Raw genomic sequence first — 113938 nt, forward strand, 5'->3', positions numbered from 1 at the left:
AACCGCCCGGCACTAAGCCGGGCGTTTTGCTTGCAGCCGCCTGTGATCAGGTCTGGCTGGTTGGGGTCGGAGCCGAAGGCGCCGGCGCTGCTGGTGCGGCGCTGGCAGCCGGAGCTGCGTGTGCCACTGGGGCAGCGCTGGCCGCTGGAGCAGCCGGCTTGGCGGCCGGTTTCGGCGCCGCTGCCTTTTTCACCGCTGGCTTTTTCGCCGCAGCGGGCTTGGCTGCTGCCGGCTTGGCCGCAGGTTTCGCCGCAGGCTTGGCAGCCGGTTTTGCCGCCGCAGGTTTCGCGGCAACGGTCTTGGCGGCAACCGGTTTGGCTGCTGCAGGCTTGGCCGCTGCAGTCTTGGCAGCCGGCTTGGCCGCAGCGGTTTTCGCCGCAGGCTTGGCAGCCGCTTTCGGTGCAGCCTTGGCCAGCGGTTTGGCCGCAGCCTTGCTCGCGGTCGAGGTCTTCGCGGAAATCGGCGTGACCGATGCACCGGTGAGCTTCTCGATCTGCTTGGTCAGCGTGTCGACCTTGCTGTGCAACGCCTTGATCTCATTGCGGCTCGGCACGCCGAGACGCGAGATGGCGCTGTTCAGGCGCTTGTCGAATGCGCCTTCCAGCTCGCTCCATTTGCCCAGCGCACGGTCCTTCGCATCGGTAACGCGCGAGGTCGCGGATTTAGCGCTGTCCTTGGCACCGTCTTTCACAGCGTCAACGCCCTTCTTCGCCTGCTTCTCGGCCTTCTCGCCTTCCTTGACCAGGTCGTCGAACGTCTTGGCGCCTTCCTGGTCGATCTTCGAGTAGATACCCAGACCAGCCAGCCAGATCTTGCGGGAGTACTTCTCGATTCCCCCAATCCAGGAGCTGCCTTCTTTTTCAGTATTTTTCTTGCCAGCCATCCCGCTCTCCTTATTTTTTTGCCGTGACACGTTCGAGCAACGCCGTCAGCTCATCGAGCTTGGCAGAAAGTGCCTCCACGTCATGTTTAGACGGAATGCCGATGCGATTCAAGGCGCTGGCCACCCGTGTGTCGAAAGCCTTTTCGATTTTGTCCAGTTGGACTTCGACTTTGCCCTTCACACTGCGAAGTTCTTGCTTCGCCGAATCGATCTCGCCGTTGGCGGCGTCGAGCTCATGATCGAGGCGTTTCTTGCCACGCTTCTCGACCACTTCACCCGCCTTGATCAGGTCCTTGACGTAGCCGGCGCTCTCCTGGCCCACCCGGGTGTAGGCACCCAGACCGGCCAGCCAGATTTTGCGCGCGTAGCCGCGGACGTCTGTCAGGCTGTTTTGAATATCGTCTTTTTTCTTCAGGATCACTTTGGCCATGCTCTGCACCTCGCACTCGTGACGGAATGGAAGAACTGCCCACGGAATCGGGGGCCTGAGCGTAAAAGTAAGGAGAAAAATTAGAATTCACACCCTAACGGCAGCGGCAGGCTGCAAGGGGGCTGTGATGGAGGTGAGGCTGCGGGCAGGGCCGCAGCCTTTTGTAGCTTGCCGCTCGCGGGCCGTCAGGCGAGTGCTTTGTCGAGGGCGCGTTCGATTTCGGCCTTGATGGTGCCGCCCATCATCGACAGCATCATGCCCAGCTTCAGTTCGACGCGAATGCTGTCGTCGCCGATCTCGACACTGCCGTTGGCACCGCTGCGCTTGACCTCGACCCGGTCGCCTTTCCATTCAGCCTTGAGGTCGTATTGGCTGGACAGTTTTTCCACCAGGGCCTCAGCCTTCTGACGGGCGGCATCGCGGCCGAGGCTGTGTTTACGTTCAACGCTGATCTGGGTCATTCACTTGATCCTGGCTGCAAGGGCATACTCGCGCATTATGCCTACGCCCCGCGCCGCGACACACCCCGCCAAAGACAAATCCAGCCGCACGCCCTAGAATGGCCAGTAATTTTTCCCGGTGAAGCGATATGAACGACCAGCGCAACGGCGACAACGCCGAACCCACCACCCATTTCGGCTACAAGAGCGTGCCCGAAAGCCAGAAGGCCGACAAAGTCGCCGAGGTTTTCCACTCCGTAGCCGCCAAATACGACCTGATGAACGACGTGCTTTCCGTCGGCATGCACCGCCTGTGGAAGCGCTTTGCCATCGAGCTGTCCGGTGTGCGCAGCGGCAATCGGGTGCTGGATATCGCCGGCGGTACCGGTGACCTGACCCGCAAGTTCTCCCATCTGGTCGGCCCCACCGGCCAGGTCGTACTGGCCGACATCAACGCCTCGATGCTCAAGGTCGGCCGTGACCGCCTGCTCGATCTGGGCGTGGCCGGTAACGTCGAGTTCGTCCAGGCCGACGCGGAAAAACTGCCGTTCCCGGACAACCATTTCGACTGCGTGACCATCGCCTTCGGCCTGCGCAACGTCACCCATAAAGAAGATGCCCTGCGCTCGATGCTGCGCGTCCTCAAGCCCGGCGGCCGCCTGCTGGTGCTGGAGTTCTCCAAGCCGACCAGCACCTTCATGTCCAAGGTCTACGACGCGTACTCCTTCGCCTTCATGCCGCTGGCCGGCAAGCTGATCACCAACGACTCGGAAAGCTATCGCTACCTGGCCGAATCGATCCGCATGCACCCCGACCAGGAAACCCTCAAGGCCATGATGGTCGACGCCGGCTTCGACCGCGTCACCTACCACAACATGACCAACGGCATCGTCGCCCTGCACCGCGGTATCAAACCCTGATGCTGCTGGCCGGCCTTCTCGCCAGCGTCGAACACGGCCTCAACCGTGTCCTGCGCCTGGACAGCACCGCATTGCCGCGGTTGGCACCGCTCGATGGCAAAGTCATTGCCATCGACTGCCGCCAGCCCGCCCTGCAGTTGTTCATCCTGCCCAGCGATGAAGGTCTGCTGCTGGCCAGCCAGTGGCTCAACCCGGCCGACTGCACCCTCCGCGCCCCGGCCACCAGCCTGGTGCAACTGGCCCTGAGCCAGGACAAGACCGCCGTGCTGCACAGCCCGCAGGTCGAGCTGGAAGGCGACAGCGCGGTGTTGCTGGATCTGGTTGGCGTGCTGCAGGACCTGGAGCTGGACTGGGAGTACGAAGTCTCCCGCTGGCTCGGTCCGGTGGCGACCCAATTGCTCAGCGGCCACCTGCGCAACAGCGCGAAGTGGACCCGCCAGAGCCTGACCAGCCTGAGCCAGACCGCCTCCGAATACCTGGCGGAAGAATCCCGCACGCTGGTTGGCCAGCGTGAAGCCGAAGCGCGCTTCGGCGAACTCGACACCCTCAAGCTCGACATTGAACGCCTCGAGGCGCGCATCGAGCGCCTTGCCCGATCCCTTGAATCCAGCGATAACGCATGAAGCTGCTTGCCGTCCGCCGTCTGTTGCGCATCCAGCGCGTCGTGATCCGCTACCGTCTCGATGACCTGCTGTTCGACCTGCCCCTGCCCTGGTGGCTGGCCGCCTTGCGGCTGCTCATGCCGTGGCGCTGGCTGCCACGCAAACAGCTCGACCTGAGCCGTGGCGCGCGCCTGCGCCTGGCGCTGCAGGACCTTGGGCCGATCTTCATCAAGTTCGGTCAGTTGCTCTCCACCCGCCGCGACCTGTTGCCGGCGGACATCGCCGACGAACTGATGCTGCTGCAGGACCGCGTGCCGCCGTTCGATTCGCAGAAAGCCGTTGCGCTGATCGAAGAACAGCTCGGCGCCAAGGTCGGCGAAGTGTTCGCCCGCTTCGACGTCGAACCGCTGGCCTCGGCTTCGGTAGCCCAGGTCCACGCCGCCCGCCTCAAGAGCGGTGAAGAAGTGGTGGTCAAGGTGGTGCGGCCCGGCCTCAAGCCAGTGATCGCCCAGGACCTGGCCTGGCTATTCCTGATTGCCCGCGGCGCCGAGCGGGTCTCCGCCGACGCCCGCCTGCTGCACCCGGTGGAAGTGGTCAGCGATTACGAAAAAACCATCTACGACGAGCTCGACCTGCTCCGCGAGGCGGCCAACGCCAGCCAGCTCAAGCGCAACTTCGAAGGCTCGGAGATGATGTACGTGCCCCAGGTCTACTGGGACTGGTGCCGGCCCAAGGTGCTGGTGATGGAGCGCATCTACGGCATCCAGGTCACCGACCTTGTCACCCTCGCCGACCAGCGCACCGACATGAAAATGCTCGCCGAGCGCGGCGTGGAGATTTTCTTCACCCAGGTGTTCCGCGACAGCTTCTTCCACGCCGACATGCACCCCGGCAACATCTTCGTCAGCACCGTGAAGCCGTGGAGCCCGCAGTACATCGCCATCGACTGCGGCATCGTCGGCAGCCTCACCCCCGAGGACCAGGACTACCTGGCGCGCAACCTGTTCGCCTTCTTCAAGCGTGATTACCGCCGCGTGGCGCAGTTGCACATCGATTCCGGCTGGGTGCCGGCGCAGACCAAGCTCAACGAATTCGAGGCGGCGATCCGCACCGTGTGCGAGCCGATCTTCGAGAAGCCGCTCAAGGACATCTCCTTCGGCCAGGTGCTGATGCGCCTGTTCCAGACCGCGCGGCGCTTCAACATGGAAGTCCAGCCGCAGCTCGTTCTGTTGCAGAAGACCCTGCTGAACATCGAAGGCCTGGGCCGCCAGCTCTATCCCGACCTGGACCTGTGGAGCACCGCCCAGCCGTTCCTCGAACGCTGGATGCGCGACCGGGTAAGCCCGAAAACCCTGCTGCAGAACCTGCACAGCCAGGTCGAGCAGGTGCCGCACCTCGCCAACATGACCCGCGACCTGCTCGAACGCATGTCGCAACCCCACCTCAACGACCCTCCTGCGCCCTGGAAGCAACACGACCACTGGGCCCTGCGCCTGCTCGGCGCCGGCTTGCTGGCCGGTGGCGCGACCCTTGCCGCCTGTGCCGAGAACCTCGCAGCGACCAGCGCCTGGCCGGCCTGGCTGATGCTGGCGGCGGGCCTTTACCTGGTGGTGCGTCGATAGCCAGCCGGTTGAACGGCTGGCACACTAGCAGGCGGCATCGGCGTGGGACCGTGGCCTTTTTTGGAGTCGAAGATGAAAGACTGGCTGGACGAGATCAACTGGAACAGCGACGGCCTGGTGCCGGCCATCGCCCAGGACCACAAGACCGGACGCGTGCTGATGATGGCCTGGATGAGCCGCGAATCGCTGGCCCTGACCGCCGCCGAGCAGCGCGCCATCTACTGGTCGCGCTCCCGTGGCAAACTGTGGCGCAAGGGCGAGGAGTCCGGCCACGTGCAGAAGCTGCACGAAATGCGCCTGGACTGCGACGCCGACGTGATCATCCTGATGGTCGAGCAACTGGGGCACATCGCCTGCCATACCGGCCGCGAAAGCTGCTTCTATCGCGTCTTCGAGGACGGCCAGTGGAAAACCGTCGATCCGGTCCTCAAAGACCCGAATGCCATCTACAGCGCAGGACACTGACATGAGCGACACCCTGACCCGCTTGGCCGAAGTGCTGGAATCGCGCAAAGGCGCGGCCCCCGACAGCTCCTACGTCGCCAGCCTGCACCACAAGGGCCTGAACAAGATCCTGGAGAAGGTCGGCGAAGAGTCGGTGGAAACCATCATCGCCGCCAAGGACGCCGCCGTCAGCGGAGATTACAGCGATGTCATCTATGAAACCGCCGACCTGTGGTTCCATAGCATGGTCATGCTCTCCGCGTTGGGCCAGCACCCGCAAGCCGTGCTGGACGAGTTGGAGCGCCGTTTCGGACTGTCCGGCCACGACGAAAAGGCGGCCCGCCAGCCATCGGCCTAACTGAATTCATTCGAGGAACTGCACCATGGGTATTTTTGACTGGAAACACTGGATTGTTCTGCTGGTCGTCGTGGTACTGGTATTCGGTACCAAGAAACTGAAGAACTTCGGCGGCGACCTGGGCGAGTCGATCAAGGGCTTTCGCAAGGCCATGAACGAAGAAGACAAGCCCGCCGAGCCGACCGTGCAAACTGCACAACCTTCCCAACCGGTACAACCGCAGGGCACCCCACTGAACCAGCCGCACACCATCGACGGCCAGGCGCAGAAGGTTCAGGACGCTGAACCTGCAAGGAAAGAGTGAACACATGTTCGGGATCAGCTTCAGTGAGTTGCTGCTCGTCGGTCTGGTCGCCCTTGTGGTGCTCGGCCCCGAGCGCCTGCCTGGCGCGGCGCGCACCGCCGGCCTGTGGGTCGGGCGCCTCAAGCGCAGCTTCAACGCGATCAAGCAGGAAGTAGAGCGCGAGATCGGCGCTGACGATATCCGTCGGCAACTGCACAACGAGCACATCCTCTCCCTGGAGCAGGAAGCCCGACGCATCCTCAACCCGAGCAGCGTGACGCCCGATCCGGCCACCACGCCGGGCAGCGAGCCCGTGGCATCTGCCACCGCCGCCGTAATCTCCGAAGCCCCCGCGGCGCCGACGGCACCCGCCGACGCGCCCCAACCGGCGTCCACTGAACCGACCCAACCGCCGCGAGCCCCATGAGCGAAATTCCGGAACACGACCAGCCCATGCCGCTGGTTTCGCACCTGACTGAACTGCGTACTCGCCTGCTGCGCTGCGTCGCGGCGGTCTTTCTGATCTTCATCGGCCTGTTCTCCTTCGCCCAGCAGATCTACACCCTGGTCTCGGCGCCGCTGCGCGCGCACCTGCCGGCCAACGCGACGATGATCGCCACCGACGTGGCCTCGCCGTTCCTGACGCCGTTCAAGCTGACCATGATCGTTTCGCTGTTCCTGGCGATCCCGTTCATCCTGCACCAGATCTGGGGCTTCATCGCGCCGGGCCTGTACCGCCATGAAAAGCGCATCGCCATTCCGCTGCTGGTGTCCAGCATCTTCCTGTTCTACGCCGGCATGGCCTTCGCCTACTTCCTGGTGTTCCCGCTGATCTTCGGTTTCTTCGCCAGCGCGACCCCTGAAGGCGTGTCGATGATGACCGACATCGCCAGTTACCTCGATTTCGTCATGACGCTGTTCTTCGCGTTCGGCGTTGCTTTCGAGATTCCTGTCGCGGTGGTGCTGCTGGTGTGGATCGGCGTGGTCGATGTGCAGTACCTGCGCAAGGTCCGTCCGTACGTGATCATCGGCTGCTTCGTGGTCGGCATGATCCTGACCCCGCCGGACATCTTCTCGCAGACCCTGCTGGCCGTGCCGATGTGGATGCTGTTCGAAATCGGCGTGCTGTTCGGCAGCTTGATCCGCAAGCGCAGCCAGGAGCATGACGAGCGCAACGACACCCCTGACGACCAGCCGCCAGCGACCCAAGCGTGAACCTGCTGCTGCTCGAAGAGGCCGACTTCATCGCGGCCGACCGGGCGGTCCTGAGCGACCGCCGCTTTACCCACATGCAGGACATCCACCGCGTCGCGGTGGGTGACAGCCTGCGCGTCGGCCGCCTCGGCGGCCTGATGGGCCAGGCCACGGTAGAACGGCTGGAAGGCCATGAAGCGGAACTCTCGCTGCGCTTCGACCAGCCGCCACCGGCCAAGCTGCCGCTGACCCTGGTTCTCGCCTTGCCCCGCCCGAAAATGCTCCGCCGGGTGTTCCAGACCGTCGCCACCATGGGCGTCGCGAAGCTGGTGCTGGTCAACAGCTACCGGGTGGAAAAGAGCTTCTGGCAAACCCCCTTCCTCGACCCCGCAGCGATCCGCGAGAACCTTATCCTCGGCCTGGAGCAGGCCCGGGACACGGTGCTGCCCGAGGTCATCATCGAGAAGCGCTTCAAGCCCTTCGTCGAAGACCGCCTGCCCGCCATCGCCCAGGACACCCTCGGGCTGGTCGGCCACCCCGGCAACCACCCGCCCTGCCCACGCGGCGTAGACGAACCGGTGACCCTGGCCATCGGCCCGGAAGGTGGCTGGATTCCTTACGAGATCGATCTGCTCGGCAAAGCCGGACTGGCGCCGGTGCAACTGGGTGATCGCATCCTGCGGGTCGAAACCGCCGTCACGGCTCTGCTCGCGCGCCTGTTCTAAGGTAATTCCCGCACTTTATATAAGACCATTGGCTACCCCCTCAGCCCCGGTTTAGACGCTTTTGCCGCCTACAGTTTTGTGGCCCCGCGCCGATGCAGGAACACCAGAATAAAGAACCTGCCTGATCGATCGAAGTGGAGTCACACCATGTACCGTTGGATGGCCCAGCACCTGGGTAATGTGAGCGTCAACCTCAAGCTGGGCATCGGCTTCAGCATCGTCTTGCTGCTGACCCTGGTGATCACCCTCACCGGTTGGCTGGGCCTCGAAGGCGTGATCAACCGCGGCGACAAGCTCGGCGAAATCTCCGAGGTGTACCAGGGCACCCAGGTCCTGCGGATTGCCCGCCAGACCTACGAACACAACCGCGATGCCGCGTCGACCACACTGGTGGAAAACGCCCTGGCCTCACTGGACGGTGTGTTGCAGAACGTCAGCAAGCGCATCAGCGAAGGCGAAGACAGCAAGCGCCTGCTACAGCAGCGCGACGCCGTGCAGGCCTACCAGCGTTACTTCGCCGACCTGAAGGCCGCCGCCGACGCCCGCGAGGCCGCCCGTGCCGCACTCGGCGCCAGCGCCGACAAGGCGGCGGGCCTGCTTGCCCAGGTCGAGCAGGCGCTGCTGCAAAGCGGCGACGCCGTGCTGTTCAACAACGCCGTTGAAGTGTCCAAGCTGCTGCAGCAGGCGCGCTTCCAGGTTCGCGGCTACACCTACAGCGCAAAGCCCGAATTCCAGCAGACCGCACTGGCCGCCATCGACCAGGCGGTCGCCCTGCTCAAGGCCCTGCCGGGCAAAATCCCAAGCGAGCACCACGCCAACCTCGGCAGCGCCACCGAATCGCTGGGCGTGTATCGCGGCGCCGTGGTGCAGTTCGGCACCGCCCAGGAAGCCAGCGACCAGGCCCTGCGGCTGATGGGCGAACAGGGCACCAAGCTGCTCAACCTGAGCATGGACCTGACCAAGTCCCAGACCCAGTTGCGCGATGCCGAATCGAAGAACGCCAAGTCGACCCTGGCCTTCGCCACGGTGCTGGCCATGCTGTTCGGCGTGATCGCCTCCTGGGCCATCACCCGGCAGATCATCGTTCCGCTGCGCCACACCCTGACCGCCGTGGACCGCATCGCCAGTGGCGACCTCAGCCACGACCTCACCGACCAGCGTCTCGACGAAATGGGCCAGTTGCAGCGCAGCATGCAGCGCATGACCGTCAGCCTGCGCGAGTTGATCGGTGGCATCAGCGACGGCGTCACCCAGATCGCCAGCGCCGCCGAAGAACTCTCCGCCGTTACCGAGCAGACCAGCGCCGGGGTCAACAGCCAGAAAGTCGAGACCGACCAGGTTGCCACCGCCATGAACGAAATGGCCGCGACCGTGCATGAAGTCGCGCGCAATGCCGAGGAAGCCTCCGAGGCGGCGCTGATGGCCGACCAGCAGGCCCGCGAAGGTGACCGCGTGGTGTCCGAGGTGATCGCCCAGATCGAGCGTCTGGCCAAGGAAGTGGGTAACTCCAGCGCGGCGATGAACAAGCTCAAGTCCGAAAGCGACAAGATCGGCAGCGTGCTCGACGTGATCAAGTCGGTGGCCCAACAGACCAACCTGCTGGCGCTCAACGCCGCCATCGAAGCAGCCCGTGCGGGCGAGGCCGGACGTGGTTTCGCCGTGGTCGCCGACGAAGTGCGCAGCCTGGCCCAGCGCACTCAGCAGTCCACCGAAGAAATCGAAGAGCTGATCGCCGGCTTGCAGAGCGGTACACAGCAAGTCGCCAGCGTCATGGACAACAGCCGTGGCCTGACCGAAAGCAGCGTCGAACTGACCCGCAGTGCCGGTGTTTCGCTGGAAACCATCACCCGCACGGTGTCGTCGATCCAGTCGATGAACCAGCAAATTGCGGCGGCGGCGGAGCAGCAGAGCGCCGTGGCGGAAGAGATCAATCGCAGTGTGATGAGCGTGCGCGACGTGTCGGATCAGACCAGCGCGGCGAGTGAGGAGACGGCGGCGTCCAGCGTTGAGCTGGCGCGGCTGGGGACGCATTTGCAGGGGCTGGTGGCGCGGTTCCGGATCTGAAATCGCCGGGACCGCGTTGCGGTCCTTCGCGGCTGAAGCCGCTCCAACAGAACAGCAAGCTGCGAGGTGTCTGGTTTCCAAAACTCCGCAGTTTCACCGCTGTAGTTAGGAATATTCCTATATCAACGATGCCGGCCCGGGTTCAGGATTTCCACGGAATCATTTCCATGGACATCCCCTTGATCCGCAGCCGGCAAGCTTCCGGCCTGGCGCCCTGGTGGATACCTCATCCACATGCGACCCGGCGCTGATTCTCGCGATGGGTGCGCAGTTGCAGGGAGCACTGCATGCCCGCCCAATCCGACCTGCGCTTCACCTTCACCGCCGGCACCGATGACTTCGAAGTCGTCGAGTTCCACCTCACTGAAGGCCTGTCCGAAACCTTCCGTCTCGAAGTCGACCTGAGCAGCACCAACCCCGCTGTCGACTTTGGCCAGATTCTCGATCGCCCGGCGCTGCTTACTCTCTGGCAAGGCGGCCAGCCCGTTCGCAATGTGCACGGCTCAGTCAGCTCATTCCAACAAGGCGAGACTGGCTTTCGCCGCACCCGCTACCGCGCCATCGTCGAGCCGCGTCTGGCCCGCCTGCGACTGGCTTCGGACTGGCGCATCTTCCAGACCCTCACCGTGCCCGCTATCGCCACCGCGATGCTCAAGAAGCACGCCCTCGATCTGGACTATGAACAACGCATCACCAACACCCATGAAACGCGGGAATACTGCGTACAGGCCGGTGACACCGACTACCACTTCGTCGAACGCATCATGCGCGAGGAAGGCTTTTTCTACGGCTTCCTGCACAGCGCTGAAGGCCACCGCCTGGTCCATTGCGACCGCCTGTGGATCTTCGGCAAGCAGCCCGGCCTGCCGGTGGAATACAACCCCAAGCCCGGCGGCGACCGCCCGGGCCCGGCGCTGCACAACTTCACCTACACCGAAAACGTGCGCAGCGCCCGCCAGACACAGCGCGACTACAGCTTCAAGAACCCGCTGTACAACCAGCAAACCCGCCGCGAAGCCACCGACCTGGAACACCAGGCCAAGAGCTACGAGCGCTACGATTATCCCGGCCGTTACAAAGGTGAATCAGGCGAAGCCTTCACCCGCGATCGCCTGCGTGGACTGCGCGGCGATGCCTGCCAGGTCATCGCCGAGGGTGACGACGCGCGGCTGGTGCCGGGCATCTATTTCGACCTCATCGGCCATCCACGCGAAGACCTAAATCGCGGCTGGCGCCCGATACGCCTGGAGCACCACGGCAAGCAGTACGTCAGCCAAGGCGAGGACAGCGCCGACGCCAGCCAAGGCACTCACTACAACTGCGTTGCCACCCTGGTACCGGACGATGCCGAATGGCGCGCCGAGGCGTTGCCCAAACCACGTATTGACGGCCCGCAGCCGGCGAAAGTGGTTGGCCCGCCTGGAGAGGAAATCTACTGCGACGAATTCGGCCGGGTGAAGGTGCAGTTTCCATGGGACCGCGAAGGCAACGAAGACGAACACAGCTCCTGCTGGATCCGCGTCTCGCAGAACATCGCTGGCGCGCTTTGGGGCCACATGGCGATTCCGCGTATTGGTCAGGAAGTGATCGTCAGCAACTTCGACGGCGACCCGGACCAACCGGTTATCACCGGCCGGGGCTTCAATGCCCTGCAGCGTCCGCCCTACGAACTGCCGAAGCACAAGACGCGCATGACCCTCAAGAGCCAGACCCACAAGGGCAATGGCTTCAACGAGCTGCGGTACGAGGATGAGGCCGGGCAGGAAGAGGTGTTCATCCATGCGCAGAGAGACCAGAACAATGTCGTCAAGAATGACGAAACCACCTTCGTCGGCCATGACCGCAGCGAGCAGGTCGAGAACGACGAAACCCTGACCATCGGCCACGACCGCAAGGACACCGTGGGCAATCACGAGCAGGTGGTCATCGGCGTGAACCGGCGGCATCAGATCGGCCAGGACGACGAGCTGAACATCGGCCGCCATCACACCATCACCACCGGCCAGGACCGTACCGAACAGGTTGGCAATGACCGCCTGGACAAGACCGCGGCGAATCAGCGGGTGGAGATTGGCGGGCATCTGGACCAGCAGGTGCAAGGGGGCGTCACGGTGAAGGCCGGCCAGAGCATTACGCAGCACACCAAGGTGCACGAAATCCATGCGTCCGAAGCCGTGATCATCAAGGGCCCCGGCGGCACGCTGCGTATCGACAGTGCGGGCATCACGCTGGATGGCATCGCGCTCACGCTCAACGGGCCGGCGACCAAGACAAGCGGAGGCAGCGGCAACGGCCTGTCGCAGGCCAGCAACGTGTTGGAAGGCGCACAAGCCACGTGTGAAAGGAAAATCAAATGAGCACAGGGTCTGTCACGTACTTCCTCGAGCAATACCGCAAGCCGGACGATTACCTGTATCTGCTACTGGACGGCCTGGCCGAATGTGCGCCGGAGCATCCGCTCAGTGTGCCGTCCCTGGTCCAGTCGCTGGGCGATGCTGCGGTCATGCGCGTATTGCGCCCGGACCTGGCCCACGCTCCCGACGTCTGTCCCGCGCTGGTTCAATTGGCGAAACCCGGTGAAGCGCCGGCGCAGCACTCTCTGGAGTGGAGTGCCGAACGCGCAGCGAAGGACCCTGGCTATCACAAGCGTTATGTCTGCGGCTGGCTGCTCAGTCCGCAACCGCTCGATGTCATCGCCAGCCGGATCGTGGCCGGTTGCCATAGCACTGCAAGCGAGGCCGGACGCCCCACTCCCTGGTTCGAGCCACTGAGACTGGAATTGTTGAGCGCCACGGCGGCCAGCGAGAGGTCCGGGCTGCTGAACCCCATTCGTTTCTGGTTATGTCCGCTCAGTTGGGGCGTTCATACCGTGTTGCGCGGCTCCGACAACCCCTTCGAGGTCGTACTGCCGGAAGCGGCCCGACAAGCCCAACAGTGGGCACCGCTGATCAACAGCGTCCTCGGCACCTGGCAGCGTCTGCTGCAACGCCCTGTCGGCTTCGCCCCTTGGCGCTGGACGGGCGACACCATCCTGCCACCCGAGGCCGCCCTCCATGCTTTGCGCCTGGTTCGCGATGCCTATGCGTTCGGGCTTCGTGATCACCGCGACATCATCGCACTCTGCCTGCACCAGGTGTTCATCCACCCGCTTCTGCTGCGACACCCGGAAATCCAGGCGCTCATCGCCAAGGCCGGAAAAGGTGCCCTGGACCTGCAAAGCCACTTCGCCAGCAACTACAGCGAAGCCCTCTGGAAACGCACCTTCACTGACCTGCCCCGTGCGAAGGACTATTCATGACAATCAGCTTCAGTGTCGTTTCCGACATCGCCACCGGCGAGACCTGCCCGGTACCCAGCGACCTCTGTGCCACCTGCCAGCGCAGCGGCCTGCCCATCCTGCCCCTGCGCGCCGCCTATGCACCGCAGCCCTGGCACACCCGCTTGCTGCCCTTGGCCCGCGGCTCCAAAGTCGAGGCCGTACCCATGCGCCTCGATCAGCCACGCATCCTCCGCCAGGGTTATTTGTATGTACTGCTCGACCACCGGGAATGGCAGGCCTACGAGATTTCGGCCGAAGGCGCGCTGAGCCAGTTCCGTCCGTACCAGATGCCGCGCGAAGAGCCTCGCCCGCTGTGCGAGGCCTGCATCCGGGAGGATCACGACATGCCTGCCGCCTTCATCAACATCGACACCCGCAAGTACTCCACCGCCTGGCTGGCCATCGCCAACGATCCCTGGCCCAAGGCGGTTCTGGATAGCTACCTGCGCGGCGGCACGGTCGACGGCGTGAACCTCGACGAGCGCTTCCACCGACTCGACCTCAAGGCCGCGCGCAACGACCCCGCCAGCGTCGGCATCGCCATGAGCGAAAACGACCCGCAGCTTCAGCAGGTGCTCGAATACGCACAAAACATCCCCGGTGATTTCCGCAGCGTGCATGGTTTCTACGGCCGCCAGCACCGCTTGCGCGCTCTGAAGGGGCATCTGCGCAACATCATCCAGGAGCACGAACTCGCCAACGGCGTACTGGCCCTGGTGCTACCCGACCCCATCGGCGTGGTCCAGGAGCTCAATGCCCAGCGTCTGCTTCGCCACCAGGCCATGCAGCAATGGTGTGCCGAACCGAAGCGCAGCTTCGAGTATTTCACCTCCCAGGCCTTGCTCGCGATTCGTGGGCATCAGCTCGAAATAGCAAGACTCAAGGCGAAGAAGCGCGCGGAGGACGAAGATAGGTGGCGACGCGAGCAAAACAAAAACCCGGTGCTCAATCCGAACCTGCCCATGCTCGATATCGAGGCGGACACCGCGCGTGTGGCTTCGATGTGGCAAGCGAAGGCCAGGCAGCGGCTGGAAGAACGCTACGACGAGCAGGCCCGTGAGACGTTCGAAGCAGGCTACCAGCACACGCTCGCGGGCTGGCAACAGGTCATCGACGACGTCGCCGAACACTACGAACGCCAGTACCAGGGCGCGGCCTATCAACGGGCGGCCTTGCATGATTACAGCGTTACCGACCAGCGCTCGACAGCGCTGTTCATCCGCATGATGCAGACCTGCCTGGCCGGTGGCCCGACCGAACGCAGCGTGGACGGCCCACCGGGCCCTACCCTGCGCCTGTGGAAAAGCCTGCTGGAGAACCGCGAAAGCCTGCTCTACCAGGCCCTGACGGCGAAGAACAGACCTCTGTTCGGGGAACTGCACGATACCCTTGCGGGTGACGAGTTCACCCGGGTCTATCACGGCATCAAGACCTTCATCACCACCCAGCAAGCCAAGGACCTGATGACGGCGCCCGTACAGGACGCCATCGGCCAACTGCTGTCCGCTGGAGCGATGGCCAGCAGTCGTCTCGGCAACCAGCTGTCGGAGAACACCCGGGCATTGCTCGGGTACCTGCACCGCGCGGCCCTGTTGCGCTACTACGGTGTGGAGGTCACGCGGATCACCGTGTCCCTCAAGGTGGGCGAATACCTTTCGCTGCTCAACGAGGTGCTCCAGGAAAGCACCGATCGCTTCATGGCCCGGCTCGACCAGCAGTTCCGCAAACCGGCCCAGCGCAAGGTGCGCGCCATGCTGCTGAGCAACACCCTGTCCGCTGCCGTGCCGGGCACGCCTGGAAAACTGGTCGAAGTCACGCTCTGGACGATGGAAAGCGCCGACGCCTTGAAGACCCGGCTGGACAAGCTGAGCACCGGGGTCGGCGAGGGCATTGGCGACGCCTTGCGCAGTGTCACCATTGGTACCGAGGCCCTTCAGGGTTCCATGGGCAACCTTGCGCGCCATATGACCCTCAATGCAGAAGTCTCCGCCCAACTGGCGCGGGAGTCGATGCGCAACATGCGCAACGCCGCAGTTGCCGGCACACCCGGCGCCAGCACCATGGGGCTGGGCCTGATCAGCCTGTGGTTCCAGCAGGACAGCCTGCGCCGCAGTTATGAAAACCTGCTCGATACCTTGGGTGACAAGCATCCCGAAGCCACGGCGGCGGTCATGTCGGCGTCGGTTGGCGTGATGGGGGCAAGCGTCGAGGTTGTCGGAGGGGCAATCCAGATGGTGCGGCCTGATCTGAGCATGCCGGCCGGGTCCGCTGGAAAGACAGTTGGGGTGGGAGCGCGGATCGTGCAGTACGGGGGGGCGCTGGTGGCGTTGGCGAGTGCTTTGGAGGGGTTGCAGTATGCGCTTGCGGCGGTTCGGGCGCATAAGGTTGGCGATTACGCGGTAAGAAATCTGTTTGCGATTGCAACCGCCACCGCAGTAGGTTCAGCAATGGCCGGGATTTGGGGCACGTTCGCCCCAGCAGCAGTAGCGCTCGGCCCGCTTGCAGCATCAGTATTTCTAGGTCTCGGTGCGCTTGGATGGGCTCTATGGGCTAAGGGGCTAGAGTCAGAGCCACTGGAGTTATGGGCAAGACACTCACTCTGGGGCGTTCCTGCCGAACACCGACGTTGGACTGTCCCAGAGGACATGGACACCGCAATTGGCGTCTTGAACGCTGCGTTGCTCGGCTTGACTGCCGATGCAGGACTGATCGTGAAAGCCGATCAGTCAGGTGGGCTGCCTATCGGTGATGCAGTTCCTGCCGGACTCTTTCTGGACTACAAGCTCGTCCTGCCTGGGTACAAGGCTGATGTGTCAGATTACGAATGGGCGTTGCAGGTATACCGGCCAAATCGGACTCTGGGAGAAACTATTGCGAGCGGTCGTAGAGATGGGGTGAATGGCGCGTCACCACCTCCCGATGGGTGGCAAAAACCGGGATACCACCCTGAAACAACAACTCCAGTCATTACGCACAGTGCCCAGGTCCTAGAGATCCGTGGCTCCATCAGCTTCTTCGGCTCTTTTGAAGTACATGCCTTTGAACTTGAGGTGTCTTATTGGCCTGACAAGAGTGATAAGTCAGGATTTGCACGACTAATCGTCAAAGAGGACAAGATCAAGAGCCAGGCAAGGCTGGGACTCATATGAAAAGGCCTAAACTCCCCCCGCCGTGCCCCGGATGGCAAGAAGACCTGCCCGGTCCTGATGAATTACCAGTGGTCGTTCCAGCCCTCGGGTTTGACACACCCAACCATCAGGATGAGGTTTTGCTGGAGCTGCCCCGTACTTCGGCACTTGCCAGAGGATGGTTGATTTGGTTCGCGCCAGTACAAGCAATCCTGACCGTCGTGATTCTGTTGCTTTTCTTATCAGACTGGCGCCGGTTGAGCGTCGAGGAGTGGGTCGCATTTTTCTTCGGGATTCTTGTTGCAGTCTGGTCACTTTTATTCTGCGTGAAGGTCGAAACAAAACCTCCTCGAGATCTGCCCCTCCGCTTCAACCGCGCCCGCCAACGCCTCTACGCCTACAACTTCAAATACCGCTGGTGGAATCCCTTCGAAGAGTGGCGGGTAGTACCCGTTGCCTACGACTGGTCACAGGTTCGAGCCGAACGCTGGAGAAGAACCCACTTCACCGCCCAGGGCGGGGCCATCATCCAGTTCGGTGTCGAGCTGTCCATCGTCAAACCCGGTACGAACGAAGTCATCGACCGCTTCCCACTGACCGCCATGGGCGCCGACGCACACGCATGGGCCTACGTCTGCACCTACATGCAACAAGGCCCGGATGCACTACCGCCGCCGGAGCCGCCTTGGGACCATAACGATGTGCTGTGGTGCAACGTCGCCATGCTACTGGCACCGAAGGTCGAGTGGCCTGCCGATATGGATCTGGAGTCGAGGACCGCACCATGAACAGCTCCGCAAGCCGGCCCAGCGCAAGGTGCGCGCCATGCTGCTGAGCAACACCAAGCCGACTTCACGACCGTGCGCGACGTGTCGGATCAGACCAGCGGGGCGAGTGAGGAGACGGCGGCGTCCAGCGTTGAGCTGGCGCGGCTGGGGACGCATTTGCAGGGGCTGGTGGCGCGGTTCCGGATCTGAAATCGCCGGGACCGCGTTGCGGTCCTTCGCGGCTGAAGCCGCTCCCACGGGACTGTGATGACCCTGTAGGAGCGGCTTCAGCCGCGAAGGCCTGCGAAGCAGGCCCTGGCTTTACAGGACCTGACGCAAAAACGCCTGGGCCCGCAGGTCCTTCGGCGTGGTGAAGAATTCTTCCGGCGGCGAATCCTCCAGCAGTTTGCCGTGATCGAAGAACAGCACCCGATCCGCCACTTCACGGGCAAAGCCCATTTCGTGGGTCACGCAGACCATGGTCATGCCTTCCTGGGCCAGGGTCTTCATCACGTCCAGCACCTCGCCGACCATTTCCGGGTCCAGCGCCGAGGTGGGCTCGTCGAACAGCATGACTTTCGGGTCCATCGCCAGCGCCCGGGCAATCGCCACGCGTTGCTGCTGGCCGCCCGAGAGCCGCGACGGGTATTCGTTGGCTTTCTGCCCGATCCCCACTTTCTCCAGCAGTGCCCGCGCCTTGGCCTCGCGCTCGGCTTTGCCGCGCTTGCGCACGACTTTCTGCGCCAGGCACAGGTTCTCTAGCACGGTCATGTGCGGGAACAGGTTGAAATGCTGGAACACCATGCCGACTTCACGACGGTAGGCGTTGACGTCGGTCTTCGGGTCGGCCAGTTGCAGGCCGTCGATGGCGACGCTGCCGGCATCGAACGACTCCAGGCCGTTCAAGCAGCGCAGGAAGGTCGATTTGCCGGAGCCGGACGGGCCGAGCACCACCAGCACTTCGCCGCGGGAGACGTTGGTGCTGACGTTATCCACAGCCCGCACCACTTGGCCTCGGGTGTCGAAGACTTTTACCAGATCACGGACTTCAATCACTTTGCGCAAGCCTCCGCTCGAGCCGGCTGGCGAAATGCGACAGCGGCAGGTTGATCAGCAGGTACAGCCCGGCGACGCAGAACCAGATCTCGAAGGTCGAGAACGAGGTGGTGATCGCCTCACGGCCGCTCTTGGTCAGTTCGGTGATGGCGATCACCGAGACCAGCGACGTGTCCTTGACCAGGCTGATGAACTGCCCGGCCAGTGGCGGCAGCACGCGTTTGAACGCTTGCGGCAGGACCACATGGCGCATCGACTGGGCGGCGCTCAGGCCCAGGGACCGGGCGGCCTCGCCCTGCCCCCTGGCGATGGACTGCACGCCCGCACGGACGATTTCAGCCACATAGGCGCCAGTGAACAGCGCCAGCGCGGCAACCCCGGCGAACTCGCGGGAGAGGTTGAGCACGGTGCCGATGAAGAAATAGAAAATGAAGATCTGCACCAGCAACGGCGTGCCGCGCACCAACTCGACATACACCGTGGACAGGTCACGCAGGGTCGGGTTGCTGGAAAGACGGCACAGCCCGGCGAACAGACCGATCAGCAGGCCGATGACGCCGGACGCCACGGAAATCCACACCGTGGTCCACAGCCCCCAGGCCAGCGGGCCGGCCGCCCAGTGGTGGGTCAGGCCGATCAGGTCGCCCTCGGCAACGTCATCGCCCTTGGCCAGTTGCAGGCTGGCCTGGTCGACGTCCAGCACCTGTTCGGCGCCGTCTTCGTCACGCAGGGTCACCCGCGCGGTGTCGCCCTGGCGCACGATGTCCTGCACCGTGCCGTAGCCGGAGGCGCGATGCGCTTCCTCAGCCTGGTAGGCGAAGTACTGCGGGATGCGGTTCCAGCGCCACTCGTAGGAAATCATCGAGGTGGCGAAATACAGACTTATCGCCAGTCCGACCAGGACCAGCGCGGTCAGCCCGTGCCAGGGCCACTGGGATTTCTTGTGTTTGATCACGTTGGGATTCCCCATGAAGCCAAAAGCCGCAAGCTACAGGCCGCAAGAAAAAAGCGGGTCATCAGCGACCCGCTTTGCTTGCAGCTTGTAGCTCGCGGCTAGTCGCTGTCTTTTATTCCATGTCCTTCAGCCATTCGGTCTTCTTGAACCACTTGTCGTGGATTCGATCGTAGGTGCCGTCGTGCTTGATCTGGTGCAGGAAGTTGTTGATGAAGTTGATGCTGTCGTAGTCGCCTTTCTTCAGACCGAAGGCCAGCGGCTCGTAGGTGAACGGTTCGTCGAGGTAGACCAGCTTGCCGGCGCCGACCTTGGTCACGGCCACCACGTTGTAGGGTGCGTCGTAGACGAAGGCATCAGCCTTGCCGTTGACCACGTCCAGTACGCCTTCCTGTTCGTTGTCGTAGCCGTGGGACTGGGCCTTGGCGATCAACTTCTTGGCGACCATCTCACCGGTGGTGCCCAGCTTGGAGGTCAGGCGGTATTCGTCGCTGTTGAGGTCTTTATAGGACTTGATCTTGCCTTCCAGCTCCTTGCGGATCAGCAGGGTCTGGCCAACAACGATGAAGGGCTCGCTGAAGTTCAGCTTCAGGTTGCGTTCCTGGGTCAGGGTCATGCCGCTGGTGATGATGTCGAACTTGTTGGTCATCAGTGCCGGGATGATGCCGTCATAGGCGGTGGAAACCATCTCCAGCTTGACGCCCATGGACTTGGCCATGGCCTTGATGATGTCCACTTCGAAGCCGATGATCTCGCCACGCTTGTTGGTCATCTCGAACGGCATGTAGGTTGGGTCCATGCCCACCCGCAGGGGGCCGCGCTTGACCGCGTCATCGATTGCGCCGGCTTGTGCGGTGCTGACCGCGACAGTGGCGGCGACGCCGACCAGCAGCATCGACAGGTACTTTTTGAACATCACCAGGTTCCCCCAACAAGAAAACGCTTAATTTTATTGTTGCGCGAAAAGTCCTACAGACGTCGCGCGATAGTCGGGGCGGGATGCTAACGCATGAGCGTCATGGGACCTAGCCCCATGACGACTTTGTTACTTATTGGTACCAGAAAAACAGCGCGGGGCGACGAATGTCGCCCCGCGTGGGGATCAGGCATTGGCCAGCGTTGGCTGGGCGGCCTCTTCGGGATGCAAAGGCAGCAGCGGCGAGTGCGGATCGTTGTCGATCGACTGACGCCAGACGTCCAGCCAGGCACTGTTGTGCTCGGCCCAGACGCGGTCGTGCAGACGGGACAGCGCGACCGGATCGCTGAGCAGTGCCAGGCGGGTATTGCCGTCCAGACCGGCCGGCCCGACCTGCAATGCCTTGGCGATACGCTCGGCACGCAGTGCCTCGATCGGCTCGGCGACACCGTGGCGAGCGGTGGCCAAGGCACAGGCCAGGGCGTTCTGCTGTGGATCGACCACGGCCCGGACGAAACCGTCGTGCAGCGCGTGCCAGCGGTTCTCGTGGGTGTACTGGTCGGTGGCCAACAGCTCAGGCGGCGTCGCGTATTCCTCGGGGATGAGGAACAGCTTCTCGTCCTTGGCGCGCAGACCCAGGTTGACCCGGCTGGAAATCACCGATACCGGGATCGACAGGGTCAGCGAACCCACGATCGGCACCAGCCACCACAGGAAGCTCGGGTTCAGCCAGGCCACCAGCAATGCCCAGGCCACGCCCAGCAGGGTCTGTGGACCATGGCGGCGAACCGCTTCGCTCCACGGCGTGGAGTCGTCGTCACGTTGCGGCGAGTTCCAGGTCGCGGCCCAGCCGAGGAACGCGGCGAGGACGAAACGGGTGTGGAAAATCATCCGCACCGGCGCCAGCAGCATGGAGAAGAGCATCTCCAGCAGCATCGACAGGGTGACCTTGATCCGCCCGCCGAACTCCGTCGCGCCCTTGGCCCAGATCAGAATGACGCTGAGCAGCTTGGGCAGGAACAGCAGCACGATGGTGGTCGAGAACAGCGCGATGGCTTTTTCCGGGTGCCACTGCGGCCACAGCGGGTACAACTGCCGTGGTTCGAGGAAGTACTGCGGCTCCATCAGGGTGTTGGTCGCCAGCAGCGCGGTGGACAGCACCAGGAAGAAGAACCACAACGGCGCCGACAGGTAGGACATCACCCCGGTGAGGAACACCGCACGGTGCACCGGGTGCATGCCCTTGACCAGGAACAGGCGGAAGTTCATCAGGTTGCCGTGGCACCAGCGCCGGTCGCGCTTGAGTTCATCAAGCAGGTTCGGCGGCAGTTCTTCGTAGCTGCCCGGCAGGTCGTAGGCAATCCACACGCCCCAGCCGGCGCGGCGCATCAGCGCGGCTTCGACGAAGTCGTGGGAGAGGATCGCACCAGCGAAGGCGCCCTTGCCCGGCAACGGCGCCAGGGCGCAGTGCTCGATGAAGGGCTTCATGCGGATGATCGCGTTGTGACCCCAGTAGTGCGACTCACCCAGTTGCCAGAAGTGCAGGCCGGCGGTGAACAGCGGACCGTAGACGCGGGTGGCGAACTGCTGCATGCGCGCATACAGAGTGTCCATGCCCGAGGCTTTCGGCGCGGTCTGGATGATCCCGGCGTCCGGGTTGGCTTCCATCAACCGAACAAGGCTGGAGAGGCAGTCGCCGCTCATCACGCTGTCGGCGTCGAGGACAACCATGTAGCGGTAGTCACTGCCCCAGCGGCGGCAGAAGTCATCGAGGTTGCCGCTCTTGCGCTTCACGCGGCGACGGCGGCGACGGTAGAAGATCCGCCCAAAGCCCTTGGCCTCGCGGCAGACTTCCAGCCAGGCCTGTTGCTCGGCCACGGCGATGTCGGGGTCGTTGGTGTCGCTGAGGATGAAGAAGTCGAAACGATCGAGGTTACCGGTGGCGGCGACCGACTCGAAAGTCGCGCGCAGGCCGGCGAACACCCGTGGCACGTCTTCGTTGCAGATCGGCATGACCAGCGCGGTACGCGCGCCCGCCTCGATCGGCTCATTGCCGGCACTGCTGCCGGAGATGCGGTATTTGTCGCGCCCGGTGAGCAGTTCGAGGAAGCCCATCAGGGCGGTCCAGAAACCCGCCGACACCCAGCAGAAGAGGATGCCGAACAGAATCAGGATGGACGTCTGCAAGGCATACGGCCAGACCTGCGCAGCGGTCTGCAGCAGTGGCTGGTGCATGACTTCGTCGAGGTCGACGAACGACCAGCCCTGATACGGCAAGATGCCTTTCATGTACCAGCCGGCGACGATGGTCTGACCGATCATCAGCGCCAGCAAGATGTAGCGGCGCATCGAACCGACCCAGCGCCAACGGGCCTTGGGCAGCTCACGCTGCTCCGGGGCCGGGGCGTTGGTGCGACCGGTCAGGCGGCGCCAGCCACGGACCAGGATGTTGGTCCGCCATGGCTCGGGGATTACTCGGGTGCGACGGATCGGCGGGGTCGCCTTGAGGCAGACCCGGCCGCTGGCGTCGAGACCGAGCATCTCGGCTTCTTCCATATCGGTGGCGCTGAGCAGGCTCAGGCGGCTGCCGACCGAACCCTGGGCGGGCTCGGCATCGACAACGCTCGGCTGCGCAGACAGGCGCTGGTGCAACTCGCTGAACGAGTTGCAGTTGGCGAGTTCCGCCCGCTGCTCGTCGCTCAGGGGTAGATGGGCCAGGTACTCGGCAAGCGATTCTGGCCGTACTGAAGAGTTACTCATCGGCTGGCAACTGATAGCTCCAGGTCTCGGTCAACACCTGTTCGGTGGTCGCCGGTGCCCCAGTAGTGGGCGCCGCTTCAGCGGCAGGCTGCTCGGCAGGTTGCTCGGCCTTCGCGGCTTTAGCGGCGGCCTTGTCCTGCTTGGCAGGTTTTTCCTGCTTTTCCTGCTTCTCGGGTTTGGCCGGCTCGACCGGGACGTCGCGAACCAGGGAGGCGCGCATTTCGACGGCCTTGCCCGGATCCTTGACCTTCATCCGCAGGGTCAGGCGCCAGCCCTTGATTTCAGGGTTGTAGCGCAGGTTGTTCTCGACCAGTTCGGCGTTGTCGCCCAAGCTGACCTGGCTGCGGACTGCCGCGTCTTCCGGCAGGGCCGCAAGGACCGGGCCTTCGAAGTCGACCAGGAAGGCCACGCTGCCATCCGGCTGGCGGATCAGGTTGGACTGTTTGACGTCACCGGTGGAGCGCAGGGTCTGCTTGACCCAGCCGAGGTTCGGCGAATGGTAGGCCGACTCGTCCATGGTCCAGTGCAGGCGGTATTCGTATTCGACCGGGGTGCCTGGCTCAGGCAGCTTTTCCGGGCTCCAGAACGCAACGATGTTGTCGTTGGTTTCATCGGCGGTCGGGATTTCCACCAGGTCGACGGTGCCTTTGCCCCAGTCGCCGCGAGGCTCGATCCAGGTGCTTGGACGCTTCTGGTAGTTGTCGTCGAGGTCTTCATAGAAGCTGAAGTTGCGGTTGCGCTGCAGCAGACCGAAGCCGCGCGGGTTTTCCACGCTGAAGTTGCTCACAGCCAGGTGTTTCGGGTTGTTCAGCGGACGCCACAGCCACTCGCCGTTACCGGCGTGGATCGACAGGCCTTCGGAGTCGTGCAACGCAGGACGGTAGTTCGGCACGCGCGACGGCTGGTTGCTGCCGAACAGGTACATGCTGGTCAGCGGGGCGATGCCCAGGCGGCTGACGTGATCACGCAGGAACACCTTGGACTGTACGTCGACGATGGTGTCGCTGCCCGGACGCAGGATCAGCTTGTAGGCGCCGGTGGAACGCGGCGAGTCGAGCAGCGCGTAGATCACCAGGTGCTTGTCGGTGGCTTTCGGGCGTTCGACCCAGAACTCGGTGAAGCGCGGGAATTCTTCGCCGGACGGCAGCGCGGTGTCGATGGCCAGGCCACGGGCCGACAGGCCATACACCTGGCCCTTGCCAACAACGCGGAAGTAGCTGGCGCCGAGCAGGGTCATGATTTCGTCCTGCTTGTCCGCCTTGTTGATCGGGAACAGCACGCGGAAACCGGCATAACCGAGCTGCTCGGTAGCCTTGGCGTCGAACTTCAGGTCGCCGAAATCGAAGCGGGTTGGGTCGTACTTGATTTCATCGACGCTGGTGGCGGTGACTTCGTTGATCTTCACCGGCGTGTCGAAGTGCATGCCCTGGTGATAGAAGGACAGCTTGAAGGGGGTCTTGTCGTTGGCCCATTCGGCCTTGTCCGACAGGAAGCGGATCTTCTGGTAATCGGCGAACTTCATGTCGCGGAAGACCGCTGGCAGGTTGCTCTTTGGTGCTTCGTACTTCTGCCCGGCCAGGTCTTTCGCCTTGGCCGCTACGTCGTCAAGGTTGAACGCCCAGAGCTGGCCGGCACTGAGCAGGCACACCAGCGCCGAACCTGCGAGCAGGGCCTTGCGCAGCCGGCTGGCAGGCATTCTTGGTGCATTACAGGGACTTACAATCACGAGCAACCCTCGCCGAAAACAGATCTAGAGAACCAACGGCCAGCTACACATGCCGGGTTGGCGAGCACTGTTCGGACTCCGAAAGGGCTTAATGATTCCCCATACGGTTCCGGACAGTTCTCGAATCAGAGTGAAACAGGCCGTCGAACGTCGGCCCACGTAGCGCGCGATTATCTAGCAGGCTGCGTTACAACGCATCAGGGCCAGCCAACTATTTTTGCTGTAAAACCCATTGTTTTCCTGCAAACAGGGGGTTTTTTGTCTTCATATTTGTAACATAAATGTTACGGGGCCATCATTGACCAGATGCACCTGCATATCAGACCCGAAACGGCCGCTGGCGACGGTGCCATGTTTGGCCTTGGCCTGGACCAAAAGGTAGTCGAACAACTCGGCGCCGAGGGCCGGTGGCGCGGCGGTGGAGAAGCTCGGGCGCAGGCCGCTCTGGGTGTCGGCGGCCAGGGTGAACTGGGACACCAGCAGCAGGCCGCCGTCGATGTCCTTGAGGGACAGGTTCATCTTGCCCTGCGGGTCACTGAAGACCCGGTAGTTGAGCAACTTGTGCAGAAGCTTGTCGGCATGGGCCGGGGTATCGCCCGGCTCCACCGCGACCAGCACCAGCAGGCCCTGGTCCACGGAACCGACGATTTCGCCCTCCACTTCTACCCGCGCGCCACGCACGCGTTGCAGCAGCCCCTTCATGCTTCGTCCAGTGGCAGGTCCAGCAGGCGCCGGGACATCTGGTCGGCGGCGCGCACCAGGGCATCGGTGATCCCCGGTTCGGAGGCGGCATGACCGGCGTCGCGAATCACCTTCAGCTCGCTGTTCGGCCAGGCTTGGTGCAGTTCCCAGGCGTTGTCCAGTGGGCAGATCACGTCGTAGCGACCGTGCACGATTACCGCCGGCAGGTGGGCGATCTTCTCCATGTCGCGGATCAGCTGGTTTTCTTCGAGGAAGGCGTTGTTCATGAAGTAGTGGCATTCGATCCGGGCGATCGACAGCGCGCGCTGCGGCTCGGAGAAGCGATCGACCACCAGCGGGTTCGGGCGCAGGGTGGCGGTGCGACCTTCCCAGGTCGACCAGGCCTTGGCGGCGTGCATCTGGGCGATCTGATCGCTGCCGGTCAGGCGCTTGTGGAAGGCCTGGACCAGATTGCCGCGCTCTTCCACCGGGATCGGCGCGATGTAGTCCTGCCAGTAGTCCGGGAACAGGCGGCTGGCGCCGGCCTGGTAGAACCAGTCGATTTCTTGCGGACGGCACAGGAAGATGCCGCGCAGGATCAGGCCATGGACGCGCTCGGGGTGGGTCTGGGCGTAGGCCAGCGCCAGGGTCGAGCCCCAGGAGCCGCCGAACAGCACCCATTTGTCGATGCCCAGGTGCTTGCGAATGCGCTCGAGGTCTTCGACCAGATGCCAGGTGGTGTTGTTTTCCAGGCTGGCGTGGGGAGTGGAGCGGCCGCAACCACGCTGGTCGAAGGTGATGATGCGGTAGACGTTGGGGTCGAAATAGCAGCGGCTCTGGGCATCGCAGCCAGCGCCGGGACCACCGTGAATGAACACCACCGGCAGACCTTCCGGCGAACCGCTTTCATCGACGTACAGTACATGCGGTGCTTCGACGGCCAGATCGTGCCGGGCGTAGGGTTTGATCTGCGGGTACAAGGTCTGCATTACGCACTCCGTGTGGGAATTATTCTGCCGTTGGGCATCATAAACCTGAAATGCGCTTTGAGCATGCCCTGTTGGGTCAAGTGTTCTTGAGGTAGGGGGGCGATAAGGTTAGTGATAACGCCGCTGAGCCCAGCCCAGGACTGCCTCCAGCATTGCCCGCAACACGCCCTGGGTCGGCCCAGCCAGGTCAGGCCGATAGGTGAACGGTTCCACCTCTTCCATATAGGTGCTCTGCGCCAGTTCCAGTTGCACCGCATGGATGCGATTGGCTGGATCGCCGTAATGCCGGGTGATGTGCCCGCCTTTGAAGCGTCCGTTGAGCACGTGACTGTAGTCGTCGACCCCGGCACACACCGCCTGCAGGAGCTCGGCCAGTTGCGGGTCGCAGCTGGCACCATTGAAGGTGCCCAGGTTGAAATCCGGCAGCTTGCCGTCGAACAGGTGCGGCACATGAGAACGGATCGAATGGGCATCCCACAGCAGCGCATAGCCGAAGGTCGCTTTCAGTCGCGCGAGCTCGTGGCGCAGGGCGTTGTGGTAGGGCCGCCAGATGGTCTCCAGGTACCCCGCCCGCTCCGTCGCCGACGGCACCCTGCCCTCTTCGAACAGCGGCTCGCCATCGAACAAGGTGGTCGGGAACAGGCCGGTGGTCGCGCCTGTATATAAAGGTTGGTCGTCCTCGGGCCGGTTCAGGTCGATGACGAACCGCGAATACTCCGCCGCCACCACGCTGGCGCCCATCTTGCGGACGAAGTCATACAACTGCGGGATGTGCCAGTCGGTATCCGGCAGGCTTTGCGCCGCCGGGACCAGCCCGTCGCGCACCGCCGGCGTCAGCTTCAGGCCGGCGTGGGGCATGCTGATCAGCAGCGGCAGCCTGCCCTGGTGGAAACTCAGAACCTTATCCATCGTCATTGCCTCAATCAGTCAGTTCAACGCCGTGGCGGACCACGCGCTTCTCCAGTTCGCCGCCGAGCCAGTAAGCCAGGTCGGCCGGACGTTCGATATCCCACGCAACGAAGTCGGCGACCTTGCCCGCTTCCAGCGAACCATGGCTGTCGCTCAGGCCCAGCGCCGTGGCGGCGTGCAGGGTGACGCCCGCGAGCGCTTCTTCCGGGGTCATGCGGAACAGGGTGCAGGCCATGTTCAACATCAGCCGTAACGACAACGCCGGCGAGGTGCCAGGGTTGAGGTCGCTGGCGATGGCGATCTTCACGCCGTGCTTGCGCAGGGCGTCCATCGGCGGCAGTTGGGTTTCGCGCAGGAAATAGAAAGCACCAGGCAGCAGCACCGCGACGGTACCAGCGGCGGCCATGGCGATGGCGTCGTCTTCGGTCATGAATTCCAGGTGATCCGCCGACAACCCGTGGTACCGCGCCGCAAGGCTGGATCCGGCGAGCGACGACAACTGCTCGGCATGCAGCTTCACCGGCAGCCCCAGCGCCTGCGCCTTGATGAACACCCGCTCGACCTGCGCCGGGGAAAACGCCAGGTACTCGCAGAAGGCGTCCACCGCATCCACCAGCCCCTCGGCGGCCAGCGCCGGAAGCATCACCTCACAGATGTGCTCGATGTAGTCATCACTGCGCCCGGCATATTCCGGCGGTAGGGCGTGAGCCGCGAGACAGGTGGCGCGCACGGTCAGCGGCAGGCTCTCGCCAAGGCGGCGGATGACCTTGAGCAGCTTGCGCTCGCTGTCCAGGTCCAGGCCGTAGCCGGACTTGATTTCCAGCGTGGTCACGCCATCGCGCATCAACGCCCGCACCCGGCGCAGGGCGCTGGCGTACAGTTCATCCTCGCTGGCCGCGCGGGTCGCGCGCACGGTGCTGGCGATGCCGCCGCCCTGGGCGGCGATTTCGGCGTAGCTGACACCTTGCAGGCGTTGCTCGAACTCACCGCTGCGGTTGCCACCGAACACGGCGTGGGTGTGGCAGTCGATCAGGCCCGGAGTGACCCAGGCACCGCCCAGGTCCACCCGCTGCTCGATACCCGGGTCCGGCAGCGCCTGACGCGGGCCGATCCACTCGATGCGTCCGTCGGCGGTGACGATGGCCGCGTCTTCGATGATCGAGTAGACGCCTTGGGCCATGCTTGCCACATGGCAGTTGTGCCAGAGGGTCTTCATCCACAAGTCTCCGTCAGGTCAGGCTCGGCAGGATGCCGACAGGCAGCAGACCGGTCAGCCGGCCCTCGGCGAGCAGTTCGACGGCAATCTCGATGTCCGGGGCGAAGAAGCGGTCCTTGTCGTAGTGCGGAACGCGGTCACGCAGGGTCTTGCGCGCTTCTTCGAGTTTGGCCGACGTCTTCAGGCCGGTGCGCAGGTCCAGGCCCTGGCAGGCGCCCAGCCATTCGATGGCGAGGACGCCGCGGGTGTTCTCGGCCATTTCCCACAGGCGCTTGCCGGCAGCCGGCGCCATCGAGACGTGGTCTTCCTGGTTGGCCGAGGTAGGCAGGCTGTCCACGCTGTGCGGGTGGGACAGCGCCTTGTTCTCGCTGGCCAGCGCCGCCGCGGTGACCTGGGCGATCATGAAGCCGGAGTTGACCCCGCCGTTCTCCACCAGGAAAGGCGGCAGCTGCGACATGTGCTTGTCCATCATCAGCGAGATGCGTCGCTCGCTCAGCGAGCCGATCTCGGCAATGGCCAGGGCCATGTTGTCGGCGGCCATGGCCACGGGTTCGGCGTGGAAGTTGCCGCCGGAAATCACGTCACCCTGTTCGGCGAATACCAACGGGTTATCGGAAACGGCGTTGGCTTCCACCGCGAGCACTTCAGCGGCCTGGCGCAGCTGGGTCAGGCAGGCGCCCATGACCTGTGGCTGGCAGCGCAGGGAGTACGGGTCCTGGACCTTGCCGCAGTTTTCGTGGGAAGCGGAAACCTCGGTGCCGTCGGTCAGCAGATCGCGGTAGCAGGCGGCCGCGTCGATCTGGCCGCGCTGGCCGCGTGCGGCATGGATGCGCGCATCGAACGGCGAACGGGAGCCCAGCACCGCTTCGACGGTCAGGCCACCACAGGCGATGGCCGCAGCGAACAGGTCTTCGGCTTCGAACAGGCCGCGCAGTGCGTACGCCGTCGAGGCCTGGGTGCCATTGAGCAGCGCCAGCCCTTCCTTGGCGGCCAGGGTCAGCGGTTTCAGGCCGGCAACTGCCAGCGCGTCCACGGCCGACAGCCACTCGCCTTTATAGCGGGCCTTGCCCTCGCCCAGCAGCACCAGCGACATATGCGCCAGCGGCGCGAGGTCGCCGGAAGCGCCGACCGAGCCCTTGAGCGGGATATGCGGATACACCTCGGCGTTGACCAGGGCGATCAGCGCGTCGATCACGGTGCGGCGAATACCGGAGAAACCGCGGCTGAGGCTGTTGATCTTGAGCACCATGATCAACCGCACCATGGCGTCATCCAGCGGCTGGCCGATGCCGGCAGCATGGGACAACACCAGCGAGCGCTGCAGGTTTTCCAGGTCGTGGGTGGCGATGCGGGTCGAGGCCAGCAGGCCGAAGCCGGTGTTGATGCCGTAGGCGGTGCGGTTCTCGGCGAGGATCTGCTCGACGCAGGCAACGCTGGCGTCGATCTGCGCGCCTGCGCTCGCGGCAAGGCTCAGGCGCACCGGGGTTTTGTAGATACCACGCAACTCGGCGAGGCTGACCTGGCCGGGATTCAAAGTGAAGAGGTTCATGTTCTGGCTCCTTGTCGTGGTTCAGAGCAGCGCCGGCAGCACGCGCTGCGGCAACTGCGGCTGTTTGAGCAACGCGGCCGCGCTGGCGATGTCCGGTGCCAGCCAACGGTCCTGCTGATAGGCCGGAACCTGTTCGCGCAGCAACTGCCAGGCGCGTCCGGTGCCGGCGCCGAAGCGCTGCTCCTTGAGAAATTCGAAGGCCTGACCCGCCAGCAGGTACTCGATGGCGAGGATCTGCGTGCAGTTTTCCAGGGCGCGGTGCAGCTTGAGCGCGGCGCTGGTGCCAAGGCTCAGGTGATCTTCCTGCAGGCCGGAGGTGACGTAGTTGTCGAGCACCGCCGGTTGCGCCAACTGGCGATTTTCCGCGCACAGCGAGGCGGCGACGTACTGCACGATCATCATCCCGGAGTTGACCCCGGGCTCAGCGACCAGGAACGCCGGCAAACCGCTGACGTGCGGATTGACCAGACGATCCAGGCGGCGCTCGGCGATCGAGCCGGTTTCGGCGATCGCCACCGCCAGCAGGTCGGCGGCCATGGCCACGGACTGGCCGTGCGGGTTGGCCTGGGACATGACCCGGAAGTTGTCCGGCGTGCCCAGCAGCAACGGGTTGTCAGTGGCGGAATTGAGTTCGGTCTCGATCTGCTTCGCCGCGTGGGCCAACTGGTCGCGGGCGGCGCCGTGGACCTGCGGAATCGAGCGGATGCTCAGGGCGTCCTGGGTGCGGATGCCCTTGCTGCTGGCGATCACTTCGCTGCCATCGAGCAAGGCCCGCAGGTTGCTGCCGACCTGCTGCATGCCGGGGTGCGGCTTGAGCGCGATGATTTCGGCGTCGAACGCGGCGATCTGCCCGCGCAGGGCTTCGAAGCTCATGGCCGAGATGACGTCGGCCCATTGCAGCAGGTGCGTGGCATCGGCCAGCGCCAGGCAGCTCAGGCCGGTCATGCACGGCGTGCCGTTGACCAGGCACAGACCGTCCTTGGCACCCAGTTGCACCGGCGCCAGACCTTCTTCGGCCAGGGCCTCGGCGGCCTCGACGATACGTCCGCGGTAGCTGACCTTGCCCACGCCCAGCAGGCAGATGCCGACATGGGCCATGTGGGTCAGGTAACCCACCGAGCCTTGGGACGGCACTTGCGGGGTGATACCGCGCTCCAGCAGCGCCAGCAGTGCTTCGACCACCGGGCGCTGGATGCCGGACTTGCCGTGGCTGTAGTTGGTGATGGCGGCGCAGATGATCGCCCGGGTCTGTTCGTCCGGCAGTACCGGGCCGACGCCACAGGCGTGGCTGAGCAGGGTGTTGCTCGACAGCCGGCTCAGTTGCTCGCCTTCCAGCGCAACGTTGCACAGCGCGCCGAGACCAGTGTTGACGCCGTAGGCGCGCTCGCCGCTTTCGACGATGCGCCGGACGATGCCCTGGGCATTCTCGATCCGCGCCCAGGCGCTGTCGGACAGCGACAGGTGCGCGCCATAACGGGCCACGGCGACGATGTCCTGCCAACGCAGCGGCGCGTCGGCGATCACGACATTCTCTGGTTGCTGCATGTCAGCCCTCATACGGTGGCGGCGCGGCGCTGGACGAAGCGGTCGACGTACTCGTCCGCCGGGTTGTGGAGGATTTCTCGCGGCGTGCCGACCTGGATCAGGCGGCCGTCCTTGAGGATCGCGATGCGGTTGCCGATGCGCACGGCTTCATCGAGGTCATGGGTGATGAACACGATGGTCTTGTGCAGGGTCTTTTGCAGCTCCAGGAGCTGGTCCTGCATTTCGGCACGGATCAGCGGGTCGAGGGCGCTGAACGCTTCGTCCATGAGGATGATGTCGGTGTCCGCCGCCAGGGCCCGGGCCAGACCAACGCGCTGGCGCATGCCACCGGAAAGTTGGTGCGGATAGGATTTCTCGTAGCCTTTCAGGCCCACGGTGGTGATCCAGTGCTGGGCGCGTTCGGCGCACAGTTGCTTGCTCTCGCCGCGGACCTTGAGGCCGTAGGCGACGTTATCGAGCACGGTCTTGTGCGGCAGCAGGCCGAAGCTCTGGAAGACCATGCTGATCTTGCGCCGGCGAAACTGGCGCAGGGCTTCCATGTCGTACTGCATGATGTCTTCGCCATCCACCAGGATCGCCCCGCTGGTGGGGTCGATCAGGCGGTTGAAGTGGCGCACCAGGGTCGATTTGCCGGAACCGGACAAGCCCATGATGACGAAGATTTCGCCGGCGCCGATGGACAGCGACAGGTCATTGACCCCCACCACGCAGCCGGTTTTCGACAGGACCTGTTCCTTGCTGTGGGACTCGCGGATCAGTTGCAGCGCTTCGTCGGCGCGCTGGCCGAAGATCTTGAAGACGTTCTTCACTTCGATCTTGTTCATCGCCTGGGTATTCATTTACTCACCTCATGCCGCGCCCGGCCGTAGGCCTGGGTAATACGGTCGATCACCACCGCGAGAATCACGATTGCCAGGCCCGCTTCCAGGCCACGGCCGACGTTCAGGGTCTGGATACCCACCAGCACGTCTTCACCCAAGCCACGGGCACCGATCATCGAGGCGATCACCACCATCGACAGCGCCATCATGGTGGTCTGGTTGATCCCGGCCATGATGCTTGGCAGGGACAGCGGCAGTTGCACGCCGAACAGTTGCTGCCAACGGTTGGCACCGAAGGCGTTGATCGCTTCCATGACTTCGCCGTCGACCTGGCGGATGCCCAGGTCGGTCAGGCGGATCAGCGGCGGCGCGGCGTAGATCACTGTGGCGAAGATCGCCGGCACCTTGCCCAGGCCGAACAGCATCAGCACCGGGATCAGGTACACGAAGCTGGGCATGGTCTGCATGATGTCCAGCAGCGGCATCAGCACCGCGCGCAGGCGGTTGCTGCGGGCTGACAGGATCCCCAGCGGGATGCCGATCAGCACCGAGATCAGCGTCGCCACCAGCATCAGCGCCAGGGTCTGCATCAGTTTGTCCCAGAGCCCCACCGCCCCCACCAGGAACAGCAGGCCGACGATCACCACGGTCGGCAGGATGCGCCGGGTCGCGTGCCAGGCGATGGCGCCGACGATCGCCAGCATCAGCCACCACGGCGTGGCGCGCAGCAGGCCTTCGAGGTTGACGATGGCCCAGAGCAGGGTGTCGGAGATCTGCCGGAACACATCACCGTAGTTGGTCACCAGCGCATCGACCCAGCCGTTGACCCAGTCGGCGATGGAGAAGGTAAAGTTTTCGGGGAACATAGGGTTCACTCGTCAGGTAGAAGGAGTAGCTCAGAGCGCTGCGTCGATTTTCTTCGCCGCCTCTTCGCTGACCCACGCATGCCAGATTTCAGGATGTTCCTTGAGGAAGGCTTTCGCCAGTTTCGGCGACTCGATCCGCTCTTTGGTCATGCGCGCCAGATTCTGGTTCAGCAGGTCGATCGGCAGGTTGACCTTTTCCAGCACGGCGACCAGTTCCGGCGCCTGCTCGTGGAACGCCTTGGACAGGCCGACCTTGATGCTCACGGTCTTGTCGACGCCGGGCTTCTCGTCCAGCTTGACCAGGTCGACCTGGCCCATCAGCGGGGTTGGCGTCCAGTAGTAGAAGAGGATCGGCTCGCCACGCTTGTAGCTCGACAGCACCGCCGCATCCAGGGCCGGGCCGGTGCCCGGACGGAAATTGGTGTAGCTCGACTCGAGGCCGTAGTCCTTGAGCATTTCGCTGTTGTCCAGCTCGCAGGTCCAGCCCGCCGGGCAATTGTAGAAGCGGCCTTTGCCGGGCTCTTCCGGGTCTTTGAAGACCGGCGCGTAGCGGCCCAGATCGGCGATGGCCTTGAGGTCAGGCGCCTTGGCTTCGAGCTTGCGTTTGGCATCGCCCTCGATCACGTAGCGCGGCACGTACCAGCCTTCCACCGCACCCACCACCGGCGCGCCGACGCCGACTACCTTGCCGGCGGCCTCGGCCTTCTTCCAGACCTCGCTGCGGCCCACCCACTCCTCGGCGAACACCTGGATATCGTTGGTGCCCAGGGCGTTTTCCATGGTGATGGAGTTACCCGGCAAGCTGTCGGTTTCGCAGCCGTAGCCGTTCTTCAGCACGAACTGCATGACGTCGGTCAGCAGCATGCCGCTTTCCCAGTTCAGCCCGGCGAACTTCACCGGTTTGCCGGATTCGCACCAGCCCGCGGCCTGACTGCCCCCCGAGAGACTCAACAGGCCAAGGGCACACAGCGACGCAAGCAGGGTCTTGTTGGTTTTCATTGCATGACGCTCCCAAACAGGAAAGTGGATATCGGCAGTTCAGCGGCCTTTCAGCCAGGCGTCCGGTCGTCCCTTCCATGAAACGCCGCGGCGGGGGCCACCGGTAGAGGCCCCCGCGACGCGGATCAGCCGGTGATCATCGGCAGGTTCAGGCCCTGCTCTTTGGCACACTCGATAGCAATGTCATAACCGGCATCGGCATGACGCATCACGCCGGTGCCCGGGTCGTTGGTCAGTACGCGGGCAATACGCTCGGCGGCCTCGTCGGTACCGTCACAGACGATCACCATGCCCGAGTGCTGCGAGAAGCCCATGCCCACGCCACCACCGTGGTGCAGCGAAACCCAGGTCGCGCCGCTGGCGGTGTTCAGCAGGGCGTTGAGCAGCGGCCAGTCAGACACGGCGTCGGACCCGTCTTTCATCGACTCGGTTTCGCGGTTCGGGCTCGATACCGAACCGGAGTCCAGGTGGTCGCGACCGATAACGATAGGCGCGGACAGCTCGCCGCGACGGACCATTTCGTTGAACGCCAGACCCAGCTTGGCGCGCTGGCCCAGGCCAACCCAGCAGATACGGGCCGGCAGGCCCTGGAAGCTGATGCGCTCGCGCGCCATGTCCAGCCAGTTGTGCAGGTGGGCGTCGTCGGGGATCAGTTCCTTGACCTTGGCGTCGGTCTTGTAGATGTCTTCGGCGTTGCCCGACAGCGCGGCCCAGCGGAACGGCCCGATGCCGCGGCAGAACAGCGGACGGATGTAGGCCGGCACGAAGCCCGGGAAGTCGAAGGCATTGGCGACGCCCTCTTCCTTGGCCATCTGGCGGATGTTGTTGCCGTAGTCGAAGGTCGGGATGCCCTGCTTCTGGAAGTCGAGCATGGCCTGGACGTGCACGGCCATGGATTGCTTGGCGGCTTTGACCACTGCGGCCGGCTCGGTCTTGGCGCGGTCGCGGTACTCGTCCCAGCTCCAGCCGGCGGGCAGGTAGCCGTTGAGCGGGTCGTGGGCGCTGGTCTGGTCGGTGACCATGTCCGGGCGCACGCCGCGTTTGACCAGTTCCGGCAGGATTTCGGCGGCGTTGCCCAGCAACGCGATGGAAATGGCCTTGCCTTCGGCGGTGTATTTGGCGATGCGCGCCAGGGCGTCATCCAGGTCGTTGGCCTGTTCGTCGACGTAGCGGCTGCTCAGGCGGAAGTCGATGCGGCTCTGCTGGCATTCGATGTTCAGCGAAGAGGCGCCGGCCAGGGTCGCGGCCAGTGGCTGTGCGCCGCCCATGCCGCCGAGGCCAGCGGTCAGTACCCACTTGCCCTTGAGGCTGCCATTGTAGTGTTGGCGACCGGCTTCGACGAAGGTTTCATAGGTGCCCTGAACGATGCCCTGGCTGCCGATGTAGATCCAGCTACCGGCGGTCATCTGGCCGTACATGGCCAGGCCCTTGGCATCCAGTTCGTTGAAGTGTTCCCACGTGGCCCAGTGCGGCACCAGGTTGGAGTTGGCGATCAGCACACGCGGCGCGTTGGCGTGGGTCTTGAACACGCCGACCGGCTTGCCCGATTGCACCAGCAGGGTTTCGTCGTCATTCAGGTTGGTCAGGCTCTCGACGATCTTGTCGTAGCACGCCCAGTTGCGCGCGGCGCGGCCGATACCGCCGTACACCACCAGTTCCTTCGGGTTCTCCGCCACTTCCGGGTCGAGGTTGTTCATCAACATGCGCAGCGGCGCTTCGGTCAGCCAGCTTTTGGCGGTCAGCTTGTTGCCGCGGGGTGCACGGATTTCGACATCACGGAATTTGTTCAGGTTGTTGTCAGTCACGAAAGGGCTCCTCGAGCATCTATCCAATCCCAACCCAGGCAGTGGGCCAGCGGTGATAACCGTTTTACGAACAGCGTGGAGGGGACGGCCTATCCACTCATACGCACACATCTTTACTTGTACATACAAGCATATGCAATTGAATTGCCAAGTCCGCAAAACGCTTGATGAAAAAATTCCCGCAGGGGCTTCAAACCCTTGTGGATCAAGGCGAGGAAATCTTGCAGATAAGCTTGGGAGACAGCGGAGGGTGGGGCGAGGACCAAGGCAGCATTGCGCCACCTTGGGGCATTCGGTAACAGAATGTGCGGGCGTGGTGCGTTACACGGAAACAGGAATGAGTTCGATCAGGCAGCAACGGCCGGTGATATCCAGCTCGCGCAATTGCGTGTTGTCGTGCAGGTAAAGGCAGTCGTACAGACCAAGGGTTTGCAGCGAATGGCCGCTGATGCCGACGTCCAGTGCGGACTGGGCACTGAACAGCAAGACCGTACTGGCCGAGCTGAACACCCGGCTGTAACCGCTGAACCACTGCAGGCGTGCGTGGTAACGCTGCGGCGCATAGATGAGGTTGAAGTCCCGGATCGAATCACCCAGCAGGCGGCAACTGACCTGACTCTCGCCGCTGAACACGTAGGCATCGAACGGCAGCAGTGCGCGGCTCTGCTGGCCATCCACCTGCAGGACCATGCCGTCGCCCTGCAACACGGTAATGATCCGCTGGTAGCCGGCAAAGCTGGAGAAACCACCGGACTCTTCGATATCGGCGATCGACAGGCGCCAGCCGAAACCGTCGAGGCCTTCGCCGGCATCACGGGTGATTTCTTCGGTGCTGCCGCCGCCGTTCTTCCAGGGCATGCGCGGGTAGTCGGCGGCACGGAGCAGGGTCAACTCGGTCATTTGCTGAAGCGTCCTTCGAGGCGATGGCGGGAACCTGGGTGGATCAGGCGGGCGGCGGTTACTGGCTGGCGACCGGACCAGGTGCGGCGGCGAATCAGCAGGCAGGGTTCGCCCTGCTCGATCTGCAGCAGCTTGCATTCGTCGGGCTCGGCAAGAATCGCCTCGACCACATGCTCGCCCTCGGCCAGCGGCGCGACCTGGGACAGATAGGCGTAGGGCGTTTGCCGGGTGAAGTCCTGCTGGAGGTAGTCGGGGGCGATCTGTGCGTTGACGTAACGGTCTTCGATCTGCACCGGCACGCCGTTTTCGTAGTGCACGATCAGCGAATGGAACACCCGCTGGCCCTCGCGCATGTCCAGCGCCAGGGCGCGCTCGGAACCGGCAGCCTCTTCGGTCAGGGTGACTACGCGGCAGGTGTGCTGGTGGTCGCGGGCGGCGATTTCGTCGGCGATGTTGTTCACGTCGAACAGCGCCGAGCGGGTCTTGGGTTCGGCAACGAAGGTTCCGACGCCCTGCATGCGCACCAGCAGCCCTTCGGCGGTGAGTTCGCGCAGGGCACGGTTGATGGTCATGCGGCTGAAGCCCAGTTCACTGACCAGCTCGCTCTCCGACGGCACCCGGTGGTGCGGCGGCCAGGTGCCGTTCTCGATCTGCTGGACGATCATCTGTTTGACCCGGGCATACAGCGGCGCCGGCCCCTCGCCCATCTGGGCAACCAGCGTGGAGACAGGAGGTTTCGGCACAGGAAAAGTCCTTGTTCTAATGAATGAACGGTAGCTTGCCGGAGTTTACCCAGCAGGCAAACGTCTGTATATGTATATACAAATAAACAAAACGAGGTGTCGTGTCGATGTCCGTCTTCTTTGCCGAACGCGCTCTGTTGCCCAGCGGCTGGGCTGAAAACGTCCGAATCGAGGTCGGCGCCGACGGTTTGCTGACCCGGGTACAAGCCAATGCCGAGGCCGATGGCGCCGAAAAGCTGAACGGACCGCTGCTGCCAGGCATGCCCAACCTGCATTCCCACGCGTTCCAGCGCGCCATGGCCGGTCTTGCCGAAGTGGCGGGCAATCCCAACGACAGCTTCTGGACCTGGCGCGAACTGATGTATCGGCTGGTCGGCAAGATCAGCCCCGAGCAGCTCGAAATCATCGCCCGCCAGCTCTACATCGAGATGCTCAAGGCCGGCTACACCTCGGTCGCCGAATTCCACTACGTCCACCACGACCCGCAAGGCAGCGTCTACGCCGACCCGACCGAGCTGTCCCGGCGCATCAGCGCGGCGGCCCGCCAGAGCGGTATCGGCCTGACCCTGCTGCCGGTGCTCTACAGCCACTCCGGCTTCGGCGGGCAGGCGCCCAACGAGGGTCAGCGGCGGTTCATCAACAGCACCGAACAGTACCTCGACCTGCAATCCCGGCTGAAACCGCTGCTGGCCGCCCAGCCCGCGCAAACGCTGGGGCTGTGCTTCCACTCATTGCGCGCGGTGACGCCGGAGCAGATCGCCACGGTCATGGCGGCTAGCGACAGCGCCTGTCCGGTGCACATCCATATCGCCGAACAAAAGAAGGAAGTCGACGACTGCCTGGCCTGGAGCGGACGGCGGCCGTTGCAGTGGCTGTATGAAAACGTCGAAGTCGATCAGCGCTGGTGCCTGGTCCACGCGACTCATGCCGAGGCCGACGAAGTCAGCCTCATGGCCCGCAGCGGCGCGGTGGCCGGCTTGTGCCTGACCACCGAAGCCAACCTCGGCGATGGCATCTTCCCGGCGGTGGATTTCCTCGCCGAAGGAGGACGCCTGGGCATCGGTTCCGACAGCCATGTGTCACTGAGCGTGGTGGAAGAACTGCGCTGGCTGGAATACGGCCAGCGCCTGCGCGACCAGCGACGCAACCGCTTGTACGGCGCCAACCAGCCGATGGTCGGACGCACGCTGTTCGACGCAGCACTGAGCGGTGGCGCCCAGGCGCTGGGGCAACCGGTAGGTGAACTGGCGGTAGGCAAGCGGGCGGACTGGATCGTGCTGGATGGGCTGGACCCGTACCTGGCGACGGCCAGTGACGACAACATCCTCAACCGCTGGCTGTTCGCTGGCGGGGATCGTCAGGTGCGGGATGTGATGGTCAACGGGGCCTGGGTGGTGCGCGAAGGCAGGCATGACGGACAGGAAGACAGTGCGCGGGCGTTTGCCGGGGTATTGAGGGAATTGCTCGGTTGAGTTTCAGGGCCTCATCGCTGACTAGCGATGAGGCCCTGAAGATCGATCAAGGCTTACGCGCCATATCCCGATCCGACACCCGCCAGATCAGCCGCGTCGTGTCATACCCCTGCTGCCGCGCCTTGGCCAGCAGGCTCTCCCGCTCCACCGCCGTCACGGTTGGTTTGCGCGACAGCAGCCACAGGTATTTGCGGTCTGGATTGCCGACCAGCGCGGTCTGGTAGTCATCACCGATATACAGCACCCAGTAATCACCTTTCGCCACGCCCGGCAGCAGCCGCGAGAACCAGTTGTCGAATTCCACCCAGAGCTTGTCGGTCTTGCCCGGCACTTGCGGCGTGGCGCTGCCGCTGGCTTCCTGCCACTCGCCTTGCAGGGTCAGGCAACGATTGAGCACCCCGACACTGCCGTCCGCGCGCAGGTTGTAGTGCGCCTCGGACTGGGCGCAATCACGCTGGAAATACATCGGCAAGCGCGCCAGTTCGAACCATTTACCCTGGTAACGCTTGAGATCGACCTGCCCCACCGTCTTCGGCGGCAGCGGCCCGTCGGCCACCGACGTGGCGCAACCGCCCAGCGTCAGTGCCGCGCACAAGGCCAGCAGTGGATAGACGTGTTTCATTTCAGACCCTGCCCCGCGTACATCAACACTTTGTCACCTGCGTACTGGACACTGATGAAGGTCTTTTCATCACCCCAGGTACAACTGGAAACACCCAACGCACCGGAACACTCGGTTGGACTCCCCAGCAGGGCTTCGACCTGGGCCTTGTCCATACCGGTTTTGAGTTTGGAATAGTTTTCCTGATTGAGTTTGCTGCACGCAGCCAGCAACACGCACAAGGACAACAAGGCGAGGGAACGCAACGACATGAAGGGTGCTCCTGAAAATAAAGGCGACAGGACTACAGCCTGTCGAGAGCTTAGAAGGAAAAACCCCGTTCCGGTTCCCGAAGCGCCCTGCTTTCAGATCAGCGTAATCCTTTGCCATTGGTCGAATGATTGCGGAACCGATTAATCTTTTTCCTACACCTGACGACACAACAGACGCTGCGGCGGATCGCCGCGCCCCCTTCGTAGATTGCCGTGACCTTACGATGACTAAAAACCTGAAATTCAGCCACAAGATCCTGCTGGCCGCCGCCCTCGTGGTCGTGGTGGCCTTCACCTGCTTCGTCCTGTTCAACGACTACCGCCAGCGCCAGTCGCTGCGCAGCAGCACCGAAGCCTCGATGCAGGAACTGGGCAGCCTCACTGCGGGCAACATCCGCACCTGGCTGGACAGCCGCATCCAGTTGCTCAACTCCTTTGCCCAGCAAGTGGCCGTCGACGGCCCAGGCAAGGACGCCCTGAGCCGCAGCCTGGCGCTGCCGGTGTACGCCAGCAACTTCGCCCTCACCTATTTCGGCGGCCAGGACGGCAGCATGCAGTCGGTGCCTGCCGGCAACCGCGCGGCCGACTACGACCCGCGCGTGCGCGGCTGGTACAAGAGCGCCAGCAGCGCCGGCCAGACCGTGATCACCGAGCCCTATGTTTCCGCCTCCATGGGCAAGCTGGTGGTGACCATCGCCACGCCGGTGCAACAGGCCGGCAAGTCGATCGGTGTGGCCGGCGCCGACACTGCGCTGGACACCATCAGCGCCATCATCAACTCGCTGAATTTCGACGGCCACGGCCATGCCTTCATCGTCAACGGCGATGGCAAGATCCTGATCCATCCCAAGAACGAGCTGGCCCTGAAAGCCCTCGCCGAGGCTTATCCACAGGGCGCGCCGGTCATCGGCAAAGGCCTGAAGGAAGTCGAGATCGACGGCCGCAAGCAGTTCATCAGCTTCACCCACATCGACGGCGTGCCGTCGGCGGACTGGTATGTCGCGCTGGTGCTCGACCAGGACGCGGCGTTCGCCATGCTCAGTGAACTGCGCAGCACCGCCGTGGTGGCGACCATCGCCGCAGTGTTGATCATCATCGGCCTGCTTGGCCTGCTGATCCGCGTGCTGATGGAGCCGCTGCACGTGATGGGCCGGGCCATGCACGACATCGCCGAGGGCAAGGGCGACCTGACCAAGCGCTTGAGCATTCATGCCCACGACGAATTCGGCACGCTGGGCCAGTCATTCAACCGCTTTGTCGAGCGGATTCACGAATCGATCCGCGAAGTGTCCTCGGCCACCGGCCAGGTCAACGAAGTCGCCCTGCGGGTGGTCAGCGCGTCCAATGCCTCGATCCACAACGCCGACCAGCAATCCAGCCGCACCAACAGCGTTGCCGCAGCGATCAACGAACTGGGCGCCGCCGCCCAGGAAATCGCCCAGAACGCCGCCCTCGCCTCGCAGCATTCCAGCGACGCGCGCAGCCTGGCTGAAGACGGTCAGCAGGTGGTCAACCAGACCATCGACGTGATGAACCAATTGTCGGCGCGGATCAGCGATTCGTGCGGCAACATCGAGACGCTGAACGCCAACACGGTGAACATCGGCCAGATTCTCGAAGTAATCACCGGCATTTCCCAGCAGACCAACCTGCTGGCGCTCAACGCCGCCATCGAAGCGGCCCGCGCTGGCGAGGCCGGCCGTGGTTTCGCGGTGGTTGCCGACGAAGTGCGCAATCTGGCCCACCGCACCCAGGACTCGGCGCAGCAAGTACAACGGATCATCGAAGAACTGCAAGCCGGCGCGCAGGTGGCGGTGAGCACCATGACCGAGAGCCAGAACCACAGCCAGCACAGCGTCGGCATCGCCAACCGGGCCGGCGAACGGCTGGGCAGCGTGACCCAGCGCATCGGCGAGATCGACGGCATGAACCAGTCGGTGGCTACCGCTACCGAGGAACAGACTGCCGTGGTGGAGTCGATCAACGTCGACATCACCGAGATCAATACGCTGAATCAGGAAGGCGTGGAAAACCTGCAGGCGACGTTGCGTGCCTGTAACGACCTTGAGCAGCAGGTCGAGCGGTTGAAGCATCTGGTGGGGAGTTTCAGGATTTAAGGCGGGCTTCAGGGCCTCATCGCCGGCTTGCCGGCGATGAGGCCCTGAAGAACAGCAGAGAATTCAAATCAGAACCTGGACCCAGGCTCCAGCAGAAAATCCATCTCCTCACTGGTACTCGGCCGCCCCAGCAACAGGTTGCGGTGCGGGAAGCGCCCGAACCGGGCAATCACCCGCTGGTGCTGCTCGGCATAGTCGAGGAAACCTTCGAACAACCGCTGATGCTCGGCCGGCTGGCCCGAAAGCAAGGCCCGGTAGCGCTCGACGCTGATGTTCTGCCAGTCGAGTACTTCGGCATGCTCCAGCACCAGCAGGATGAACACCCGCTGGATCGGCAGCAGTTGATAGTCCCAGGCACGGTCCAGGCCCTGCATCACCAGCACCTGGGCACGCCGATCGCCATCGAAGGCGCGCGGCGTGTCGCGGTGGATCATGCGCGGCAACTGGTCCAGCAACAGGACCAGGCCAAGCCAGCCCTGCGGGCTTTGCAGCCACTCGTCCAGACCGCCGGCCAACGCCTGCTCCACCAGATCGCCGAAGCGTTCTTGCGCCTCGGCATCGTGCTGCCTGCCGAACCACAGCGTGCTCTTCTCGTCAGCCACGGCCTGCGGGCTGGTACCCCAACCGAACCACCACTCCAGCAACGGCTGCCAAGGTGCGAGCATGACCTGTTTACTCCTGGTGATAACCGGTGACGCGCTCGACTTCTTCTTTCGAACCGAGGAACACCGCCACACGCTGGTGCAGGCTCTCCGGCTGGATGTCGAGGATGCGCTGTTTGCCGTCGGTGGAAGCGCCGCCGGCCTGTTCGATGATGAAGGACATCGGGTTGGCTTCGTACATCAGGCGCAGTTTGCCCGGCTTGGAAGGCTCGCGAGCGTCGCGTGGGTACATGAACAGGCCGCCGCGGGTCAGGATGCGGTGCACGTCGGCAACCATCGAGGCGATCCAGCGCATGTTGTAGTTTTTCTTCAGCGGGCCGGTCTCACCGTCCAGCAGCTCGCCGACGTAGCGCTTGACCGGGGCTTCCCAGTGGCGCTGGTTGGACATGTTGATAGCGAATTCGGCGGTGGTTTCCGGAACCTTGATGTTCTCGTGGGTCAGGACGAAGCTGCCCAGTTCGCGGTCCAGGGTGAAGCCTTTGACGCCGTTGCCCAGGGTCAGGATCAGCATGGTCTGCGGACCATAGATCGCGTAGCCGGCGGCGACCTGCTCGGTGCCTGGCTGCAGGAAGGCCTTTTCATTCAGGCTTTCGTTCTGGCTCAGGTACTCGTTCGGGCAACGGAGTACCGAGAAGATGGTGCCGACGGAAACGTTGACATCGATGTTCGACGAGCCGTCCAGCGGGTCGAAGACCAGCAGGTAGGCGCCTTTCGGGTATTTGCCGGGGATCTGGTAGGCATTGTCCATTTCTTCGGACGCCATGCCGGCCAGGTGACCGCCCCATTCGTTGGCTTCGAGCAGGATGTCGTTGGAAATCACGTCCAGTTTCTTCTGGACTTCGCCCTGCACGTTTTCAGTGCCCATGCTGCCCAATACGCCGCCCAGGGCGCCTTTGGACACGTTGTGGCTGATTTCCTTGCATGCGCGCGCCACCACTTCGATGAGGAAGCGCAGATCGGCAGGGGTGCTGTTGCTACGGGTCTGCTCAATCAGATAGCGACTCAGGGTAACGCGGGACATGTATAGCTCCGAAGGAATGGGGAGAGAAAAACCCACGCAGTTTACAGGGAGAGTGAAGCGCGGGCGAGCACCAGGACATGCTTGCCCGATCAGACGGCACATCGGCCCGCGAGTTCATGCCGTCCGCCGGGTTGGCGCTGGTCACTCCAGCGCGGTCCAGATTTCACGGGCGTATTCGCGGATTGTCCGGTCCGAGGAGAACCAGCCCATGCGCGCGGTGTTGAGCACCGCCGAGCGCCACCAGCGATTGGGCTCGTGCCAGAGCTCGTCGACCCGCCGCTGGGCTTCCCAGTAGGCGTCGAAATCGGCGCAGAGCAGGAAGCGGTCGTAGGTCACCAGCGAGTCCACCAGCCCGACATAACGCGCCGGATCGTCAGGTGAGAACACCCCGCCACGGATCGCCTGCAGCACGTCGTTGAGCCGGTGCGAAGCACCCAGCGCGGCCCCGGCACCAAAATCGCCACTGCGCTTGCGCGCCTCCACCTGCTGGGCGGTCAGGCCGAAGATGAACATGTGGTCAGCGCCCACCTGCTCGCACATTTCCACGTTGGCACCGTCGAGGGTGCCGATGGTCAGCGCGCCGTTGAGGCCGAACTTCATGTTGCTGGTGCCGGACGCCTCGTAGCCGGCGGTGGAAATCTGCTCGGAGAGGTCCGCCGCCGGGATGATGCTTTCCGCCAGGCTGACGTTGTAGTTGGGCAGGAACACCACCTTGAGCAGACCGCGCACGGTCGGGTCGTTGTTGACCACCTTGGCGATGTCGTTGGCCAGCTTGATGATCAGCTTGGCCTGGTGATAACTGGCTGCTGCCTTGCCGGCGAAGATCTTCACCCGCGGCACCCAGTCGGTGCCCGGTTCGGCGCGGATCGCCTGGTACAGGGCCACGGTGTGCATCAGGTTGAGCAACTGGCGCTTGTACTCATGGATGCGCTTGACCTGCACATCGAACATCGCCTCGGGGTTGACGGTAATCCCCACCCGCTCCTGAATCAGGCTCGCCAGCACACGCTTGCTGTGCAGGCGCTGCTCGGCGAATTTCTTGCGGAACGCCGGTTTGTCGGCGAACGGCTCCAGCCCGCGCAGCAGGGTTTCCGGGTCGTCCAGCAGCTCTTTGCCCAAGGCATCCACCAGCATGCCGGTGAGCCGCGGGTTGGCCTGGTACAGCCAACGGCGGAAGGTGATGCCGTTGGTCTTGTTGTTGATGCGGTCCGGGTAGAGCTTGTGCAGCTCGGCGAACACCGTGCTGCGCATCAACTTGGTGTGCAGCGCCGACACGCCGTTGATGCTGTGGGAACCGAGGAACGCCAGGTTGCCCATGCGCACCCGGCGGCCGTTGTCTTCCTCGATCAGCGACACGGCACGCAGCACGTCGAAATCGTGGATGCCTTTGGCCCGCAGCGCGTCGATATGGAAGGCGTTGATCAGGTAGATGATCTGCATGTGCCGCGGCAGCATGCGCTCCATCAGCCCCACCGGCCAGGTTTCCAGCGCCTCCGGCAGCAGGGTGTGGTTGGTGTAGGCCAGTGTGTTCACCGTCACTTGCCAGGCGGTATCCCACGGCACTTCGTGCTGGTCGACCAGCAGCCGCATCAGTTCGGCCACGGCAATCGAGGGGTGGGTGTCGTTGAGCTGGATGGCCGCCTGCTCGGGCAGGTTGAGCAGGGTGTCGTGCATGTTCAGATGACGGCGCAGCAGGTCTTGCAGCGAGGCCGAAACGAAGAAGTATTCCTGACGCAGGCGCAATTCCTGGCCGGCCTCGGTGCTGTCGGCCGGGTACAGCACGCGGGAGATGCTCTCGGCCCGGGCTACTTCAGCCACGGCGCCTAGGTGGTCGCCGGCGTTGAAGCGCTCCAGGTGCAGCTCCTCCAGCGCCCGCGCACGCCACAGGCGCAGGGTGTTGACGCTGGAACCGCGCCAGCCCACCACCGGCGTGTCATACGCCACCGCACGTACCGTTTCCGCCGGCCACCAGACCTGACGCGGCTCGCCGTCGCCGGTGTGCACGGTTTCGACCCGGCCGCCGAAGCTGATCGGGTAGATCACCTCGGCCCGCTCGAACTCCCAGGGGTTACCGAAATCCAGCCAGTTCTCGGTCTGCTCCTGCTGCCAGCCATCCACCACCGCCTGCCGAAACAGGCCGTGCTCGTAGCGGATGCCGTAGCCGTGTGCGGCGATGCCGAGGGTCGACATGCTTTCCATGAAGCACGCCGCCAGCCGGCCAAGGCCGCCGTTGCCCAGCGCCGCATCCGGCTCCAGCAGGCGGATGCGCTCCAGGTCGACATCAAGGCCTTCCAGCGCCTCGCGGGCGACGTCCAGCAGGCCGAGGTTGCTCAGGCTGTCGTAGAGCAGACGGCCGATCAGGAATTCGAGGGAGAGGTAATAGACCCGCTTCTGGCTCTTGCGATAGATCTGCCGGGTGTGGTCCATCCAGTGATCGACCATGTGGTCCCTGGCGGCCAGGGCGATGGCTTCGAACCAGTCGTGGTCGAAGGCGTGTTCGGGGTCCTTGCCGACCGCATAGGTCAGTTTGTCCAGCACAGCGGTGCGAAAAGCGGCCACCTCTGCGTCACGAGTGTTCGTTTCCTGAGACATGCGACGTCCTCGGGCAAATATGACGATTGCGGATGGAGATTTGACAGCCTAGACGGTTCGACACAGTGCGTAGGCGCTGGTTCGCACCTTTCATGGGAAAAGCAGATGCAAGAGCGGGACCGGCCGACGGCTCCCGCGCAATTGGTTGTTCACAAATTGATCAACTCCGGTATGATCGCGCGCCTTCCTATACCTATATGCCTGATCCCTGATGAAACCGACCCTGATCGCCGCCGCCGAGCTTGACCGTCTCGAGACGTGGCAGAAGTACGCCAGCCACATGTGCGGCAGCTGCATGTCCACCTGCTGCACCCTGCCGGTGGAGGTCAAGTTGAAGGATTTGATCCGCATCGGCGTAGTCGATGAGTTCGAAGTGGGCGAGCCGCCGAAGAACATTGCCAAGCGCCTTCAGAAGGAAGGCATCGTCGAGCGCTTCAGCCAGAAGTCGGGGATCTTCACCCTGACCCGGATGAGCAACGACGATTGCCTCTATCTGGATCGCAAGAGCCGGCTGTGCACCATTTATGACAAGCGTCCGGACACCTGCCGCAACCACCCGAAGATCGGGCCGCGGCCGGGGTATTGCGCGTACAAGCCGAAGCCGATGGTTCGCTGACCCCCCTCCGTGTAGGAGCGAGCTTGCTCGCGAAGGACCGCAAAGCGGTCCCAAAACCATCCAGCACGAGCCGCAGTCAAGCCAGTATCTGGTGTATCAGGGTTCGGGACCGCTGCGCGGTCCTTCGCGACGGTTCGGCGCCCCGACAAGCTCGCTCCTACAGTTCACACAGCCCTGGCAATAAACAGCAGAAACAAAAACGCCCCCGGCCTTTCGACCGGGGGCGTTTTCATTTCAAGCCAGGATTAGTTGGCTTTGGACTTCTTGGCAGCGCGGGTACGCTCGCCTTCGTCCAAGATTTTCTTGCGCAGACGAATCGACTTTGGAGTCACTTCGCACAGCTCGTCGTCCTGGATGAATTCCAGAGCCTGTTCCAGGGTGAAACGAACCGGCGGAACCAGGGCGATGGTTTCGTCCTTGCCCGAAGCACGCATGTTGTCGAGCTTCTTGCCTTTGGTTGGGTTGACACCCAGGTCGTTGTCACGGCTGTTCAGACCAACGATCTGACCGTTGTAGATTTCCTGACCGTGCTCGACGAACAGCTTGCCGCGCGCCTGCAGGGTTTCCAGGGAGTAGGTCAGTGCCTTGCCGGTTTCGACCGAAACCAGTACGCCGTTCTGACGACCGGACATGTGGCCGGACTTCATGGTGTCGTAGCGATCGAAGATCGAGGTCAGGATGCCTGCACCGTTGGTCAGGGTCAGGAACTGGTTACGGAAACCGATCAGACCACGGGCTGGAATGTTGTATTCCAGACGTACACGGCCCTTGCCATCCGGGGACATGTTGGTCAGGTCGCCTTTACGCAGACCCATCTCTTCCATGACCTTGCCCTGCGATTCTTCAGGGATGTCGATGGTGACGTTTTCGAACGGTTCCTGTTTGGTACCGTTGACTTCGCGGATGATTACTTCAGGACGGCCTACAGCCATCTCGAAGCCTTCGCGACGCATGGTTTCGATCAGAACCGACAGGTGCAGCTCACCACGACCGGAAACCTTGAACTTGTCAGCCGAGTCGCCTTCTTCAACGCGCAGTGCAACGTTGTACAGCAGCTCTTTGTCCAGACGTTCCTTGATGTTACGGGAAGTCACGAACTTGCCTTCTTTACCGCAGAACGGCGAGTCGTTGACCTGGAAGGTCATGGAAACGGTCGGCTCGTCGACGCTCAGTGGCTTCATCGCTTCAACGGCATCTGGGGAGCACAGGGTGTCGGAGATGAACAGCTCTTCGAAACCGCTGATGCAGACGATGTCGCCAGCCTGGGCTTCTTCAACGTCTACACGGTGCAGACCGTGGTGACCCATCAGCTTCAGGATACGGCCGTTGCGCTTCTTGCCGTTGGTGTCGATAGCGACAACCGGGGTGTTCGGCTTGACGCGACCACGGGCGATACGGCCAACGCCGATAACACCGAGGAAGCTGTTGTAGTCCAGAGCGGAGATTTGCATCTGGAACGGACCGTCACGGTCAACAGCCGGAGCTGGAACGTTGTCGATGATCGACTGGTACAGCGGGGTCATGTCTTCGGCCATTTCGGCGTGGTCCAGACCGGCAATGCCGTTCAGGGCCGAGGCGTAGACGACTTTGAAGTCCAGCTGTTCGTCGGTGGCACCGAGGTTGTCGAACAGGTCGAAGATCTGGTCCAGAACCCAGTCAGGACGCGCGCCCGGACGGTCAACCTTGTTGATCACGACGATTGGCTTCAGACCGGCTTCGAACGCCTTCTTGGTCACGAAACGGGTTTGCGGCATAGGGCCGTCTTGAGCGTCGACCAGCAGCAGAACGGAGTCGACCATCGACATCACGCGCTCTACTTCACCGCCGAAGTCGGCGTGGCCGGGGGTGTCGACGATGTTGATGTGGTAGCCATTCCAGTTGATGGCGGTGTTCTTCGCCAGAATGGTAATGCCGCGCTCTTTTTCCTGGTCGTTGGAGTCCATGACGCGCTCGTCGTTGAGCTCGTTACGCTCCAGAGTGCCGGACTGACGCAGGAGTTTGTCAACCAGGGTGGTTTTACCATGGTCAACGTGGGCAATGATGGCGATGTTGCGCAGATTTTCGATCACGTGGTGTATCTCGATCAGAGGATTCGGGTTGCCACCCAGTCTAGGTGGCGAATATGAATGAACGGCGCTCAGCGGACCCGTCGGTCGGGAGGGCGGTGGCGGATACTGCCGCCATACAGCCCGGGCGTCTTATGTCGGACGATAAACGCGCACATTGGCATGTCCCTCACTCAGCAAGTGGTGAGCGTGCAGCCGGCTCATCACACCCTTGTCGCAATACAGCAGGTACTGGCGCGTAGCATCCAGTTCCTTGAAGCGACTGTTGAGGGCATAGAACGGCAAGGCCTGGACCTCGATGCCGTCCAGTTCCAGAGGCTGGTCTTCCTGGGCGTCGGGGTGACGAATATCGATCACCACGTGCCCGGCCAGCGCCTGGCTGACTTCTTCGATCTGGATATCCTGGCCAAGTTCATCGATCACGTTGTCGATCGAGACCAGGCGAGCACGCTCCAGGGCGCGCTCCAGCACGGCCATGTCGAACTGCTTCTCTTCGTGGTCGACGCGGTGACGCTTGGCGCAGGTAGTCGGGTTCACCGAAATCACGCCGCAATACTCGGGCATGTGCTTGGCGAATTCGGCGGTGCCGATTTCGTAGGCCTGGTCGATGATGTCTTGCTTGTGGCTGGCCAGCAGCGGGCGCAGTACCAGCTTCTCGGTGGCCGAGTCGATCACCGCGAGGTTCGGCAGGGTCTGGCTCGACACCTGGGAAATCGCCTCGCCGGTCACCAGTGCGTCGATCTGCAGGCGGTCGGCGATGTTGCTGGCGGCGCGCAGCATCATGCGCTTCAGGGTCACGCCCATATAACTGTTGTCGACCTTGCCGAGGATCTCGCCGACCACTTCCTCGAACGGCACGCTGACGAACAGCACGCGCTGGCTGCTGCCGTATTTCTTCCAGAGGTAGTGAGCAACTTCCATCACGCCCAGTTCGTGCGCGCGACCACCCAGGTTGAAGAAACAGAAATGGGTCATCAGGCCGCGACGCATCATCTGGTAGGCGGCGACGGTGGAGTCGAAACCACCGGACATCAGCACCAGGGTCTGCTCCAGCGCGCCCAGCGGGTAACCGCCGATGCCTTTGTGCTGGTTGTGGATCACGTACAGGCGCTTGTCACGAATCTCGATGCGCACCTGGACTTCAGGGGTGCGCAGGTCGATGCCGGCGGCGCCGCACTGCTGGCGCAACTGGCTGCCAACATAACGGTCGACGTCCATCGAGGTGAAGTCGTGGTGGCCGCCGCGCTTGCAGCGCACGGCGAAGCGCTTGCCGGCCAGCAGGTGGCCGAAGTGCGCCTTGCACTTGGCGACGATATCGTCGAAGTCGCCCAGCGGGTATTCATCAACCTGCAGGAAATGCGCGATACCCGGCGTGCAGCTCAGGCGCTCGGTCATCTCGCGCAGCACCTTCTCGTCTTCGATGCGGGTGACCACCTCGAGGTTGTCCCAGACACCGTCGACCGCGAGCGCAGGATCGAGGTCCTTGAGCACGGTGCGAATGTTGCGGGCCAATTGACGGATGAAACGCTTGCGAACCGGCCGGCTCTTAATGGTGATTTCTGGGAAGACTTTGACGATTAGTTTCATGAAAACAGCGCGCGAGTGGCCAGCCGAAAAAGGGGGGCGCGGATTATAGCGGAAATTGCTCAAGGTTTGACCAACTTTTGTACAGAAGGTTTTCTCTGCACCGTTTTGGTTCGCCTAAACAAATTTGCGCATCTAAACAGTGCACAAAAAAGCCAGAAATCCGCCAGGAGCAGCTGAAACGCTTGAGATTGGGGCAAAAATTCCACTTCGGGGCACTGGCATGCAATTTGCTCCCTTGTGAGGCAGGTTGCCTTGGCCGAGTATTCGCGCCCGGCATCACCCAAATTAAAGGGCTGCACAGGCAAGCTCTACCCCACCCGGAGGACACTATGTCGAAGTCGGTTCAACTCATCAAAGATCATGACGTTAAATGGATTGATCTGCGCTTCACTGACACCAAAGGCACTCAGCACCACGTGACCATGCCAGCCCGTGATGCGCTGGATGACGACTTCTTCGAAGTCGGCAAGATGTTCGATGGTTCCTCCATCGCTGGCTGGAAAGGCATCGAAGCCTCCGACATGATCCTGATGCCGGTTGACGATACTGCCGTGCTGGACCCGTTCACCGAAGAGCCGACCCTGATCCTGGTCTGCGACATCATCGAACCTTCGAGCATGCAAGGCTACGACCGCGACCCACGTGCGATCGCCAAGCGCGCTGAAGAGCACCTGAAAAGCACCCTGATCGGCGACACCGTATTCGCCGGTCCAGAGCCAGAGTTCTTCATCTTCGACGAAGTGAAGTTCAAGTCCGACATCTCCGGCTCGATGTTCAAGATCTTCTCCGAGCAAGGTTCCTGGATGTCCGACCAGGACGTCGAAGGCGGCAACAAAGGCCACCGTCCAGGCGTCAAAGGCGGCTACTTCCCTGTTCCGCCGTTCGACCATGACCATGAAATCCGTACTGCCATGTGCAACGCACTGGAAGAAATGGGTCAGACCGTCGAAGTTCACCACCACGAAGTGGCGACTGCCGGCCAGAACGAAATCGGCGTCAAGTTCAACACCCTGGTGAAGAAGGCCGACGAAGTTCAAACCCTGAAGTACGTCGTGCACAACGTTGCCGATGCCTACGGCCGCACCGCGACCTTCATGCCGAAGCCTCTGTACGGCGACAACGGCTCGGGCATGCACGTTCACATGTCGATCTGGAAAGACGGCAAGAACACCTTCGCTGGCGAAGGCTATGCCGGCCTGTCCGATACCGCTCTGTACTTCATCGGCGGCATCATCAAGCACGGTAAGGCTCTGAACGGTTTCACCAACCCTTCGACCAACTCCTACAAGCGTCTGGTTCCAGGCTTCGAAGCTCCGGTAATGCTGGCCTACTCGGCTCGTAACCGTTCCGCTTCGATCCGTATTCCTTACGTTTCCAGCCCGAAAGCTCGTCGTATCGAAGCGCGCTTCCCGGATCCGGCTGCCAACCCGTACCTGGCCTTCGCAGCACTGCTGATGGCCGGCCTGGACGGTATCCAGAACAAGATCCACCCTGGCGATGCCGCCGACAAGAACCTGTATGACCTGCCGCCTGAAGAGGCCAAGGAAATTCCACAGGTTTGTGGCAGCCTGAAAGAAGCCCTGGAAGAGCTGGACAAGGGCCGCGCGTTCCTGACCAAGGGCGGCGTGTTCTCCGACGACTTCATCGATGCCTACATCGCTCTGAAATCCGAAGAAGAAATCAAGGTTCGCACCTTCGTACACCCACTGGAATACGAGCTGTACTACAGCTGCTGATTCCAGCGTGACACAAGGGCGGCATGAAAATGCCGTCCTTGGCGCTCACTCAAAATGCCCCGGCTTGCCGGGGCATTTTTTTGCGCGCGCGGTGAGGCCATCGTGCTGCAAAATTGAAAACGGCTTCGCACTGAAAGCCTCTTTTCGGACATCAAAATAAGCCCGCTCTGATCGTTCCATTGCACGGCCTCGCCCATGCTGTCTCGCCCTTTACCGAGATCAGCATGATGCGTTTCCTTGCGCTACTTTCGTTGCTTATCCCTCTCGTTGCCTGCGCTGCACCCACCCCTCATTCCGGTATCGAATCCCGGGTACTCCTGCGCAGCACCCAGGCATGGGACGGCTCACCCTATACCCGCTATCCCGACGGCCAACCGGAACTGACCCTGCTGAAAATACGCATTCCGGCCCACACCACCCTCGACTGGCACCGCCACCCGATTCCCAATGCCGCCTACCTGTTATCGGGTGAACTGCTGGTCGAAACGCCAGGTGGCGCACAGCAGACACGCCTGAAAGCCGGTGATGCAGTGGCAGAGATGGTTGATGGCATTCACCGCGGCAAAACGGGCAGCCAGCCCGCCGAGCTGATGGTGTTCTACGCCGGCAGCGAAAGCATGCCGCTGAGCCTGGCCGCGACGACGGACGAGGAATTTCAGGAGCCCGGCAGCGAAGCCCTGCAAGCGCTGCTCGACAGCATCGAGCAACGCCTTGAGCTCGCCGAAGCAGTCGCACTGAACAAATGGGACACCGGCCAACCCGTACACGCCGCCGCCCGTGAGCGCCAGGTCCTCGCCAACGCCCGCACCCAGGCAGCGCAACACGGGCTGAGCGAACAACGGGTCGATGATTTCTTCGCTGACCAGATCGAAGCCAACAAGCTGCTTCAATACAGCGCACTGACGCGCTGGCTCGCCGAGGGCGGTGCACCGTCAATACCACGCATGGACCTGGCCACTCAGCTACGCCCGCGCCTGGACGCCCTGCAAGGCGAGTTGCTGGAAAACCTTGCCGCCCTGGACCTTGCACGCCCCGCCCACTGCCCGCGGATGACCTCCCGGCTGATCGAACAGCGCAAGCTTGGCCCGCAGCGCAACCTTGCCTTGATCCGCGCCAGCGCCCAATTGTGTACCCCCCAGCCCTGAGCCCACCTATGCTCTATATTGGTGCGTGCAAATGCATGCACCTGCGCCCCTCACACCAATTTGGGTCATAAATTCTTCCTGCTCAGGCGTTTGTAGGCCTTTTTCGGGCAGATTCAGGTGATTCTCCGGGGATTCCGCTTCTTTTCGGAGCCTTGGTTTGCTTTTTGCATTTTCCTCGCATCAGCGGAATACCAGCGCCCGCGCCCCTGGCTAGCACCAGGCCCGAAATGTGCCAAAAGAGGTCAAAGACGCCACATGACCATCAGCGATGCACTGCACCGATTACTACTGGACAACCTGACCACCGCCACCATCCTGCTCAACGCCGAACTGCGCCTTGAGTACATGAACCCGGCGGCGGAAATGCTCCTGGCCATCAGCGGCCAGCGCAGCCATGGCCAGTTCATCAGCGAACTGTTCACCGAATCGACCGAAGCACTGCACTCCCTGCGCCAGGCCGTGGAGCACGCGCATCCGTTCACCAAACGCGAAGCCATGCTCACCTCGCTGACCGGCCAGAGCCTGACCGTCGACTACGCCGTCACGCCGATCCTCAACAGTGGCCGGACCCTGCTGCTGCTCGAAGTGCATCCGCGCGACCGCCTGCTGCGCATCACCAAGGAAGAAGCGCAACTGTCCAAGCAGGAAACCACCAAGATGCTCGTGCGCGGCATGGCCCACGAAATCAAGAACCCGTTGGGCGGCATCCGCGGCGCAGCCCAGTTGCTGGCCCGCGAACTGCCCGACGAAGGATTGAAGGACTACACCAACGTCATCATCGAAGAAGCCGACCGCCTGCGGAATCTGGTGGACCGCATGCTTGGCTCGAACAAGCTGCCGATGCTCGCGCTGACCAACGTCCACGAAGTGCTTGAACGGGTCTGCAGCCTGGTCGAGGCCGAAACCCAGGGTGGCATCACTTTGGTGCGCGACTACGACCCGAGCCTGCCGGACGTCCTGATCGACCGCGAACAGATGATCCAGGCCGTGCTCAACATCGTGCGCAACGCCATGCAGGCCATCAGCGCGCAGAACGAACTGCGCCTGGGCCGCATCACCCTGCGCAGCCGCGCCATGCGCCAGTTCACCATCGGCCATATCCGCCATCGCCTGGTGGCCAAGATTGAGATCATCGACAACGGCCCCGGCATCCCGGCGGAACTCCAGGACACCCTCTTCTATCCCATGGTCAGCGGCCGCCCGGACGGCACCGGGCTGGGCCTGGCCATCACCCAGAACATCATCAGCCAGCATCAGGGCCTGATCGAATGTGACAGCCATCCGGGTCACACCACCTTCTCGATCTTCCTGCCACTGGAACAAGGAGCCGCTTCCTCATGAGCCGTAGTGAAACTGTCTGGATCGTCGATGACGACCGTTCCATCCGCTGGGTCCTGGAAAAAGCCTTGCAACAGGAAGGCATGACCACCCAAAGCTTCGACAGTGCCGATGGCGTCATGAGCCGCCTGGCCCGCCAGCAGCCGGATGTGATCATTTCCGATATCCGCATGCCGGGTGCCAGCGGCCTCGACCTGCTGGCGCAGATTCGCGAGCAGCATCCGCGGCTCCCGGTGATCATCATGACCGCGCACTCCGACCTGGACAGCGCGGTTGCTTCGTATCAGGGCGGTGCCTTCGAGTACCTGCCCAAGCCGTTCGACGTCGACGAAGCCGTCTCGCTGGTCAAGCGCGCGAACCAGCATGCCCAGGAGCAACAGGGCGGTGACGTGGCACCCACCCTGACCCGCACCCCGGAAATCATCGGTGAAGCGCCGGCGATGCAGGAGGTGTTCCGCGCCATCGGTCGCCTGAGCCATTCCAACATCACCGTGCTGATCAACGGCGAGTCCGGGACCGGTAAAGAGCTGGTAGCCCACGCCCTGCACCGTCACAGCCCGCGCGCGGCAGCACCCTTCATTGCCCTGAACATGGCGGCAATTCCGAAAGACCTGATGGAATCGGAGCTGTTCGGCCATGAAAAAGGCGCCTTCACCGGCGCCGCCAACCTGCGCCGCGGCCGCTTCGAACAGGCCGACGGCGGCACCCTGTTTCTCGACGAAATCGGTGACATGCCCGCCGACACCCAGACCCGCCTGCTGCGGGTACTGGCTGATGGCGAGTTCTACCGGGTCGGCGGTCATGTGCCGGTCAAGGTCGATGTGCGCATCATCGCCGCGACCCACCAGAACCTGGAAACCCTGGTCCAGGCCGGCAAGTTCCGCGAAGACTTGTTCCACCGCCTGAACGTGATCCGCATCCATATCCCGCGCCTGGCCGACCGTCGCGAAGACATCCCGACCCTGGCCCGCCACTTCCTGGGCCGCGCGGCTCAGGAGCTGTCAGTCGAGCCCAAGCTGCTCAAGGCCGAGACCGAGGAGTTCATCCGCAACCTGCCATGGCCGGGCAACGTGCGGCAGCTGGAAAACACCTGCCGCTGGATCACCGTCATGGCCTCCGGCCGTGAAGTGCACATCGGTGACCTGCCACCGGAGCTGCTGAGCCTGCCGCAGGACGCGGTGCCGGTGACCAACTGGGAACAGGCGCTGCGCCAATGGGCCGACCAGGCGTTGTCCCGCGGCCAGTCGAGCCTGCTCGACAGCGCCGTGCCGAGCTTCGAGCGGATCATGATCGAGACGGCCCTCAAGCACACCGCCGGTCGCCGTCGCGATGCCGCCGTGCTGCTGGGCTGGGGTCGCAACACCCTGACCCGGAAGATCAAGGAGCTGGGCATGAAGGTCGATGGCGCGGATGACGGGGACGACGAAGAATCCTGATTCGCCGCTGAACACGACGCGGGGCAGGCACCTCCCACAGAGTTTCTGTGACGAGGGCCTGCCCCGCGGTCGTTTCAGCCGGGCGAAGGCACGAATGCCCCATTGGTGAACCGAAAAAGCCCGCGGCGCACCGCCTGAAGGCAAAACCCCCCGCGAATCGCCCGCCACACCCACTAAAACGTCCTGAAACCCCTGCGATCAAAGGGTTTCGCAAAGTTGGCACGGCGTCTGCATTAATACAGACATCTCCAGTTTTGGGGACCTTGGTACAGGCAGGCCGGGGATTCCCCTCTTTTATTCGTGCAGTCTCACCTGCACTCGCCAGCGGTCCTCCACTAACTCACCCGCCCAGCGGGCCTGCAGTGGACGGGCCGCCACCAGGCTCAACAGCAGCCCCTTATCACTCTTGCGTATCCGCCAGCTCACCGGCTTACCGTCGTAGGTCAACTGGCCCTTCTGACTCTTCCCTTCCGCTTCGAACAACACCGCCACGGTGCCCTCGACCATTTCGCCGTGCAGCTTGGGCTCTTCGTTGAACCACAGGTCCAGCCCGCCAACGACCACCTCCACGCGCTCCAGCACCCGTGGTTCGGGCGCGGTCAGGCGACCGATCATCAGGCCCACCAGCATTCCGAACAGCGCCAGGGAAAACAGCACCCGCGGCCAGGATTTCGAACGCGGGTCCGGTTCGTCAGGAGTAGAATGCGCGTCATCTTTAAACTCGGAGCCGTGCATGTTTCACGTGATCCTTTTTCAACCAGAAATTCCGCCGAATACCGGCAACATTATCAGGCTCTGCGCCAACAGCGGCTGCGACCTGCACCTGATCGAGCCGCTGGGCTTCGAACTGGACGACAAGCGGTTACGGCGCGCCGGCCTGGATTACCACGAGTACGCCACCCTCAAGCGCCACAGCGACCTGGCGTCGTGCCTGGAAAGCCTTGGGCAGCCGCGCGTGTTTGCGTTCACCACCAAGGGCTCGCAGCCGTTTCACGAGGTTGCCTTCGAACCGGGCGATGCGTTCCTGTTCGGGCCGGAGAGCCGCGGGCTGCCAGCGGAGGTGCTGGATGCGCTGGAAAGCGGCCAGCGCCTGCGATTGCCGATGCGGCCGGGGTGCCGGAGTTTGAACCTGTCCAATACGGTCGCCGTGGCTGTTTACGAGGCCTGGCGGCAGCAAGGTTTCGTCTGATCGCGACGGTTCGGCGCACCGACAAGCCCGCTCCTGCAAATCGCTTGATGAACTTGTAGGAGCGAGCTTGTCGGGGCGCCGAACCGTCGCGAAGCCCCGCCCTGGCCTCAAAACAAAAAAGCGCCTTCAGAGGCGCTTTTTCATTCCAGCAAGACCATCGCTTATTGCAGCGAAGGCGCCTCGCCAGCTTCCTGCATGCGCTGCATTTCTTGCGCGTACAGGGCGTCGAAGTTCACCGGGGACAGCATCAGCGCCGGGAACGAACCACGGGTCACCAGGCTGTCCAGCGCTTCGCGAGCGTACGGGAACAGGATGTTCGGGCAGAACGCGCCGAGGGTGTGGCTCAAGGACGGGCCTTCCAGGTTCTTGATCAGGAAGATACCGGCCTGCTGCACTTCAGCGATGAAGGCAACTTCGTCGCCGTTTTTCACGGTAACCGACAGGGTCAGCACGACTTCGTGGAAGTCGCCTTCCAGGCCTTTCTGCTTGGTGTTCAGGTCCAGGGCAACGCTCGGTTCCCACTGCTGACGGAAGATCGCCGGGCTTTTCGGCGCTTCGAACGACAGGTCACGCACGTAGATGCGCTGCAGGGAGAATTGTGGTGCGCTATCTTCGGCAGCCGAGGCGCCGTTGGTCTGTTGCTCAGTCATGGCAGATCCTTCTTTGCAGGGTCTTTAGAGGGTTTTGGATTCAAGCGTTGAGCAGCGCATCCAGCTTGCCGGCGCGCTCCAGCGCATAGAGGTCATCACAACCACCGACATGGGCGCCGCCGATCCAGATCTGCGGCACCGAGGTACGGCCGGCTTTCTGGGCCATTTGCGCGCGTACCTGAGGCTTGCCGTCGACCTTGATTTCTTCGAAGTCCACCCCTTTGCTCGCCAGCAACTGCTTGGCGCGGATGCAATAGGGGCAGTAATCGCTGGAGTAGACGGTGACCTGGGTCATGTCACTTCACCAGCGGCAGGTTGTCGGCTTTCCAGCTCGACACACCACCGGACAACTTGGCGGCGGTGAAACCGGCCTTGAGCAGGTCGCGGCAGACGGCGCCGGCGTGCTGGCCCATGTTGTCGACCACGATCAGGGTCTTGTTCGCTTTGTGCTTTTCCAGCTCGCCGATGCGGGCGGCGAACTTGTCCTGCGGGATGTTCACGGCGCCGACGATGTGGCCTGCGGAATATTCCTTGGTCGAACGGATGTCGATCACCAGGCCCTTGTCGCCATTGACCAGTGCGGTCAGTTCGCCATTGCTCAGGCTGCGGCCGCCCTTGCGTGCTTCGGTGACGATCAGCAAAACCAGCAGAACGGCGAAGATGGCAACCAGCAGATAGTGATTTGTCGCGAATTCAATCAGGTGAGCAACCATTGGGAGGGTGTTCCGGGCCGTTAAAAATGTCGGCCAGTATACACAGCAGCCATGGGCCGCCAAAGCCTGCTTGACCCTGTTGTCGACAGCAATTCTCACCTTCCCGGTACTGTCCGTCGGGACGCCAATACGCGGAATTCGTCAAGGCTGGCCAATTTGCCCTAAAATGCGGGTCTTTCTCATCTACAACCGTGAGTAGATTTTGATGACGAGCACGCCCAAGCCTTTGGTCCTGATCATCCTGGATGGTTTCGGTCACAGCGAAAGCCCCGAGTACAACGCCATCTTTGCCGCCAACACACCCGTCTACGATCGCCTGCGCGCCAACCAACCGCATGGCTTGATCTCCGGCTCCGGCATGGATGTCGGCCTGCCCGACGGTCAGATGGGCAACTCCGAAGTCGGCCACATGAACCTCGGCGCCGGCCGGGTCGTGTACCAGGACTTCACCCGGGTGACCAAGGCTATTCGCGATGGCGAGTTCTTCAGCAATGCCGTGCTCACCGGCGCAGTGGACAAGGCGGTCGGTGCCGGCAAGGCCGTGCACATCCTCGGCCTGCTCTCCGACGGCGGCGTCCACAGTCATCAGGATCACCTGGTCGCCATGGCCGAACTGGCCGCCCAGCGCGGTGCCGAGCGCATCTACCTGCATGCCTTCCTCGATGGCCGCGACACCCCGCCGAAAAGCGCGCAATCCTCCATCGAGCTGCTTGACGCCGCCTTCGCCAAGCTGGGCAAGGGCCGCATCGCCAGCCTGATCGGCCGCTACTTCGCCATGGACCGCGACAACCGCTGGGACCGCGTCAGCGCCGCCTACAACCTGATCGTCGACAGCGCCGCCGAGTACAGCGCCGACAGCGCCGTTGCCGGTCTGGAAGCGGCCTACGCCCGTGGTGAGAGCGACGAGTTCGTCAAAGCCACCCGCATCGGCGACGCCGTGAAGGTCGAAGACGGCGACGCCGTGATCTTCATGAACTTCCGCGCCGACCGCGCCCGCGAGCTGTCCCGCGCGTTCGTCGAACCCGAGTTCAACGAATTCCCCCGCGCCCGCCTGCCGAAAATGGCCGCCTACATCGGCCTGACCCAGTACTCGGCGAAGATCGCCGCGCCGGCCGCCTTCGCGCCGAGCAGCCTGACAAACGTGCTGGGCGAATACCTGGCGAAGAACGGCAAGACCCAACTGCGCATCGCCGAAACCGAGAAATACGCCCACGTCACCTTCTTCTTCTCCGGCGGTCGCGAAGAACCGTTCGAAGGCGAAGAGCGCATCCTGATCCCGTCGCCGAAGGTCGCCACCTATGACCTGCAGCCGGAAATGAGCGCGCCGGAAGTCACCGACCGCATCGTCGAGGCCATCGAGCAGCAGCGCTACGACGTGATCGTGGTCAACTACGCCAACGGCGACATGGTCGGCCACACCGGCGTGTTCGAAGCGGCGGTCAAGGCGGTCGAGGCGCTGGACGGCTGCGTCGGTCGCATTGTCGAGGCGCTGGACAAGGTCGGTGGCGAAGCCCTGATCACCGCCGACCACGGCAACGTCGAGCAGATGGAAGACGAGTGCACCGGCCAGGCGCACACCGCCCACACCACCGAGCCGGTGCCGTTCATCTATTACGGCAAGCGTGACCTGAAGGTCCGCGAAGGCGGCGTGCTGGCGGACGTGGCGCCGACCATGCTGACGCTGATGGGGCTGGAAATTCCGAAGGAAATGACCGGGACCACGATTCTCGTCAAAGCTTGAACCTGAGGGCCTGCTTCGCAGGCCTTCGCGAGCAAGCTCGCTCCCACAGTGCCCTGTAGGAGCGAGCTTGTCGGGGCGCCGAACCGTCGCGAAGCGCCCCCAAGATCACCGGAATTCCAGACCAACGCCCCAAAGCAGTTGCTTCGGGGCGTTTTTTTTGGCGTCAACGGCGGGCATACTAGGCCAGTCTCCATCCCCTGGTTATCGCCATTCCATGCTTCGCGCCCTGATCCTTATCGCCTTGACCTGCCTGCTCGGCCCGGCCTTCGCCGACGAGCGCGCGCAAACTCAGCAGCAACTGGACGCCACGCGCCAGGACATCGCCGAGCTGAAGAAAAAACTCGGGCAACTGCAGGAGGAGAAATCCGGCGTGCAGAAAGACCTGCGCGGCACCGAAACCGACATCGGCAAGCTGGAGAAGCAGGTGGAGGACCTGCAAAAAGAACTAAAAAAGACCGAGGGCGAACTGGAGCGCCTCGACACTGAAAAGAAAAACCTCCAGTCCGCCCGCACTGAACAACAACGCCTGATCGCTATCCAGGCCCGCTCCGCCTACCAGAACAACGGTCGCGAGGAATACCTGAAGCTGCTGCTCAACCAGCAGAACCCGGAAAAATTCGCCCGCACCCTGACCTATTACGACTACCTGAGCCAGGCCCGCCTGGCGCAGTTGCGTGCCTTCAACGAAACCCTGCGCCAACTGGCCAATGTCGAAAAAGACATCGCCCACCAGCAGGCGCAGTTGCTGGTCCAGCAAGGCACCCTCGACGCCCAGCGCCAGGACCTGGAAAAGACCCGCGCCGAGCGCCAGGAAATCCTCGCCAAGCTCAACGGCACCCTGAAAGACAACGACCAGAAGCTCGCCGCACGCCAGCAAGACCAGGCCGAGCTGGGCCGCGTGCTCAAGACCATCGAAGAAACCCTCGCCCGCCAGGCCCGCGAAGCCGAAGAAGCCCGTCAGCGCGCGCTGCTGGCCGCCCAGGAAGCCGAGAAGAAGCGCCAGCAGGAGGCCGCCCTGGCCGCCCGCGACAGCAAGGATGACACCCCGAAAAAGCCGAAAAGTTCGCCTGGCCCGCTGGTTTCCAGCGACGGCGCGGTGTACGGCGGGGCTTTTTCTGCGGCACAGGGCAAACTTCCCTGGCCGGTCAATGGTCGACTGTTGGCGCGCTTCGGCGAAACCCGGGGCGATGATGCCCGGGCCAAGTGGGACGGCGTGATGATCAGTGCATCGGCTGGTAGCCAGGTTCATGCAGTACACGGCGGGCGCGTGGTGTTCGCCGACTGGTTGCGCGGGGCCGGACTTCTGGTCATTCTCGACCACGGTAACGGTTACCTCAGTCTGTACGGTCACAACCAGACCTTGCTCAAGGATGCCGGCGACATCGTCAAGGCCGGCGAGGCGATCTCCACCGTTGGCAACAGCGGTGGCCAGAGCACCCCGGCGTTGTACTTCGCCATCCGCCAGCAGGGTCGGCCGACCGACCCGACGCAATGGTGCCGTGGCCAGGGATAGGCCTCGCCTCTCTATTTCACGCGCTGGCCGCCTGGCGGCTGACGCGATGCTCCATACGGGGCACACACAGGATCAGGAGTTCGTTCGACATGCTGCATTCGCCTCGCCTTACCTCGCTGGCCCTGGCCGTTGCCCTGATCAGCGGCGCGTCCCTGGCCTTCGCGGCCGAGCCCGCCAAGCCGGCGGCGGTCGCTCCGACGACGGTCACCGCCAAGGCTCCGCTGCCGCTGGACGAGCTGCGCACCTTCGCCGAGGTCCTGGACCGCATCAAGGCGGCCTATGTCGAACCGGTGGATGACAAGACCCTGCTGGAAAATGCCATCAAGGGCATGCTCAGCAACCTCGATCCGCACTCCGCCTACCTCGGTCCGGAAGACTTCCAGGAGCTGCAGGAAAGCACCAGCGGCGAATTCGGCGGCCTCGGCATCGAAGTCGGCATGGAAGACGGCTTCGTCAAAGTGGTCTCGCCCATCGACGACACCCCGGCCTCCCGCGCCGGCATCGAAGCCGGCGACCTGATCGTCAAGATCAACGGCCAGCCGACCCGTGGCCAGACCATGACCGAAGCCGTCGACAAGATGCGCGGCAAGATCGGCGAGAAGATCACCCTGACCTTGGTCCGCGACGGCGGCACGCCATTCGACGTGACCATTGCCCGCGCGGTCATCCAGGTCAAGAGCGTCAAGAGCCAACTGCTCGAAGACGGCTACGGCTACATCCGCATCACCCAGTTCCAGGTCAAGACCGGCGAGGAAGTCGGCAAGGCGCTGGCCAAGCTGCGCAAGGACAACGGCAAGAAACTCAGTGGCGTGGTCCTCGACCTGCGCAACAACCCTGGCGGCGTCCTGCAATCGGCGGTCGAAGTGGCCGACCACTTCCTGACCAAGGGCCTGATCGTCTACACCAAGGGCCGCATCGCCAATTCCGAGCTGCGCTTCTCCGCCGACCCGGCCGACGCCAGCGAAGGCGTGCCGCTGGTGGTGCTGATCAACGGCGGCAGCGCCTCGGCTTCGGAGATTGTCGCCGGCGCCCTGCAAGACCAGAAACGCGGCGTGCTGATGGGCACCGACAGCTTCGGCAAAGGCTCGGTGCAAACCGTGCTGCCGCTGAACAACGACCGCGCGCTGAAGATCACCACCGCGCTGTACTACACGCCCAACGGCCGCTCGATCCAGGCCCAGGGCATCGTCCCGGACATCGAAGTGCGCCAGGCGAAGATCACCAGCGAGCAGGACACCGAGAACTTCAAGGAAGCCGATCTGCAGGGCCACCTCGGCAACGGCAACGGCGGCGCCGACCGGCCTTCGACCAGCAAGGCCACCGGCAAGACGGGCAAGAAGGCGCGTCCGCAGGACGATGACTACCAGCTCAGCCAGGCCCTCAGCCTGCTCAAAGGCCTGAGCATCACCCGCGACAAGTGATGCGCGCGCTCCTCTTCACCCTGCTCTGTCTGCTGACCGGCGCCGCCCTTGCGGCGCCGGCCCAGCCGCAGCGAGCGTACCTGAGCGTCATCATCGATGACCTCGGCCAGAGCCCTGACCGCGACGCCCGCACCCTCGCCCTCCCCGGCCCCGTCACCATGGCGATCATGCCGGACACGCCCCACGCGACCGACTTCGCCCGCCAGGCCCACCATGCCGGGCGCACGGTGATTCTGCATATGCCCATGGACCCGGCGACCGGCCCTTACGCCTGGCATCCCGGCACGCCGCTGCCGGAACTTGAAAAACGCCTGAACGCTGCCCTGCTGCGGGTGCCTTACGCCGCGGGCCTCAACAACCACATGGGCAGCCGCATGACCGCGCAACCGGAAGCCATGGCCTGGTTGATGGGCGAGTTGCAACGCCGCGATCTGTTCTTCGTCGACAGCCGCACCAGCGCCGCCACCGTGGCGGCGGCCAAGGCGCAGACGCAGGGGCTGGCCAGCGTGTCGCGGGATGTGTTTCTGGATGATGTGCGCACCAGCGAAGCGATCGCCGGGCAGTTGCGCCTGGCCGTAGAACTGGCGCGCCGACAGGGCACCGCCGTGGTGATCGGCCACCCTTATCCACAGACGCTAGAGGTGCTGGAGCGTGAGTTGCCGCGGCTCAAGGCCCAGGGCGTGGAGTTGATTGAGCTGCGCCAGATGATTGCCGAGCGCAGCAACCGCGCCATGCCGGCGCACGGCAAGGGCGGGGTTTACAGGTAGCGAGCGAAGGTTGCGTCGACGAAGCCTTCTTCGCGCATCTGATCCAGGCTGTCCTGAAGTTTTTTCACCACCTCATCCGGCACCTGCTTGTTCAGCGCCAGGTACAACTGAGTGCCGTTGAAACGCAGCACCGTCTTGAATGCGGTCATGCCGATCTGCCGGGCGAGGTAGCGGCCAGCGGGGTCGCCGGTGGCCCAGAGATCGATTTCGCCGCTGGAGAGCTTCCGGGCGTTGTCCTGATCACGCAGAACCAGCACCGGTTTCAGGCCGCTCTTGGACAGGCTTTCGGCAATCGCATCGCCCTTGTAGGCGCCGATGCGCAGGCCCTTGGCCTGTTGCAGATTATCCAGCTGGATCTTGCTGCCCTGACTCGCCAGCAGCACCCAGTCATCCGGGCCCAACGGGCCGACCCACTTGAACAGGTTCTCGCGGTCCGGCTGGCGGGCCATGACGAAAACGCCGTGGTTGGGGGTGTCCCTGGCCTGCTGATACACCCGCGTCCAGGGGAAGCGCAGGGTCATGCTGTAGGGGACTTCGGCGCGGCGGAACATCTCCCGCACCAGATCGGCAGCGATGCCCTGGATTTCCGGCTCGCGCGCGAAGCTCTTGCCGTCGGTGGACATGTTGTAGGGCGGGAAGTTTTCGGTGAGCAGGACCAGGGGTTCGGTGGCCTGGGCGGTGGTTGCGAGGGAGAGGAGGAACAGGAGTCGAGTGAGCATTCGAGAGGCCTGGAGATTAGCTATCGCGAGCAAGCTCGCTCCTACAATCCCCGTAGGAGCGAGCTTGCTCGCGATAGGCTGCTAATAACTATCAGCGAACAACAATCCCGCGCTGCGCCATGTAAGCCTTGGCCTCCGGCACGGTGTACTCGCCGAAGTGGAAGATGCTCGCCGCCAGCACCGCGCTGGCATGGCCTTCGAGAATGCCGTCGGCCAGGTGCTGCAGGTTGCCCACGCCACCGGACGCGATCACCGGAATACCCAGCGCGTCGCTGATGGCCCGGGTGACGCCGAGGTCGAAGCCGCTCTTCATGCCGTCCTGGTCCATGCTGGTGAGCAAAATTTCACCAGCGCCCAGGCCTTCCATCTTCTTCGCCCACTCCACCGCGTCCAGCCCGGTAGGCTTGCGGCCGCCGTGGGTGAAGATCTCCCAGCGCGGCGCTTCGCCCGGGCCGGAAACCTTCTTGGCGTCGATCGCCACGACGATGCACTGCGAGCCGAAATGCGCCGCCGCTTCGCCAACGAACTCCGGGTTGAACACCGCCGCAGTGTTGATCGACACCTTGTCGGCGCCGGCGTTGAGCAGGTTACGGATGTCCTGCACGGTGCGCACGCCCCCGCCCACGGTCAGCGGGATGAACACCTGGCTGGCCATGCGCTCGACGGTATGCAGCGTGGTGTCACGGCCATCGACGCTGGCGGTGATGTCGAGGAAGGTGATTTCGTCGGCACCCTGCTCGTCGTAGCGACGGGCGATTTCCACCGGGTCGCCGGCGTCACGGATGTTCTCGAACTTGACGCCCTTCACGACCCGGCCGTTGTCCACGTCCAGGCAAGGGATGATACGTTTGGCCAGGGCCATGGCGTTCTCCTCAGCCTTTGTAGGTGTCGCAGAAGGCTTGCGCCTCGGCGACATCCAGGGTGCCTTCGTAGATCGCCCGGCCGGTGATGGCGCCGATGATTCCCGGGGCCTTGGCGTCGAGCAGGGCCTTGATGTCGCCCAGGTTGTGGATGCCGCCAGAAGCGATCACCGGGATCTTTGTGGCTTCGGCCAAGGCCTTGGTGAAGGGCACGTTGCAGCCCTGCATCATCCCGTCCTTGGCGATGTCGGTGTAGACGATCGCGGAGACGCCGTCGGCTTCGAAGCGCTTGGCAAGGTCAATGACCTGCACCGAGCTGACTTCAGCCCAGCCGTCGGTGGCGACGAAACCGTCTTTCGCGTCCAGGCCGACGATGACCTTGCCCGGGAAGGCGCGGCAGGCTTCGGCGACGAACTCAGGCTGCTTGACCGCCTTGGTGCCGATGATCACGTAGCTGACGCCGGCCTTGACGTAGTGCTCGATGGTTTCCAGCGAGCGGATACCGCCGCCGATCTGGATCGGCAGGTTCGGGTAGCGCTTGGCAATGGCGGTAACCACTTCGCCGTTGACCGGCTGGCCTTCGAAGGCACCGTTCAGATCGACCAGATGCAGACGGCGGCAGCCACCTTCAACCCATTTGGCGGCCATGCTCACCGGGTCGTCGGAGAATACGGTGGAATCTTCCATGCGGCCTTGGCGCAGACGTACGCAAGCACCGTCCTTGAGATCGATAGCGGGGATAATCAGCATCTGGAAAACCTGTCTATTCGGTAAACAGTGAGCCCGGGAAGTCAGTTCTTCTCGAGCGACCACAGGTCGCTCTCGATGCTCTCGAAGCGCTCTTTGAGATGCGCCTGAACATCGAAAATCGCCCTGTTGTAGTAATGCGGCGCAATTTCCTTGCTGAACAGCTCCAGCACCTCGGCCACCTCGAACGAACCCAATTGCAATTCGAAGCGGTCTTCGAGAAAACGCTTGAGGGTGCTCAGCGCCTCACGCTCCTGCTCGGGGGTGAGGGTGATCGTCGGGGCCTTGTTGCTGGAGCGGCTCATTACCAGCGCCCATCCCAGCCAGCGAAGTTCTGCAGCAATTGCAGGCCATGGGTATGGCTCTTCTCCGGGTGGAACTGGGTGGCGAAGCGCGAGCCTTCAGCCAGTGCGGCAGCGAAATCGACACCGTAGTGACCGCGACCGACCACCTGGGACGGCTTGCCCGACTCGATGTAGTAGCTGTGCACGAAGTAGAAACGTGCCTCATCGGGAATGTCGTGCCAGAGCGGGTGGTCGACGCTTTGGCTGACCTGGTTCCAACCCATGTGCGGCACTTTCAGGTGCTCGCCGTCTTCATGCAGGTCTTTGCCGAAGAAGCGCACTTTTCCGGGGAACAGGCCGATGCCATCGACACCGTCGTTCTCTTCGCTGTGATCCAGCAGCGCCTGCATGCCGACGCAGATGCCGAGGAACGGACGGTCCTGGCTGACTTCCCGGACCAGGGCATCGAAGCCCAGGCGGCGGATTTCAGCCATGCAGTCGCGCATCGCGCCCACGCCGGGGAATACCACCCGGTCGGCTTCGCGAATCACTGCGGCATCGCTGGTGATCAGTACCTTGCCGGCGCCCACGTGCTCCAGGGCCTTGGACACCGAGTGCAGGTTGCCCATGCCATAGTCGATTACGGCGACGGTCTGCATTACAGGCAACCTTTGGTGGAAGGCATTTGCCCGGCCATGCGATCGTCCAGCTCAACGGCCATGCGCAGCGCGCGGCCGAAAGCCTTGAACACGGTTTCGATCTGGTGGTGGGTGTTGTGCCCGCGCAGGTTGTCGATGTGCAGGGTGACGTTGGCGTGGTTGACGAAGCCCTGGAAGAACTCCTGGAACAGGTCCACGTCGAAGTTGCCGACGCTCGCGCGGGTGTACGGCACGTGCATCTGCAGGCCTGGACGGCCAGAGAAATCGATGACCACTCGCGACAGCGCTTCGTCCAGCGGGACATAGGCGTGGCCGTAGCGACGGATGCCTTTCTTGTCACCGATGGCCTGGTTGAAGGCCTGACCGAGGGTGATACCGACGTCCTCGACGGTATGGTGATCGTCGATATGCAGGTCGCCCTTGCACTCGATGTCCAGGTCGATCAACCCGTGCCGGGCGATCTGATCCAGCATGTGCTCGAGAAAAGGCACGCCGATATCGAATCGGGCCTTGCCAGTGCCATCCAGGTTGATCGAGGCTTTGATCTGGGTTTCCAGAGTATCGCGCTCGACGGATGCCTTACGTTCGACCATCACCAGCTCCGCAAAATCATTAGGCGAAAAAGGCGGTCATTATAGGCCCAGAACGTCGCATCTTGAAACGAACATGACATATGGCGGTGGGTTTTGGGCCTGCTTTGCAGGCCTTCGCGAGCAAGCTCGCTCCCACAGGGTGATGACAGACCGGTTCCCTGTGGGAGCAAGCTTGCTCGCGAAGGGCCGCAAAGCGGCCCCAAACACCCGAATCAGTGGAACAGAACAGCCGTCTTCTGCAAGGTCGCCCACACACCCCACGCCAGCGGAATCCCCACCGCCAGCCACGCCGCGATCACCAGCGGCTTGCTGCCCGGCGAGGCATGCCATTCGAGGACGGTGCTGTTGTCAGCGCCCTTGTCGTGGCCCAGCGCCTGCTCGGCAGCCAGTTGCGCGTCGGTCATGAAGTACTTGTCCGCCACCGGACGGACCAGCGCGTTGCAGAGGAAACCCAGCACCAGCAGGCCGGCGAGGATGTACAGGGTGATGTCGTAGGCCGCGGCCCGCTCCACCCCAATCTTCAACTGATACTCGCGCAGGTAGTTGACCAGCACCGGCCCCAGCACGCCCGCCGCCGCCCAGGCGGTCAGCAACCGCCCATGGATCGCGCCGACCATCTGCGTGCCGAACAGGTCGGCCAGGTACGCCGGCACCGTGGCGAAGCCGCCGCCGTACATCGACAGGATGATGCAGAACGCCGCCACGAACAGGGCGATATTGCCCAGGTGACCCATGTTCGGCACCAGCGAGTACAGGGCAAAGCCCAGCGCGAAGAAGGCGAAATAGGTGTTCTTGCGGCCGATGTAGTCGGAGAACGACGCCCAGAAGAAACGCCCGCCGATGTTGAACAGGCTGAGCAAGCCGGTGAAGCCGGCAGCGATCGCCGCGATCTGGCCCAGTTGGGTGGCGTCCAGTTCGCTGAAGGTCAGGTTGTTGCCCAGCAGCTTGCCGGCGAACACTTCCTGCAACAGCGGCGAAGCCATGCCGAGGATGCCGATACCGGCCGATACGTTCAGGCACAGCACCAGCCAGATCAGCGCAAATTGCGGAGTCTTCCACGCCACGCTGACGTGCACATGGCGGTGAGTGATCATCGCGTTGCTGGCTTTCTTCGCCGGCGCGACCCAGCCTTCCGGTTTCCAGCCGGTAGGCGGCACGCGGTACGACAAGGCGCCGCCGATCATGAAGATGAAGTAGATCACCGCCATCACCACGAAGCTCTGCCAGACGCCGACACCTTCAGGGCTGGCGAAGTGATTCATCAGGGCCGCAGCCAGCGGCGCGCCGACCATGGCGCCGCCGCCGAAGCCCATGATCGCCATGCCGGTGGCCATGCCGCGTTTATCCGGGAACCACTTGATCAGGGTCGAAACCGGCGAGATGTAGCCCAGCCCCAGACCGATACCGCCGATCACCCCCGAGCCCAGCCACATCAGCCAGATCTGGTGGGTGTAGACCCCGAACGCGGAAATCAGCAGGCCGCCGCACCAGCACAGCGCCGATACCACACCGGCCTTGCGCGGCCCGGCATGTTCCAGCCAGCCGCCCCAGATCGCCGCCGAGCAGCCGAGGAAAATGAAGAACAGGGTGTAGATCCAGCCGAGCATGGAGATCGGCCAGTCGCAGGTGGAAGACACCATCTGCGCGAAGAAGCCCATGTCCGGCGCGCAAGCCACCGGGGTGCTGATGCCGATCGCCTTGGACAGCGGCAGCCAGAACACCGAGAAGCCGTAGGCCATGCCGATGCAGAGGTGGATTGCCAGAGCGGCCGGTGGAACCAGCCAACGATTGAAGCCAGGTCGAGCGACGATGCGCTCCTTGGAAAGGAAGCCGGGCGTGCCGCCCACGGCCCCCGCGGTGATACTGCTCATTATTATTGCCCTCGTGGATAGGTATGGCTCACGGGTCGAACCGGGCACCCCTCGACTTTGGCGCACGCAGGCAACGAGTCGTTTTTTGAAGGCAGCCGGCCCCGTCGCGACAATCCGTCGCAGCAAGACCCGGGAACCTCAAAAGAGTAGCATTTAGCTGGCTAATCATTATCAAACTGATATCGCGTTTTTCGCCGCAACTGACACTTTCACGGACAAGCGCCGTCGAAATCTCCTCGCCGCAGAGCAATCGCGGCGGCCAACGCCACAGGGCTATACTCTGCGGCTGAATTTTCAGACATCGGACTACAAGGACTCGCCCATGAAAGCGTTTGGCAAAATCCTGGGACTGGTGGTTCTCGGGCTGTTGCTGATCGTGGTGGCCGGCGGTTTCGCCCTGACCCACCTCTTCGATCCCAACGACTACAAAGACGAGATCCGCCAACTGGCTCGCGACAAAGCTCATGTCGAGCTGACCCTCAATGGCGACATCGGCTGGAGCCTGTTCCCCTGGCTTGGCCTGGAGCTGCACGAGGCGAGCATTGCCACGCTGAACAAGCCCACCGAACCGTTCGCCGACCTGCAAATGCTCGGCCTGTCGGTGCGCGTACTGCCGCTGCTGCGCCGTGAAGTGCAGATGAGCGATGTGCGCGTGGAAGGGCTGAACCTGAGCCTGGTCCGCGATGAAAACGGCCACGGCAACTGGGAAGATATCGGCAAGCCGCTGCCCGCCAACGCCCCGGCCGCGACCGCTGAAACGGCACCTGCCACCACGGCGCCGGCGCAGACCGAGAGCAAACCGGTCGCCAGCGAACGTCCGGTGAAACTGGATATCGACAGCCTCACCGTGAACAACGCCCGGGTGCAGTACAGCGACGCCCGCAGCGGCCAGAGTTTCAGCGCCGAAAGCATCCAGTTGAGCACCGAGGCCATTCATGAAGGGATCAACATCCCGCTGAAAATGACCGCCTTCCTCAGCTCCGGCCAGCCGGTACTGCGCGCCCGCATCGAGCTCGCCGGCGAAGGGCGCTTCGACCGCACCCTCAAGCGCTACCAGTTCGAAGACATGAAACTCACCGGCGAACTGTCCGGCGAACCGCTGCAACAGAAGAGCGTGACCTTCTCCGCACAAGGCCAGTTGCTTGCCGATCTGGCCGCCAACGTCGCCGAGTGGAATGGCCTGAAGCTCTCCGCCAACCAGCTCCGCGCCCTCGGCGAACTGAGCGTGCGCGAGCTGGATAAAGAGCCGAAGATCAGCGGCGGCCTGTCCATCGCCCAGCTCGACCTGCGCAAGTTCCTCGACAGCGTCGGCGTCGAGCTGCCGGCAATGAACGACCCGACCACCCTGACCAGCTTCGAACTGGTCGGCCACCTGCAAGGCAGCAAGAACAGCCTGGCCCTGGAAGACCTGGCGATGAAGCTCGACGCCAGCACCTTCACCGGCCGCCTGGCCGTGGAAGACTTCGCCAAGAAAGCCCTGCGCATCCAGTTGAAGAACGACACGTTCAACGCCGACCGCTACCTGCTGGCCAAGAGCGAAGCGGCCGCCAGCGCCACCGCCGCGCGCCAGGCCGAGGTCAAGGGCAACGAAGTCAACGCCCTCGCCGGCTCCGGCACCACGCCGCTGCCCGATGCACCGACCCAGGTGGCCTGGAGCAGCGACAAGCTGCTGCCGGTGGACCGCCTGCGCGAACTGGACCTGCAAGCCAGCCTGAACTTCGGCGAGCTGACCCTGAACAAGCTGCCGATCCAGGACGCCGAACTCAAGGCCAACGGCCAGGGCGGGCTGATCACCCTGGAAACCCTGCGAGGCGGCCTCTACAACGGCGATTTCGAAACCCACGGCACCCTCGACGTACGCCCACAGGTGCCGCAGATCGGCCTGACCAGCAAGATCAACCGCGTGCCGGTGGAACACTTCATCAAGCACGACGGCGACAACCCGCCGGTCAAGGGCCTGCTCAGCCTCAACAGCGACCTGACCGCCAGCGGCAACAGCCAGAAGGGCCTGATCGACACCCTCAACGGCAACGCCAGCTTCGTCATCAACAACGGCGTGCTGGTCGACGCCAACCTCGAACAGCAGCTCTGCCAGGGCATCGCCACGCTCAACCGCAAGACCCTGAGCGGCGAGCCACGCGGCAAGGACACCCCGTTCCAGGAGCTCAAGGGCAACCTGACGCTGCGCAACGGCGTGGCCAGCAACCCGGACCTGAAAATCCGCATCCCCGGCCTGACCGTCAACGGCAACGGCGACCTCGACCTGCGCGTGCTGGGCATGGACTACCGCATCGGCGTCATCGTCGAAGGCGACAAGCGCGACATGCCGGACCCGGCCTGCCAGGTCAACGAACGCTTTGCCGGCCTGGAATTCCCGCTGCGCTGCCGTGGTCCGCTGGAACTGGGCGCCCGCGCCTGCCGCGTAGACAAGGATGGCGTCGGCAAGCTGGCCGGCCAGGTGCTGGGCAACCGCATCAACGAAAAACTCAATGAAAAACTCGACGAGAAGCTTGGCGACAAGGTCAGTCCCGAGCTGAAAGACGCACTCAAAGGCCTGTTCAAACGATGAACCCCGAGCAGTTTTCCAGCGCCGTGCTGGATTGGTATGACCGCCATGGTCGCCACGACCTGCCCTGGCAACAGGGCATCAACCCATACCGGGTGTGGGTCTCCGAGATCATGTTGCAACAGACCCAGGTCAGCACCGTGCTCAATTACTTCAGCCGCTTCATGGACGCCCTGCCGGACGTCCAGGCCCTGGCCGCGGCGCCCGAGGACGAAGTGCTGCACCTGTGGACGGGGCTTGGCTACTACACCCGCGCCCGTAACCTGCAGAAGACCGCGCGAATCGTTGTCGAGCAGTACGGCGGCGAATTCCCCCGTGACGTGGAAAAGCTCACCGACCTGCCGGGCATCGGCCTGTCCACCGCAGGCGCCATCGCCAGCATCAGCATGGGCCTGCGCGCGCCAATCCTCGACGGCAACGTCAAGCGCGTGCTGGCCCGCTACACCGCGCAAGAGGGTTATCCCGGCGAACCGAAGGTGGCCAAGGCGCTGTGGGCCACTGCCGAGCGCTTCACCCCGCATGCGCGGGTCAACCACTACACCCAGGCGATGATGGACCTCGGCGCCACGCTCTGCACCCGCAGCAAGCCCAGCTGCCTGCTGTGCCCGCTGGAGCGTGGTTGCGAAGCGCACATGCTCGGCCAGGAGATCCGCTATCCGCTGCCGAAGCCGCGCAAGGCTCTGCCACAAAAGCGCACGCTGATGCCGATGCTCGCCAACGACGAAGGCGCCATCCTGCTTTACCGAAGGCCCTCCAGCGGACTGTGGGGCGGTTTGTGGAGCTTGCCGGAGCTGGACAACCTGGACGACCTTGAACACCTGGCCGACCAGCACCAACTCAACATCGAAACCCGCCACGCACTCAGCGGCCTGACCCACACCTTCAGCCATTTCCAGTTGGCCATCGAGCCGTGGCTGGTACGCGTCGGCCAACAGGGCTCGCACGTGGCCGAGGCTGACTGGCTCTGGTATAACCTCGCCACCCCGCCGCGCCTGGGCCTCGCTGCCCCGGTCAAGAAGCTGCTCAAACGCGCGGCCGACGTATTGATTGCAGGAGAGTCGTCATGACCCGCACCGTAATGTGCCGCAAGTACCAAGAAGAACTGCCGGGCCTCGAGCGCCCACCGTACCCGGGCCCGAAAGGCCTGGACATCTACGAGCACATCTCGCAGAAGGCCTGGGCTGACTGGCAGAAGCACCAGACCCTGCTCATCAACGAGAAACGCCTGAACATGATGAACGGCGAAGACCGCAAGTTCATCCAGGGCGAGATGGACAAGTTCTTCTCTGGCGAGGAGTACGCAAAGGCCGAAGGCTACGTTCCACCGGCCGAATGACCCCGTAAAACGTAAGCGTCGGTATTAATTGAATAAATTTTTCAAAATTTTGTTGACGCAATCCTGAAAAAGCCTTTTAATGCGCCCCGTTGCCCAGATAGCTCAGTCGGTAGAGCAGAGGATTGAAAATCCTCGTGTCGGCGGTTCGACTCCGTCTCTGGGCACCACCTTCAGTTTTCAGGTGGTGTCAAACACACCTGAAAACACAAAAGATCCCGCCTAGTGCGGGATTTTTTTTGCCTGCTGTTTTTATCTAGCCACGCGCCAGGCTGCGCCCATCACCGACCACCAAGCTCAATGCGGGATGTTTGCGCAAATCGGCTCTCGAATCTCACTCCACGGGTCAACGGCGAGACTCGCAAGGTGTTACAAATTGTAGTAGCTTTGCGCCATCTGCGGATGGACCACGGTGAGCCTTCCGTACATTTTCTCCACCGCTAACGGAAGCACCATGTCACGGATTGAAGAGCTCAAAGAAAAGATCGACAGCAAAACCCTGAATCTCGTTCTGCTGACCATCGTGAGCATGGGCATGTACTCGTTGCTGTGGGTCTATCGCGCCAACCAGATCATCAGCGATGTGACCAAGACCCGCATCGTCGATTACACCTACTTTGTCTGGATCAGCGTCTTGCTCGGCCTGGGTGGCACCCTCAGCACCTCCTTAGAAGACCACGCCCTTGTGCTTATTGGCGGACTCATCTCCCTATCCGGTAGCGTCATGTACATTGTCTGGGCCTTCAAGGCCAGAAAGGTCCTGACCGAGTATGCGCTGACCGAGCACCGCATCTACCTGCGCATGAACGGCTTCTACACCCTCATCTTCTCGTCGTTCTACATCAACTACTGCATCAACGACTTGCCGGACGAAAAGCGTCGCCAGGATATCTACCGCAGCGACCCACCCTCCTCGCCGCCACCAAGCAGCTCACGAGGGTATAAAGCCCGGCCAGCTCCCAACTTGCACAAATGATCAAGAAGAGCCCAGGGAAGGCTCCTCGTGGACGACGACAACTTCATCCGGGAGATCCAGTAACGCCTCAAGCAAGACTGGATAACCACACCGCTTCACTCAAACCATCGCGCCACAGGAACGTAGCAAATGGCTTATACCTCCATCATTTTCAAAAACCCACAGTCCGGCGCCATGAAGGAAGCTCCCGTCGGATTCTCGTGGACGACTTTCTTCTTCGGCTTCTTCCCGGCGCTGTTCCGGGGTGACTGGAAATACGCTGCCATCCAGTTCCTGATCTCCATGATCACCATGGGCCTGAGCAATCTGGTGTTCTGCTTTATCTACAACAAGCTGTACATCAAGGACCTGATCGGCGCCGGCTTCAAGGCCCAGTCCATCGGCAGCGGCGACCTGCAATTCGCATCGTCGAAAATCGGCATGCCGATTCCGCAACTCACCGCCGCCTGATCACCAGGCCTGCGGCGCAGTACCCGAAGCCCTGACCCGAAAGCGTCAGGGCTTTTTCATTGGGCGCAGCTCAAGCGCACCGTGAACTCACCGGCGATCAGGAAAGACAGCCAATAGCGACAGGCATTGATCGACATCAATATGCCATCACCCGGAATATGTAAGGTGGCAGGTGGACATTCGAAGGAACAGAAGGCCCCTCCCATGAGTGAAGAATCCCCCGCCCTCCCGCTTCCAGAGCCGTTATCCGGGGCAGGCCAGCATCAGACCACGCCACACAAAGCCAACACCTCTCGCCCGCATCGCCGCCCTCGCAAGCCCGCCCCGATCGTCGAAACCGACATCGCTGCGGACACCCCGGCCGCCCTCGAAGTCGCTACCGCCCCGCACGGCACCAGTGAAGACAGTTCGTCGGCCAAGCTTCCGCACACCTATCCGTACAGCACGCGCATGCGCCGCGCCGAATACGACAAGGCCAAGCACTCGCTACAGATCGAGCTGCTGAAAGTGCAGAACTGGGTCAGGGAAACCGGCCAGCGCGTCGTCGTCCTGTTCGAAGGCCGCGATGCCGCGGGCAAGGGCGGAACCATCAAGCGCTTCATGGAACACCTCAACCCACGCGGCGCGCGGATTGTCGCCCTGGAAAAGCCGTCCGAGCAGGAAAAGGGCCAGTGGTATTTCCAGCGCTACATCCAGCACCTGCCGACCTCCGGTGAAATGGTCTTCTTCGACCGCTCCTGGTACAACCGCGCCGGCGTCGAGCGGGTCATGGATTTCTGCACCCCGCTGCAGTACCTGGAATTCATGCGCCAGGCGCCGGAGCTGGAGCGCATGCTGTGCAACAGCGGCATCCTGCTGTTCAAGTACTGGTTCTCGGTAAACCGCGAGGAGCAACTGCGCCGCTTCATTTCCCGTCGCGACGACCCGCTCAAGCACTGGAAACTGTCGCCCATCGACATCAAGTCGCTGGACAAGTGGGGCGAGTACACGGCGGCCAAGGAAGCCATGTTCTTCCACACCGACACTGCCGATGCACCGTGGACCGTGATCAAGTCGGACGACAAGAAGCGTGCGCGCATCAACTGCATCCGCCACTTCCTCAACGCCCTCGACTATCCGGGCAAGGACTTCCGCGTCGCCCACGAACCCGACCCGCTGCTGGTGGGCCGTGCCTCGCGGGAGCAGGAAGAAGACTTGCGCGACGAAGAAGACACCCAGCTGCAAAGCCGGGTCAGCTCGCTGCTGCTGCCGGGCTGACGCCTCAGGCCCATCGATACGCGTGAAACCCTCGCCGCCGCCGTTCAGGACGACCGCGGCGAGGCGGTTTTCATCCGCCACTGCCCTCCTGCTGGTCTGATAACCATCCTCTCCCTGCTTCGTGGCTTGGGTTTCCCGGTCAACTGCGATTCAATACGCGCAATTTGACTGACTTCGCACAAGGGAACACCGATGGCCTCTAACACCAAGCAACAGAAACGCGCCAAGCGCGCCGCCAGCAAAGCCCGCGAAAACCGTATGGTGCGCAGCGGTCAGGCGGTGAAGAGCGGCGGCGAGGGTTCTAGCGCCAGCGTCGAGCAGGTGTTCAAGAAGGCCATGGACTCCGGCAGCTACACCGGCATGTTCGAAAAAATGAAAGCGGCGCAGGACACCAGCCTGGAAGCGATGATCGCCGTGTTCATGGTCGACCCGCTGCTGACCCTGGTGCTCAAGGGCCACAAGGAAGACGACGCCAGCGACTACATCTGCAAAGTCTTCTGCGCGTATCGCAACTGGCTGGACGGCACCGAGGAAGAAGCGGCCATGGCGTGGCTGGAAAGCGATGAGTTCCAGGATGCGTATGTGGCGGCGTCGGAGATGGTGTCGAAGCAGAAGAAGTTTGGCTGATCGGAACAGGAGGGATTTTTGATGGCCTCGAACGCCAAGCAGCAAAAACGCGCCAAGCGTGCGGCCAGCAAGGCCAAGCAAAAAAGAGTGACGCGCAACAATGTCTCGAAGAACAAGGAGACCGTCCCGCCCTCCGTTGATGAGTTCTTCGCGACGGCCATGGGCGCCGGTCTCTACGACGAATTGTTCGAGGGGATGAAAGAGGCTCAGGCAACCAGCCTGACCGAGATGTGCAGCGTATTCCTTGGGGACTCGCTGCTCTCGTTGGTGGTCACCACCTACGGCGAGGACGCTGCGGCGGATTACATCTATGGCGTGCTCTGCGCCTATCGCGACTGGCTGGACGAGGCGGATCAGGAAACGGCCACCGCCTGGATCCAGAGCCCGGAGTTCGTTGAAGCGTACGAGCAGGCGGCGAAGCAGATTGAGGCTGAGGTGGCTGGCGAGCAGTGAAAAGGCTGCGGCCTCGTGTAATGCTCGTCAGTTAGCGTTTCAGTATCTTATTGGGCCTGCTTTGCAGGCCTTCGCGAGCAAGCTCGCTCCCACAGAGCCTAGCCAGATAAAGCGCTGATCCAAGGCTTTAAAAGGTTCTGTGGGAGCGAGCTTGCTCGCGAAGGGCCGCAAAGCGGCCCCAGCTTTTACTTGCCAGCAGTCAGCGCGTTATAGCTGGTCATCAAGTTCCGGTAATCCGGAATGTGATTCGAGCACAGCGCCGCCAGACCTTCGACATCGTTGCGCCAGTCGCGGTGCAGCTCACAGGCCACGCCGAACCAGGTCATCAGTTGCGCGCCCGCCGAACTCACACGATTCAGCGCCGCATCACGGGTCATCTCGTTAAAGGTGCCGGAAGCATCGGTCACCACAAACACTTCAAATTCTTCTTCCAGAGCCGACAGTGCCGGGAACGCCACGCACACCTCGGTTACCACACCCGCAATGATCAGCTGCTTCTTGCCGGTGGCCTTCACCGCTTTCACGAAGTCCTCGTTGTCCCAGGCGTTGATCTGGCCAGGGCGAGCGATGTACGGGGCATCCGGGAACAGTTCTTTCAGTTCCGGCACCAGCGGGCCATTGGGGCCTTGTTCGAAGCTGGTGGTGAGGATGGTTGGCAGGTTGAAGAACTTGGCCAGATCCGCCAGGGCCAGAACGTTGTTCTTGAAACGGTCAGGCTCGATATCGCGCACCAGGGACAGCAGGCCAGCCTGGTGATCCACCAGCAGGACAGCGGCGTCGTCTTTGTTCAGGCGGTTGTATTTGAATGCGGTCATGGTCGTTGCTCCTGAGGTTCTGATCTTCGTAAGGGTTGGTGTTTCGCGTTGATGGGAGAAGATTAAATTCAGAACCTTTGGCGCGGTAGATAGTGAAAACTGGCTTTAGCGTTCCGTAAATAGAACGAAGGCTGCTGCAGTTTTTCAGGGCAATAAAAAAGGCCGCATTGCGCGGCCTTCTTTCACTTCAACAGCTTCAGTTATCCAGCACCAACGCCCCAGCCTTCTCGGCCTTGCGCTTGCGCGCCACCAGCAGGCCCGCCGCAACCACGGCAATGCTCAGCAGAGCGGTGGAGATCACTTCTGCCCGATGATCCGGACGGATCAGCATCAGGGTCAGCACGCCAACGATGAAGAAGATGGTCGCCCAGGTCAGCACCGGGAACGCCCACATCTTGAAGTCGATCTTCTCGCCGCGCGCCATGCGCTGACGGCGCATGCGCAGTTGCGATACAGCGATCACCAGGTACACCAGCAGCGCGATCGCGCCCGAGCTGGCCAGCAGGAATTCGAACACCTGCGCCGGGGCAACGTAGTTGGCAAACACGGTCAGGAACGCCGCCGCAGTAGACAGCAGCACCGCGTAGTGCGGCGTGCCGCTGGAGGTGGTGCGCTGGGCCATGGCCGGCGCATCACCGCGCTTGCTCAGGGAGAACAGCATGCGCGACGAGGTGTACAGCGCCGAGTTCAGGCAGCTGGTCACGGCGATCAACACGACGATGTCGACGATCACCTTGGCGTGCGGCACGCCCATCAGTTGCAGCACGGTCTGGTACGAACCGACTTCAGCCAGCTCGCCCGAATTCCACGGCACCAGGGCCACGACGATGAAGATCGATACGAGGTAGAACAGGAAGATCCGCCAGATCACCGAGTTGGTCGCCTTGCTGATCTGCCGGCCCGGGTCTTTCGATTCGGCGGCGGCGATAGTGACGATTTCAGTACCCATGAACGAGAACATGGTGGTCAGCATCGCGCCCAGCACCGCGCCGAGGCCGTTGGGCATGAAGCCTTGAGTGTCGAACAGGTGGCTGACACCGCTGACCTGACTGTTCGGCATGAAGCCGAAGATCGCCGCCAGACCGAGCATGATGAAGCCGATGATCGCCACGACCTTGAGCAGGGCGAACCAGAACTCGAACTCACCGTAGTTCTTCACGCTGAACAGGTTGGTCGCGGTCAGCAACAGGGTGATGACCAGGGTGAAGACCCAGATCGCCACGTCGGGGAACCAGGCATTAAGGATGGTTGCGGCGGCGTTGGCTTCCAGCGGAATGACCAGCACCCAGAACCACCAGTACAGCCAGCCGATGGTGAAGCCGGCCCAGTGACCGATGGCACGGTCGGCATAGGTCGAGAAAGAACCGGTATCCGGCGAGGCCACGGCCATTTCGCCGAGCATGCGCATCACCAGCACTACCAGCGTGCCTGCGGCGGCGTATGCCAACAGCACGGCCGGACCTGCGGCAGCGATAGCGTGGCCGGAGCCGACGAACAGACCGGCGCCGATCACGCCTGCGATGGACAGCATGGTCACATGCCGTTGCTTGAGCCCCTGAGCGAGGTCATTGGAATTGTGCGTACCGCTCATAAAACTACCTTTGCAAAGAATGGGGGATCTTCCCGCGTTTGGAGCCGCAATGCCCTTGTGAGGCGCCCTGCGGTTCGTGGCAGCTTGATAGCAATGAGCGGGCCAGCTTGATGACCGCCTATTCCGAAACACTCTGTAACCACGATTCATAAGGCTTGCGGCGCTTTCAGCCAGTCGTTGACCGAAAGGTCGCCAACCTTGCCCGACTTTCCGTGATTACTGAAATACCCACTTACAATTAGAAATGGGCGCACCATAACCAACCACAGGTAACACCTTTGCAAATTCATGGCGCGCAAAAGGTGCAACCACAAAGCGCAACCAAGCCTCCAGCCAGGTGTTACCAACCATCGCCGCGACCAAATACGGCTTTCCAGCAGCGGCCAAAACTGGCACCATCGCGCCTTTTTTCATCATGGCTCCGGCCCCGCGAAGCGAAACGGCGGACAGCAGCGCGACAGTCCACTGCAGCGATGCGACACCCGCCGTTCCCGCGGCCGACCACCCTGCTCGACCTTGTTGGCTGTGATCCGAGCGCTATGCTAGCGTGGCGCCTCGCCAGGAAGGCCGCCAACAGCAGAACGCACCGAATCAATGAGGACCGCACATGGCCCAGGCCACGCCCGCACTGGAAATCCGCAACCTGCATAAACGCTACGGCGACCAGGAAATTCTCAAGGGCATTTCCCTCACCGCCCGCGACGGCGACGTGATCTCCATCCTCGGCTCTTCCGGTTCCGGCAAGTCCACCCTGCTGCGCTGCATCAACCTGCTGGAAAACCCGCATCAGGGCGAAATCCTGGTGGCAGGCGAGACGCTCAAACTCAAGTCCGCGCGCAACGGCGAGCTGGTGGCCGCCGACAACAAGCAGATCAACCGCCTGCGCAGCGAAATCGGCTTCGTCTTCCAGAACTTCAACCTGTGGCCGCACATGAGCATCCTCGACAACATCATCGAGGCCCCTCGTCGCGTGCTCGGCCAGAGCAAGGCCGAGGCCATCGAGCATGCCGAAGCGCTGCTCGACAAGGTCGGCATCCACAACAAGCGCCACAGCTACCCCGCCGAACTCTCGGGCGGCCAGCAACAGCGCGCGGCCATCGCCCGCACCCTGGCCATGAAACCCAAGGTCATCCTGTTCGACGAACCCACCTCCGCGCTGGACCCGGAAATGGTCCAGGAAGTCCTCAACGTCATCCGGGCCCTGGCCGAGGAAGGCCGGACCATGCTCCTGGTGACCCACGAAATGGGCTTTGCCCGTCAGGTCTCCAGCGAAGTCGTCTTCCTTCACCAAGGCCTGATCGAAGAGCAGGGATCGCCGCAGCAGGTTTTCGAAAACCCGACCTCGGCGCGTTGTAAGCAATTCATGTCCAGCAACCGCTAACGGAGCAACACGCATGCAGAACTACAAGAAATTCCTCCTGGCCGCTGCCGCCACGCTGGTGTTCTCGGCCAATGCCATGGCCGCCGAAAAACTCAAGATGGGCATCGAAGCGGCCTACCCGCCGTTCAATAGCAAAGACGCCAGCGGCCAGGTCGTCGGCTTCGACAAAGACATCGGCGACGCCCTGTGCGCCAAGATGAAAGTCGAGTGCGAAGTGGTCACCTCCGACTGGGACGGCATCATCCCGTCGCTGCTGGCCAAGAAGTACGACTTCATCGTCTCCTCGCTGTCGATCACCGACGAACGCAAGCAGGCCGTTGACTTCACCGACCGCTACTACTCCAACAAGCTGCAGTTCATCGCGCCGAAAAACGTCGACTTCAAGACCGACAAGGACTACCTCAAGGGCAAGACCATCGGCACCCAGCGCGCCACCCTGTCTGGCACCTGGCTGGAAGACACCTACGGCAGCGACATCAAGCTGAGCCTGTACGACACCCAGGAAAACGCCTACCTCGACCTGACCTCCGGCCGTGTCGACGCACTGCTGGCTGACAAGTACGTGAACTACGACTGGCTGAAATCCGATGCCGGCAAAAACTACGAGTTCAAAGGCGAGCCCGTGGTGGAAAGCGACGAAATCGGCATCGCCGTACGCAAGGCTGACCCGCTGCGCGAGAAGCTGAACGCCGCGCTGAAAGAAATCATCGCCGACGGCACGTACAAGAAGATCAACGACAAGTACTTCCCGTTCAGCATCTATTGATTCGCCCCGACCGGTACCGCCTTGCGCGGTGCCGGTCCCTTGAACACTCCTGCCCATGAATATTGATCTACACGGATTCGGCCCGGCACTCGCGGCCGGCACGCTGGTGACCGTCAAACTGGCGCTCTCGGCGCTTTGCCTGGGCCTGGTGCTCGGCCTGCTCGGCGCCTTGGCCAAGACCTCGCCGCTCAAACCGCTGCGCTGGATCGGCGGCACCTACTCGACCATCGTTCGCGGCGTGCCCGAACTGCTCTGGGTGCTCTTCATCTATTTCGGCTCCGTCACCCTGATGAGCCAACTGGGCGAACTGCTCGGCATGCCCGGCCTGGAACTCAGCGCCTTCGCCGCCGGCGTCATCGCCCTCGGCCTGTGCTTCGGCGCCTACGCCACGGAAGTGTTCCGCGGCGCGCTGCTGGCGATCCCCAAGGGACACCGTGAAGCGGGCATGGCCCTGGGGCTGTCCAAAGGCCGTATTTTCTCGCGGCTGATCCTGCCGCAAATGTGGCGCCTCGCCCTGCCTGGCCTCGGCAACCTGTTCATGATCCTGATGAAAGACACCGCGCTGGTCTCGGTGATCGGCCTGGAAGAAATCATGCGTCAGGCGCAGAACGGCGTGACCACCAGCAAGGAACCCTTCACCTTCTACCTGGTGGCGGCCTTCATCTACCTCGGCCTGACCGTACTGGCCATGACTGGCATGCACTTCATGGAAAAACGCGCCGCACGCGGCTTCGCGAGGGCCAACTCATGAATTGGGAAGTCATCATCAAGTGGCTGCCACGCCTGGCCCAGGGCGCCACGCTCACGCTTGAGCTGCTGGCCATCTCGGTCATCGTCGGCCTGATCATCGCCATCCCGCTGGGCATCGCCCGGTCGTCGCGGCTCTGGTATGTGCGCGCCGTGCCTTACGGTTACATCTTCTTCTTCCGGGGTACACCGTTGCTGGTGCAACTGTTCCTGGTCTACTACGGCCTGGCGCAGTTCGAGGCGGTCAAGTCCAGCGCGCTATGGCCGTACCTGCGCGACCCGTTCTGGTGTACTGCGCTGACCATGACCCTGCACACCGCGGCCTATATCGCCGAGATTCTGCGCGGCTCGCTGCAGGCCATCCCGCGGGGCGAGATCGAAGCAGCGCGGGCGCTGGGCATGTCCCGCGCAACCGCGATGCTCCACATCATGCTGCCGCGCGCCGCGCGCATCGGCTTGCCGGCGTACAGCAACGAAGTGATCCTGATGCTCAAGGCCAGCGCCCTGGCCAGCACGGTCACCCTGCTGGATATCACCGGCATGGCCCGCACCATCATCGCCAGGACCTACATGCCGGTAGAGATCTTCTTTGCTGCGGGCGTGTTCTACCTGGTGATCTCCTTCGTGCTGGTGCAAGGCTTCAAAGGGCTGGAACGCTGGTTGCGGGTGGACGCCGCACAAGGCCGCTGATCTAACCCACCTCCCACAGACTCACCCTCTGTGGGAGCTGGCCTAGATCTAACTCCCCCCACACATCCTATGGGAGCTGGCTTGCCAGCGATGAGTCCCTCAAATCCCCCACACAGCCCAACCCCGGTCCACTCCCATGTCCCACCTGGAAAACGACCAACTCCTACCCCGCTTCCAGGCCCTGGACCGTTTCCTCCGCCAGCATCACCCCCTCTGGCACCCGCGCCCCTTCACCACCCTGCACCTGCCGTGGGAAGCCACCCACCCGCAGCTCGCCGAGTGGCTACGCGCCCGCACACTGGAACAGGCTGAGTCCGCCCATAACCAGCCTCACACCGTCCCGGCCCCGGCGCCTTATCCACAACTCGCCGCCGAAGCCCAGACGCTGTCCGCCCTTGGCGACTTATCCACAATCGCCCTCACCCCGGCACCGCCGCGCCTGAGCACCGACGTCCCCGGCCGCAAATGGCAACAGATCGAAGCCTTCGCCGCCCACCTCAACTTTGCCCGCCGCCCGAGCCACTGGCTCGACTGGTGCGCCGGCAAAGGCCACCTCGGCCGACGCCTGCTGCACCCGGACCAACACCTCACCTGCCTGGAATACGACCCCACCCTGGTCGCCGCCGGTGAACACCTCAGCCAGCACCATCACCTTCCGGCGAGCCACCACCTCCAGGACGTCATGGCCGACAGCGCCGCCGCTCGCCTTGGCGCCGAGCACACCCCCGTGGCCCTGCACGCCTGCGGCGACCTCCACGTGCGCCTCATGCAACTCGCCAGCGCCGCCGGCTGCCCGCAACTGGCCATCGCCCCGTGCTGCTACAACCGCACCGCCGGCCCGCGCTACCAACCGTTATCCACAGCCGCCCGCGCCTCCGCCCTGCAACTCGACCTCGACGACCTTGGCCTGCCGCTGAGCGAGACCGTCACCGCTGGCAGCCGCGTCCGCCGCCAGCGCGACCAGTCCATGGCCCGCCGCCTCGGCTTCGACCTGCTGCAACGACAACTGCGCCAGACCGACGACTACCTGCCCACCCCTTCGCTGCCCAGCGCCTGGCTACAAAAGCCCTTCGCCGACTACTGCCGCGACCTCGCCGACCTCAAAGGTTTGCCAATAAAGGAAGCCCCGGACTGGGCCGCACTGGAAGCTGCCGGCTGGCAGCGCCTGGCCGAAGTGCGCAACCTCGAACTGCTGCGCAACCTCTTCCGCCGCCCGCTGGAACTCTGGCTCGTCCTCGACCGCGCGCTCTACCTGCGCGAACGGGGCTACAACGTCCGCCTCGGCACCTTCTGCCCCCACCCCCTCACCCCGCGCAACCTCATGCTGCTGGCGGAACAACCTGTGGATAACTCTGTGGGCAACTTCCCCGCAAAAACGTGAACCACGCCCGTCGCGTCGGATTTTTCCACTTGAGGCTTTTCGGCTCATCTGCTAAAGGCCAGCAAAAACAGCCATTTGGTCGCGCGACACTCTGTCGCGGCAGCGCCCTTGCATGGGGTGCAAGAGGTCGATGTGGTTTGTGCATAAGCGTTAAAGCGAATTAGGCGGCCGCAGCTCAGATCCCGTTTCACGACCACCGCTCCCCAACCTGTGCAGGCTATGTGGGAGCGAGCTTGCTCGCGAACGGCCGCACAGCGGCCGCAACCCAGACAACCACGTCCCACTGGCACCACCCCCAGCCAGCCAAAAAACGCCCCACCCCAAACGCCAAAAGCCCCGAAATACGGGGCTTCAAACAGGATTGCAAGGAAGTGGTTTACAGATCCAAACCGATCGCTATAATGGCGGCCCTACCGCCGGTATAGCTCAGATGGTAGAGCAACTGACTTGTAATCAGTAGGTCCCGGGTTCGATTCCTGGTGCCGGCACCATATAAGGGTTCAGAGAAGGCTTTCAATATCTCTGGAACTCCCGAAAAACCCGCCTTTTGGCGGGTTTTTTCGTTTTGGGGTGCTATCAGGTTCTTGTGGTAGCCATCTCTAAAAAGGGTAGCCCTGGCGCACCCTACTGCTGCTGCCCTGATCGCACATGGCTTTGTGAATACGGCCAGTGAACGGCCTTGTCCTGACTGACAGCCAGGCATGTTCCAGTCATTGAATCGCTGCGTCACCCAACCCAGCAGCTCGCGGCATGTCCGCTCAGCAGCAGAGCCCGCAGCTCTGGAGGCGGGACAAAAAAATCTGTCCCCTTTTTCTCCTTTTCTGGTCCCCTTTTTCTGTGCTTTTTCTAAGTGAGCAAAAGAGGCTTTACGCAATAATGGCCATAAGCTACGATCGCAAAGATAGCGCACAGATCCAACTTACGTTTAGCTGGTGAGGCCAGATAATGGAATATCTCTCTTATATTGTCACTTTTATAGCTGGTCTAGGTACAGGCTGGACTTTGAAAGTTGCCATTACAAAAATTTCTTCCAGAAATTCCCGCAACAGCTCCGCCTCTCAAAAGGGTAATACCGTGGGTGGTGACATGGCTGGCGGCGATATAAAAAAACAAACAAGGCGTTGACTCGCATTGTATACAAGACAGTCAGATAATGTCATTGGCGGCGACAACGCTGGCCGCGACGTTATCAAACATAACACGTACAACGTCATCAACTCGCCATCCTCTGACGAGCTTGCACTTTTATATGCAAAACTTAAAGTTGATGGTGTAGGCGACCCTGCTAGCACTGGTTTCTCACACAAGCTGCAGCACTACATGGCAGTTCCAACTGACGGAGATGTGCGCGGGCTAGAGGAGAAACTGAAGTCAAGCGGTCGCCTCGACATGTTAAATTTTGCCATACAGCAAAAAGAAACCGCAGCAAAACTGATAATGAAGTATCAAACTTCGAGAAGCGCTCAACGCGTGTTCACTATTATTCTCGACGAGCTTCACACTATCTATATGCTAACCGTAACACCAATCATTGAAAGTGGCGGCAATCGCCAAGATGTAGATTTATCCATAAATCAAGCTTTATTTACCATAAAGTCTATGCTCGGTGAAAATTTCTTAGAATTCACCGTAAAGGATTTATTGGGCCTACTATATTTTCTCGCTGGAAATTGCCACATACGGTGGGACAAAGATGCTGATATACCACCCAGCGTTTGACGCTTATCACTGCGTTTTCAGAATGCTTGCCCTAGCGGTGGCATTGAAAGAAGCAGAGATTGATCTTCTGAGGATCTGCGATTTTTATTTAACCTTTCCATCAGCAATTGCCAGCGTCAGGCTTCCAAACGGCTTGGCCCACGGCCGAAAAATTGCAAAAGCCGCCGCCAATATCTACCGAGACCCTATTAATCCAAAGAATGTATTCCGTGACATGGCGGAAATTCAAACATCTGCACTGCGAAATATAGCTGCCTCGGGCTTCATAGATCTTGACCTTTTTGAAAAGGGCAAGTTGAAAATAATTACCTCAAATGCAATACCTGAGCAAATAAAAGAGAAAATTTCGAATTTCGAGATCACCTCAGGGGAAACCTTTGAGTTCCTGGTTAAAGAGCTATCAGCCATCCCTCTTCAAGGGATAAACGGGCTAAAACACAGGACCGATCTATTAGAGTATAGATATGACATTAATTAAGCCGACTCTGAAAGTTTGCAACCTAGTAGTAAAGCAAGGTGGTCACACTGCTTTCAATGCCGACTTCCACGAAGGCGTTAACGTCATTCGAGGGCGAAATAGCTCCGGAAAAACTACTATTATGGACCTCCTTGCATATTCGCTCGGAGCAGAAAACATACGGTGGAAGCCTCAAGCTTTAAAATGCAACTTTACTATTGTTGAGGTTGAGCTTAACGGCATTCCAGTCACACTCATGAGAGAAATAAGCACCCAGACAATGAGACCTATGTCTTTCTTCTGGGGACGAATGGCCGATTCCTCCAAAGCGAGTGCTGATCAGTGGGAGCGCTACCCTTTTAAAAGATCAGAGCAAAAAATAAGCTTCACTCAGGCACTATTTGGCGCACTTGACATCCCTCAAGCCCAAGGTTCCGGGGCCTCAAATATCACTATGCATCAGATGCTTAGAGTTATTTACGCGGACCAACCATCCGTTCATAGTCCTATATTTAGGATCGATTCATTCGATAGTGCACTCACCCGTGAAACTATTGGCGGATACTTGAGCGGCATATATAGCGATGAGCTTTATAATGCCCAGCTTAGAGTTAGAGAAATCGAACGGGAACTGGAGAAAAAAATTTCCGAGCTTCGTGGGATATTTAGTGTCCTAGGTAGATCCGGACAAACACCAGAATTAGCAGACCCCACAACGGCAATAACAAAGCTTGAGAAAAATAGAGCAGATCTCGCATCTCGCATCGAGACTTTCAAGAAAGATCGAGAAGTCTCACGAAAAGAGGCTAGCGACGCGAGCAAAGTTAACGAGTCGCTGCGTAAGAAATTGAGCACAGCAAAAGGTTACGAATCAGTTCTGAAAGACAAACTAGCGTCATTAGAATTAGAAATCCTTGATTCAAATCTTTTCATAAAAGAACTTTCCTCTAGGATTGAAAACCTTGACGAGTCCAAAGTTACACGCGACTACTTCGAAAACCTTTCTTTCCAGTTTTGCCCTGGATGCTTGTCTGAAATAAAGCCTAGTGACACCCCCCACACTTGCCATCTTTGCAAATCCAGCATACAGGATAAGAATGGCGCTCAAATGTTGAGAATGCGAAATGAGCTCTCAATTCAAATCAAAGAATCAAATCTTATAGTTAAATTAAAAGAGGAGGAAGCGAACACTCTTAAAAAGGATATCCCTATCGCCAGCGCTGAAGTTAAGAAATTAGAAAAAGAATATAAGGCGGTTTCTCAAACCTGGTCAAGCGATGCCGAGATATTTCTCGAACAAACGGTTCGAGAACTTGGAGCGCTTGATGAAGAAATCAAGCAAGCTTACGAAAAACAGAAGCTTTCTTTGATAATCAAAGAACTACAATCTCAGCGTGATAAGCTCTCCGGGGAGCAAAGCTCTCTCAACGATACAATTAAATCCCTTGAACTAGCTCAAGAAAGTCGAAAGCTAGAAGTCGCTAAAGCCGTCGAAAGAAATGTAATCCGACTTCTAAAAAAAGATCTACCCCTTCAAGTCGAATTCATAAACGCCGAATCAGTAAAATTTGACTTTGAAGAGAACTCTGTTTATGTAAATGGCTCCAGGAATTTCTCGGAAAGCTCAGCGGTAGTCTTACGACACATATTCCACTTAGCCTTGTTAACGACAAGCTTGGAAATTCCTGAAATGAGAATCCCAAGATTAATGATTTTGGACGGAATTGATGATGGCGGAATGGAAAAAAACAGAAGCCATAACTTACAAAACATCATTATTGAGGAGTGTGCTAACTACAAACCCCAATTCCAGCTAATCTATGCAACTTCAGAAATAACCCCAGAAATAGAAAGTAGCGGCATGGTAGTTTCACGCGCATTTACTCCGGCCAACCGATCACTGGATGTGCGATAGAAGTGGGCGAGATTTAGTCTGGGACTGGGGGCATTTTGTGGCATCCACCAACACGGTGGAAGCAAAAATGATACAAATAGGGATGCTCTTCACTGAACTGGCTTATAAAACTGAATTTCACCAATGTTTTATAAACTCGTTCGCCCCCTGATGCCTCACCATATAAGGGTTCAGAAAGGGCTTTCAACATCTCTGCCCCCCCGAAAACCCGCCTTTTGGCGTTTTTTCATTTTTGGGGTTCGTCGAAACTCAGGAGTGCACGCGGTTTGAGGGGCAGTGTTTGGGGGCAACCGCCCACGGGGCCTCTACGAGGAATAAACTCATCCCCCTCCCCTTTTGGTCAAGCAAGCAAGTCCTTTATGTTCTATACCTCCTCTACACTACACTCAAAACTCTAAGCCCCTGCGCCTATATGCAGATATTGAGAGGAACAAGGAATGCTTACCCCCGCCCTGGGATGTATGCGAGAACTTCACGTGAAGCCTAGCAATACACTTCACCTCGAGTCCTTCGGTCGCTGGTCTCTGCGCGATAACACCGCACGAAACCAATTAGTTCTGAACTAGGTAAATAATACATGTGGCCGGTCAAATTAAAAGAGCGCGCGCTGCTCGCCTGTGCAAGAAGATGCTGTGTCTGCCATCGATTTTGCGGGCGAAATATTGAGCTGCACCACATTGTAATGGAGTCAAAAGGCGGGACCTCGTCATTTGAAAACTGTATACCTCTTTGCTATGACTGCCACGCAGAAGCAGGTCATTACAACCCCCTTCACCCCAAGGGCACAAAATATTCATCATCCGAACTCAGAAACCATAGAGACAATTGGTATCAAGCAGTTGATAAACTTATTTATTTAGAGCTCGAATGGAAAAGCAAAAGAAACAAGACTGTTAAGCAAATATATGAAGACCAAGTAATAACCCTTAAAGGATTTGTGTGGAGAGAGGCATTTCCAGGCCCGCCAAATTACGAGTCATTCGAGACTGATGAAATAGAAACTTACTGGATGCTAGTTCTACCAGAACCAGTAACATTTTATACAAACTGCATAGAAACCGAGCAAACCATTGAGGTAAGGAATGTAAAAAAACTTCAGCTCTGTGTAAGTTCAGACTTTTATAAGACAAACAAAAACATAGTTCGCACAAATGTAGAGCTAACAGGTACATTATTTGCATCACTAACTGGGCATCATCACGGCGACGCTAATTTCAAAATAAAATCTTAATATCTAGGGAACATCTGGAGCAGATTTATTTTCTACGTGACCGGAAAATAAACTTGCATTCTTTTTAATGCTTCCAATTGAGATAATCAAGGGATCAACACTGGTTCATTCTCATACTCATACACACGATCAGCCACCAATTCCGCAAAGCGCGCGGCGACATGATGTTCACTGTCTGCGAGTGAATAAAGCTCATCAATTAGCATCATCCGCTCCTTTAAATCTTTATCACTTTCAATGGGATCATGACATGCAGACAACAGTTGGGACAGCGTAGCTTTCTGATCATTCAGACCATCAAGTATTGGTGAAATGTTAGCTATGAAGGAATCTAGTTCAGTGGCTTCGCCTTTATCACGCTTCATTTTTTCACCCATCATCATATTAACTAAAGGAACAGTAACTCATGCCGACCAAATACTTAACAACATGTTTGCACCATTTGTCATATTCAGCGCTCGAGAGAATATCTTTCATATAGACACTGCCATTTCGCTGGCTAACCCACTCAATAAGCCAACACTCATTTTTCTTGATATCGAATATATATACCGAGAAGCCCTTTTCCCCACCCCCCCCAAAGGCCCGCCTCACGGCGAGCCTTCGTCAGCGGGCTTCTAACTACTCACCCCCAACCGCCTCATCTCAATCCCATCCAACACCGCATCCACCAACCCTTTCGCCATTTCCGCCGAATGCATCGGCGCAAGCAGGAGCCCGTTGCTGATGGGCAGATCTGCGTTTTCGAAGGTTTGCTGGAGGGTGTCGTAGATGCCTTGCAGGAGCAGCGAGGCGTGGACCAAGGCGTCTTCTGCGTCGATGTCGGCGCGGACGGTGAACAAGGGCGGGTGGCCGGCATTGCACTGCCCAAAGACGAGAGCGGCTGTTTTGCCGAGAATGGCTTGCGGGGGATCTGGAACAATTTTATTCATGATGAATCTCCTCCTTAAGTGGAGCCATCACCGTTCCGCGACCAAACAGATTGGTGACGACTGTGTACGGATTGGTCGACCGGGACAAAGAGGCAAACCCGGCAGGCACGAATGCCTCCCGCACACAGCCGCCATAACACGCAACAAACGCAGACGCGCCTGTACGCATGGAGGATGTATCTGTTTGCACACTTTTTAGACGGGCGACCAAACCCGATCGCTATCTCGCAGCGACCGCGAAAGCCTACAGCCCATCCCCCAACGAGGCAAGGACACCCTTCCCCCTTACTGCCCCGTTGAAACACACGGAACTAAATCCCCCGCCAACCGGGCTAATCCAGTATCGACAACTGGAAAACCCACAGGCCCTCGACGTGAGCGAATCCCAAGCCCTTCCCGCCGGCCTGCATTACGTGGACGACACCCTCCCCGGCATCCGCCGGCGCAAGCTGCGCGGCAAGTTCGCGTACTTCGACAGTCAGGGCGAGCGCATCCGTGATGCCGAGGTGGTGGCGCGTATCAACGCGCTCGCGGTGCCGCCCGCCTACACCGATGTGTGGATCTGCGCCGACCCCAACGGTCATCTGCAAGCCACCGGCCGGGATGCGCGGGGGCGCAAGCAGTACCGCTATCACCCGCGCTGGCGCGAGGTGCGCGACGCGGACAAGTACGCCAGCCTGCTGGCCTTCGGCAAGGCGCTGCCGGCGCTGCGGGAAACCTTGCAGCAACATCTCGCCCTGCCGCTGCACAGCCGGGAGAAGGTGCTGGCCACGGTGATCCTGTTGCTCGATGACACGCTGATCCGCATCGGCAACACCCGTTATGCCGAAGAGAACCGCTCCTACGGGCTGACCACGCTGCGCAATCGGCATGTCGAGGTGAGCGGCAGCACGATCCGTTTTCACTTTCGCGGCAAGAGCGGCATCGAGCATGAGGTCAGCGTGAATGACCGGCGGCTGGCGCGGATCATCAAGCGCTGTCTGGAATTGCCCGGCCAGCAGTTGTTCCAGTACCTGGATGAAAACGGCGAGCGCCACAGCGTGACGTCCAGCGATATCAATCGCTACCTGCAGGAGCTGACCGGTGCCGAGTTCACCGCCAAGCACTATCGCACCTGGGGCGGCAGCGCTCTGGCGCTGACTCTGCTGCGCGAGCTGGAGTGGCAGCCTGAAAGCACGGCGAAAAAGCATGTGGTCGCGATGGTCACGGAAGTGGCGACCGAGCTGCGCAATACCCCGGCCGTCTGCCGCAAGTGCTACATCCACCCGGCGCTGATCGCGGCCTTTCATGCCGGAGAATTGGGCAGTCTGCGGCTGGCCACCGCCCGCAAGGGGCTGCGGGATGAAGAGAGTCTGTTGATGCGCTTTCTGGAGAAGCTGTCCGCCAGCGCCGGATAAACGCCCCTTGCGCACAACCCCACCCGCCAAGATAATGCGACCGATTACCATTAACGCTTTGGCACCCTCCCATGTCGGCACTTGATCATTCGGCGCTTCATCGGCTGTACAGCGAGCACAACGGTTGGCTCAAGGGCTGGTTGCGGGTTCGGCTGGGCAACACCGCCGATGCCGCCGACCTGGCGCAGGACACCTTCATCCGGGTGATGACGGCCCGCAATGCCGGGCCGATCCGCGAGCCGCGCGGTTACCTGAGCGCCATCGCCAACTCGCTGCTGATCGACAAGTCGCGCCGCCGCACCATCGAGCAGGCCTATCTGCAAGCCTTGGCGCTGCGGCCGGAGCCGGTGGAGGTGTCGCCGGAGGTGCGGCTGTCGATCATCGAGATGCTGATGTCGATCGACGCGATGCTCGATGAGCTGGGCAGCCGCACCCGGGAGATTTTTCTCGCGGTGCAGCTTGAGGGGCTGACCTACGCGGCCGCCGCCGAGCGCTTCGAGGTGTCGGTGACCACGGTGAAGAATCATCTGATCCGCGCCATGACCCGCTGCCTGTTGCTGGTCGAACCCGCATGAGCAGCACGCCGGACCTCGCGGTGCTGGAGGCCGCTGCCACCTGGTACGTGCAGCTCAATGACGGCACCCGCGACGACGCGCGAACCCTGGCCTGGCAGGCGTGGCTGCGGGCCAGTCCGCAGCACGCGGCGGCGTGGGCACGGGTGGAATTGCTGCAGCAACAATGGGCGCAAGTCTCGCCGAAAGCCGCCCTCTCTGGTTTGAGCGCGGCGCAGGCTCAGCGGCGGGATGTGCTGAAGGTGCTCGGCATGCTCGTCGCCGTCGGCGGCACCTGGCTGGCCAGCGAGCAGGTGCCGTATCGGGCGATGCTCGCGCAGCAACGCACCGGTTCTGGCGAACGCCGCGCGCTTCATCTGGAAGACGGCTCGCAGTTGCACCTGAACGTGAACTCCGCAGTGGATATCCACTTTGACGGGCAGCAGCGGCGGGTGCAGTTGCTGCGCGGCGAGATCATGATCCAGACCGCCAAGGACCCAGCCCAACGCCCGTTCATCGTCCACACCGAGGACGGCAGCGTGCGCGCCCTCGGCACGCGCTTTTGCGTGCGGCAACTGGACGGGCGCACGCGGGTCGGCGTGCTGGAGGATGCGGTCGAGCTGCGTCCGCTCGACTATCCCGAGCGGGTGTCGCGGCTGAACGCCGGGCAGCAGGCCAGCTTCGATTTCGCGCAGGTGAGTGCGGTCACCGCGCTGCCCTCCGGCGCCAGCGCCTGGACCCAGGGCATGCTCAGCGTGAACGACTGGCGCCTGGGCGATTTCATCGAAGAACTGGAGCGCTATCGCCCCGGCGTGCTGCGCTGTGCGGCAGCGGTTAGCGGCTTGAGCATTTCTGGCGCGTTCCGTGTCGACGACACCGATACGATCCTGGAAAACCTCGGACGAACCCTACCGGTGCAGGTCCGTTATCTGACGCGCTATTGGGTCAGCATCGAGGCGGTTTGAGCCGTTGTTGCAAATAGTCTGTCCGCGACCTTGCTGATTTTGATTCTCATCCGTCAATGACATACGCCGCGATCACAGCGAGTTTCTGCCATTACAACGGAAGGATCATCCATGCGTCAGTCACCCCTCATCAGCACGACCAGGATAAGCCGCGCGGTTCGCCTCGCGGTGCTGGGTGCGTCCCTCGCCACACTGCCGGGCCTGGCGCTGTTGCCGGCCCAGGCCATGGCGCAGAGCCAGGGCACTTATCAGATCAAGGCGGGCCCGCTGGGCAACGCCCTGACCCAGTTTGGCGTGCAGGCCGGGGTGACGATTTCGTTCGACACCGAGCAGACGCGCAACCTCACCACCAACGGGCTCGACGGTGCGTACAGCGTCGATGAGGGTCTGGCGCGCCTGCTCGGCAACAGCGGCCTGCGGGCCGAGCGCCAGGGCAACGGCGGTTATGTGCTGGTCGCAAGCCAGGCGTCAGCGGCGCTGGAGTTGGGCGCCACCGAGGTGACGTCGAACCAGTTGGGCACCATCACCGAAGGCAGCGGCTCGTACACCCCCGGCACCATCGCCACGGCCACGCGCCTGGTGCTGACGCCGCGGGAGACGCCGCAATCGATTTCGGTGGTGACTCGCCAGGTAATGGACGATTTCGGCCTGACCGCCATCGATGACGTGATGCGCCACACGCCGGGCATCACGGTCTCGACCTACGACACCGAACGTACCAACTACTATTCTCGCGGCTTCTCCATCGTCAACTTCCAGTACGACGGCATGCCGACCCTGCGTGACGCCCAGTACTCGGCCGGGCAGACGCTGACGGACATGGCCCTGTACGACCGCGTCGAAGTGCTCAAAGGCGCCACCGGCCTGCTGACCGGCGCCGGCGGCCCGGGTGGCACCATCAACCTGATTCGCAAGAAGCCCACGTCCGACTTCAAGAGCAGCATCGAAGTCGGCGCCGGCTCCTGGGACAACTACCGCACGCAGATCGACGTGAGCGGCCCGCTGACCGACACCGGCAACGTGCGCGGCCGGGCAGTGGCGGCCTATCAGGACAAGAAATCCTTCCTCGACCACTATTCGCGCAAGACCGAGGTCTACTACGGCATTCTTGAGGTGGACCTGAGCCCGGATACCCTGTTGACCCTGGGCGCCGACTATCAGGACAGCGAGCCCAAGGGTTCGAGCTGGACCGGCACGCGCACCATCTTCGATGCGGTCGGCAACAAACTCGACCTGCCCCGCGCCTTCAACAACGGCCCGAAATGGAGCAGTTGGGAGCAATACAGCCGCACGGTGTTCGCCACGCTGGAACACAACTTCGACAATGGCTGGGTCGCCAAAGGCCAATACAACCACCAGATCAACGGCTACGACGCCCCCTTGGGCTACATCTCCCAGGATTCGGCCACGGCCAGTTCGATCTACGCCCGCAAATACACCGGCGAAACCACCAGCGACAGTCTCGACGCCTACGCCAGCGGGCCGTTCGAGCTGTTTGGCCGTGAACACGAGTTGGTAATCGGCCAGTCTCTTTCCATCTCCAAATGGAAGGGCAAGGACTTCTCCAACGCCACTTACTTCAACAACTCCTACGACTTCTACCAATGGCACGGCGAAGCCATCGAACCGCTGTGGAACCAGCCGACCAAGATCAACGACGAGACCACCCGGCAGACCGGTACCTACCTCACCGGCCGCTTCAGCCTGATGGATGACCTGCACCTGTTGCTCGGTTCGCGGATTGCCAATTACCAGGTCACCGGCACCAGCGACACCCAGGAAAGTGGCAAGGTCGTGCCTTACGCCGGGCTGGTCTACGACCTCAACGACAACTTCTCCGCCTACGCCAGCTACACCGAGATCTTCCAGCCGCAGACCCAATACCGCGACCGCACACGCAAGATGCTCGATCCCAATGAAGGGAAGAACTACGAGTTCGGGCTCAAGGGTGAATTCTTCGACGGCCGCCTGAATTCCAGCCTCGCCTACTTCGAAGTCCACGAAGAAAACCGCCCGATCGCCGACACCCTGTTCAACTCCACGCCGGGCGCCGAGTACTCCTACGTGGGCACCAAGACCAAGACCAAGGGCTACGAAGCGGAGATTTCCGGCGAGCTCAGCCCAGGTTGGCAGTTGCAGGCGGGCTACACCCACAAGGTCAGCCGCAACGATGACAGCGACAAGGTCGCGACCTGGGAGCCGGAAGACCAGGTCAGCTTCTACACCAGCTACAAACTGAAGGGCAGCCTCGACAAGCTCACGGTTGGCGGCGGCGCGCGCTGGCAGAGCGCTGGCTGGCAGACGGTGTACAACTGGGGCTACGACAACCGCGCCGGGCGGTACGAGAAATTCACCCAGGATCCGTACTGGCTGGTGGACCTGATGGCCCGCTACCAGTTCACGGACAACCTGTCGGCGACGGTCAACGTCAACAACCTGTTCGACAAGAAATACTTCACCAACATCGGTTTCTACGACTCGGCGTACTACGGCGATCCGCGAAATGTGATGGTGACGACGCGTTGGGATTTCTGATCGGTTGAGGGTGCGCGGGCCCGCGTGAGCCGAATAAATTCGTTATTCGGCTCATTTTTTGAGCCGAATAGGTCTCGGCCAGGAAAGCACCCAAGAGATACCGAACGAGTGACGTGGTTCCTGCACACCTTTCGGGCGGCAATAATTCTGGCGTTCGCGTGACGGACACGGCGCTATCTGGACGTCGGCTCAAGCGCCAGAAAGCACGCGCAATGCAGCAGATGCCAGAAAGCCGGAGCGGCTTTTCTGCTCGGGGTGGTTCTTCACGTAATCATCGATGCGCTGCAGCAGATGCTCGGGGAGCGTTGCATTGAAGCGGACGGATTTTCCCAGATAGGGCGTGACGTCGAAATCGACCACCGCCCACACACCGCCGGCGTAGTCCGGGTTATTCAAGTGAGCATCGATCGGGTGGCCTTGCGGCAGAGGCTCGCCGTCAGCCACCAGTGCTTCGAAGTGCAGCGCCAGCGCTTCCTGCACGTTATCCAACGCTTCTTCAACAGTCTCACCTGCACTAAAGCAGCCAAGGACGTCGGGAACGGTTACGCCGTAATCCGAGTCGGGGTCTTTGTGAATGATAATTGGGAACTTCACTGAGTCCTCCTGATGACGCCTTAAGCGGATCAATTCATAGGATGAAAGTGGTCGGCTCATTTGAGACCGGCGGTCCTGAGAATGCTCGCACGACACACAGAAAGCCGTCAGCGATTGCGCAACTCTCTGCGAAGCATTTCTCAAGGCGAAGACCAAAAAGACCCACCTCACGGTTAATGCCAGTTAGTTAGCGTTTCAGCGTCCATATTGGGGCTGCTTTGCAGTCCTTCGCGAGCAAGCTCGCTCCCACAGGACACTGAGCAAAACCTTGGGTCAGTGTTTTGTTGTACACAACTATGTGGGAGCGAGCTTGCTCGCGAAGGGCCGCAAAGCGGCCCCAATTGGTTTAACTGACTGGCATTAACCTCACGGTGAGCCTTTTCCCTCCGCGAGTACGGGCCGCCTCAATTCACCACCACATTCCTCTGCCACCCCTCCGCCACGCTGATATGGCTCAGCCGTCCCTGCCCGTCAAACAGCATCCAGTCACTCCCCACGCACCTGACCTGCACGTCCGCCGCCGGCCAGTCGAGGCTGGCGCAGAGTCGGTCGCTGCTGCGATGGATGAAGTGCACCCGCGTGTCTTCGCCAGCCAAGGCATAACAGACGACCAGCCACGACCCAGACAGGCTGAGGTTCAGCGGCGTCTCTGTCGGCCAGTTTTCTTCGAAACCGGGCAGTCGATAGCCCTTGCGGTTGCCCTGGCGATCCAGCACCAGAATCGCGTCGGCGCCGGGTTTGAGCTTGAGGCCCACTTCGGTAACGTCGCCGTCGGCCGTCAGCAGCAGGAAGCTGTTTTCATGCTTCAGCCCCGGCAGCGCGTCGTTGCCCGCCAGCCGCCGTTCAGGCAAACGGTAATGCCACACGTGGCCGCTGCCATCGGTGCCGTGCAGCCAAAGGGATTCGTTGTGTTCGTCTTCTTTGAGCGCCAGCACGCGACCCGGCAAGTCGCTGACATGCCACAAGGTGGTGAAGTCGCGGTCGGCATCGACCACCCGCAACTGGTGCTCCCGGCCAATGGTCCAGCCGGTGCCGTCGAACGAGCGGGCGAAGACGTCGAAACGCAACACGCCAAGGTCAAGGGCGCTGCGGTTGACCAGATCGAGCTTGCTGACGCGCCAGACATCACTGCGCCTGGCCACCACCAACGCAACCTGACGGCTGTGGCCGATGACGATGGCCTGGGCAGGCACAGGGAAGTGGAAGAGCGTCTTGCCCTGGGCGTCGATCACCGCCGCGCCGGCTTCGCCGAGGGCGATCAGGTAGCGCTGGTCGTCGAGCGGCACGACGTCGACGATTGGCCGGCTGCCCAGCTCCGGGGCGGTCCATTCCTGCGCTGCGTCGACGCTGTCCAACGGCACCTGCGTTGCGCGCGGCGGAGCTTTGTTGGGCAGGTCGTTGAGCAGGAGACTGTCCTTGCTCATTGTGATCAGGGCCTTGAGTTGATCCTGCGTCAGGTGGCCGTGGCCGCCCGCCTGGTCGGCGACAACGGCATTGGCGATGGCGCCGGCCAGCCACGCCAGCGCGCCGCCGCGGGTTTTGTGCTCCAGCAGAGCGCGGGCCAGCACGCCGCGTTCGGCAGGGCGCTTGGGGTCGTCGCGCAGTTGCTCGACCCAGTCGCTGTAGGCATCGAGCGTGTCGGGCAAGAGGATGGCGCGTTTGACCAGCGCGCCAATCGCCAACTGGCCGCCCGCCGCTTCGGCATTGAGCAGCCATTGCGCGGCGCGCTCGCGCTCGGCGGGCAGGCTCCAGATCACGTCGACGGCTTGCAGCCAGAGGCCTTTGCCAGTGAGGGCTTCGGCCCATTCCAGGCGCAGGCGGTCGGCGCTCTCCGGCCACTTTTCCTGTAGCAGGGCCACGGCGTCGGCAAAGGCATCGTCGCGGCGGGCCACGAGAATCGCGCGCTGCCAGTCACCCGCCGCACACAGCAGGCGCACGATCATCGCCGGCGCCATGTCCCAGGCGAGGGCCAGCTCAGCGGCCTGGGTGTGTCGCCCGTGGGTTTCCAGATAGTCGAGGGCTTCCTGGCGGGCCTTGAGCAGTTCGGCGAGGACGAAGGCCGCCTCGTCGATCCGGCCTTCGCGGTCCAGGCGCTCGAACGAGTGGCGGTAGATTTTCCGCAGGTGATCATCCATGCCCTCTTCCATGAGCATGCTTCGCGCCGGTCCGCGTTGGCCGTTGAGGCTGAGGTCGTCGCGGCGCTTGGGCGCGCCGAACGCCTGTTCGCGGCTGCCCTGCTCGTCGCCGAGGGGAATGGCGTGGCGCAGGGCTTCCTGGAAATCGCCGTTCTCGAACATCTCGAGCATGCGCCGCATGTAATCGGCCTGGCGTTTGCCGTAGAGGGCCGACAAGCGCGAATTGAGGGTGAGGCGGGTCAGCAGGCGGCGCCACAAGGCGGGGCGGGATTGCGTCGGGGTCGCGCGGCCTGGAAGCGCTGGAGGCTTGGCCGGTGCGTCTGCCGTTCCCGGCGATTGGGGACGCGGCGTCGGCTGTGCGCTGTGCCGGCGTTGCAGCAGCGCGCGCACCGCCGCCAACAGCAGCGTCACCACAATTGCGCCGATAAGCGTCGCGGCGATCATCTTGAGGATCGCGTTCCAGGTGTCCGTGTCGTTGGCCGACGGTGAGCTGACGCTGCCACCGCTCAACCAGCGCAAGGCGATGATGATCGCAATGGCCACCCCCAGCTTCGGCCAGACGGACGATGTCGATTCAGGACGCTGCCACTCATCTTTACCCGCTGCCTCGGCGGAGGCTTTCGGCTTGGCCTGCGCGTTCTGCTGCCGCGCCTGCAGGGCGTTCATCACCCCTTCCCGCTCCGGGCTGACCGGCGCCAGCGCGTCGCCGAAGATTTCCCGTGTGTCGGCGGACGGCGTCAGCAGATCGAGATCCGGCTCCGCCAGCGTGCTGCGGCAGTCGTAGGTGTCCAGCAGGGTGTAGCCGCTGATATCGATCCACTGCTCCGGCGCCAGCACTTCGGCGTCGCGCAGGTGCAGGGCCTCGACGTGGCTGCCGCGGACCAGCCAGAGGTCCGCCGTTGGCATCGTGCGGATTTCTTCGTGGCTGAGCAGCGCGGAACACAGGGCGCGGCCCTGACGAATCAGCGGCCAGCCGGTCAGGGTTTCGCAGTGCACCGACAGCGGCTGGCGCAAGCGCAACAGGTCGCCATCGCTAAAGCGCCAGGCACTGGCGCCGGTCTGCCACTGGCTCAGGATCAGCCGCGCCGCCGCGCGCTCATCGAAGCGCTCGCGGGGCAGCCACAGGCCGTCGATCAGTTGGTGCCCGGTCAACACCGGGCGGCGAATCAACGCCACGTTGTCATCAAGCACCCGACAGCATCCTTGTGGTTTCCGGTGTCTGGTTGCAGCTCACCTGTAGCCGCAATCTGCCGTGCGCCAGCGAGTACACCAACAGCTCGCGGGCGCTGGTGAGGACGGCGATCAGCTCGGTCATCGGGCAGTAGCTGTAGCGCACGATTTCTTCGCTGGTGGTGAACAGCACCCGCTGTTTGCCCTCTTCATAGAGGGCGACGCTGCGCTGATTCGGGCCCAGCAGCACGAGGGCGCAATGGTGTTCTTCCTTGCGCTGTCGAAGGCCGATGCCCCTCCAGCCGGGGGCCAGTTCGATGCGTTCCGAACGCACGGGGAAGCTGCTGGCGGTAATCACCGTCCAGCGCTCGCTGCCGTTCTCGACCGAGCACAACGCGCAGCCGCCGAAGCCCACGCGCCACGGCCAGCCGGCGATGAACAGCACTTGGGTGACGTCCTTGGCCGGGCCCACCATGAACGGCCCCACGACACCCGAAACACCTACGGCGCTGGCATACAACTGGCTGCCGTCGCGGCGCACGTAGGCCATGGCGTCCTCGTCGACCTTGGCCATCGCCATCACGTCGTCCGCCAGGTAGCGGGTCTTGCCGTTATCGGGCCCGGCACCGGTTTTGCCCGCGATGGACCAGCTCGCCAGATGGCCTTTGCTGTCCAGCAGAAGCAGGCGGCTGGCGGTGCTGTTGCGAATCCAGACGGTGGGCAGCAGCGTGGCGGTGCCGGGCGGCAGTTGCAGTTGGTCGCGGCCTGGTTTGTCCACTGCCCTCAGGCCGCTCATGTGCCAGAAGCGCAGTTGATCCCCCTCGCTCAACACCGCGCCAATGGAGCGCCCGAGGAAGGTGATCCCCAGCGGCGACGAGCTGCCGCTCCAGACCGAGGTGCGCACTTCCAGCCCCTTTTTCTGGTGATGCGCCGGCAGCTTGATGACCACCATGCCGGGTTGGTCGAGAAGCCTGAGCGCCACATGGCCACCGTGGCTGGAGATGATCGGCGCGAGGGTCTGGGCGACACGCGGCACGGCGCCTTTGACCGGTGCGGCAACCACCTCGCCTTCGAACTGGCCCTTGAGCAATTGCAGCGCCGAACGCTCCTCGGGGATCGGCAGCGACACCCGGCGTTGGCTGCCCGCCAGCAATTCGAACGTCAGGCTTTGGCCGTCAAGGCTACGGTGCAGGTGCACGCGGTGGGAGCAGAACTGGCGGTCGCTGGCGGGCAGGCGCTGCCCCACCAGCCAGCACTCGCCGGCCTGTTGTGACTGTTCGCCGAGCCAGTGACGCCAGGTCTGCCAGTGTTCCTCGCTGACCACGTTCCAGGTGCGCGCGGCGAGCAACGCCTTGAGCTGCGCCGCGCCATCGAAGGGCCGCAATTGCGGCGCATCCTGAAGGATGCCCCAGCGCAATTCGGCCCCCGCCTCTTGCGCGCGGCGCGCCAGCAACATCAGCAAGGCCAGGTGCACCAGCCGCGCAGCGCCCAGTTGCAGCGGGCCGGCATCGAACAGCACGACGATCAGCCGACTGGCCTGCCGCGCTTCGTAGTGCGGGGCGAGGAACATATGCTCGCCGGACACCGCCCGGCGCAGGAATTCTTCCGGCACCTCGCCCGCCAGCAGCCATTCGCTGGACAGCAGGCGCTCGTAGGAGCCGCGACGTTGCAGGTCGCCCAGGCCGTCGGGTTCGGGCACGCCGCCTTGTTGCAGGCCGCGCCACGGACCGAGGATCGGGTTGAGGCGCCCCAGCAGATCGGCGAACAACGGCAGGTGCTCGGGGGCGAACCAGGTCAGCCATTGCCGCCACGGTTGCAGCGAATCGGGTAATTGCATCAGCGGCCCGTCCAGTGCGCGGCGATGCGCTGCAAATGCTGCGACGTCAGCGGCAGTTGTCGGTCGAGGGGCACCACTGCCTGCGGCTCACGCCAGAGCAACAGCGGCGCGCGGGAAAAGGCGCGCGACAGCGCCTGGCCGAGCAGGTCCAGCGGCACTTCCGGCTCCCAACTGGTGGGCAGCCACAGGCCGGGCGCGTGCTCATCGGTGGCGGCATATTCAACGCCATCGACCCAGGGCAAATCCTCGGCCGCGCCACACACCACCAGCACATCGCGATTGGCGGTGGCTTGCAGCCGCGCCGCCTGTTCCTCGGGCAACGCCGCCAGTCGCGCATGCAGACGCCGCGCCGCATCACCCCAGCCCACCGCCGCCTGGGGCGCGGCGGCCACGGAACGCGGTCGCCAGCCCCAACTCATCAGCGGGGCATTCATACGGCACTGGTCAGCAGGCGGGTCACGCGGCCACGAACGTCCTGCAACGGGGCCGGCATGGTCTGGCTATTGAAGTTGGCGTCGATTTCCCGCAGCAGGTTTTCGAGTTGCGCGCTGGCGGGGGGCTCGCTGCGGGCGAGGTAGTCTTCGGCGGTTTCCAGGAGACGGCTGAGCCGCGACATCGGCTGCAACGTCGCCTCTTCCACAGCACTGAACAAATGGCTGTTGCTGGACTGGGCGAACAGATCGCGCAGGACCTCGCGACCGTGCTGCTGAATCTCCTTGGTCGGCAGCACGTACAGCAGCGGCCACAGGTCCGCTTCGCTGGCTTCGGTACGACCACTGAGCAACGCGGCGGCGGCGATCAGGCGCTGGGACTTGACGATGCGCCGGTCCGACAACTGCACCCCGGCCTCGCGCAGGCGGCGGATGGCCTGGGCCAGCGCGGGCCGTACCTGCGCGAGATCGACATCTTTCAGCGCATGGCCCAACACATCCAACTGGCTCAGCCCCAGCAGTTGCTGGACCGGGCGCTGCTCGGACTGCCAGCCACCGGACAGCATCGCTTCGAGTTGGTTGTCCGGCACCGAATCGACGAACAGGTGCAGCAGGAAGCGATCACCGAAGGCCGCCAGCGCTTCGTCGTCCGGCAGGCCGTTGGCGGCGCCGACGCACACTCGCAGCGGGCATTGGATCTGGGTATGACCGCGACGGAAGCGGCGCTCGTTGAGCACGCCGAGCAGCGTGTTGAGGATCGCGGTGGAGCCGAGGAAAACTTCGTCGAGGAAGACGATATCGGCTTCTGGCAGCATGCCGCTGACATCGGTTTCCACCGTGCCTTCGCGCAGCTTTTTCAGGTCCACGGTGCCGAACAGTTCTGAGGGCTCGGTGAAACGCCCGAGTAGGTATTCGAAATAGCGCCCGCCCATGCACTGCGCCACGCGGCGCACCACCGCACTCTTGGCGGTACCGGGCGGCCCGACCACCAGAATGTGCTCCTGCGCGACGGCGGCCAGCACGATCAGCTCGGCCAGTTGCTCCCGCCCCACCAACCCCTCGGTGGCAACCCGCACCGCCTGACGAATCTGTGCGGCAGCGCTCTGCAATGACGCGGACATAAGCACCTTCCCTGAGCTGAAACGAAGAATCTTGCCTCAGGAAAAGGCGTAATCACAAGAAGGAAGATGCCGTGATAGAGGGTCTGATTGCCCAGATAACCAAGCCCTAAAAAGATTGACGCCGCTCATTAGCCCTCGAAAAAACCACAGCAGCAACAAGATACAAACAAACGATATGGCAGAATGATATCGCAGGAGCACTCAATGCTCCTGCGCCTCCATTCTCTTCTTAAAAAGGATTTTCAATGCGTAACAGCATCAAGCTGCTCGGCACTGCTCTGGGTTTCGCCATCCTCAGTGGCTGCGCCTCTGTCCCAATGGGTTCTACTGAAGCGGACGCTCAACTCAAAACCTTCTCCGCACCTCCTGCTGACAAGTCCGGCCTGTATATCTACCGCGACAGCTTCGTCGGACAAGCACTGAAGAAGTCACTGACGGTTGACGGCGAACTCATCGGCGAAACCGCGAAAGGCGTGTACTTCCACCGCTTCCTCGCACCCGGCAAACACGTCATCAGCACTGAATCCGAGTTCAGCGACAACACCCTCAACCTGGTTACCGAGCCGGGCAAGAACTACTACCTGCGCCAGTACATCAAGATGGGCGCATTCGTAGGCGGCGCTGGCCTGGAGCAGATCTCCGAAGCCCAGGCGCAGCGTGATCTGAAAGATTGCTGCAAGCTGGCCGCGTCGAAGTAAGGTTTTCGACGGGATAATCCGAGCCTTCGAATCAAGGTCCGAAGGCTCGGTAGCAAAAGGCCGTCAGTTGCGCTCAATAACTCCACACCAGCAACACCTGCCCATAGAGATTCCCCCGCGACGTTTCCAACTGGCTCCCGCCGTCTTCCGTGCTGCGCCGGGGTTTGTAGTAGCCCACCAGCGGCAGCACGCTCCAGTGCTGATCGATAGCCCACTCCGCGTAAAGATCCAGCTCGCGAGCGTCGCGGTTACCCAGGCTCGGGTCGAGGGTGTCGAAGGTATAGAACAGCGCACCCACGTTGACGCTATCGCTCACGGCGGCCTTTACGCCGAGATGGTGCACGCGGGTGTTGCTGTTGAACGGGCCGGCATAGTTGGACGCGACTTCGCCCTGGAACCAGGTCCCCAGCGCCCGGCCATTGCCGTAGAACAGCGGGTCGTAGCCTTCGGAGAAGCGGCTGTAGCGGTAGTTGACGCTGGGTTTGCCGGGCAGTTGCGAGAAGGCCCAGCCGGCTTCGAGGTACCAGGCGTTTTCGTTGCCGGCGTCCTTGCGTTCCCAGGCGTGTTCGGCGGCGAGAAACAGGTCGCTGACACCGGCGTTGCCTTGCGCGCGGACGCTGTAAAGCTTCATGCCCTTGCGCTCGGGGTAGAGCAGTTCGGCCAAGGCCTCGTCGGTGTCGGTAACCTTGATGGCGGTCAGGCCGAAGGTGGCGGGCGCAGCGATGTGTTCGAGGGTCGCGACCGCCAGCTCAGGGCTGGCCTGGGCCGGGTTGTCGGACTTGAGCCACATCAGGTCGCCACGCCAGCCCTGGTCGCCGCCCAACCGCAGGATGGCGGTCTGGTCGAAGGCCTTGCGGCCAGTGAGGTAGTAGGCGCCGCCGCGGTTGACCGCGCCGTCGAGCAGGCCGCGGCCGATGTTCAGGGCGTCGCCGGAAATCAGAAATCCGTCACCCACCACGACGTTCTGGCGCCCGCCAGAAAGCGCCAGGCCGTTCTCGCCCAAGGCCGGAAACAGGTCGGCGGAGCGCCAGCCGAGCCAGGCGTTTTCGATTTTCGTGGTGCGCTCGTCGCCGACCGTCCAGCCGGCGGCATCGCCATCGCCGAAGGTGGCGCTGCTGACCCAGTCGAGGGCGCCATGGAGTTCGCCAAGGCCGGCCGTGCGGTGCTTGAAGTCGATGCCGTATTGCAGCGTGGTTTCCTGCCAGTTGACGCTGCCGGGGTCGCGTTCGCCGGTCTGGCCGTAGCTTTCGCCGCTGTGGAAGATACCGGCAGCGCCTTGCAGCCTGGCGGCGATTTCACTGTCGGCGTCCTGATACAGGGTCAGCGCCTGCGCCAAAGGTGAAAGAGCCAGCAGCAGCGGGACGGATGCCTGGAGTTGTTGTTTTCGCATCATGACGGTCTCGGAACAGGAAGGAGAATGGCTCCCGCAGGAGCCGGCGACGGGGCTTCAGGCGGGGATCTCACCCTCGGCATACATGTCGGCGATGACCCGCCACTGGCCCTCGATCAGCGACCAGACGAACAGGCTCTTCATCGCGAACGCCTCGCCCTCCAACGGCAACACACTCCAGGTGACCCAGGTGTAGGCGGCGCTGTCGCCTAGCGCGGTGAGGCGGTCGATGCGGATCGAGGCACCGCGGGAGTCGGTCACCAGGGCGGTGAGCAGTTCGCGCAGTTGCGCGGTGCCGTGGTACAGCGCGTCGCTGCCAGCGCCGGTAATCTCGGTGGCGTCGGTGTACAGCTCGCGGACGATGGCGTCGGCATCACGGCGAGCCCACAAGGTTTGCAGCAGGTCGAGCCGGGCTTGCAGGGCCGTTTTCAGGGCAGCAGAAGGCATGTTCGAATCCTCTCGGTCGAAGGGTCGGTGCCCCGTCAGGGGCGTTTCAGGTCGGGTTGGGGGTCAGCGGCGGCCGTTGCGGTAGCCGGCGAGTTGGTGGCTGACCTTGCCCAGGGTGCAGATCAGGTTGCGCAGGTTGTCCTTGCCGGGAATGCGGGTGCGGGGGATCGCGCTCATCACGTCCCAGTGGCGCGAGCCGCGGGTCATGCCGTCGGCGACCACCTGGCTGATGACGTGGCTCGGGGTCACGCCGAAGCCGGAGTAGCCCTGGACGAAATAGGCGTTGGGCCGGCCCGGCAAGGTGCCGATCTGCGGGAACAGGTTGGCGCTGCACTCCATCGGCCCGCCCCAGGCGAGGTCAATGCGTACGGGCTCAAGGTAGGGGAACACCTTGAGCATCAGCTTGCGGTTCCACTCTTTGAGGTCGTTGGGGATGTACTCCAGCATCCGCGTGGCCGAGCCGAACAACAGGCGGTTTTCGTTGGTGACGCGGTAGTACTCGATCACCGGGCGGATGTCGCTGAAGGCGCCGCGGATGGGGCTGATCTGCTGGATCAGCGCGTCCGGCATCGGCTCGGTGACCAACTGGAAGGCGTAGGTGTTGACGATGCTCTTGTGCAGCTCGGGTTCCAGGCGGTCGAGAAAGGCACCGCACGACCACAGGATCTTCTTTGCCCGCACCGAGCCTTTGGCGGTGCGGATGTGAATGGTGTCGCCGTAGGTCACCTCGAGCACCGGGGTGTTTTCGAAGATCCGTCCGCCCTGCTCCACCAGTGCCTTGGCGGAGCCCAGCAGCATGTTCAGCGAGTGCAGGTGGCCGTTGCCCATGTGCTTGAGCGCGCAGGTGTAGACATCCGAGCCGACGATGCCACGGACTTCGCTGCCGTCCAGATACGCGATCTCATGGTTCGGGCTGAGTTGTTTGAATTCCTTTTCCCAGGCCTGCAGCAGCTTGCCCTGGCGCTTGTTGAATCCGAGGTAGCCGTAGCCGTGGCGGAAGTCGGCGTCGATGCCGTACTTGGCGATGCGCGACTGGATGATCGACGCGCCCAGGTCGCTGATCTCGAAGACGGCTTGCAGGCCATCGTCGCCAACGCTCTTGCGGATCTTCTCCAGGTCGTGGCCGATGCCGGCCATGATGTGCCCACCGTTGCGACCCGAACCGCCGAAGCCCAGGTAGCGAGCCTCCAGCAGGACGATATCGGTGACACCGCGCTCGGCCAGTTCCAGTGCCGTGTTGACGCCGGAAAAGCCGCCGCCGATGACCACGACCTCGGCCTCCAGGTCCTGCTCCAGGTCGGGGAACCTGAGGTCGTATTTGCGCGTGGCGGTGTAGTAGGTGGTGGGGGTTTCTACGGACAGCATGGGTTCACCTTGTACGTGTCGTGATCGAACCGGTTAACGGGAAAGCGCGCCCGGCGCGGGGTGCCGGTCCTGCAGCCGGCGGATGCCGTAGAGCACCAGCGACAGCAGGAGAATGCCCAGGCCGGTGGCGACTTCTTTCAGGCCGCCGTAGCCCGCCAGCTCCGCCGACGCCGTGCCGACCACCACCACGACGGCAGTGAACAGGCTCAGTACCCAGGCGACCGGAATCCAGCCTCGGCCCAGCCGCACCGGGCGCGGCAGGTCCGGCGCGTCGTGGCGCAGCAGGAGGAAGCCGGACAAGGCGAAGAAGATCGCCACCAGGTAGCCGATATTGGCCGTCACCAGCATCGCCAGCGGCGAGGACAGCAGGAAGATCATCGCCAGGTTGAGTACCACCGCCACGCTCATGCAACGCCCCGGCACCTGGTGCTTGTTGAGGGTGCCCAACTGGCGGATAGTCAGGCCTTCCAGGGCCATGCCGTAAAGCGCGCGGGAGCCGTCGGCCAGGGCGGCATTGAGGCCCATGAACAGGCCGACCAGCAGGGCAACGATGAAAAAGTCACTGTAGCCGCTGCCCACCACCGCGTTGAAGGCATCGATGTAGAAGCCGCTCGGGTTGGCCAGCGCGGCTTCGCGGTCCACCAGCCCGCCGAGGCCGAAGGCGACGGCGGCAAACACCAGCACCGTGTAGCCGCCGGAGGTCAGCAGGGCCAGGCGCATATCGCGCTGGCTGCGGTACTCCGGGCCGAAAGCGGCGCACATCTCGGTGCCGTAGGCGCTCCAACTGACCAGGAATAACCACACCAGGGCGGTGCGCCAGAAACTCCAGTCCAGCACCACCGGTTCGCTGAGGGCGTGACGGAAACGCTCGACGCTCCAGCCATCGCCGAACACCGGCGACACCGCCAGCACCAGGATCGGCACCAGCAACAACGCGCCCATGTATTTCGACACCGACGCGGCCATATGCACGCCCAAACGATTGAACTGCCAGAACAGCAATAGCAGGCCGGCCCCGATCAATTGCGGCAGGCCGACACTCAGCGGGCCGAAGCTGTAGCTCCAGGTCTGGCTGGAGAACCACTGGGCCTGGGCCAACGCGCCGGCGCTGACACTGACGATGGACAGCACCGCCGACCAGCCCAGCCAGTAGCCGAACGAGGCCAGCGGACCGACCAGCGTGCAACGCCGGCGCCAGCCCTCGGTGGCGATCATGGCGATGCCGCCGGGCTTGTCCGGGAACATCGCCGAGACTTCAAGGAAGATCCAGTTCTGACACGCACCGACGGCGGCCGAGCCGACCCAGAGCGCCAGGGCGCCGACCGGGCCAAGGACGCCAAGGGCGAAACCGAAGGACGCGAAGATGGAACCGGACACCGCCATCGACAGGGCGAAGGCGTCGGTCCAGCGCAAGGTGGGCTGTAGATGCTGGCTATTGTTGTTATTCATGGCCGGATACGCGGTAGTGGGACGAGCCATGATTAAAGACCCTCACCGCCTGTGCTGAACACGGCTCACAGCGCCAGCCGCTTGCCTTGCCGTGCCATGCGTCGCGACGGCGTCGGCGAACTTGTAAAAACAATTAACATGTTAGTAGATTGTCACGAACTCCCGTTCCACCGCGCGCCCCCACAAGAACAACACCGGCTTCAGCCGGCCCGAGGTAAGCGATGAACCTGCAGCACGCGAATCTGTTTCAAGGGCGCGAAGGCTTCGAAGTCTGGCATGGCGACCTCGCTTCCAGTTGCGGCACCTTCCATGTCGAACCGCCGGCCGACAACCACATCACCAGCTTCCAGGGCGCGGTCACCGCGCTGGACCGCCAGCGCTGCCAGGTCGAAGGTGCGCGCATCACCAGCAACTGCTCCCACGTGCACCGCTCGCAGCGCGACATTCGCGGCGACGACAAGGACTTCTTCTATCTGGTGCTGCAACTGAGCGGAGAAGCGCTGAGTTGCCAGTCCGACGCCCAGACCCGTCTTGCCAGTGGCGACCTGGTGCTGCTGGATGTGGCCCGGCCGAGCGATTTTCACTTTCGCGGGCTAAGTGATCAGGTCTCGCTGATCCTGCCGCGCCAGGACGTGCTGCGACGCTTTCGCGAGCAGCGCTTGCGGATCAACCAGCGAATCGACGCGGCATCCGCCATAGGCGCGATGAGCGCCCTGCTGGTGGGCCAGTTGCTCAATGACACCCGCCTCACCACCGACGAGTCCCTCGCGGTACTCGATGCCCTCCTCGCCCTGCTGCGCCCGGCCTTGACGGCGGAACCGGGCGATCCGTCCGAAGCCTCGCCGCCGGCGGTGATGACCAAGGCCAAGGCCGTGATCGAGCGCTACCTGACGGATGAAAGCCTGTGCCCGGAACGTATCGCCAGCGCGGCAGGAACCTCGGTGCGCAACCTGCATCGCCTGTTCGCGCGGTATGAAACCAGCGTGGGTCGCTACATCCTCGAACGCCGCCTGCACCGCTGCGCCGAGGCGATCCTGCAAAGCGACGTGAAAATCACCCCCATCGCCCTGAGCTGGGGGTTCAAGGACCTGAGCCATTTTTCCAGGGCATTCAAGAGCGAATTCGGGGTGTCGCCGCGGGAGTATCGGGAGCGGCGGGGATAGGGTTCAGGCGTGTCGAGGGAGAATCGGTCAGCCGTCGCGTAACCTACCGTGCAACGCTTGCGACAGTAGAAACAAAAAAGGCCCACCGTCAGGTGAGCCTTTTCGTTACGCCATCAGAATCAGAAGATGCTGATTGGGTACTCAACGAAGATGCGCAGTTCGTTGCCGTCGTCTGCGTATTGCACACTGTCATCACGCAGGTTGTTCGACGCGCGCAGGAACGAGCTACGTACCTTGACTCTCAGGTCCTTGGCAGGGCCTTCCTGAACGACGTACTTGAACTGGTTGAAGATTTCACGCTCGGTACCTTCACCCAGGCCGTGGGTGTTGATGTTGTCGCCACGAACGTAGGCAACGCTGTAGGTCAGACCCGGTACGCCGAAGGCGCCGAAGTCCAGACCGTAGCCGATCTGCCAGGAACGCTCATCTTCCGCGTTGAAGTCGGACCAGTAGGAGTTGGCCAGGTAGATGGTCGAACCACCGTCACCCACACCGCCGCGGTCCTGGTACCAGCCGTACTGGTAGCCAGTGCTGCCGGTGCTGCGCTGGTGAGCGATGGTCACCGAGTGCGGGCCGAAGGCGTAGGTAGCTGCCAGGCTCCAGATGGTGTTGCTGTCGCCGTGCAGGCCAGCCTTCTCGACATACTTCTTGTCGATATCAGACTTGTAGCCGTTGAAGTCCAGGGTCAGGGACTGATCCTTGGCAATGGCGTGGACGTAGTTGACGCCCAGGTAGTGCTTCTTCAGCACGTCTTCGACATCGGAGGTGTACAGCGAGGTCGTCAGGTTCGGTGCGAACTTGTAGGTACCGCCGAAGACGTTGATCGACTTCAGAGCGGTGTCACGTTGTTCGGTGGACTTGCGAGCTTCGCGAGTGAAACGAGCGGCGTTCAGTTCCAGGCCGTCGATCTCTTTGGAGTTGATCGAGGTGCCGGTGAAGCTTTCAGGCAGCAGACGCGCGTCGTCGTATTGCAGCACTGGCAGCGAAGGCATCTGGTCACCGTATTTCAGCACGGTGTTGGATACGCGGAATTTGACCGCTGCGCCACCACGGGAGATGTCGTGCTGGGCATTGCCGCTATCGCCACGCTTGAAGAAGTCGATACCGCCACCTTCGTTGTGACCGGTACCGCCGTCCAGACGCACTGCGTACAGGCCGAAGCCTTCAACGCCGACGCCGACAGTGCCCTGGGTGAAGCCCGAGCTGATCTTGCCGATGAAGCCTTGGCCCCACTGCATCTGGTCGTTGGTGTCGTGTTTCTTGTCACGCTTGATGTAAGCGTTGCGCAGCAGCAGCGAGGCAGTGCTGTCTTCGACGAAGCCCTTGGAGGCGGCCTGGTCGTTGGCCATTGCCTGAGTGGCGGCCATGAGACCCAGTGCGAGCAGACTGATCCTGGTTTTCAACATCTTGTTTTCCTTATTACGTGATGGATACGCGCTGCAGCCAAACGCCAGAACCACGCCCCCTGCGTGGGTTGACGCTCACGGACTGGAAATAAAAAGCCCGCGTGCGATTGATCGCAGCGGGCCTTTTATTTTTGAGTCTTGGCCGATGGGCCTACAGGCGTTGGGCCGAATCCTAGCCGCGCCCGGAACGGCATGTCAAAAAATCGTGAAGGAATGATGTCAAATTTCATGTTTCTCGCCGTTTTAGCTGCGAATTCCTCCCATTGAGCAGCGGATCGTGCTGTTAAAAATCGCTGAAACTGCCCGTTTGGACAGGGTTTACCGAAGTGCTGAAAAGTTTCACTAAAGACACATTCAGATACAAATAACCGAAATGGTCGAGACTAAAGAGTTAACGTTTGCAAATGCCAAGCATTATCATTCGCGTGTTTCTCAACCTCTAAAAACCATCCGGATACCTCCTTCACATGCCTGCCCCTTGCCGCCTTTCTCCTTTGTCCCTGGGCTTTTCCCTGTTATTCGGCTCTGGCCTCGCCGTGGCTGCCAGCACCACATTGCCGGAGCTGTCGGTCACCGCTGACAGCGACCGCGAGCGCGATGATCCACGGGTCAAGGAGGTCACCACAGCCACCCGCACCTCGACCCCGGTGCGCTACGTGCCGCAGGCCATCGACTCGCTGAAGACCAGCAACGTGCTGGATTACGGGACCAACGACCTCGGCAAGGCGCTGAGCGGCATTCCCAACGTCAGCAGTGGCGCCGACACCCGCTTCGACAGCGTGCGGATTCGTGGCTTCGACGCGAGCAACGACTTCTATCTGGACGGTATCCGCGACGACAGCCAGTACGTTCGCGATCTGCACAACATCGAGCGAGTCGAGGTGCTCAAGGGCCCGGCGGCCGTGTTGTATGGCCGTGGCAGTCAAGGCGGCATCATCAACCGGGTGAGCAAGGCCCCGGAAGCCGGTCGCCGCTCCAGTATCGAAGCCCAGGGCGGCAGCGAAGACATGCGCAGCCTCTATGCCGACCTCAGCGCCGATCCGTCGGACACCATCAGCCTGCGGCTGAACATGGGTAACAGCGACAACAACAGTTTCCGCGACGGTATCGATGGCAACCGCCAGTTGTTCGCCCCGTCGATGAGCTGGCAACTGACCCCGGACCTGAACTGGCTGGTGCAGTACGAGTACAACCGCTACAACCGCACGCCGGATCGCGGCATCCCCGGCAACCCCCTGACCGGCCGCCCGGTGGACGTCAGCCGCGATACCACCTACGGCGACACCCATCGGGACTACATCGACGACAAGATCGAGTCGCTGCGCTCGCGCCTGAACTATCAGTTGAACGAGAACTGGCAACTGCGCCACACCCTCGGCCTGATCACCCTGGACAGCAATTTCGACAACACCTACCTGTCCGGCTACACCCCCGCCACCGGCCTGGTCACCCGCCAGCGCTGGCAGCAGGACCTGAACACCCGCAACCTGTTCAACAACCTGGAAGCCGAAGGCCGCTTCGATACGTTGGGCCTCGAGCACACCTTGCTCGTCGGCCTGGAGCTGGGCGAGCAGCGACGCAATTCGCTGCTGCACACCGCACAAGCCGTCAGCGCAGGCGGCCAGGCCGTGCCGTCGCTCAACGTCTACAACCCCAACCGCGACCTGCAGCACACCGGCCGGATGGTGGTTTCGAGCAACAACCACACCGACGTCAGCAGCCGCGGCCTGTACCTGCAGGACCAGATTCGCCTGAACGATCAGTGGCAAGTACTGGCCGGCCTGCGTTTCGACCGCTTCGAAGTCGAGACCACCAGCAAGGTCACCGGCAGGAATGAAAAGCAGGACAGCAACAGCACCAGCCCGCGCCTGGGCGTGGTCTACACGCCGTGGAAAGAGCATTCGTTCTACGCCTCCTGGAGCAAGACGTTCTCGCCAGTGGGCGGTGGCCTGATCGGCATCACCCCGGGCGCTGCGGGCAACACCAACGAAGTAGGC

105 protein-coding genes, 2 tRNA genes and 4 pseudogenes (1 of these 111 cut by a window edge) are annotated in these 113938 nt (G+C 62.2%); 57 read left to right on the forward strand and 54 right to left on the reverse strand.

Annotation, left to right across the window (positions count from 1 at the left end):
• Positions 1 to 46: 46 nt before the first annotated feature.
• The 3 genes from HWV67_RS22365 to HWV67_RS22375 all read right to left on the reverse strand — a co-directional run bounded on the left by HWV67_RS22365 (position 47) and on the right by HWV67_RS22375 (position 1774).
• Positions 47 to 883 (reverse strand): phasin family protein, encoded by an 837-nt coding sequence (locus tag HWV67_RS22365; protein WP_175652833.1) that lies wholly within the window; start codon positions 881 to 883, stop codon positions 47 to 49.
• Positions 884 to 893: 10 nt separating this feature from the next.
• A complete protein-coding gene (locus tag HWV67_RS22370) occupies positions 894 to 1313 on the reverse strand; it encodes a phasin family protein (protein WP_095156108.1) in 420 nt (139 codons plus the stop codon).
• Between the two features lie 185 nt (positions 1314 to 1498).
• Complete coding sequence (locus HWV67_RS22375) at positions 1499 to 1774, reverse strand: polyhydroxyalkanoic acid system family protein (RefSeq protein ID WP_095155845.1); 276 nt, start codon at positions 1772 to 1774, stop codon at positions 1499 to 1501.
• 128 nt (positions 1775 to 1902) lie between these two features.
• Between HWV67_RS22375 and ubiE the strand changes: the two genes are divergently transcribed.
• The 16 genes and pseudogenes from ubiE to HWV67_RS32220 form a co-directional block, all read left to right on the forward strand.
• Entirely contained in the window at positions 1903 to 2673 is a 771-nt protein-coding gene (ubiE, locus tag HWV67_RS22380; RefSeq protein ID WP_095155844.1) for a bifunctional demethylmenaquinone methyltransferase/2-methoxy-6-polyprenyl-1,4-benzoquinol methylase UbiE, read from the forward strand.
• On the forward strand, positions 2673 to 3296 hold the full coding sequence (locus HWV67_RS22385) for a ubiquinone biosynthesis accessory factor UbiJ (protein WP_095155843.1): 624 nt from the start codon (positions 2673 to 2675) through the stop codon (positions 3294 to 3296). The genes ubiE and HWV67_RS22385 overlap by 1 nt, the downstream gene beginning before the upstream one ends.
• Positions 3293 to 4897, forward strand: coding sequence for a ubiquinone biosynthesis regulatory protein kinase UbiB (gene ubiB, locus HWV67_RS22390; protein WP_175652834.1), 1605 nt, complete (start codon positions 3293 to 3295; stop codon positions 4895 to 4897). The genes HWV67_RS22385 and ubiB overlap by 4 nt, the downstream gene beginning before the upstream one ends.
• Before the next feature lie 72 nt (positions 4898 to 4969).
• Positions 4970 to 5362 carry a phosphoribosyl-AMP cyclohydrolase gene (gene hisI, locus HWV67_RS22395; RefSeq protein WP_175652835.1) on the forward strand — a complete coding sequence of 131 codons (393 nt, stop codon included), beginning with the start codon at positions 4970 to 4972 and terminating at the stop codon, positions 5360 to 5362.
• A gap of 1 nt (position 5363) precedes the next feature.
• Entirely contained in the window at positions 5364 to 5699 is a 336-nt protein-coding gene (locus tag HWV67_RS22400) for a phosphoribosyl-ATP diphosphatase (protein ID WP_095155840.1), read from the forward strand.
• 25 nt (positions 5700 to 5724) lie between these two features.
• Positions 5725 to 6003, forward strand: a complete 279-nt coding sequence (locus HWV67_RS22405) for a twin-arginine translocase TatA/TatE family subunit (RefSeq protein ID WP_175652836.1) — start codon at positions 5725 to 5727, stop codon at positions 6001 to 6003.
• Between the two features lie 4 nt (positions 6004 to 6007).
• Complete coding sequence (gene tatB, locus HWV67_RS22410; protein WP_175652837.1) at positions 6008 to 6409, forward strand: Sec-independent protein translocase protein TatB; 402 nt, start codon at positions 6008 to 6010, stop codon at positions 6407 to 6409.
• On the forward strand, positions 6406 to 7197 hold the full coding sequence (gene tatC, locus HWV67_RS22415; protein ID WP_110972291.1) for a twin-arginine translocase subunit TatC: 792 nt from the start codon (positions 6406 to 6408) through the stop codon (positions 7195 to 7197). Before tatB ends, tatC begins: the two co-directional genes overlap by 4 nt.
• Entirely contained in the window at positions 7194 to 7901 is a 708-nt protein-coding gene (locus HWV67_RS22420) for a 16S rRNA (uracil(1498)-N(3))-methyltransferase (protein WP_175652838.1), read from the forward strand. The genes tatC and HWV67_RS22420 overlap by 4 nt, the downstream gene beginning before the upstream one ends.
• A gap of 159 nt (positions 7902 to 8060) precedes the next feature.
• A pseudogene (locus tag HWV67_RS32210) lies at positions 8061 to 9110 on the forward strand (methyl-accepting chemotaxis protein); the annotation flags it as partial.
• A 141-nt stretch (positions 9111 to 9251) separates the two neighbouring features.
• The gene (locus HWV67_RS32215) at positions 9252 to 9965 is read left to right on the forward strand and encodes a methyl-accepting chemotaxis protein (protein WP_371929329.1); all 714 of its coding nucleotides are present in this window, start codon (positions 9252 to 9254) and stop codon (positions 9963 to 9965) included.
• A gap of 287 nt (positions 9966 to 10252) precedes the next feature.
• Complete coding sequence (locus HWV67_RS22430) at positions 10253 to 12322, forward strand: type VI secretion system Vgr family protein (RefSeq protein WP_175652840.1); 2070 nt, start codon at positions 10253 to 10255, stop codon at positions 12320 to 12322.
• On the forward strand, positions 12319 to 13263 hold the full coding sequence (locus HWV67_RS22435; protein WP_175652841.1) for a hypothetical protein: 945 nt from the start codon (positions 12319 to 12321) through the stop codon (positions 13261 to 13263). The genes HWV67_RS22430 and HWV67_RS22435 overlap by 4 nt, the downstream gene beginning before the upstream one ends.
• Positions 13260 to 16433 carry a T6SS effector BTH_I2691 family protein gene (locus HWV67_RS22440; protein WP_175652842.1) on the forward strand — a complete coding sequence of 1058 codons (3174 nt, stop codon included), beginning with the start codon at positions 13260 to 13262 and terminating at the stop codon, positions 16431 to 16433. The genes HWV67_RS22435 and HWV67_RS22440 overlap by 4 nt, the downstream gene beginning before the upstream one ends.
• Positions 16434 to 16552: 119 nt before the next feature.
• Positions 16553 to 17200 carry a DUF6708 domain-containing protein gene (locus HWV67_RS22445; RefSeq protein ID WP_256680176.1) on the forward strand — a complete coding sequence of 216 codons (648 nt, stop codon included), beginning with the start codon at positions 16553 to 16555 and terminating at the stop codon, positions 17198 to 17200.
• A gap of 69 nt (positions 17201 to 17269) precedes the next feature.
• A pseudogene (locus HWV67_RS32220) lies at positions 17270 to 17389 on the forward strand (hypothetical protein); the annotation flags it as partial.
• Between the two features lie 111 nt (positions 17390 to 17500).
• Here HWV67_RS32220 and HWV67_RS22450 read toward each other — a convergent pair.
• From HWV67_RS22450 to hutC, 17 genes are all read right to left on the reverse strand, one after another.
• The gene (locus tag HWV67_RS22450; RefSeq protein ID WP_095156103.1) at positions 17501 to 18235 is read right to left on the reverse strand and encodes an amino acid ABC transporter ATP-binding protein; all 735 of its coding nucleotides are present in this window, start codon (positions 18233 to 18235) and stop codon (positions 17501 to 17503) included.
• A complete protein-coding gene (locus HWV67_RS22455) occupies positions 18228 to 19190 on the reverse strand; it encodes an amino acid ABC transporter permease (protein WP_175652843.1) in 963 nt (320 codons plus the stop codon). Before HWV67_RS22455 ends, HWV67_RS22450 begins: the two co-directional genes overlap by 8 nt.
• 112 nt (positions 19191 to 19302) lie before the next feature.
• Entirely contained in the window at positions 19303 to 20103 is an 801-nt protein-coding gene (locus HWV67_RS22460; RefSeq protein ID WP_175652844.1) for a transporter substrate-binding domain-containing protein, read from the reverse strand.
• Positions 20104 to 20289: 186 nt separating this feature from the next.
• On the reverse strand, positions 20290 to 22863 hold the full coding sequence (gene mdoH, locus HWV67_RS22465; protein ID WP_175652845.1) for a glucans biosynthesis glucosyltransferase MdoH: 2574 nt from the start codon (positions 22861 to 22863) through the stop codon (positions 20290 to 20292).
• Positions 22856 to 24589, reverse strand: a complete 1734-nt coding sequence (locus tag HWV67_RS22470; protein WP_306167784.1) for a glucan biosynthesis protein G — start codon at positions 24587 to 24589, stop codon at positions 22856 to 22858. Before HWV67_RS22470 ends, mdoH begins: the two co-directional genes overlap by 8 nt.
• A 264-nt stretch (positions 24590 to 24853) precedes the next feature.
• Positions 24854 to 25291, reverse strand: coding sequence for a D-aminoacyl-tRNA deacylase (dtd, locus tag HWV67_RS22475; protein WP_175652847.1), 438 nt, complete (start codon positions 25289 to 25291; stop codon positions 24854 to 24856).
• Positions 25288 to 26259 (reverse strand): prolyl aminopeptidase, encoded by a 972-nt coding sequence (gene pip / locus HWV67_RS22480; protein WP_110972299.1) that lies wholly within the window; start codon positions 26257 to 26259, stop codon positions 25288 to 25290. Before pip ends, dtd begins: the two co-directional genes overlap by 4 nt.
• A 108-nt stretch (positions 26260 to 26367) precedes the next feature.
• Positions 26368 to 27168, reverse strand: a complete 801-nt coding sequence (hutG, locus tag HWV67_RS22485; RefSeq protein WP_175652848.1) for an N-formylglutamate deformylase — start codon at positions 27166 to 27168, stop codon at positions 26368 to 26370.
• Between the two features lie 10 nt (positions 27169 to 27178).
• Entirely contained in the window at positions 27179 to 28384 is a 1206-nt protein-coding gene (gene hutI, locus HWV67_RS22490) for an imidazolonepropionase (RefSeq protein WP_175652849.1), read from the reverse strand.
• Positions 28385 to 28397: 13 nt separating this feature from the next.
• Positions 28398 to 29933, reverse strand: a complete 1536-nt coding sequence (hutH, locus tag HWV67_RS22495; RefSeq protein WP_175652850.1) for a histidine ammonia-lyase — start codon at positions 29931 to 29933, stop codon at positions 28398 to 28400.
• Between the two features lie 21 nt (positions 29934 to 29954).
• The gene (locus HWV67_RS22500) at positions 29955 to 31478 is read right to left on the reverse strand and encodes an HAL/PAL/TAL family ammonia-lyase (RefSeq protein ID WP_175652851.1); all 1524 of its coding nucleotides are present in this window, start codon (positions 31476 to 31478) and stop codon (positions 29955 to 29957) included.
• A gap of 8 nt (positions 31479 to 31486) precedes the next feature.
• Complete coding sequence (locus tag HWV67_RS22505) at positions 31487 to 32317, reverse strand: quaternary amine ABC transporter ATP-binding protein (RefSeq protein ID WP_175652852.1); 831 nt, start codon at positions 32315 to 32317, stop codon at positions 31487 to 31489.
• Positions 32314 to 33165 (reverse strand): ABC transporter permease, encoded by an 852-nt coding sequence (locus HWV67_RS22510; RefSeq protein WP_175652853.1) that lies wholly within the window; start codon positions 33163 to 33165, stop codon positions 32314 to 32316. Before HWV67_RS22510 ends, HWV67_RS22505 begins: the two co-directional genes overlap by 4 nt.
• A gap of 30 nt (positions 33166 to 33195) precedes the next feature.
• Positions 33196 to 34164: an ABC transporter substrate-binding protein gene (locus HWV67_RS22515; protein ID WP_175652854.1), complete on the reverse strand. Its 969-nt coding sequence runs from the start codon at positions 34162 to 34164 to the stop codon at positions 33196 to 33198.
• Positions 34165 to 34289: 125 nt separating this feature from the next.
• Positions 34290 to 35969: a urocanate hydratase gene (gene hutU / locus HWV67_RS22520; RefSeq protein WP_175652855.1), complete on the reverse strand. Its 1680-nt coding sequence runs from the start codon at positions 35967 to 35969 to the stop codon at positions 34290 to 34292.
• Between the two features lie 321 nt (positions 35970 to 36290).
• Positions 36291 to 36869 (reverse strand): HutD/Ves family protein, encoded by a 579-nt coding sequence (locus HWV67_RS22525; RefSeq protein ID WP_175652856.1) that lies wholly within the window; start codon positions 36867 to 36869, stop codon positions 36291 to 36293.
• Entirely contained in the window at positions 36866 to 37576 is a 711-nt protein-coding gene (gene hutC / locus HWV67_RS22530) for a histidine utilization repressor (RefSeq protein WP_175653117.1), read from the reverse strand. Before hutC ends, HWV67_RS22525 begins: the two co-directional genes overlap by 4 nt.
• Positions 37577 to 37719: 143 nt before the next feature.
• On the opposite strand from hutC, the gene HWV67_RS22535 reads away from it, so the two are divergent.
• Entirely contained in the window at positions 37720 to 39084 is a 1365-nt protein-coding gene (locus HWV67_RS22535) for a formimidoylglutamate deiminase (protein WP_175652857.1), read from the forward strand.
• A 46-nt stretch (positions 39085 to 39130) separates the two neighbouring features.
• Here the strand turns inward: HWV67_RS22535 and HWV67_RS22540 are convergent, their stop codons facing one another.
• Positions 39131 to 39706 (reverse strand): lipocalin family protein, encoded by a 576-nt coding sequence (locus HWV67_RS22540; protein ID WP_110972309.1) that lies wholly within the window; start codon positions 39704 to 39706, stop codon positions 39131 to 39133.
• A complete protein-coding gene (gene bamE, locus HWV67_RS22545; RefSeq protein ID WP_095155814.1) occupies positions 39703 to 39957 on the reverse strand; it encodes an outer membrane protein assembly factor BamE domain-containing protein in 255 nt (84 codons plus the stop codon). Before bamE ends, HWV67_RS22540 begins: the two co-directional genes overlap by 4 nt.
• Positions 39958 to 40181: 224 nt before the next feature.
• Here bamE and HWV67_RS32225 point away from each other — a divergent pair.
• Together HWV67_RS32225 and HWV67_RS32230 are read left to right on the forward strand one after the other, a co-directional pair.
• Positions 40182 to 41219, forward strand: a pseudogene (locus tag HWV67_RS32225) (HAMP domain-containing protein); the annotation flags it as partial.
• A gap of 66 nt (positions 41220 to 41285) precedes the next feature.
• Positions 41286 to 42074 carry a methyl-accepting chemotaxis protein gene (locus tag HWV67_RS32230; RefSeq protein ID WP_371929330.1) on the forward strand — a complete coding sequence of 263 codons (789 nt, stop codon included), beginning with the start codon at positions 41286 to 41288 and terminating at the stop codon, positions 42072 to 42074.
• A 68-nt stretch (positions 42075 to 42142) separates the two neighbouring features.
• Here the strand turns inward: HWV67_RS32230 and HWV67_RS22555 are convergent, their stop codons facing one another.
• From HWV67_RS22555 to HWV67_RS22565, 3 genes are all read right to left on the reverse strand, one after another.
• Entirely contained in the window at positions 42143 to 42739 is a 597-nt protein-coding gene (locus tag HWV67_RS22555; RefSeq protein WP_175652859.1) for a DUF924 family protein, read from the reverse strand.
• A gap of 7 nt (positions 42740 to 42746) precedes the next feature.
• Positions 42747 to 43757 carry a class 1 fructose-bisphosphatase gene (locus tag HWV67_RS22560; protein ID WP_095155811.1) on the reverse strand — a complete coding sequence of 337 codons (1011 nt, stop codon included), beginning with the start codon at positions 43755 to 43757 and terminating at the stop codon, positions 42747 to 42749.
• 141 nt (positions 43758 to 43898) lie between these two features.
• Entirely contained in the window at positions 43899 to 46349 is a 2451-nt protein-coding gene (locus HWV67_RS22565) for a glycogen/starch/alpha-glucan phosphorylase (RefSeq protein ID WP_175652860.1), read from the reverse strand.
• A gap of 211 nt (positions 46350 to 46560) precedes the next feature.
• On the opposite strand from HWV67_RS22565, the gene HWV67_RS22570 reads away from it, so the two are divergent.
• Positions 46561 to 46965 carry a YkgJ family cysteine cluster protein gene (locus HWV67_RS22570; protein ID WP_110972313.1) on the forward strand — a complete coding sequence of 135 codons (405 nt, stop codon included), beginning with the start codon at positions 46561 to 46563 and terminating at the stop codon, positions 46963 to 46965.
• A gap of 245 nt (positions 46966 to 47210) precedes the next feature.
• Here HWV67_RS22570 and typA read toward each other — a convergent pair whose 3' ends face one another.
• Positions 47211 to 49034 carry a translational GTPase TypA gene (gene typA / locus HWV67_RS22575; RefSeq protein ID WP_175652861.1) on the reverse strand — a complete coding sequence of 608 codons (1824 nt, stop codon included), beginning with the start codon at positions 49032 to 49034 and terminating at the stop codon, positions 47211 to 47213.
• 129 nt (positions 49035 to 49163) lie between these two features.
• Complete coding sequence (gene thiI, locus HWV67_RS22580) at positions 49164 to 50618, reverse strand: tRNA uracil 4-sulfurtransferase ThiI (protein ID WP_095155807.1); 1455 nt, start codon at positions 50616 to 50618, stop codon at positions 49164 to 49166.
• A gap of 329 nt (positions 50619 to 50947) precedes the next feature.
• Between thiI and glnA the strand changes: the two genes are divergently transcribed.
• The 5 genes and pseudogenes from glnA to ntrC all read left to right on the forward strand — a co-directional run bounded on the left by glnA (position 50948) and on the right by ntrC (position 56273).
• Positions 50948 to 52354, forward strand: a complete 1407-nt coding sequence (gene glnA / locus HWV67_RS22585; protein ID WP_095155806.1) for a type I glutamate--ammonia ligase — start codon at positions 50948 to 50950, stop codon at positions 52352 to 52354.
• Positions 52355 to 52578: 224 nt separating this feature from the next.
• A pseudogene (locus HWV67_RS31815) lies at positions 52579 to 52983 on the forward strand (cupin domain-containing protein); the annotation flags it as partial.
• Positions 52972 to 53499 carry a gamma subclass chorismate mutase AroQ gene (aroQ, locus tag HWV67_RS22590; RefSeq protein WP_175653118.1) on the forward strand — a complete coding sequence of 176 codons (528 nt, stop codon included), beginning with the start codon at positions 52972 to 52974 and terminating at the stop codon, positions 53497 to 53499. The pseudogene HWV67_RS31815 and the gene aroQ, both read left to right, overlap by 12 nt.
• Positions 53500 to 53754: 255 nt before the next feature.
• Entirely contained in the window at positions 53755 to 54840 is a 1086-nt protein-coding gene (glnL, locus tag HWV67_RS22595; RefSeq protein WP_095155805.1) for a nitrogen regulation protein NR(II), read from the forward strand.
• Positions 54837 to 56273 (forward strand): nitrogen regulation protein NR(I), encoded by a 1437-nt coding sequence (gene ntrC / locus HWV67_RS22600; protein WP_095155804.1) that lies wholly within the window; start codon positions 54837 to 54839, stop codon positions 56271 to 56273. The genes glnL and ntrC overlap by 4 nt, the downstream gene beginning before the upstream one ends.
• A gap of 294 nt (positions 56274 to 56567) precedes the next feature.
• Here ntrC and HWV67_RS22605 read toward each other — a convergent pair whose 3' ends face one another.
• Entirely contained in the window at positions 56568 to 57008 is a 441-nt protein-coding gene (locus tag HWV67_RS22605) for a hypothetical protein (protein ID WP_175652862.1), read from the reverse strand.
• On the opposite strand from HWV67_RS22605, the gene trmL reads away from it, so the two are divergent.
• Positions 57007 to 57462 carry a tRNA (uridine(34)/cytosine(34)/5-carboxymethylaminomethyluridine(34)-2'-O)-methyltransferase TrmL gene (gene trmL, locus HWV67_RS22610; protein ID WP_095155802.1) on the forward strand — a complete coding sequence of 152 codons (456 nt, stop codon included), beginning with the start codon at positions 57007 to 57009 and terminating at the stop codon, positions 57460 to 57462. The two genes, HWV67_RS22605 and trmL, sit on opposite strands and share 2 nt — an antisense overlap.
• 161 nt (positions 57463 to 57623) lie before the next feature.
• On the opposite strand, the gene secB is transcribed toward trmL, so the two are convergent.
• The 3 genes from secB to HWV67_RS22625 are packed head-to-tail and all read right to left on the reverse strand — an operon-like array spanning position 57624 to position 58825.
• A complete protein-coding gene (gene secB / locus HWV67_RS22615) occupies positions 57624 to 58112 on the reverse strand; it encodes a protein-export chaperone SecB (protein ID WP_175652863.1) in 489 nt (162 codons plus the stop codon).
• 40 nt (positions 58113 to 58152) lie between these two features.
• On the reverse strand, positions 58153 to 58407 hold the full coding sequence (grxC, locus tag HWV67_RS22620) for a glutaredoxin 3 (protein ID WP_095155800.1): 255 nt from the start codon (positions 58405 to 58407) through the stop codon (positions 58153 to 58155).
• Position 58408: 1 nt separating this feature from the next.
• Positions 58409 to 58825: a rhodanese-like domain-containing protein gene (locus HWV67_RS22625; protein ID WP_175652864.1), complete on the reverse strand. Its 417-nt coding sequence runs from the start codon at positions 58823 to 58825 to the stop codon at positions 58409 to 58411.
• A gap of 205 nt (positions 58826 to 59030) precedes the next feature.
• Between HWV67_RS22625 and gpmI the strand changes: the two genes are divergently transcribed.
• The 4 genes from gpmI (at position 59031) to HWV67_RS22645 (ending at position 64267) form a co-directional block, all read left to right on the forward strand.
• Complete coding sequence (gpmI, locus tag HWV67_RS22630; protein ID WP_175652865.1) at positions 59031 to 60566, forward strand: 2,3-bisphosphoglycerate-independent phosphoglycerate mutase; 1536 nt, start codon at positions 59031 to 59033, stop codon at positions 60564 to 60566.
• 214 nt (positions 60567 to 60780) lie between these two features.
• On the forward strand, positions 60781 to 62079 hold the full coding sequence (locus tag HWV67_RS22635) for a murein hydrolase activator EnvC family protein (RefSeq protein ID WP_175652866.1): 1299 nt from the start codon (positions 60781 to 60783) through the stop codon (positions 62077 to 62079).
• 89 nt (positions 62080 to 62168) lie between these two features.
• The gene (locus tag HWV67_RS22640; RefSeq protein ID WP_175652867.1) at positions 62169 to 63500 is read left to right on the forward strand and encodes a S41 family peptidase; all 1332 of its coding nucleotides are present in this window, start codon (positions 62169 to 62171) and stop codon (positions 63498 to 63500) included.
• Positions 63500 to 64267, forward strand: a complete 768-nt coding sequence (locus HWV67_RS22645; RefSeq protein ID WP_175652868.1) for a divergent polysaccharide deacetylase family protein — start codon at positions 63500 to 63502, stop codon at positions 64265 to 64267. The genes HWV67_RS22640 and HWV67_RS22645 overlap by 1 nt, the downstream gene beginning before the upstream one ends.
• Here the strand turns inward: HWV67_RS22645 and HWV67_RS22650 are convergent.
• The 7 genes from HWV67_RS22650 to HWV67_RS22680 all read right to left on the reverse strand — a co-directional run bounded on the left by HWV67_RS22650 (position 64258) and on the right by HWV67_RS22680 (position 70003).
• Positions 64258 to 64986 carry a substrate-binding periplasmic protein gene (locus tag HWV67_RS22650; RefSeq protein ID WP_175652869.1) on the reverse strand — a complete coding sequence of 243 codons (729 nt, stop codon included), beginning with the start codon at positions 64984 to 64986 and terminating at the stop codon, positions 64258 to 64260. The genes HWV67_RS22645 and HWV67_RS22650 overlap by 10 nt on opposite strands.
• Before the next feature lie 91 nt (positions 64987 to 65077).
• Positions 65078 to 65848, reverse strand: a complete 771-nt coding sequence (gene hisF, locus HWV67_RS22655) for an imidazole glycerol phosphate synthase subunit HisF (protein ID WP_095155793.1) — start codon at positions 65846 to 65848, stop codon at positions 65078 to 65080.
• Between the two features lie 10 nt (positions 65849 to 65858).
• A complete protein-coding gene (gene hisA / locus HWV67_RS22660) occupies positions 65859 to 66596 on the reverse strand; it encodes a 1-(5-phosphoribosyl)-5-[(5-phosphoribosylamino)methylideneamino]imidazole-4-carboxamide isomerase (RefSeq protein ID WP_095155792.1) in 738 nt (245 codons plus the stop codon).
• Between the two features lie 41 nt (positions 66597 to 66637).
• Positions 66638 to 66898, reverse strand: a complete 261-nt coding sequence (locus HWV67_RS22665) for a DUF2164 domain-containing protein (protein WP_175652870.1) — start codon at positions 66896 to 66898, stop codon at positions 66638 to 66640.
• On the reverse strand, positions 66898 to 67536 hold the full coding sequence (hisH, locus tag HWV67_RS22670) for an imidazole glycerol phosphate synthase subunit HisH (protein ID WP_175652871.1): 639 nt from the start codon (positions 67534 to 67536) through the stop codon (positions 66898 to 66900). Before hisH ends, HWV67_RS22665 begins: the two co-directional genes overlap by 1 nt.
• Entirely contained in the window at positions 67536 to 68129 is a 594-nt protein-coding gene (gene hisB / locus HWV67_RS22675) for an imidazoleglycerol-phosphate dehydratase HisB (RefSeq protein ID WP_110972331.1), read from the reverse strand. The genes hisH and hisB overlap by 1 nt, the downstream gene beginning before the upstream one ends.
• 212 nt (positions 68130 to 68341) lie before the next feature.
• Positions 68342 to 70003, reverse strand: coding sequence for an OFA family MFS transporter (locus HWV67_RS22680; protein ID WP_175653119.1), 1662 nt, complete (start codon positions 70001 to 70003; stop codon positions 68342 to 68344).
• A 319-nt stretch (positions 70004 to 70322) separates the two neighbouring features.
• Here HWV67_RS22680 and HWV67_RS22685 point away from each other — a divergent pair, with 319 nt between their 5' ends.
• The 9 genes from HWV67_RS22685 (at position 70323) to HWV67_RS22725 (ending at position 77662) form a co-directional block, all read left to right on the forward strand.
• On the forward strand, positions 70323 to 72569 hold the full coding sequence (locus HWV67_RS22685; RefSeq protein ID WP_175652872.1) for an AsmA family protein: 2247 nt from the start codon (positions 70323 to 70325) through the stop codon (positions 72567 to 72569).
• Positions 72566 to 73633 (forward strand): A/G-specific adenine glycosylase, encoded by a 1068-nt coding sequence (gene mutY / locus HWV67_RS22690; RefSeq protein WP_110972333.1) that lies wholly within the window; start codon positions 72566 to 72568, stop codon positions 73631 to 73633. The genes HWV67_RS22685 and mutY overlap by 4 nt, the downstream gene beginning before the upstream one ends.
• Positions 73630 to 73902 (forward strand): oxidative damage protection protein, encoded by a 273-nt coding sequence (locus HWV67_RS22695; protein WP_110972334.1) that lies wholly within the window; start codon positions 73630 to 73632, stop codon positions 73900 to 73902. The genes mutY and HWV67_RS22695 overlap by 4 nt, the downstream gene beginning before the upstream one ends.
• A gap of 91 nt (positions 73903 to 73993) precedes the next feature.
• A tRNA-Phe gene (locus HWV67_RS22700) sits at positions 73994 to 74069 on the forward strand.
• A 284-nt stretch (positions 74070 to 74353) separates the two neighbouring features.
• The gene (locus HWV67_RS22705) at positions 74354 to 74875 is read left to right on the forward strand and encodes a DUF4234 domain-containing protein (protein WP_175652873.1); all 522 of its coding nucleotides are present in this window, start codon (positions 74354 to 74356) and stop codon (positions 74873 to 74875) included.
• Between the two features lie 129 nt (positions 74876 to 75004).
• A complete protein-coding gene (locus HWV67_RS22710; RefSeq protein WP_175652874.1) occupies positions 75005 to 75325 on the forward strand; it encodes a hypothetical protein in 321 nt (106 codons plus the stop codon).
• Between the two features lie 204 nt (positions 75326 to 75529).
• On the forward strand, positions 75530 to 76582 hold the full coding sequence (gene ppk2, locus HWV67_RS22715) for a polyphosphate kinase 2 (RefSeq protein ID WP_175652875.1): 1053 nt from the start codon (positions 75530 to 75532) through the stop codon (positions 76580 to 76582).
• 192 nt (positions 76583 to 76774) lie between these two features.
• Entirely contained in the window at positions 76775 to 77209 is a 435-nt protein-coding gene (locus tag HWV67_RS22720; RefSeq protein ID WP_175652876.1) for a hypothetical protein, read from the forward strand.
• A 21-nt stretch (positions 77210 to 77230) separates the two neighbouring features.
• Positions 77231 to 77662 carry a hypothetical protein gene (locus HWV67_RS22725; protein ID WP_175652877.1) on the forward strand — a complete coding sequence of 144 codons (432 nt, stop codon included), beginning with the start codon at positions 77231 to 77233 and terminating at the stop codon, positions 77660 to 77662.
• 185 nt (positions 77663 to 77847) lie between these two features.
• On the opposite strand, the gene ycaC is transcribed toward HWV67_RS22725, so the two are convergent.
• The 3 genes from ycaC to HWV67_RS22740 form a co-directional block, all read right to left on the reverse strand.
• Positions 77848 to 78477 carry an isochorismate family cysteine hydrolase YcaC gene (ycaC, locus tag HWV67_RS22730; protein ID WP_175652878.1) on the reverse strand — a complete coding sequence of 210 codons (630 nt, stop codon included), beginning with the start codon at positions 78475 to 78477 and terminating at the stop codon, positions 77848 to 77850.
• A gap of 196 nt (positions 78478 to 78673) precedes the next feature.
• Entirely contained in the window at positions 78674 to 80068 is a 1395-nt protein-coding gene (gene gabP / locus HWV67_RS22735; RefSeq protein WP_175652879.1) for a GABA permease, read from the reverse strand.
• A 216-nt stretch (positions 80069 to 80284) separates the two neighbouring features.
• Positions 80285 to 80482 (reverse strand): hypothetical protein, encoded by a 198-nt coding sequence (locus HWV67_RS22740; RefSeq protein ID WP_218585615.1) that lies wholly within the window; start codon positions 80480 to 80482, stop codon positions 80285 to 80287.
• Between the two features lie 193 nt (positions 80483 to 80675).
• On the opposite strand from HWV67_RS22740, the gene HWV67_RS22745 reads away from it, so the two are divergent.
• From HWV67_RS22745 to HWV67_RS22795, 11 genes are all read left to right on the forward strand, one after another.
• Positions 80676 to 81449, forward strand: coding sequence for an ABC transporter ATP-binding protein (locus HWV67_RS22745; protein ID WP_175652881.1), 774 nt, complete (start codon positions 80676 to 80678; stop codon positions 81447 to 81449).
• A 13-nt stretch (positions 81450 to 81462) separates the two neighbouring features.
• A complete protein-coding gene (locus HWV67_RS22750; protein ID WP_175652882.1) occupies positions 81463 to 82215 on the forward strand; it encodes an ABC transporter substrate-binding protein in 753 nt (250 codons plus the stop codon).
• A 55-nt stretch (positions 82216 to 82270) separates the two neighbouring features.
• On the forward strand, positions 82271 to 82966 hold the full coding sequence (locus HWV67_RS22755; RefSeq protein ID WP_175652883.1) for an ABC transporter permease: 696 nt from the start codon (positions 82271 to 82273) through the stop codon (positions 82964 to 82966).
• A complete protein-coding gene (locus HWV67_RS22760) occupies positions 82963 to 83652 on the forward strand; it encodes an ABC transporter permease (RefSeq protein WP_110972003.1) in 690 nt (229 codons plus the stop codon). Before HWV67_RS22755 ends, HWV67_RS22760 begins: the two co-directional genes overlap by 4 nt.
• 136 nt (positions 83653 to 83788) lie before the next feature.
• The gene (locus tag HWV67_RS22765) at positions 83789 to 85033 is read left to right on the forward strand and encodes a methyltransferase (protein WP_175652884.1); all 1245 of its coding nucleotides are present in this window, start codon (positions 83789 to 83791) and stop codon (positions 85031 to 85033) included.
• 415 nt (positions 85034 to 85448) lie between these two features.
• Positions 85449 to 85524, forward strand: a tRNA-Thr gene (locus tag HWV67_RS22770).
• A 454-nt stretch (positions 85525 to 85978) separates the two neighbouring features.
• Complete coding sequence (locus HWV67_RS22775; protein ID WP_175652885.1) at positions 85979 to 86158, forward strand: hypothetical protein; 180 nt, start codon at positions 85979 to 85981, stop codon at positions 86156 to 86158.
• A gap of 6 nt (positions 86159 to 86164) precedes the next feature.
• Positions 86165 to 86752 (forward strand): ABC-three component system protein, encoded by a 588-nt coding sequence (locus HWV67_RS22780; RefSeq protein WP_175652886.1) that lies wholly within the window; start codon positions 86165 to 86167, stop codon positions 86750 to 86752.
• Positions 86727 to 87230 carry an ABC-three component system middle component 5 gene (locus HWV67_RS22785; RefSeq protein ID WP_175652887.1) on the forward strand — a complete coding sequence of 168 codons (504 nt, stop codon included), beginning with the start codon at positions 86727 to 86729 and terminating at the stop codon, positions 87228 to 87230. Before HWV67_RS22780 ends, HWV67_RS22785 begins: the two co-directional genes overlap by 26 nt.
• Entirely contained in the window at positions 87217 to 89124 is a 1908-nt protein-coding gene (locus tag HWV67_RS22790) for an ATP-binding protein (protein ID WP_175652888.1), read from the forward strand. Before HWV67_RS22785 ends, HWV67_RS22790 begins: the two co-directional genes overlap by 14 nt.
• Positions 89125 to 89701: 577 nt before the next feature.
• Positions 89702 to 90355 (forward strand): HNH endonuclease, encoded by a 654-nt coding sequence (locus tag HWV67_RS22795; protein ID WP_175652889.1) that lies wholly within the window; start codon positions 89702 to 89704, stop codon positions 90353 to 90355.
• An 86-nt stretch (positions 90356 to 90441) separates the two neighbouring features.
• On the opposite strand, the gene HWV67_RS22800 is transcribed toward HWV67_RS22795, so the two are convergent.
• Genes HWV67_RS22800 through HWV67_RS22810 form a run of 3 tightly spaced genes read right to left on the reverse strand, consistent with a single transcriptional unit; the run spans position 90442 to position 91287 of the window.
• Positions 90442 to 90720 (reverse strand): hypothetical protein, encoded by a 279-nt coding sequence (locus tag HWV67_RS22800; RefSeq protein ID WP_256680177.1) that lies wholly within the window; start codon positions 90718 to 90720, stop codon positions 90442 to 90444.
• 19 nt (positions 90721 to 90739) lie between these two features.
• Positions 90740 to 90949: a type II toxin-antitoxin system HigB family toxin gene (locus HWV67_RS32235; RefSeq protein ID WP_175652890.1), complete on the reverse strand. Its 210-nt coding sequence runs from the start codon at positions 90947 to 90949 to the stop codon at positions 90740 to 90742.
• Between the two features lie 23 nt (positions 90950 to 90972).
• Positions 90973 to 91287 carry a DUF3077 domain-containing protein gene (locus HWV67_RS22810; protein ID WP_175652891.1) on the reverse strand — a complete coding sequence of 105 codons (315 nt, stop codon included), beginning with the start codon at positions 91285 to 91287 and terminating at the stop codon, positions 90973 to 90975.
• A 374-nt stretch (positions 91288 to 91661) separates the two neighbouring features.
• Between HWV67_RS22810 and HWV67_RS22815 the strand changes: the two genes are divergently transcribed.
• The 4 genes from HWV67_RS22815 (at position 91662) to HWV67_RS22830 (ending at position 96735) form a co-directional block, all read left to right on the forward strand.
• Entirely contained in the window at positions 91662 to 92684 is a 1023-nt protein-coding gene (locus tag HWV67_RS22815; RefSeq protein WP_175652892.1) for a DNA topoisomerase IB, read from the forward strand.
• Positions 92685 to 92755: 71 nt separating this feature from the next.
• Complete coding sequence (locus HWV67_RS22820) at positions 92756 to 93259, forward strand: sigma-70 family RNA polymerase sigma factor (RefSeq protein ID WP_110972009.1); 504 nt, start codon at positions 92756 to 92758, stop codon at positions 93257 to 93259.
• Entirely contained in the window at positions 93256 to 94200 is a 945-nt protein-coding gene (locus HWV67_RS22825) for a FecR domain-containing protein (RefSeq protein ID WP_175652893.1), read from the forward strand. The genes HWV67_RS22820 and HWV67_RS22825 overlap by 4 nt, the downstream gene beginning before the upstream one ends.
• 111 nt (positions 94201 to 94311) lie before the next feature.
• Entirely contained in the window at positions 94312 to 96735 is a 2424-nt protein-coding gene (locus HWV67_RS22830) for a TonB-dependent siderophore receptor (protein WP_175652894.1), read from the forward strand.
• 189 nt (positions 96736 to 96924) lie between these two features.
• On the opposite strand, the gene HWV67_RS22835 is transcribed toward HWV67_RS22830, so the two are convergent.
• The 5 genes from HWV67_RS22835 to HWV67_RS22855 all read right to left on the reverse strand — a co-directional run bounded on the left by HWV67_RS22835 (position 96925) and on the right by HWV67_RS22855 (position 104023).
• Positions 96925 to 97329, reverse strand: coding sequence for a type II toxin-antitoxin system HicB family antitoxin (locus HWV67_RS22835; RefSeq protein ID WP_175652895.1), 405 nt, complete (start codon positions 97327 to 97329; stop codon positions 96925 to 96927).
• A gap of 404 nt (positions 97330 to 97733) precedes the next feature.
• The gene (locus HWV67_RS22840; protein WP_175652896.1) at positions 97734 to 100655 is read right to left on the reverse strand and encodes a bpX6 domain-containing protein; all 2922 of its coding nucleotides are present in this window, start codon (positions 100653 to 100655) and stop codon (positions 97734 to 97736) included.
• Entirely contained in the window at positions 100648 to 102471 is a 1824-nt protein-coding gene (locus HWV67_RS22845; protein WP_175652897.1) for a hypothetical protein, read from the reverse strand. The genes HWV67_RS22840 and HWV67_RS22845 overlap by 8 nt, the downstream gene beginning before the upstream one ends.
• Complete coding sequence (locus HWV67_RS22850; RefSeq protein WP_175652898.1) at positions 102471 to 102905, reverse strand: bpX5 domain-containing protein; 435 nt, start codon at positions 102903 to 102905, stop codon at positions 102471 to 102473. Before HWV67_RS22850 ends, HWV67_RS22845 begins: the two co-directional genes overlap by 1 nt.
• A complete protein-coding gene (locus tag HWV67_RS22855; protein WP_175652899.1) occupies positions 102902 to 104023 on the reverse strand; it encodes an AAA family ATPase in 1122 nt (373 codons plus the stop codon). The genes HWV67_RS22850 and HWV67_RS22855 overlap by 4 nt, the downstream gene beginning before the upstream one ends.
• 245 nt (positions 104024 to 104268) lie before the next feature.
• On the opposite strand from HWV67_RS22855, the gene HWV67_RS22860 reads away from it, so the two are divergent.
• Positions 104269 to 104721 carry a DUF2846 domain-containing protein gene (locus tag HWV67_RS22860; RefSeq protein ID WP_175652900.1) on the forward strand — a complete coding sequence of 151 codons (453 nt, stop codon included), beginning with the start codon at positions 104269 to 104271 and terminating at the stop codon, positions 104719 to 104721.
• Positions 104722 to 104794: 73 nt separating this feature from the next.
• Here the strand turns inward: HWV67_RS22860 and HWV67_RS22865 are convergent, their stop codons facing one another.
• From HWV67_RS22865 to HWV67_RS22880, 4 genes are all read right to left on the reverse strand, one after another.
• A complete protein-coding gene (locus tag HWV67_RS22865) occupies positions 104795 to 106114 on the reverse strand; it encodes a hypothetical protein (RefSeq protein ID WP_175652901.1) in 1320 nt (439 codons plus the stop codon).
• A gap of 54 nt (positions 106115 to 106168) precedes the next feature.
• Positions 106169 to 106558 (reverse strand): nuclear transport factor 2 family protein, encoded by a 390-nt coding sequence (locus HWV67_RS22870; RefSeq protein WP_175652902.1) that lies wholly within the window; start codon positions 106556 to 106558, stop codon positions 106169 to 106171.
• A gap of 63 nt (positions 106559 to 106621) precedes the next feature.
• Entirely contained in the window at positions 106622 to 107923 is a 1302-nt protein-coding gene (locus tag HWV67_RS22875) for an NAD(P)/FAD-dependent oxidoreductase (protein WP_175652903.1), read from the reverse strand.
• Positions 107924 to 107956: 33 nt separating this feature from the next.
• Positions 107957 to 109402: an APC family permease gene (locus HWV67_RS22880; RefSeq protein ID WP_256680178.1), complete on the reverse strand. Its 1446-nt coding sequence runs from the start codon at positions 109400 to 109402 to the stop codon at positions 107957 to 107959.
• Positions 109403 to 109593: 191 nt separating this feature from the next.
• On the opposite strand from HWV67_RS22880, the gene feaR reads away from it, so the two are divergent.
• The gene (gene feaR / locus HWV67_RS22885; RefSeq protein ID WP_175652904.1) at positions 109594 to 110535 is read left to right on the forward strand and encodes a transcriptional regulator FeaR; all 942 of its coding nucleotides are present in this window, start codon (positions 109594 to 109596) and stop codon (positions 110533 to 110535) included.
• A gap of 119 nt (positions 110536 to 110654) precedes the next feature.
• Here the strand turns inward: feaR and HWV67_RS22890 are convergent, their stop codons facing one another.
• Positions 110655 to 111941 (reverse strand): OprD family porin, encoded by a 1287-nt coding sequence (locus HWV67_RS22890; protein WP_175652905.1) that lies wholly within the window; start codon positions 111939 to 111941, stop codon positions 110655 to 110657.
• 467 nt (positions 111942 to 112408) lie between these two features.
• Between HWV67_RS22890 and HWV67_RS22895 the strand changes: the two genes are divergently transcribed.
• Positions 112409 to 113938: the 5' portion of a TonB-dependent receptor gene (locus HWV67_RS22895; RefSeq protein WP_175652906.1), read on the forward strand. Its footprint extends 579 nt past the window's final position; 1530 of the gene's 2109 nt are visible here — the first part of the coding sequence; its start codon is at positions 112409 to 112411; the stop codon falls past the right edge of the window.

This window comes from Pseudomonas sp. Marseille-P9899 (genome assembly GCF_903166565.1).
In the GTDB taxonomy this organism is placed as follows: Bacteria; Pseudomonadota; Gammaproteobacteria; order Pseudomonadales; family Pseudomonadaceae; genus Aquipseudomonas; species Aquipseudomonas huaxiensis.

Coding starts and splice junctions, on each gene's coding strand:
- HWV67_RS22510 (WP_175652853.1), bottom strand. CDS start 33,165: ATGTTCCCCGAAAACTTTACCTTCTCCATCGCCGACTGGGTCAACGGC.
- HWV67_RS22755 (WP_175652883.1), top strand. CDS start 82,271: ATGAATATTGATCTACACGGATTCGGCCCGGCACTCGCGGCCGGCACG.
- hisF (WP_095155793.1), bottom strand. CDS start 65,848: ATGGCCCTGGCCAAACGTATCATCCCTTGCCTGGACGTGGACAACGGC.
- ntrC (WP_095155804.1), top strand. CDS start 54,837: ATGAGCCGTAGTGAAACTGTCTGGATCGTCGATGACGACCGTTCCATC.
- HWV67_RS22765 (WP_175652884.1), top strand. CDS start 83,789: ATGTCCCACCTGGAAAACGACCAACTCCTACCCCGCTTCCAGGCCCTG.
- glnL (WP_095155805.1), top strand. CDS start 53,755: ATGACCATCAGCGATGCACTGCACCGATTACTACTGGACAACCTGACC.
- HWV67_RS22525 (WP_175652856.1), bottom strand. CDS start 36,869: ATGACCGAGTTGACCCTGCTCCGTGCCGCCGACTACCCGCGCATGCCC.
- HWV67_RS22810 (WP_175652891.1), bottom strand. CDS start 91,287: ATGAATAAAATTGTTCCAGATCCCCCGCAAGCCATTCTCGGCAAAACA.
- HWV67_RS22625 (WP_175652864.1), bottom strand. CDS start 58,825: ATGGTTGCTCACCTGATTGAATTCGCGACAAATCACTATCTGCTGGTT.
- HWV67_RS22685 (WP_175652872.1), top strand. CDS start 70,323: ATGAAAGCGTTTGGCAAAATCCTGGGACTGGTGGTTCTCGGGCTGTTG.
- ycaC (WP_175652878.1), bottom strand. CDS start 78,477: ATGACCGCATTCAAATACAACCGCCTGAACAAAGACGACGCCGCTGTC.
- HWV67_RS22650 (WP_175652869.1), bottom strand. CDS start 64,986: ATGCTCACTCGACTCCTGTTCCTCCTCTCCCTCGCAACCACCGCCCAG.
- bamE (WP_095155814.1), bottom strand. CDS start 39,957: ATGTCGTTGCGTTCCCTCGCCTTGTTGTCCTTGTGCGTGTTGCTGGCT.
- HWV67_RS22365 (WP_175652833.1), bottom strand. CDS start 883: ATGGCTGGCAAGAAAAATACTGAAAAAGAAGGCAGCTCCTGGATTGGG.
- HWV67_RS22830 (WP_175652894.1), top strand. CDS start 94,312: ATGCGTCAGTCACCCCTCATCAGCACGACCAGGATAAGCCGCGCGGTT.
- mdoH (WP_175652845.1), bottom strand. CDS start 22,863: ATGAGTAACTCTTCAGTACGGCCAGAATCGCTTGCCGAGTACCTGGCC.
- HWV67_RS22540 (WP_110972309.1), bottom strand. CDS start 39,706: ATGAAACACGTCTATCCACTGCTGGCCTTGTGCGCGGCACTGACGCTG.
- dtd (WP_175652847.1), bottom strand. CDS start 25,291: ATGAAGGGGCTGCTGCAACGCGTGCGTGGCGCGCGGGTAGAAGTGGAG.
- hutG (WP_175652848.1), bottom strand. CDS start 27,168: ATGGATAAGGTTCTGAGTTTCCACCAGGGCAGGCTGCCGCTGCTGATC.
- hisB (WP_110972331.1), bottom strand. CDS start 68,129: ATGGTCGAACGTAAGGCATCCGTCGAGCGCGATACTCTGGAAACCCAG.
- HWV67_RS22725 (WP_175652877.1), top strand. CDS start 77,231: ATGGCCTCGAACGCCAAGCAGCAAAAACGCGCCAAGCGTGCGGCCAGC.
- HWV67_RS22790 (WP_175652888.1), top strand. CDS start 87,217: ATGACATTAATTAAGCCGACTCTGAAAGTTTGCAACCTAGTAGTAAAG.
- HWV67_RS22385 (WP_095155843.1), top strand. CDS start 2,673: ATGCTGCTGGCCGGCCTTCTCGCCAGCGTCGAACACGGCCTCAACCGT.
- HWV67_RS22850 (WP_175652898.1), bottom strand. CDS start 102,905: ATGAATGCCCCGCTGATGAGTTGGGGCTGGCGACCGCGTTCCGTGGCC.
- HWV67_RS22565 (WP_175652860.1), bottom strand. CDS start 46,349: ATGTCTCAGGAAACGAACACTCGTGACGCAGAGGTGGCCGCTTTTCGC.
- HWV67_RS22760 (WP_110972003.1), top strand. CDS start 82,963: ATGAATTGGGAAGTCATCATCAAGTGGCTGCCACGCCTGGCCCAGGGC.
- HWV67_RS22555 (WP_175652859.1), bottom strand. CDS start 42,739: ATGCTCGCACCTTGGCAGCCGTTGCTGGAGTGGTGGTTCGGTTGGGGT.
- gabP (WP_175652879.1), bottom strand. CDS start 80,068: ATGAGCGGTACGCACAATTCCAATGACCTCGCTCAGGGGCTCAAGCAA.
- ubiB (WP_175652834.1), top strand. CDS start 3,293: ATGAAGCTGCTTGCCGTCCGCCGTCTGTTGCGCATCCAGCGCGTCGTG.
- HWV67_RS22845 (WP_175652897.1), bottom strand. CDS start 102,471: ATGCAATTACCCGATTCGCTGCAACCGTGGCGGCAATGGCTGACCTGG.
- HWV67_RS22875 (WP_175652903.1), bottom strand. CDS start 107,923: ATGCTGTCCGTAGAAACCCCCACCACCTACTACACCGCCACGCGCAAA.
- HWV67_RS22800 (WP_256680177.1), bottom strand. CDS start 90,720: ATGAAGCGTGATAAAGGCGAAGCCACTGAACTAGATTCCTTCATAGCT.
- ubiE (WP_095155844.1), top strand. CDS start 1,903: ATGAACGACCAGCGCAACGGCGACAACGCCGAACCCACCACCCATTTC.
- HWV67_RS32215 (WP_371929329.1), top strand. CDS start 9,252: ATGAACGAAATGGCCGCGACCGTGCATGAAGTCGCGCGCAATGCCGAG.
- HWV67_RS22870 (WP_175652902.1), bottom strand. CDS start 106,558: ATGCCTTCTGCTGCCCTGAAAACGGCCCTGCAAGCCCGGCTCGACCTG.
- mutY (WP_110972333.1), top strand. CDS start 72,566: ATGAACCCCGAGCAGTTTTCCAGCGCCGTGCTGGATTGGTATGACCGC.
- aroQ (WP_175653118.1), top strand. CDS start 52,972: ATGCCGCTGAGCCTGGCCGCGACGACGGACGAGGAATTTCAGGAGCCC.
- HWV67_RS22720 (WP_175652876.1), top strand. CDS start 76,775: ATGGCCTCTAACACCAAGCAACAGAAACGCGCCAAGCGCGCCGCCAGC.
- tatC (WP_110972291.1), top strand. CDS start 6,406: ATGAGCGAAATTCCGGAACACGACCAGCCCATGCCGCTGGTTTCGCAC.
- HWV67_RS22400 (WP_095155840.1), top strand. CDS start 5,364: ATGAGCGACACCCTGACCCGCTTGGCCGAAGTGCTGGAATCGCGCAAA.
- HWV67_RS22820 (WP_110972009.1), top strand. CDS start 92,756: ATGTCGGCACTTGATCATTCGGCGCTTCATCGGCTGTACAGCGAGCAC.
- hisI (WP_175652835.1), top strand. CDS start 4,970: ATGAAAGACTGGCTGGACGAGATCAACTGGAACAGCGACGGCCTGGTG.
- HWV67_RS22785 (WP_175652887.1), top strand. CDS start 86,727: ATGCTGATATACCACCCAGCGTTTGACGCTTATCACTGCGTTTTCAGA.
- HWV67_RS22795 (WP_175652889.1), top strand. CDS start 89,702: ATGTGGCCGGTCAAATTAAAAGAGCGCGCGCTGCTCGCCTGTGCAAGA.
- HWV67_RS22430 (WP_175652840.1), top strand. CDS start 10,253: ATGCCCGCCCAATCCGACCTGCGCTTCACCTTCACCGCCGGCACCGAT.
- HWV67_RS22460 (WP_175652844.1), bottom strand. CDS start 20,103: ATGTTCAAAAAGTACCTGTCGATGCTGCTGGTCGGCGTCGCCGCCACT.
- HWV67_RS22375 (WP_095155845.1), bottom strand. CDS start 1,774: ATGACCCAGATCAGCGTTGAACGTAAACACAGCCTCGGCCGCGATGCC.
- gpmI (WP_175652865.1), top strand. CDS start 59,031: ATGACGAGCACGCCCAAGCCTTTGGTCCTGATCATCCTGGATGGTTTC.
- hutC (WP_175653117.1), bottom strand. CDS start 37,576: ATGGGCGAGGGGCCGGCGCCGCTGTATGCCCGGGTCAAACAGATGATC.
- grxC (WP_095155800.1), bottom strand. CDS start 58,407: ATGACCCAGGTCACCGTCTACTCCAGCGATTACTGCCCCTATTGCATC.
- HWV67_RS22505 (WP_175652852.1), bottom strand. CDS start 32,317: ATGAATACCCAGGCGATGAACAAGATCGAAGTGAAGAACGTCTTCAAG.
- feaR (WP_175652904.1), top strand. CDS start 109,594: ATGAACCTGCAGCACGCGAATCTGTTTCAAGGGCGCGAAGGCTTCGAA.
- glnA (WP_095155806.1), top strand. CDS start 50,948: ATGTCGAAGTCGGTTCAACTCATCAAAGATCATGACGTTAAATGGATT.
- HWV67_RS22825 (WP_175652893.1), top strand. CDS start 93,256: ATGAGCAGCACGCCGGACCTCGCGGTGCTGGAGGCCGCTGCCACCTGG.
- HWV67_RS22855 (WP_175652899.1), bottom strand. CDS start 104,023: ATGTCCGCGTCATTGCAGAGCGCTGCCGCACAGATTCGTCAGGCGGTG.
- HWV67_RS22775 (WP_175652885.1), top strand. CDS start 85,979: ATGGAATATCTCTCTTATATTGTCACTTTTATAGCTGGTCTAGGTACA.
- HWV67_RS22500 (WP_175652851.1), bottom strand. CDS start 31,478: ATGCAGCAACCAGAGAATGTCGTGATCGCCGACGCGCCGCTGCGTTGG.
- HWV67_RS22640 (WP_175652867.1), top strand. CDS start 62,169: ATGCTGCATTCGCCTCGCCTTACCTCGCTGGCCCTGGCCGTTGCCCTG.
- HWV67_RS22535 (WP_175652857.1), top strand. CDS start 37,720: ATGTCCGTCTTCTTTGCCGAACGCGCTCTGTTGCCCAGCGGCTGGGCT.
- HWV67_RS22740 (WP_218585615.1), bottom strand. CDS start 80,482: ATGAAAAAAGGCGCGATGGTGCCAGTTTTGGCCGCTGCTGGAAAGCCG.
- HWV67_RS22865 (WP_175652901.1), bottom strand. CDS start 106,114: ATGATGCGAAAACAACAACTCCAGGCATCCGTCCCGCTGCTGCTGGCT.
- pip (WP_110972299.1), bottom strand. CDS start 26,259: ATGCAGACCTTGTACCCGCAGATCAAACCCTACGCCCGGCACGATCTG.
- HWV67_RS22705 (WP_175652873.1), top strand. CDS start 74,354: ATGTCACGGATTGAAGAGCTCAAAGAAAAGATCGACAGCAAAACCCTG.
- HWV67_RS22440 (WP_175652842.1), top strand. CDS start 13,260: ATGACAATCAGCTTCAGTGTCGTTTCCGACATCGCCACCGGCGAGACC.
- HWV67_RS22860 (WP_175652900.1), top strand. CDS start 104,269: ATGCGTAACAGCATCAAGCTGCTCGGCACTGCTCTGGGTTTCGCCATC.
- HWV67_RS22405 (WP_175652836.1), top strand. CDS start 5,725: ATGGGTATTTTTGACTGGAAACACTGGATTGTTCTGCTGGTCGTCGTG.
- HWV67_RS22605 (WP_175652862.1), bottom strand. CDS start 57,008: ATGCACGGCTCCGAGTTTAAAGATGACGCGCATTCTACTCCTGACGAA.
- hisH (WP_175652871.1), bottom strand. CDS start 67,536: ATGCAGACCGTCGCCGTAATCGACTATGGCATGGGCAACCTGCACTCG.
- secB (WP_175652863.1), bottom strand. CDS start 58,112: ATGACTGAGCAACAGACCAACGGCGCCTCGGCTGCCGAAGATAGCGCA.
- trmL (WP_095155802.1), top strand. CDS start 57,007: ATGTTTCACGTGATCCTTTTTCAACCAGAAATTCCGCCGAATACCGGC.
- HWV67_RS22635 (WP_175652866.1), top strand. CDS start 60,781: ATGCTTCGCGCCCTGATCCTTATCGCCTTGACCTGCCTGCTCGGCCCG.
- thiI (WP_095155807.1), bottom strand. CDS start 50,618: ATGAAACTAATCGTCAAAGTCTTCCCAGAAATCACCATTAAGAGCCGG.
- hisA (WP_095155792.1), bottom strand. CDS start 66,596: ATGCTGATTATCCCCGCTATCGATCTCAAGGACGGTGCTTGCGTACGT.
- hutI (WP_175652849.1), bottom strand. CDS start 28,384: ATGAAGACCCTCTGGCACAACTGCCATGTGGCAAGCATGGCCCAAGGC.
- HWV67_RS22435 (WP_175652841.1), top strand. CDS start 12,319: ATGAGCACAGGGTCTGTCACGTACTTCCTCGAGCAATACCGCAAGCCG.
- ppk2 (WP_175652875.1), top strand. CDS start 75,530: ATGAGTGAAGAATCCCCCGCCCTCCCGCTTCCAGAGCCGTTATCCGGG.
- HWV67_RS22570 (WP_110972313.1), top strand. CDS start 46,561: ATGAAACCGACCCTGATCGCCGCCGCCGAGCTTGACCGTCTCGAGACG.
- HWV67_RS22515 (WP_175652854.1), bottom strand. CDS start 34,164: ATGAAAACCAACAAGACCCTGCTTGCGTCGCTGTGTGCCCTTGGCCTG.
- HWV67_RS22370 (WP_095156108.1), bottom strand. CDS start 1,313: ATGGCCAAAGTGATCCTGAAGAAAAAAGACGATATTCAAAACAGCCTG.
- HWV67_RS22665 (WP_175652870.1), bottom strand. CDS start 66,898: ATGAGCCGCTCCAGCAACAAGGCCCCGACGATCACCCTCACCCCCGAG.
- HWV67_RS22645 (WP_175652868.1), top strand. CDS start 63,500: ATGCGCGCGCTCCTCTTCACCCTGCTCTGTCTGCTGACCGGCGCCGCC.
- HWV67_RS22710 (WP_175652874.1), top strand. CDS start 75,005: ATGGCTTATACCTCCATCATTTTCAAAAACCCACAGTCCGGCGCCATG.
- HWV67_RS22880 (WP_256680178.1), bottom strand. CDS start 109,402: ATGGCTCGTCCCACTACCGCGTATCCGGCCATGAATAACAACAATAGC.
- HWV67_RS22560 (WP_095155811.1), bottom strand. CDS start 43,757: ATGTCCCGCGTTACCCTGAGTCGCTATCTGATTGAGCAGACCCGTAGC.
- HWV67_RS22890 (WP_175652905.1), bottom strand. CDS start 111,941: ATGTTGAAAACCAGGATCAGTCTGCTCGCACTGGGTCTCATGGCCGCC.
- hutH (WP_175652850.1), bottom strand. CDS start 29,933: ATGAACCTCTTCACTTTGAATCCCGGCCAGGTCAGCCTCGCCGAGTTG.
- HWV67_RS22750 (WP_175652882.1), top strand. CDS start 81,463: ATGCAGAACTACAAGAAATTCCTCCTGGCCGCTGCCGCCACGCTGGTG.
- tatB (WP_175652837.1), top strand. CDS start 6,008: ATGTTCGGGATCAGCTTCAGTGAGTTGCTGCTCGTCGGTCTGGTCGCC.
- HWV67_RS22745 (WP_175652881.1), top strand. CDS start 80,676: ATGGCCCAGGCCACGCCCGCACTGGAAATCCGCAACCTGCATAAACGC.
- HWV67_RS22695 (WP_110972334.1), top strand. CDS start 73,630: ATGACCCGCACCGTAATGTGCCGCAAGTACCAAGAAGAACTGCCGGGC.